The organism is Bacillus sp. FJAT-27231 (assembly GCF_001183975.1).
Taxonomy (GTDB): Bacteria; Bacillota; Bacilli; order Bacillales; family Domibacillaceae; genus Pseudobacillus; species Pseudobacillus wudalianchiensis.
On record NZ_LFZU01000001.1, the window covers coordinates 2,499,651 to 2,614,993 of the forward strand.

General features: G+C 42.0%; 121 protein-coding genes, 1 other RNA gene, 1 pseudogene and 1 riboswitch (1 of these 124 only partly in view). Of the genes and pseudogenes, 17 read left to right on the forward strand and 106 right to left on the reverse strand.

Annotation, left to right across the window (positions count from 1 at the left end):
- On the reverse strand, positions 1–660 hold the 5' portion of the coding sequence (locus AC623_RS11905) for a DUF421 domain-containing protein (protein ID WP_049662737.1). The gene continues 15 nt to the left of window position 1, outside the view; the window shows 660 of its 675 coding nt (coding positions 1–660); the start codon lies at positions 658–660; its stop codon lies off the left edge, out of view.
- A 332-nt stretch (positions 661–992) separates the two neighbouring features.
- Complete coding sequence (locus tag AC623_RS11910; protein WP_049662738.1) at positions 993–1,865, reverse strand: patatin-like phospholipase family protein; 873 nt, start codon at positions 1,863–1,865, stop codon at positions 993–995.
- Between the two features lie 331 nt (positions 1,866–2,196).
- Between AC623_RS11910 and AC623_RS11915 the strand changes: the two genes are divergently transcribed.
- On the forward strand, positions 2,197–2,754 hold the full coding sequence (locus tag AC623_RS11915) for a GNAT family N-acetyltransferase (RefSeq protein WP_049662742.1): 558 nt from the start codon (positions 2,197–2,199) through the stop codon (positions 2,752–2,754).
- A gap of 161 nt (positions 2,755–2,915) precedes the next feature.
- The gene (locus AC623_RS11920; protein WP_049662745.1) at positions 2,916–4,292 is read left to right on the forward strand and encodes an MATE family efflux transporter; all 1,377 of its coding nucleotides are present in this window, start codon (positions 2,916–2,918) and stop codon (positions 4,290–4,292) included.
- A 153-nt stretch (positions 4,293–4,445) separates the two neighbouring features.
- Here AC623_RS11920 and AC623_RS11925 read toward each other — a convergent pair whose 3' ends face one another.
- Both AC623_RS11925 and AC623_RS21105 read right to left on the reverse strand, forming a co-directional pair.
- Complete coding sequence (locus AC623_RS11925; protein ID WP_049662747.1) at positions 4,446–5,237, reverse strand: SDR family oxidoreductase; 792 nt, start codon at positions 5,235–5,237, stop codon at positions 4,446–4,448.
- Between the two features lie 108 nt (positions 5,238–5,345).
- Positions 5,346–6,221 carry a CAP domain-containing protein gene (locus AC623_RS21105; protein WP_082174410.1) on the reverse strand — a complete coding sequence of 292 codons (876 nt, stop codon included), beginning with the start codon at positions 6,219–6,221 and terminating at the stop codon, positions 5,346–5,348.
- A 464-nt stretch (positions 6,222–6,685) separates the two neighbouring features.
- Between AC623_RS21105 and AC623_RS11935 the strand changes: the two genes are divergently transcribed.
- Entirely contained in the window at positions 6,686–7,990 is a 1,305-nt protein-coding gene (locus AC623_RS11935) for a diguanylate cyclase domain-containing protein (RefSeq protein ID WP_049662750.1), read from the forward strand.
- A 184-nt stretch (positions 7,991–8,174) separates the two neighbouring features.
- Here AC623_RS11935 and AC623_RS11940 read toward each other — a convergent pair whose 3' ends face one another.
- From AC623_RS11940 to AC623_RS11980, 9 genes are all read right to left on the reverse strand, one after another.
- A complete protein-coding gene (locus AC623_RS11940; protein ID WP_049662753.1) occupies positions 8,175–9,650 on the reverse strand; it encodes a S41 family peptidase in 1,476 nt (491 codons plus the stop codon).
- Positions 9,651–9,912: 262 nt separating this feature from the next.
- Positions 9,913–10,701, reverse strand: coding sequence for a M15 family metallopeptidase (locus AC623_RS11945; protein WP_049662756.1), 789 nt, complete (start codon positions 10,699–10,701; stop codon positions 9,913–9,915).
- Positions 10,702–10,833: 132 nt separating this feature from the next.
- Positions 10,834–11,538 carry a purine-nucleoside phosphorylase gene (gene deoD / locus AC623_RS11950; protein ID WP_049662758.1) on the reverse strand — a complete coding sequence of 235 codons (705 nt, stop codon included), beginning with the start codon at positions 11,536–11,538 and terminating at the stop codon, positions 10,834–10,836.
- Between the two features lie 99 nt (positions 11,539–11,637).
- A complete protein-coding gene (locus AC623_RS11955; RefSeq protein ID WP_049662761.1) occupies positions 11,638–12,408 on the reverse strand; it encodes a sporulation protein in 771 nt (256 codons plus the stop codon).
- 164 nt (positions 12,409–12,572) lie between these two features.
- Positions 12,573–12,797, reverse strand: a complete 225-nt coding sequence (locus tag AC623_RS11960; RefSeq protein WP_269429916.1) for a YozE family protein — start codon at positions 12,795–12,797, stop codon at positions 12,573–12,575.
- Positions 12,798–12,911: 114 nt separating this feature from the next.
- Complete coding sequence (gene msrB / locus AC623_RS11965; protein WP_049662767.1) at positions 12,912–13,349, reverse strand: peptide-methionine (R)-S-oxide reductase MsrB; 438 nt, start codon at positions 13,347–13,349, stop codon at positions 12,912–12,914.
- The gene (msrA, locus tag AC623_RS11970; protein WP_049662770.1) at positions 13,339–13,875 is read right to left on the reverse strand and encodes a peptide-methionine (S)-S-oxide reductase MsrA; all 537 of its coding nucleotides are present in this window, start codon (positions 13,873–13,875) and stop codon (positions 13,339–13,341) included. Before msrA ends, msrB begins: the two co-directional genes overlap by 11 nt.
- 154 nt (positions 13,876–14,029) lie before the next feature.
- The gene (locus tag AC623_RS11975; protein WP_049662773.1) at positions 14,030–14,608 is read right to left on the reverse strand and encodes a YpmS family protein; all 579 of its coding nucleotides are present in this window, start codon (positions 14,606–14,608) and stop codon (positions 14,030–14,032) included.
- A complete protein-coding gene (locus tag AC623_RS11980; RefSeq protein WP_049666576.1) occupies positions 14,605–15,375 on the reverse strand; it encodes an SGNH/GDSL hydrolase family protein in 771 nt (256 codons plus the stop codon). The genes AC623_RS11975 and AC623_RS11980 overlap by 4 nt, the downstream gene beginning before the upstream one ends.
- A gap of 161 nt (positions 15,376–15,536) precedes the next feature.
- On the opposite strand from AC623_RS11980, the gene AC623_RS11985 reads away from it, so the two are divergent.
- Entirely contained in the window at positions 15,537–16,043 is a 507-nt protein-coding gene (locus AC623_RS11985) for a PCYCGC motif-containing (lipo)protein (RefSeq protein WP_049662776.1), read from the forward strand.
- Between the two features lie 46 nt (positions 16,044–16,089).
- Here the strand turns inward: AC623_RS11985 and AC623_RS11990 are convergent, their stop codons facing one another.
- The 4 genes from AC623_RS11990 to AC623_RS12005 all read right to left on the reverse strand — a co-directional run bounded on the left by AC623_RS11990 (position 16,090) and on the right by AC623_RS12005 (position 20,278).
- Positions 16,090–16,932 carry a DegV family protein gene (locus tag AC623_RS11990; protein ID WP_049662778.1) on the reverse strand — a complete coding sequence of 281 codons (843 nt, stop codon included), beginning with the start codon at positions 16,930–16,932 and terminating at the stop codon, positions 16,090–16,092.
- 494 nt (positions 16,933–17,426) lie between these two features.
- Entirely contained in the window at positions 17,427–18,221 is a 795-nt protein-coding gene (locus tag AC623_RS11995) for an ABC transporter ATP-binding protein (protein ID WP_049662781.1), read from the reverse strand.
- On the reverse strand, positions 18,196–19,215 hold the full coding sequence (locus AC623_RS12000) for an ABC transporter permease (protein WP_049662784.1): 1,020 nt from the start codon (positions 19,213–19,215) through the stop codon (positions 18,196–18,198). Before AC623_RS12000 ends, AC623_RS11995 begins: the two co-directional genes overlap by 26 nt.
- A gap of 61 nt (positions 19,216–19,276) precedes the next feature.
- Complete coding sequence (locus AC623_RS12005; protein ID WP_049662787.1) at positions 19,277–20,278, reverse strand: ABC transporter substrate-binding protein; 1,002 nt, start codon at positions 20,276–20,278, stop codon at positions 19,277–19,279.
- Positions 20,279–20,620: 342 nt separating this feature from the next.
- On the opposite strand from AC623_RS12005, the gene AC623_RS12010 reads away from it, so the two are divergent.
- Positions 20,621–21,607: a DMT family transporter gene (locus AC623_RS12010; protein ID WP_197090969.1), complete on the forward strand. Its 987-nt coding sequence runs from the start codon at positions 20,621–20,623 to the stop codon at positions 21,605–21,607.
- A gap of 85 nt (positions 21,608–21,692) precedes the next feature.
- Here the strand turns inward: AC623_RS12010 and AC623_RS12015 are convergent, their stop codons facing one another.
- The 11 genes from AC623_RS12015 to mntR form a co-directional block, all read right to left on the reverse strand.
- Complete coding sequence (locus AC623_RS12015; RefSeq protein WP_049662793.1) at positions 21,693–22,178, reverse strand: dihydrofolate reductase; 486 nt, start codon at positions 22,176–22,178, stop codon at positions 21,693–21,695.
- Positions 22,179–22,261: 83 nt separating this feature from the next.
- Positions 22,262–23,281 (reverse strand): STAS domain-containing protein, encoded by a 1,020-nt coding sequence (locus AC623_RS12020; protein WP_049662794.1) that lies wholly within the window; start codon positions 23,279–23,281, stop codon positions 22,262–22,264.
- A gap of 215 nt (positions 23,282–23,496) precedes the next feature.
- On the reverse strand, positions 23,497–24,453 hold the full coding sequence (locus tag AC623_RS12025) for a thymidylate synthase (RefSeq protein ID WP_049662796.1): 957 nt from the start codon (positions 24,451–24,453) through the stop codon (positions 23,497–23,499).
- 5 nt (positions 24,454–24,458) lie between these two features.
- On the reverse strand, positions 24,459–25,271 hold the full coding sequence (locus AC623_RS12030; protein WP_049662797.1) for a class I SAM-dependent methyltransferase: 813 nt from the start codon (positions 25,269–25,271) through the stop codon (positions 24,459–24,461).
- A gap of 124 nt (positions 25,272–25,395) precedes the next feature.
- The gene (locus AC623_RS12035) at positions 25,396–25,830 is read right to left on the reverse strand and encodes a BrxA/BrxB family bacilliredoxin (RefSeq protein WP_049662799.1); all 435 of its coding nucleotides are present in this window, start codon (positions 25,828–25,830) and stop codon (positions 25,396–25,398) included.
- A 14-nt stretch (positions 25,831–25,844) separates the two neighbouring features.
- Positions 25,845–26,972: a conserved virulence factor C family protein gene (locus tag AC623_RS12040; protein WP_049662800.1), complete on the reverse strand. Its 1,128-nt coding sequence runs from the start codon at positions 26,970–26,972 to the stop codon at positions 25,845–25,847.
- 70 nt (positions 26,973–27,042) lie between these two features.
- Positions 27,043–28,926 carry an ABC-F family ATP-binding cassette domain-containing protein gene (locus AC623_RS12045; RefSeq protein ID WP_049662802.1) on the reverse strand — a complete coding sequence of 628 codons (1,884 nt, stop codon included), beginning with the start codon at positions 28,924–28,926 and terminating at the stop codon, positions 27,043–27,045.
- Between the two features lie 24 nt (positions 28,927–28,950).
- Complete coding sequence (locus AC623_RS12050) at positions 28,951–29,475, reverse strand: hypothetical protein (protein ID WP_156187039.1); 525 nt, start codon at positions 29,473–29,475, stop codon at positions 28,951–28,953.
- Between the two features lie 11 nt (positions 29,476–29,486).
- Positions 29,487–30,164, reverse strand: a complete 678-nt coding sequence (locus tag AC623_RS12055; protein ID WP_049662804.1) for a class I SAM-dependent methyltransferase — start codon at positions 30,162–30,164, stop codon at positions 29,487–29,489.
- Between the two features lie 118 nt (positions 30,165–30,282).
- Positions 30,283–30,696 carry a hypothetical protein gene (locus tag AC623_RS12060; RefSeq protein ID WP_049662805.1) on the reverse strand — a complete coding sequence of 138 codons (414 nt, stop codon included), beginning with the start codon at positions 30,694–30,696 and terminating at the stop codon, positions 30,283–30,285.
- Between the two features lie 199 nt (positions 30,697–30,895).
- Positions 30,896–31,315 carry a transcriptional regulator MntR gene (gene mntR, locus AC623_RS12065; protein WP_049662806.1) on the reverse strand — a complete coding sequence of 140 codons (420 nt, stop codon included), beginning with the start codon at positions 31,313–31,315 and terminating at the stop codon, positions 30,896–30,898.
- Positions 31,316–31,566: 251 nt separating this feature from the next.
- Here mntR and cspD point away from each other — a divergent pair, with 251 nt between their 5' ends.
- Positions 31,567–31,767, forward strand: a complete 201-nt coding sequence (gene cspD, locus AC623_RS12070; protein ID WP_041096853.1) for a cold-shock protein CspD — start codon at positions 31,567–31,569, stop codon at positions 31,765–31,767.
- A gap of 41 nt (positions 31,768–31,808) precedes the next feature.
- Here the strand turns inward: cspD and AC623_RS12075 are convergent, their stop codons facing one another.
- Together AC623_RS12075 and AC623_RS12080 are read right to left on the reverse strand one after the other, a co-directional pair.
- Entirely contained in the window at positions 31,809–31,988 is a 180-nt protein-coding gene (locus tag AC623_RS12075) for a zinc-finger domain-containing protein (RefSeq protein ID WP_049662808.1), read from the reverse strand.
- 30 nt (positions 31,989–32,018) lie between these two features.
- Positions 32,019–32,672 carry a reverse transcriptase-like protein gene (locus AC623_RS12080; RefSeq protein ID WP_049662810.1) on the reverse strand — a complete coding sequence of 218 codons (654 nt, stop codon included), beginning with the start codon at positions 32,670–32,672 and terminating at the stop codon, positions 32,019–32,021.
- A 908-nt stretch (positions 32,673–33,580) separates the two neighbouring features.
- Between AC623_RS12080 and AC623_RS12090 the strand changes: the two genes are divergently transcribed.
- Both AC623_RS12090 and AC623_RS12095 read left to right on the forward strand, forming a co-directional pair.
- Positions 33,581–33,973: a reverse transcriptase-like protein gene (locus tag AC623_RS12090; protein WP_331457018.1), complete on the forward strand. Its 393-nt coding sequence runs from the start codon at positions 33,581–33,583 to the stop codon at positions 33,971–33,973.
- Positions 33,970–34,875 carry a DMT family transporter gene (locus AC623_RS12095; RefSeq protein ID WP_049662814.1) on the forward strand — a complete coding sequence of 302 codons (906 nt, stop codon included), beginning with the start codon at positions 33,970–33,972 and terminating at the stop codon, positions 34,873–34,875. The genes AC623_RS12090 and AC623_RS12095 overlap by 4 nt, the downstream gene beginning before the upstream one ends.
- A gap of 31 nt (positions 34,876–34,906) precedes the next feature.
- On the opposite strand, the gene AC623_RS12100 is transcribed toward AC623_RS12095, so the two are convergent.
- The 5 genes from AC623_RS12100 to AC623_RS12120 all read right to left on the reverse strand — a co-directional run bounded on the left by AC623_RS12100 (position 34,907) and on the right by AC623_RS12120 (position 40,912).
- Positions 34,907–35,179 (reverse strand): DUF6123 family protein, encoded by a 273-nt coding sequence (locus AC623_RS12100; RefSeq protein ID WP_049662816.1) that lies wholly within the window; start codon positions 35,177–35,179, stop codon positions 34,907–34,909.
- Between the two features lie 20 nt (positions 35,180–35,199).
- On the reverse strand, positions 35,200–36,111 hold the full coding sequence (locus AC623_RS12105) for a 5'-3' exonuclease (RefSeq protein ID WP_049662818.1): 912 nt from the start codon (positions 36,109–36,111) through the stop codon (positions 35,200–35,202).
- A gap of 98 nt (positions 36,112–36,209) precedes the next feature.
- The gene (locus tag AC623_RS12110; protein ID WP_231603494.1) at positions 36,210–37,046 is read right to left on the reverse strand and encodes a sulfurtransferase; all 837 of its coding nucleotides are present in this window, start codon (positions 37,044–37,046) and stop codon (positions 36,210–36,212) included.
- 16 nt (positions 37,047–37,062) lie between these two features.
- Complete coding sequence (locus AC623_RS12115) at positions 37,063–37,290, reverse strand: hypothetical protein (RefSeq protein ID WP_331456996.1); 228 nt, start codon at positions 37,288–37,290, stop codon at positions 37,063–37,065.
- Positions 37,271–40,912, reverse strand: coding sequence for a dynamin family protein (locus tag AC623_RS12120; protein ID WP_049662820.1), 3,642 nt, complete (start codon positions 40,910–40,912; stop codon positions 37,271–37,273). Before AC623_RS12120 ends, AC623_RS12115 begins: the two co-directional genes overlap by 20 nt.
- Positions 40,913–41,506: 594 nt before the next feature.
- On the opposite strand from AC623_RS12120, the pseudogene AC623_RS22335 reads away from it, so the two are divergent.
- Positions 41,507–41,650, forward strand: a pseudogene (locus tag AC623_RS22335) (SF0329 family protein); the annotation flags it as partial.
- A gap of 177 nt (positions 41,651–41,827) precedes the next feature.
- Here the strand turns inward: AC623_RS22335 and AC623_RS12125 are convergent.
- The 13 genes from AC623_RS12125 to AC623_RS12180 form a co-directional block, all read right to left on the reverse strand.
- Complete coding sequence (locus AC623_RS12125) at positions 41,828–43,135, reverse strand: nucleobase:cation symporter-2 family protein (protein ID WP_049662822.1); 1,308 nt, start codon at positions 43,133–43,135, stop codon at positions 41,828–41,830.
- Positions 43,132–43,716: a xanthine phosphoribosyltransferase gene (locus tag AC623_RS12130; RefSeq protein WP_049662824.1), complete on the reverse strand. Its 585-nt coding sequence runs from the start codon at positions 43,714–43,716 to the stop codon at positions 43,132–43,134. The genes AC623_RS12125 and AC623_RS12130 overlap by 4 nt, the downstream gene beginning before the upstream one ends.
- 121 nt (positions 43,717–43,837) lie before the next feature.
- Positions 43,838–43,939: riboswitch (purine riboswitch) on the reverse strand.
- A gap of 131 nt (positions 43,940–44,070) precedes the next feature.
- The gene (locus tag AC623_RS12135) at positions 44,071–44,907 is read right to left on the reverse strand and encodes a cytochrome c oxidase assembly protein (protein WP_049662825.1); all 837 of its coding nucleotides are present in this window, start codon (positions 44,905–44,907) and stop codon (positions 44,071–44,073) included.
- 261 nt (positions 44,908–45,168) lie between these two features.
- On the reverse strand, positions 45,169–46,311 hold the full coding sequence (locus tag AC623_RS12140; RefSeq protein ID WP_049662826.1) for a THUMP domain-containing class I SAM-dependent RNA methyltransferase: 1,143 nt from the start codon (positions 46,309–46,311) through the stop codon (positions 45,169–45,171).
- Between the two features lie 109 nt (positions 46,312–46,420).
- An RNA gene (rnpB, locus tag AC623_RS21110) (RNase P RNA component class B) lies at positions 46,421–46,815 on the reverse strand.
- A gap of 74 nt (positions 46,816–46,889) precedes the next feature.
- Positions 46,890–47,207, reverse strand: a complete 318-nt coding sequence (gene gpsB / locus AC623_RS12145; protein ID WP_049662827.1) for a cell division regulator GpsB — start codon at positions 47,205–47,207, stop codon at positions 46,890–46,892.
- 75 nt (positions 47,208–47,282) lie between these two features.
- Positions 47,283–47,849: a DUF1273 domain-containing protein gene (locus AC623_RS12150; RefSeq protein WP_049662829.1), complete on the reverse strand. Its 567-nt coding sequence runs from the start codon at positions 47,847–47,849 to the stop codon at positions 47,283–47,285.
- Between the two features lie 60 nt (positions 47,850–47,909).
- Complete coding sequence (locus AC623_RS12155; RefSeq protein ID WP_049662831.1) at positions 47,910–48,146, reverse strand: spore coat protein; 237 nt, start codon at positions 48,144–48,146, stop codon at positions 47,910–47,912.
- Between the two features lie 336 nt (positions 48,147–48,482).
- Positions 48,483–49,718, reverse strand: a complete 1,236-nt coding sequence (locus AC623_RS12160) for a ribonuclease H-like domain-containing protein (RefSeq protein WP_049662832.1) — start codon at positions 49,716–49,718, stop codon at positions 48,483–48,485.
- A 1-nt stretch (position 49,719) separates the two neighbouring features.
- Positions 49,720–52,002: a DEAD/DEAH box helicase gene (locus AC623_RS12165; RefSeq protein ID WP_049662834.1), complete on the reverse strand. Its 2,283-nt coding sequence runs from the start codon at positions 52,000–52,002 to the stop codon at positions 49,720–49,722.
- 149 nt (positions 52,003–52,151) lie between these two features.
- Positions 52,152–52,523, reverse strand: a complete 372-nt coding sequence (locus AC623_RS20805; RefSeq protein WP_053104138.1) for a YppG family protein — start codon at positions 52,521–52,523, stop codon at positions 52,152–52,154.
- Between the two features lie 62 nt (positions 52,524–52,585).
- Positions 52,586–52,936, reverse strand: coding sequence for a DUF1798 family protein (locus AC623_RS12175; protein ID WP_049662835.1), 351 nt, complete (start codon positions 52,934–52,936; stop codon positions 52,586–52,588).
- 100 nt (positions 52,937–53,036) lie between these two features.
- Entirely contained in the window at positions 53,037–53,258 is a 222-nt protein-coding gene (locus AC623_RS12180; protein WP_049662836.1) for a hypothetical protein, read from the reverse strand.
- Positions 53,259–53,647: 389 nt separating this feature from the next.
- On the opposite strand from AC623_RS12180, the gene recU reads away from it, so the two are divergent.
- The gene (recU, locus tag AC623_RS12185) at positions 53,648–54,253 is read left to right on the forward strand and encodes a Holliday junction resolvase RecU (RefSeq protein ID WP_049662838.1); all 606 of its coding nucleotides are present in this window, start codon (positions 53,648–53,650) and stop codon (positions 54,251–54,253) included.
- A gap of 54 nt (positions 54,254–54,307) precedes the next feature.
- Positions 54,308–57,163 (forward strand): transglycosylase domain-containing protein, encoded by a 2,856-nt coding sequence (locus tag AC623_RS12190; RefSeq protein ID WP_082174412.1) that lies wholly within the window; start codon positions 54,308–54,310, stop codon positions 57,161–57,163.
- A 215-nt stretch (positions 57,164–57,378) separates the two neighbouring features.
- On the opposite strand, the gene AC623_RS12195 is transcribed toward AC623_RS12190, so the two are convergent.
- The 12 genes from AC623_RS12195 to panB all read right to left on the reverse strand — a co-directional run bounded on the left by AC623_RS12195 (position 57,379) and on the right by panB (position 69,885).
- The gene (locus AC623_RS12195) at positions 57,379–57,873 is read right to left on the reverse strand and encodes a YpoC family protein (protein ID WP_049662840.1); all 495 of its coding nucleotides are present in this window, start codon (positions 57,871–57,873) and stop codon (positions 57,379–57,381) included.
- Positions 57,870–58,523: an endonuclease III gene (nth, locus tag AC623_RS12200; RefSeq protein WP_049662841.1), complete on the reverse strand. Its 654-nt coding sequence runs from the start codon at positions 58,521–58,523 to the stop codon at positions 57,870–57,872. The genes AC623_RS12195 and nth overlap by 4 nt, the downstream gene beginning before the upstream one ends.
- Before the next feature lie 15 nt (positions 58,524–58,538).
- A complete protein-coding gene (locus AC623_RS12205) occupies positions 58,539–59,228 on the reverse strand; it encodes a DnaD domain-containing protein (RefSeq protein WP_049662842.1) in 690 nt (229 codons plus the stop codon).
- Positions 59,229–59,432: 204 nt separating this feature from the next.
- A complete protein-coding gene (gene asnS, locus AC623_RS12210) occupies positions 59,433–60,725 on the reverse strand; it encodes an asparagine--tRNA ligase (protein ID WP_049662845.1) in 1,293 nt (430 codons plus the stop codon).
- Positions 60,726–61,197: 472 nt separating this feature from the next.
- Positions 61,198–62,091: an alpha/beta fold hydrolase gene (locus tag AC623_RS12215; RefSeq protein ID WP_082174413.1), complete on the reverse strand. Its 894-nt coding sequence runs from the start codon at positions 62,089–62,091 to the stop codon at positions 61,198–61,200.
- Positions 62,092–62,509: 418 nt separating this feature from the next.
- Complete coding sequence (locus AC623_RS12220) at positions 62,510–63,709, reverse strand: pyridoxal phosphate-dependent aminotransferase (RefSeq protein ID WP_049662849.1); 1,200 nt, start codon at positions 63,707–63,709, stop codon at positions 62,510–62,512.
- Between the two features lie 34 nt (positions 63,710–63,743).
- Positions 63,744–63,914, reverse strand: coding sequence for a YpmA family protein (locus tag AC623_RS21115; RefSeq protein WP_065409244.1), 171 nt, complete (start codon positions 63,912–63,914; stop codon positions 63,744–63,746).
- An 81-nt stretch (positions 63,915–63,995) separates the two neighbouring features.
- The gene (locus AC623_RS12225) at positions 63,996–64,802 is read right to left on the reverse strand and encodes a hypothetical protein (RefSeq protein ID WP_049662851.1); all 807 of its coding nucleotides are present in this window, start codon (positions 64,800–64,802) and stop codon (positions 63,996–63,998) included.
- 72 nt (positions 64,803–64,874) lie between these two features.
- Entirely contained in the window at positions 64,875–67,679 is a 2,805-nt protein-coding gene (gene dinG / locus AC623_RS12230) for an ATP-dependent DNA helicase DinG (protein WP_049662853.1), read from the reverse strand.
- 126 nt (positions 67,680–67,805) lie between these two features.
- On the reverse strand, positions 67,806–68,189 hold the full coding sequence (gene panD, locus AC623_RS12235; protein ID WP_049662855.1) for an aspartate 1-decarboxylase: 384 nt from the start codon (positions 68,187–68,189) through the stop codon (positions 67,806–67,808).
- Between the two features lie 2 nt (positions 68,190–68,191).
- Positions 68,192–69,049 (reverse strand): pantoate--beta-alanine ligase, encoded by an 858-nt coding sequence (panC, locus tag AC623_RS12240; RefSeq protein ID WP_049662856.1) that lies wholly within the window; start codon positions 69,047–69,049, stop codon positions 68,192–68,194.
- The gene (panB, locus tag AC623_RS12245; protein ID WP_049662857.1) at positions 69,046–69,885 is read right to left on the reverse strand and encodes a 3-methyl-2-oxobutanoate hydroxymethyltransferase; all 840 of its coding nucleotides are present in this window, start codon (positions 69,883–69,885) and stop codon (positions 69,046–69,048) included. Before panB ends, panC begins: the two co-directional genes overlap by 4 nt.
- Before the next feature lie 300 nt (positions 69,886–70,185).
- Here panB and AC623_RS12250 point away from each other — a divergent pair, with 300 nt between their 5' ends.
- On the forward strand, positions 70,186–71,262 hold the full coding sequence (locus tag AC623_RS12250) for a PQQ-dependent sugar dehydrogenase (protein ID WP_049662859.1): 1,077 nt from the start codon (positions 70,186–70,188) through the stop codon (positions 71,260–71,262).
- 86 nt (positions 71,263–71,348) lie between these two features.
- Here AC623_RS12250 and AC623_RS12255 read toward each other — a convergent pair whose 3' ends face one another.
- The 7 genes from AC623_RS12255 to AC623_RS12285 are packed head-to-tail and all read right to left on the reverse strand — an operon-like array spanning position 71,349 to position 76,917.
- Positions 71,349–72,338, reverse strand: coding sequence for a biotin--[acetyl-CoA-carboxylase] ligase (locus AC623_RS12255; RefSeq protein WP_049662860.1), 990 nt, complete (start codon positions 72,336–72,338; stop codon positions 71,349–71,351).
- Positions 72,323–73,516 (reverse strand): CCA tRNA nucleotidyltransferase, encoded by a 1,194-nt coding sequence (locus AC623_RS12260; RefSeq protein WP_231603496.1) that lies wholly within the window; start codon positions 73,514–73,516, stop codon positions 72,323–72,325. Before AC623_RS12260 ends, AC623_RS12255 begins: the two co-directional genes overlap by 16 nt.
- On the reverse strand, positions 73,509–74,660 hold the full coding sequence (gene bshA / locus AC623_RS12265) for an N-acetyl-alpha-D-glucosaminyl L-malate synthase BshA (protein WP_049662861.1): 1,152 nt from the start codon (positions 74,658–74,660) through the stop codon (positions 73,509–73,511). Before bshA ends, AC623_RS12260 begins: the two co-directional genes overlap by 8 nt.
- A complete protein-coding gene (gene bshB1, locus AC623_RS12270; protein ID WP_049662862.1) occupies positions 74,660–75,373 on the reverse strand; it encodes a bacillithiol biosynthesis deacetylase BshB1 in 714 nt (237 codons plus the stop codon). Before bshB1 ends, bshA begins: the two co-directional genes overlap by 1 nt.
- Positions 75,360–75,773 (reverse strand): methylglyoxal synthase, encoded by a 414-nt coding sequence (gene mgsA / locus AC623_RS12275; RefSeq protein WP_049662863.1) that lies wholly within the window; start codon positions 75,771–75,773, stop codon positions 75,360–75,362. Before mgsA ends, bshB1 begins: the two co-directional genes overlap by 14 nt.
- Before the next feature lie 10 nt (positions 75,774–75,783).
- Positions 75,784–76,584 (reverse strand): 4-hydroxy-tetrahydrodipicolinate reductase, encoded by an 801-nt coding sequence (gene dapB, locus AC623_RS12280; protein ID WP_049662866.1) that lies wholly within the window; start codon positions 76,582–76,584, stop codon positions 75,784–75,786.
- A 3-nt stretch (positions 76,585–76,587) separates the two neighbouring features.
- A complete protein-coding gene (locus tag AC623_RS12285) occupies positions 76,588–76,917 on the reverse strand; it encodes a nucleotide pyrophosphohydrolase (protein ID WP_082174545.1) in 330 nt (109 codons plus the stop codon).
- Positions 76,918–77,096: 179 nt separating this feature from the next.
- Between AC623_RS12285 and AC623_RS12290 the strand changes: the two genes are divergently transcribed.
- Positions 77,097–77,969 (forward strand): YitT family protein, encoded by an 873-nt coding sequence (locus tag AC623_RS12290; RefSeq protein WP_049662871.1) that lies wholly within the window; start codon positions 77,097–77,099, stop codon positions 77,967–77,969.
- Between the two features lie 44 nt (positions 77,970–78,013).
- Here the strand turns inward: AC623_RS12290 and AC623_RS12295 are convergent, their stop codons facing one another.
- The 36 genes from AC623_RS12295 to prsW form a co-directional block, all read right to left on the reverse strand.
- On the reverse strand, positions 78,014–78,694 hold the full coding sequence (locus AC623_RS12295) for a zinc metallopeptidase (RefSeq protein ID WP_049662873.1): 681 nt from the start codon (positions 78,692–78,694) through the stop codon (positions 78,014–78,016).
- A gap of 68 nt (positions 78,695–78,762) precedes the next feature.
- Positions 78,763–79,554, reverse strand: coding sequence for a sporulation protein YpjB (locus tag AC623_RS12300; protein WP_049662874.1), 792 nt, complete (start codon positions 79,552–79,554; stop codon positions 78,763–78,765).
- Positions 79,555–79,653: 99 nt separating this feature from the next.
- A complete protein-coding gene (locus tag AC623_RS12305) occupies positions 79,654–80,244 on the reverse strand; it encodes a DUF1405 domain-containing protein (RefSeq protein ID WP_049662877.1) in 591 nt (196 codons plus the stop codon).
- 113 nt (positions 80,245–80,357) lie between these two features.
- Positions 80,358–81,125, reverse strand: a complete 768-nt coding sequence (locus tag AC623_RS12310) for a menaquinol-cytochrome c reductase cytochrome b/c subunit (RefSeq protein WP_049662879.1) — start codon at positions 81,123–81,125, stop codon at positions 80,358–80,360.
- 52 nt (positions 81,126–81,177) lie between these two features.
- Positions 81,178–81,852 carry a menaquinol-cytochrome c reductase cytochrome b subunit gene (qcrB, locus tag AC623_RS12315; RefSeq protein WP_049662881.1) on the reverse strand — a complete coding sequence of 225 codons (675 nt, stop codon included), beginning with the start codon at positions 81,850–81,852 and terminating at the stop codon, positions 81,178–81,180.
- 14 nt (positions 81,853–81,866) lie between these two features.
- Entirely contained in the window at positions 81,867–82,370 is a 504-nt protein-coding gene (locus AC623_RS12320) for a ubiquinol-cytochrome c reductase iron-sulfur subunit (RefSeq protein WP_049662883.1), read from the reverse strand.
- A gap of 153 nt (positions 82,371–82,523) precedes the next feature.
- Positions 82,524–83,030, reverse strand: a complete 507-nt coding sequence (locus AC623_RS12325; protein WP_082174415.1) for a YpiF family protein — start codon at positions 83,028–83,030, stop codon at positions 82,524–82,526.
- Positions 83,031–83,082: 52 nt separating this feature from the next.
- Complete coding sequence (locus tag AC623_RS12330; protein ID WP_049662887.1) at positions 83,083–83,622, reverse strand: ReoY family proteolytic degradation factor; 540 nt, start codon at positions 83,620–83,622, stop codon at positions 83,083–83,085.
- Between the two features lie 36 nt (positions 83,623–83,658).
- Positions 83,659–84,918, reverse strand: a complete 1,260-nt coding sequence (locus tag AC623_RS12335) for a tetratricopeptide repeat protein (RefSeq protein ID WP_049662889.1) — start codon at positions 84,916–84,918, stop codon at positions 83,659–83,661.
- A 308-nt stretch (positions 84,919–85,226) separates the two neighbouring features.
- On the reverse strand, positions 85,227–86,516 hold the full coding sequence (gene aroA / locus AC623_RS12340; protein ID WP_049662892.1) for a 3-phosphoshikimate 1-carboxyvinyltransferase: 1,290 nt from the start codon (positions 86,514–86,516) through the stop codon (positions 85,227–85,229).
- Between the two features lie 11 nt (positions 86,517–86,527).
- A complete protein-coding gene (locus AC623_RS12345; RefSeq protein ID WP_049662895.1) occupies positions 86,528–87,631 on the reverse strand; it encodes a prephenate dehydrogenase in 1,104 nt (367 codons plus the stop codon).
- A gap of 11 nt (positions 87,632–87,642) precedes the next feature.
- The gene (gene hisC, locus AC623_RS12350) at positions 87,643–88,743 is read right to left on the reverse strand and encodes a histidinol-phosphate transaminase (RefSeq protein ID WP_049666589.1); all 1,101 of its coding nucleotides are present in this window, start codon (positions 88,741–88,743) and stop codon (positions 87,643–87,645) included.
- A gap of 24 nt (positions 88,744–88,767) precedes the next feature.
- Entirely contained in the window at positions 88,768–89,157 is a 390-nt protein-coding gene (aroH, locus tag AC623_RS12355) for a chorismate mutase (protein WP_049662896.1), read from the reverse strand.
- Positions 89,154–90,245: a 3-dehydroquinate synthase gene (gene aroB, locus AC623_RS12360; protein WP_049662897.1), complete on the reverse strand. Its 1,092-nt coding sequence runs from the start codon at positions 90,243–90,245 to the stop codon at positions 89,154–89,156. Before aroB ends, aroH begins: the two co-directional genes overlap by 4 nt.
- 2 nt (positions 90,246–90,247) lie before the next feature.
- Positions 90,248–91,420, reverse strand: coding sequence for a chorismate synthase (gene aroC, locus AC623_RS12365; RefSeq protein ID WP_049662898.1), 1,173 nt, complete (start codon positions 91,418–91,420; stop codon positions 90,248–90,250).
- Positions 91,421–91,624: 204 nt separating this feature from the next.
- Positions 91,625–92,398: a CheR family methyltransferase gene (locus AC623_RS12370; RefSeq protein WP_049662899.1), complete on the reverse strand. Its 774-nt coding sequence runs from the start codon at positions 92,396–92,398 to the stop codon at positions 91,625–91,627.
- A gap of 554 nt (positions 92,399–92,952) precedes the next feature.
- The gene (gene ndk / locus AC623_RS12375) at positions 92,953–93,399 is read right to left on the reverse strand and encodes a nucleoside-diphosphate kinase (RefSeq protein ID WP_049662901.1); all 447 of its coding nucleotides are present in this window, start codon (positions 93,397–93,399) and stop codon (positions 92,953–92,955) included.
- 94 nt (positions 93,400–93,493) lie between these two features.
- The gene (gene hepT, locus AC623_RS12380; RefSeq protein WP_049662902.1) at positions 93,494–94,456 is read right to left on the reverse strand and encodes a heptaprenyl diphosphate synthase component II; all 963 of its coding nucleotides are present in this window, start codon (positions 94,454–94,456) and stop codon (positions 93,494–93,496) included.
- An 18-nt stretch (positions 94,457–94,474) separates the two neighbouring features.
- On the reverse strand, positions 94,475–95,182 hold the full coding sequence (locus AC623_RS12385; protein WP_049662903.1) for a demethylmenaquinone methyltransferase: 708 nt from the start codon (positions 95,180–95,182) through the stop codon (positions 94,475–94,477).
- 3 nt (positions 95,183–95,185) lie between these two features.
- Complete coding sequence (locus tag AC623_RS12390; RefSeq protein ID WP_049662905.1) at positions 95,186–95,986, reverse strand: heptaprenyl diphosphate synthase component 1; 801 nt, start codon at positions 95,984–95,986, stop codon at positions 95,186–95,188.
- 12 nt (positions 95,987–95,998) lie between these two features.
- On the reverse strand, positions 95,999–96,226 hold the full coding sequence (gene mtrB, locus AC623_RS12395; RefSeq protein WP_049662906.1) for a trp RNA-binding attenuation protein MtrB: 228 nt from the start codon (positions 96,224–96,226) through the stop codon (positions 95,999–96,001).
- Between the two features lie 21 nt (positions 96,227–96,247).
- Positions 96,248–96,814, reverse strand: coding sequence for a GTP cyclohydrolase I FolE (folE, locus tag AC623_RS12400; RefSeq protein WP_049662908.1), 567 nt, complete (start codon positions 96,812–96,814; stop codon positions 96,248–96,250).
- A 288-nt stretch (positions 96,815–97,102) separates the two neighbouring features.
- Positions 97,103–97,375, reverse strand: coding sequence for an HU family DNA-binding protein (locus AC623_RS12405; RefSeq protein ID WP_041096968.1), 273 nt, complete (start codon positions 97,373–97,375; stop codon positions 97,103–97,105).
- Between the two features lie 268 nt (positions 97,376–97,643).
- A complete protein-coding gene (spoIVA, locus tag AC623_RS12410; RefSeq protein WP_049662911.1) occupies positions 97,644–99,122 on the reverse strand; it encodes a stage IV sporulation protein A in 1,479 nt (492 codons plus the stop codon).
- Positions 99,123–99,267: 145 nt separating this feature from the next.
- Positions 99,268–99,975, reverse strand: coding sequence for a hypothetical protein (locus tag AC623_RS12415; RefSeq protein ID WP_049662912.1), 708 nt, complete (start codon positions 99,973–99,975; stop codon positions 99,268–99,270).
- 23 nt (positions 99,976–99,998) lie between these two features.
- Complete coding sequence (locus AC623_RS12420; protein WP_049662914.1) at positions 99,999–100,196, reverse strand: DUF2768 domain-containing protein; 198 nt, start codon at positions 100,194–100,196, stop codon at positions 99,999–100,001.
- A 253-nt stretch (positions 100,197–100,449) separates the two neighbouring features.
- Positions 100,450–101,499 carry an NAD(P)H-dependent glycerol-3-phosphate dehydrogenase gene (locus AC623_RS12425; protein WP_049662916.1) on the reverse strand — a complete coding sequence of 350 codons (1,050 nt, stop codon included), beginning with the start codon at positions 101,497–101,499 and terminating at the stop codon, positions 100,450–100,452.
- Positions 101,500–101,519: 20 nt separating this feature from the next.
- On the reverse strand, positions 101,520–102,830 hold the full coding sequence (gene der, locus AC623_RS12430) for a ribosome biogenesis GTPase Der (protein WP_049662917.1): 1,311 nt from the start codon (positions 102,828–102,830) through the stop codon (positions 101,520–101,522).
- A gap of 184 nt (positions 102,831–103,014) precedes the next feature.
- Positions 103,015–104,064 carry a type 2 isopentenyl-diphosphate Delta-isomerase gene (fni, locus tag AC623_RS12435; RefSeq protein WP_049662919.1) on the reverse strand — a complete coding sequence of 350 codons (1,050 nt, stop codon included), beginning with the start codon at positions 104,062–104,064 and terminating at the stop codon, positions 103,015–103,017.
- Between the two features lie 81 nt (positions 104,065–104,145).
- On the reverse strand, positions 104,146–105,294 hold the full coding sequence (gene rpsA / locus AC623_RS12440) for a 30S ribosomal protein S1 (protein WP_049662920.1): 1,149 nt from the start codon (positions 105,292–105,294) through the stop codon (positions 104,146–104,148).
- A gap of 99 nt (positions 105,295–105,393) precedes the next feature.
- The gene (locus AC623_RS12445) at positions 105,394–105,978 is read right to left on the reverse strand and encodes a lysophospholipid acyltransferase family protein (protein ID WP_049662922.1); all 585 of its coding nucleotides are present in this window, start codon (positions 105,976–105,978) and stop codon (positions 105,394–105,396) included.
- Positions 105,972–106,652 carry a (d)CMP kinase gene (gene cmk / locus AC623_RS12450; protein ID WP_049662924.1) on the reverse strand — a complete coding sequence of 227 codons (681 nt, stop codon included), beginning with the start codon at positions 106,650–106,652 and terminating at the stop codon, positions 105,972–105,974. Before cmk ends, AC623_RS12445 begins: the two co-directional genes overlap by 7 nt.
- Positions 106,653–106,742: 90 nt before the next feature.
- Positions 106,743–107,405, reverse strand: coding sequence for a flagellar brake protein (locus AC623_RS12455; RefSeq protein ID WP_049662925.1), 663 nt, complete (start codon positions 107,403–107,405; stop codon positions 106,743–106,745).
- A 113-nt stretch (positions 107,406–107,518) separates the two neighbouring features.
- Positions 107,519–108,868: a germination protein YpeB gene (gene ypeB / locus AC623_RS12460; RefSeq protein WP_049662927.1), complete on the reverse strand. Its 1,350-nt coding sequence runs from the start codon at positions 108,866–108,868 to the stop codon at positions 107,519–107,521.
- A gap of 14 nt (positions 108,869–108,882) precedes the next feature.
- A complete protein-coding gene (gene sleB / locus AC623_RS12465; protein ID WP_442853571.1) occupies positions 108,883–109,629 on the reverse strand; it encodes a spore cortex-lytic enzyme in 747 nt (248 codons plus the stop codon).
- Between the two features lie 123 nt (positions 109,630–109,752).
- Entirely contained in the window at positions 109,753–110,436 is a 684-nt protein-coding gene (prsW, locus tag AC623_RS12470) for a glutamic-type intramembrane protease PrsW (RefSeq protein WP_049662928.1), read from the reverse strand.
- 99 nt (positions 110,437–110,535) lie between these two features.
- Here prsW and AC623_RS12475 point away from each other — a divergent pair, with 99 nt between their 5' ends.
- Positions 110,536–111,510, forward strand: coding sequence for an asparaginase (locus tag AC623_RS12475; protein WP_197091014.1), 975 nt, complete (start codon positions 110,536–110,538; stop codon positions 111,508–111,510).
- A 78-nt stretch (positions 111,511–111,588) separates the two neighbouring features.
- Here the strand turns inward: AC623_RS12475 and AC623_RS12480 are convergent, their stop codons facing one another.
- From AC623_RS12480 to AC623_RS12490, 3 genes are all read right to left on the reverse strand, one after another.
- A complete protein-coding gene (locus tag AC623_RS12480; protein ID WP_049662932.1) occupies positions 111,589–112,578 on the reverse strand; it encodes a YpdA family putative bacillithiol disulfide reductase in 990 nt (329 codons plus the stop codon).
- 96 nt (positions 112,579–112,674) lie between these two features.
- Positions 112,675–113,256 (reverse strand): adaptor protein MecA, encoded by a 582-nt coding sequence (locus AC623_RS12485; protein WP_049662935.1) that lies wholly within the window; start codon positions 113,254–113,256, stop codon positions 112,675–112,677.
- Between the two features lie 97 nt (positions 113,257–113,353).
- Complete coding sequence (locus tag AC623_RS12490) at positions 113,354–114,124, reverse strand: metallophosphoesterase (RefSeq protein ID WP_049662936.1); 771 nt, start codon at positions 114,122–114,124, stop codon at positions 113,354–113,356.
- Positions 114,125–114,253: 129 nt separating this feature from the next.
- On the opposite strand from AC623_RS12490, the gene AC623_RS12495 reads away from it, so the two are divergent.
- From AC623_RS12495 to AC623_RS12505, 3 genes are read left to right on the forward strand one after another with little or no spacing between them, the layout of a single operon-like run.
- Positions 114,254–114,487: a spore coat associated protein CotJA gene (locus tag AC623_RS12495; RefSeq protein WP_049662938.1), complete on the forward strand. Its 234-nt coding sequence runs from the start codon at positions 114,254–114,256 to the stop codon at positions 114,485–114,487.
- A complete protein-coding gene (locus tag AC623_RS12500) occupies positions 114,484–114,744 on the forward strand; it encodes a spore coat protein CotJB (protein ID WP_049662940.1) in 261 nt (86 codons plus the stop codon). Before AC623_RS12495 ends, AC623_RS12500 begins: the two co-directional genes overlap by 4 nt.
- Before the next feature lie 28 nt (positions 114,745–114,772).
- Positions 114,773–115,342, forward strand: coding sequence for a manganese catalase family protein (locus AC623_RS12505; protein ID WP_049662941.1), 570 nt, complete (start codon positions 114,773–114,775; stop codon positions 115,340–115,342).
- Position 115,343 lies beyond the last annotated feature (1 nt).

Below are 115,343 nucleotides of genomic sequence, written 5' to 3' on the forward strand. Positions count from 1 at the left end.
AAGATAGAATCCTTTGTTTTCCGTCCACTCTCCATAGAAAACGTCAGTTAGACAATCGATTCCCTCTTTTTTTAGTTCTGATAGCAGCCACTCTTTATCTTTCCCTACTTTGTCTAACTCTTTTTCATCTATTCTTCCCTCGTCTACCAGTAAATACGTTGGTTTATTTTCCTCTGGTGTAATATTTAGCATAGCTGGTGTAACAGGAGCTTCCTTCACTTTTGGAAGCACACTTAATGTTCCTCCTGTTTCAAGCGTAGCATGCTCGACTTCCGTTAACGAAAAGTACCCCTGTCTTCGAAGCAATGTCCGCAGCTGCTCTATTTCTATATAATTTTTCTTTAATTCCTTTACATCAACTTTTCCCTTCACAATGATATCGGATGATTCCCCCTTGAGCAGTTTTCTCAGCCAATCTGACTTCATCACCATTCGTTCGATCAAGTAAATGAGGACTCCCCATAGTAAAACAGCGTATAAAATTTGAAAGACGGAGATTTTCTCGTCGAATATTCCTTCTTCTAAAAAACTTCCAAGGAGAATTAAATAGACAAGGTCGAAAGGTGTGATTTGTGCTAATCCTTTTTTTCCAAGCACTCGAATAACAACTAGTAAACTCACTAATCCAATTATCATCTTTAAAGTAATATCTAGATACATATACTTACCTCCTAGAGCCATTTCTATCGCATCTTCATTACCCCATTCCCTATTTATTCTTCTATAAATCTTCCATTTCATTCCTCGGGCAATAGACCGATTGGGACCTAGCCAAAAATTCTGTCTTAAGAGCCTGTAATCGTTCTCTAAAAGATGTATTCTAATTAATATTTCTTCGCACTCTGCTAACTATGAGTAGTTGATTTTTGCTGCAGGTGAACATTTTCCGTTCTACTCAATCATTAAAAGCCAACCTTCACCTTTAACAGAGGCTAAATAAAAAACGAATCTGTTCATCTCTTTAACAGATTCGTTCTCTAAAATGCAATCGCTTATTTAGTTGTGACGGTACTTTCGTTAAGCCAATTAGTCAGCTCTTCGAAGGTATCTGCCGCGTTTTGCCAGCCTAAATCATATAATTTTGTCAGCTTGCGTTGGTTGCGCTCAACCCGGCTCACTTCTAATGGCTGTGATGGGCGAATGACGAAGGCTTTATTTTCCTTTTCCAGCTGGTTAATGTATTCTATTGTTCGATTATAATGTCGCCATCTTCCTTCTAGCATCCTCACGACTCCTGGATAGCGAGCATATTTGCGCTTTATCATAAAGTGAAGACGGGAAGGTTTTTTCATATACCCCTCATGCTGCGTCAGTACAATCACATTACGGCCGCAGCCGTCCTGCTCTGCTTTCTTTACCGGAATCGGATCGCTCATACCGCCATCAAGCAGTTCATACCCTTGAAAAGAGACAATTGGCGCTGCAAATGGCAGAGAGCTTGATGCTCTAATTGGGGTTAATAGATCTTCCTTATATTCTTTTCTGCTAAAATAAATGGGTTCACCTGTACGACAATCTGTTGTCCCAATCACAAATTCAGTATTACTTCGTTTAAATTCCTCATAATCAAATGGCACTATTTGATTAGGAATGACGTCAAACACATAATCCATACCAAATAGCTCGCCATTTCTAAAGAAATTCCGTAATGAAATATATTTCGGATCCCGAACGAAACCAATATTTACCCGCTTATTGCGGCCCCATTGTTTGGATATGTAAGACGCTGCATTGCAGGCACCAGCCGAAACCCCAATCACATAGGGAAACTCTATCTTATTTTCAAGAAAAAAGTCGAGCACACCCGCTGTATAAAGTCCTCTCATCCCGCCGCCCTCAAGAACAAGGCCTGTCTTTGTGTGCATGTTCACCCACTCCTTTTCATATTATATTGTATCAAACTCTCTCATTTGAAACGCTCAATTTGCTTGAAGAATTTAGAATATTTTATAAGAAAATTTTTTTATAAAATGCGGTAAAAACCTATTTTCAAACGAGAAAAATTTTTGTATGATAGTCTTAGATTTAAAACAATTTGATGAGTATTAGGGAAGGCAAATGGTGCGCCACCAGCTTCTTCAGCTGGTTCTAGTGGGTTCGATTCCCACCCCGAAATTTTTTGTGAATGCTATGAAAAATTTCGAGGGTGAATTCGGATGCAACAGGACCGGAGTGCCCTCATTTGGAGGGATTTACATGTTAAAGAAGCGCGATGTACATGAAAGTCATGTATTATTTGACTTAATGACGCACCCAGAAGTCTTCCCTTTTGTGCGCCAAAAAGCCCACTCCTATGAAGAGTTCGTATTCGTAACAAAACAAACGATTGAAGCGGAGGAGCGGGGAGAATTAATTTCTCGTACGATCACTGACGAATGGGGCAACCCAATCGGTACGATTAATTTATATGATATCCAAGACGGATGTGGTTTTCTCGGTACGTGGCTCGGCAAACCTTTCCACGGAAAAGGATATAACGCTCCGGCAAAGGAAGCCTTTTTCCATGAGTTGTTTTTTGAACTGAATATGGAAGCAGTCTTTATGCGGATTCGTAAAACAAATACACGATCACGAAAAGCAGCAGAAAAACTTCCTTACGCTATCCTCGCTAACGAGACACGATCCGCGGTCTATTCCCGCATTAATGAAAACGAAGAAGTGTTTGATCTGTTTGAAGTATCCAGGGATTTATTTACTTTTTATACACTGCGCCAGCAGAACGAAGCAACAGAAGAACAAGCATTGGAAGCTTGATCTGTATTATCCCCTAACCTTTCTAACTATCAGTAACATCTTCCCTTTTACACCCCTTCAGCGTCCGCTGGAGGGGTTTTCATATCTATCGGGCGGTCTATCTGCTTTTATGGTATAATTCTCTCATTCTATGTATTGTTGTTGAACGAGGGAGAAAAGAAATGAAACAAACTTTTACCATTAATCAAAAAATCAGGCAGCTCTTGTATATTTTAATTCCAATATTCATTACCCAGTTAGGAATGTTCTCCATGAACTTCTTTGATACGATGATGTCTAGCCGTTATTCTGCGGATGACTTAGCCGGTGTAGCGATTGGCTCCTCCTTGTGGGTTCCTGTGTATACCGGACTAAGCGGTATCCTGCTTGCCATTACGCCCATTGTCGCTCAGCTGGCTGGTGCAAAAAAAATAAAAGAGGTGCCTTTTACCGTAATGCAAGGGATCTATGCCTCTATCGTATTAGCGATCGTTGTTTTTGCCATCGGCAGTGTGGCACTTGATCCTGTTTTAAATAGGATGAACCTTGAAGAAAACGTAAGAGACATTGCCAAAAGCTATGTAATGGCTTTATCATTTGGAATTATACCTGTGTTTATCTACGCGGTTCTCCGCTGTTTTATCGATGCGCTTGGCATGACAAAAACTTCCATGGTCATTACCCTCATGTCTTTGCCGCTGAACGTGTTTTTTAATTATGCCCTTATCTTCGGAAAATGGGGACTTCCTGCTCTTGGTGGCGCAGGGGCCGGCTATGCCTCCGCTATTACATATTGGTTGATCATGATCATTGCGGCTTTTGTTATTCATCGTGAGCACCCATTTAACCAATATCAAATTTTCCGTTCCTTTCCTGCCATCTCTTTTGCTAAATGGAAAGAAATTTTATTCATTGGCATTCCGATCGGACTGTCGATTTTCTTTGAAACGAGTATTTTTTCTGCTGTTACGTTATTAATGAGTGAATACAGCACAAAGGTCATTGCAGCTCATCAAGTAGCCATTAATTTTGCGTCGCTTCTTTACATGATCCCTCTCAGTATTTCGATGAGTTTGACGATCATCGTTGGCTTCGAAGTAGGAGCTTCCCGTTTGAGAGATGCCAAAATCTTTAGTTGGCTCGGTGTAGGAACAGCCATCTTCTTTTCCTTATTATGTATCACCCTGCTTCTGCTGTTTCGTGAACAAATTGCCTCATTCTATACAAAAGATGCGGAAGTACTTAAGCTCACGACTCATTTCTTATTTTTTGCTGCTTTTTTTCAGTTATCCGATGCTATTCAAGCACCTGTCCAAGGAGCCTTGCGCGGCTATAAGGATGTTAACACAACATTTGTGATGACTATGATCAGCTATTGGATCATTGGTCTTCCATTAGGATATTATCTGGCTAATATGACACACTTTGAGGCATATGGCTACTGGATAGGCTTAATTTCTGGCTTAATAGCCGGTGCTGTTACCTTATCTACACGTCTACTTCTCATCCAGCGTAAAAACTTTCGGGCTGATAAATCGGTTAATAATGCATCAACCTGAATGACTTAAAGAACAATAAGACAAAGAAAAACCGGGGGAATGCTAAATGTTCCGCCGGTTTTTTCGTCTGACTAGGATAAAGAAGATAAAGTAAAGAAATCCAGCTTCTCCTCAAGTAAACGGCCATTTGCCAATAGCCTAAAAAAAATATCTTTATATCGTACTATCGTAGTCCGCGTGATAAATTTTCCCCAGGACATCTTGGCCGCCTGTAACAGGAATGGTACTGCCCGTTATAAAGTCAGCATCATCAGAAATGAGAAAGGAGACGACTCTTGCTAAATCTTCTCCTGTTCCCGGACGGCCAACAGGGACCATCGAGCTCGTCTCGCGTTTTGCATGGGCAATCGTCTCTTCCTTCCAATGATCCGCAATGTCCCCCGGACAAATCATATTAGCCGTAATTCCATTTTTCGCTTCTTCCATGGAGATTGTTCTTGTGAGGGAAGCAAGGCCTGCTTTGGCTGCGGCAAAAGCAGAACGGTAAATCCAGCCCGGTGCTGTTTCTACCCGGTCATATCCAAAGGTGACGATTCTTCCCCAGCCTTTGGCACGCATATACGGCAACGTTAACTTTGTTAAATAAAAAACACTGTTTAAATTCCCATTTATCATATATTGCCATTCATCCCACTCATACTCATCCATCGTTTTTCGCAACGGGACATACGGACCGGCATTATGTATCAAGATATCGATTCCATTAAAAGATTCCATGGATTGATGGATTAGCTTTTCACAATCTGCCTTATTGGAAATGTCTCCTTGGACAGCGATGGCTTTGATTGCGAAATTTTCTGATAAATTTTTCGCCAGTTTTTCTGCTTCTGTCTTGCTGGAGCGATAATTAATAATAATATTACACCCCTGTTCAGCAAGTACAGCAGCCGTACACTTTCCAATTCCTCTTGAACCGCCTGTGATTAGTGCTATTTTCCTCCCCATGACATCCTCTCCAAAAAAAATGATTTATATAGATTATACTAATCATCCTTTTTGAAATATGCAAATATAACCGAAAAAAGCACCGTGAATTCACGGTGCTCCTGCTTCTTATTTACCGATAAACATTTGTGTCCAAATATTTCCGTTTTCAACATAACCAACGCCAATATGTGTATAGTCTTTATTTAGAATATTCGCACGGTGTCCAGGGCTTTCCATCCAAGCTTTTACTACTTCTGCAGGTGTACGTTGTCCTTTTGCAATATTTTCTCCTGCTGTACGATACGTGATGCCAAATTGTTTCATCATGTCAAATGGAGATCCATAAGTTGGGCTAGTATGAGAGAAATAGTTTTTTGCTAGCATATCTTCTGATTTTTTTCTAGCTACTGAGCTTAACTGAGTATCAGCTTTTAAAGGCTGTAATCCAGCTTTTTGACGCTCTTGATTTGTAAGGTCAACTACTTGTTGTTCGAATGCACTTAATCCAGCTGTTGTCTGTGACGGTTTGCTTGGTGCTGGTTTTGTTGTTGGTGCTGGTTTTGCTTCCGGAGCTGGCTTCGTTGTTGGTGCTGGCTTCGCTTCCGGAGCTGGTTTTGTTGTCGGTGCTGGCTTCGCTTCCGGAGCTGGTTTTGTTGTCGGTGCTGGCTTCGCTTCCGGAGCTGGTTTTGTTGTCGGTGCTGGCTTCGCTTCCGGAGCTGGTTTTGTTGTCGGTGCTGGCTTCGCTTCCGGAGCTGGTTTTGTTGTCGGTGCTTGCTGTGCTGGCTGTTGTACTGTCCAGCCATACTGTTTTAAAATCGATTGCCAATCTACATTTCCTTTAGCAAACTGTTGTGCTACTTCTTTAGGAATCACAACTTGTCCAGTTTGACATTGAACCTTTACTGTTGGCTTTGAAATTTCTGCTGCTTCTGTTTTATTAACGAACGGAGAAGCAAACAATGTTAATGACGCTGCTAATGAAACAACTACTTTTTTATTCATGTAAACTTCACTCCTATTTCTTCTTTTTTTGACAGTAAAATCGTAACATGATTTTTTTGTAATAAGAGAGGCAATTCATAGCAAAAAAACCAGTTCTCTTTTTGAAAAAGAACCGGTGGCTGCTAGGAATCTATGAAGTTGGCTCAGCCTTGAGGTATCAACATTTACCGCTGATTTCACAAATAAGCAATTATAAGGGGGCTTTCCATAGCTAAGGATAGGCTTCATAAAATTGGAACGTTTTATTTTTTTAAAAAAGGGAAAGAAGAAGAGGTTTTTTTCAAAAAAGACATTATCATGACAACCCGGACGATTTTTTCATACTACCTTAACAAAAGAGGAATATTTATTGAATTTTTTTCTATTCAAGCAGTGATCATTAGTAAGGCTTTTCTCTGTTTACAATATCTGCAAATCGCTTATCATGGAATTATATAATTTTACTGATTTGAGGGATAGGGACCATGGAGAACTTCCAAAGTGATGTATTATTTTCTAACGCTTTTCAGCATTCCGGTATTGGCATGGCGCTTGTCGGCCTTGATGGAAAATGGCTGAAAGTGAATCATGCAATCTGTCAATTAACAGGGTACACGGAGTATGAATTGCTCGCCATTACCTTTAAAGAGATTACTCATCCGGAAGATTTAGAGATTGATTTGTCTCATGTGAATGAATTGATTCAAGGAAAAAAGAGTTCCTATCAAATGGAGAAGCGCTACTTTCATAAAAAAGGACATGTCATCACTGTTTTACTGACTGCTTCAATTGTTTGTGATAAAGCGAATCATCCACTTTTTTTCATTTCACAAATTCAAGATATTACAGCTCGAAAGAAGTACGAGACAGAACTTAAACTATTTGCAAAAGTGTTGGAAACTACTCAACAAGGCGTTATCATTACCAATGCAGATGAGAGCATTATGTACGTGAATAATGGATTTACGAGAATTACTGGCTACACTTTTGATGAAGTAAAAGGCCAAAATCTATCCATACTCCAGTCCGGGAAGCATGGGGAAGCTTTTTATCGTGAGATGTGGATGAACTTGCTGACAAATGGCTATTGGGAAGGCGAAGTTTGTAATAAGAATAAGTTTGGTTGTACTTATCCCGAATGGTTGACGATAAGTTCATTAACAGATGAGACTGGACAGGCAAGTCATTATGTCGCGGTGTTTTCTGATATTTCGACATTGAAAGAGACTGAAACTAAATTAAAGGCAATGAACGAACAATTGAATAGGCTTTCTTCTCTGGATGGATTAACGAGTATTCCAAATCGCCGGACATTTGATCAAAGAATAGCGGCTGAACGCAAAAAAGCCATTCAGTGGAATAAGCCTCTCTCCCTTTTGTTGTTAGATATTGATTTTTTCAAAGCATACAATGATACGTATGGACATTTGAGCGGTGATGACTGTTTAAGGAGAGTAGCGTTCATAATGGAACAAAAGGCAAAGGAGTTCTCTGGCTTTATAGCTAGATATGGCGGAGAAGAGTTCGCTATTATATTCCCAGATCTCTCTGCTGAAAAAAGCGTTCTGGCAGCTGAAGAAGTTCGAAAAAGTGTTGAAAAGTTGAACATCCCGCACGTTCAATCAAAAATAAGCGATTATGTGACCGTCAGCGCAGGCCTTGCGACCGTGGACCCTGCCAAACAGGATTACACGATAGAAGATTTGATTGAACTTGCTGATCAAGCTCTCTATGAAGCGAAAAAAGCTGGCAGAAATCAATTAAAAATATCAAGGGGAATTACGATTTAACCTTTACAGGAAAGTTAATTACGGTTCGACTATATAAAAAGTTTACATTTATTCGTATGGCTGATGGATCTTTACAGAGGTATGGGACTTCAATATAAAAAGCCTGTATCTTTTCTATATTTAGAGAAGATACAGGCTTTTGATTTATCAGTGTTTAAACCTTCAACTTTAATAGAGTCATTTTTTAAGAAGCGGAGCTGCTCTGCCTCTCTTTCAGTATTTCAATTGCTTTTTCCTTTTGTGTATCGTTTTGTTGGATCTTTTCTCTTAGATCTGTCATTAACCGAACAGTCGTGTCACCTGACAGTACACCAGTTTGTTCAATGCCTGATTTTTTCTGGAACTCTTTTACCGCTTCTTCCGTTGCTTTATCGAAAAAGCCATCTACTTTACCAGGATGATATCCAAGCGCTTCGAGCATTTTCTCTCCATTTTTCACTTCTTCTGACAAGCTGTCAAGCTTTAATTCACTATCAGGGTTAAGATAAGGTAGATTAGCATAATCAGGAAGCTTCACTTCTATATCTGGCTTTATTCCTTTTTTATGAATCCAATTGCCGTTTGGCGTTAACCATTTGGCCGTCGTGAACTTCATATTTGATCCGTCCTTGAAATCCTCTGCCGTCTGTACAGTTCCTTTTCCAAACGTCTTTTCTCCAATTAGAGTAACACCAGCAGATTCCTTCATAGCTGCCGCAAAGATTTCTGAAGCACTGGCGCTTCCACTGTCCACTAGCACGACAACTGGAACCGTGACTTTCTTTTTGCTGTCAGACACCATTTTTTCACGTCTGCCTTGATTATCCTCTACTTGGAATAATACTTTTCCTTCTGGAACAAACATATCCGTCATCTCAACTGCTTGATCAAGCAGCCCTCCCGGATTTTGCCGTACATCGAGCACCATAGATTTCATGCCTTTTTTCTCCATTTCTTCTATGGCCTTTTTCAGCTCTGCTGCCGTATGCTCGGAGAAACTTGTAATTTGAATGTGCGCTACCTTGTCATCGTTCATCTCAGCATAAACCGTCTCGATTGGAATTTCATCACGTACAATCGTGATTTCCATTGGCTCTTTTGTTCCAGCACGCTGTACTTTTAACTTTACTTTTGTTCCTTTTTCGCCTCTGATTAATAATACAGCCTCTGACGAACTCATCCCCTCCAGGCTCTTTCCGTCTACCGCCATAATTCGATCATTTGGACGAAGACCTGCTTTTTCTGCAGGTGAGCCTTTAATCGGCGAAACGATTTTAATCATGCCTTTTTCTTCTTGTATTTCTGCCCCGATGCCTTCGAAGGAGGAGGAAACACTTTCATGGAATTGACTAGCTTCTTTTTTATCCATGTAATCGGAATAAGGATCATCAAGAGAATCGAGCATGCCATTAATGGCCCCATTTATCAGCTTTTCTTCATTAATGTCTTGATAATAGTTTTTTTCCAATTTATCGTAGGCTTCATATAGCTTTTCAAACTCTCCACGCGGCTTCATGCCGACTTCTGCTGCCTTTTCTCCTCCAAAAGCAAGAGCGAGCGTAGTAATGGCCGCTGTCGCGAAGACGAGGAAGAATACAAGCATAATAAAGTGAAATTTCTTCAACCGAATGTAAGGAGATGGATGCTTGCCACTTGGTTGATCGGACTTGTTTTCATCCATGATGCTCACCGCTTTCCATGCTTAATGTTCGTTTATTCAACTCTTACATTCTATCAGTTTTCAATTGAATTAAAAAGAAAAAACCTCTCCTGCCTATAAGAGGAGAGATTAATGCATGAACAAATACTGCCTATCCTTGTTACTCACCTGCCCGCAATGATCATGGGCATTCCTATGCATCAAATTCACGTTTTAAAACACTAGCTGCTTCCATCAATTTAATTCTCATCCTTCTGAAAAGAGAAGGGAACAGAACGCCTGTCTATATTTTCTCTACGTTATTAAAGTACTCCTCAAGCGTCCAGCCATGCCGAAAAATTTCTTCGGCCGCTTTTACACCAACATAGCGAAAATGCCACGGCTCATACATATACTCCGTTACTTTTTCCTTCCCTTTTGGATAACGTAAAATAAATCCATATTTATGAGCATTATTCGCCAGCCATTGGCCTTCTTTCGTCGTTTCAAACGATTGCAGTAAATCGAAATTGACACTTTCCGCTGATATATCCATCGTGAGCCCTGTCTGATGCTCACTTTGTCCAGGAGGGGCAACTGCCTGAGCTGCTTTTTCGAAGGAACCTGCTGACGCTATTTGATTATTCATGATTTCTACTTGTCTCTTGTAGGAACGGTAACCCGAAACAGCGAATAATTGAACCTGTTCCTGTTTGGCGCCAGCAAACATTTTTTCAAGCGCCTCAGCAGCTTCTTTTCTCATGTGGCTTTTTTCAATATCCTGTTCTCCAAATGAAAAAGCTACTTTCGGACGTACTAAATCAGGCGGTGTATAATCTCCTGGCAAAGAAAATTGTTTATTCACAAGCACCATTATATTTTCAGGGTTTGTGATGACTTTTTTGCCATTTACTTCTTTTATTTTATTAAAGTAGACGGCCTCCAGCTTAGGACCAGCAGAAGCTTCTTTTGCCGGCGGCTGTTTTTCTGATACACTCTTTTCCTGATGACTTTCCTGCTTTTCTTTTCCGTCTAGCTGCTGACAACCGCTAAGCAATAGAGCAGCGGTTAGTAGCCATCCTGTTTTTTTCATTTCATCACCTTATTTTCCACTAAAATTCCTTAAATCTTCTACAGGACGTTTGTTGAGCATTCAAAGGAAAACCAGCCCGTTAACAGGCTGGCTTACTGTTTATGAAGGAATGTTTCAAACACACCCCTTGCTTTACTCTTGAATAGCTGCCTCAAGGGCCACTTCAATCATTTCATTAAATGTTGTTTGGCGCTCAGCGGCAGTTGTTTCTTCCCCTGTTAAAATGTGATCACTTACCGTTAGGACAGACAGCGCTTTGCGGCCATATTTTGCGGCCAATGTATAAAGAGCAGCTGTTTCCATTTCAATCGCTAAAATACCATAGTTAGCCCATTTTTCATGCTCGGCATTGTCATTATAGAACATATCCGCTGTAAACACATTTCCTACCTTTAATTGAAGCCCTTTTTCAGTACCGGCATCAAATGCTTTCTTTAGCAGATCCCAGTTTGCGGTCGGAGCGTAGTCCACCCCGTTAAATGTGAATCGGTTCATCTGGGAGTCGGTGGACGCACTCATCGCTAAAATAACGTCACGAACGTGTACATCTTTTTGGATAGCCCCACATGTACCGACACGGATTAAATTTTGGACATTGTAACTTTGCATAAGCTCGTTTATGTAAATGGAAATAGACGGAACCCCCATCCCTGTTCCTTGTACAGAGATTTTTTTACCTTTATATGTTCCTGTATAACCAAACATATTTCTAACTTCATTGTAACAAACCGGATGTTCTAAAAATGTTTCCGCAATATATTTTGCCCGCAGCGGATCTCCTGGGAGCAGGACCGTTTCCGCTATTTCATTTTCTTTTGCACCGATATGAATACTCATTGTAAACCCTCCTAAATAATCTCTGACTGCTTTCATTATTGTAATTCTTTTTAGAAGGGTCTGCAATGAATATGAGTACTTCCCCAATCCTTTCACTAGTTAAGCGTATCGAGCAATTTCATTCTTGAGCTTTTCGTCTAAACGTGGCACATCCTGGGAAGTAACGGTAAGTCTCAAAAGCGTTTCATCCATTTCAAGCGCCTCGGCAAATAATCCGCCAATGCCTCTCGCTTTCCGGTCAACCTGGATGAGCAACTCCGCTTTCTCTTTAGCCTGCGCTAAAAAACTAACTTCTAGTTCGTCTAGCTTGCCGCGAAATGGACCGCTTGTCGGAACAAATTCAAATTCTTGTACAAACGGGAAACGGCTCCCTATCCGTTTGGATGCTTGTTCGCACTCTACCTCCCGCAGCCGGAAACCGAGTTGGCCGATGGCATCAAGCACCGAAGCTGCCAGCGTTGTCGGACGCACTTCGATGTAATCTTTATCTCCAGGATCAGCAGCATTTTTAATATCAAGCCCAGTCGCCACCCAGACACGCGTGTTGCCATAAGTAATCGGCGTATCGATCGGCAGCTCCATCGAAAAAGGAATGGACTTCTTTTCATTAACACCTATTTTAAATGGTTCATTTAACTTATGTTTTTTAACCGCTGCGTGATCGGTATATTTGCGGTCATCTGCTTCACGGATAAACGTCGTGTACACCGTTAAATAAATGGAATCAATTTGCTGCTCAGTACTTCCTCCAGATATTTCTACTTGTCCTCTAATTGTTTCTCCAGCTGTGTATTCTGGCTTTTCGAGCTTTGTGTCTACTTTAGCCGCTCCAATTCCTATACTGGCTAATACTTTATTGAAAAATGACATTTCAATTCCCCCTTTTCTATTTATACATTCATTTAACATACGCTGCTTTTCTTGAAAAGTTTCACATTCATTTACTTGTTCTAAAAAAAGAGACTGCCTGCAAGTCCCCGCTTCCACCCTTTTAGTAGAGTGCTGCTCTTTGGTTCTTTGCTTTAGGCAATCTCTTACTCTTTTTCTTCTTCGATATAACGATCCCATGCCTCATCAAATACGGCCATGCTTGATAAATAAAAACCATTCATCTCTAAATAGCGGCTTAATTCATCGTACTGACTGGCCATTTTCGGGAAGCTGTGATCATGAAATGCATGATTCGCGAATTCCGCCAGTTCATCTCTCGGCGGCTCTTCGCGAAATTTCATTAAATAGTGAAAAAATGACTTTCGCAAAAACCCATCTCCTTTTTCACTCAATATAAAGGAAGAAGGCATTTCATGTAAAGAACATTTTTCAAAAAGTCAGTCGATCCTATGTTAGTGTGATTTCATAAAAGAAAACCCCTGTTATTCTTCACTGAATAACGATAACAGCTCAGCGTAGCCTTCTTCCTTCATCTGTTCTTTTGGAATAAAACGCAAAGCGGCTGAATTGATGCAATAACGTAATCCAGCAGGACCCGGCCCATCCGGAAAAACATGGCCGAGATGAGAATCCGCTGTCTTGCTTCTGACTTCTGTGCGTACCATGTTGTAGCTTAAATCCTGATTCTCTACAATTTCCTCTCCTTCAATTGGTTTCGTAAAGCTTGGCCAGCCACATCCTGCATCATATTTGTCTCGAGAGGAAAATAAAGGCCGGCCGGAGATAATATCGACATAAATGCCCTCTTCAAAGGTGTTCCAGTATTCATTATGGAAAGGAGGCTCCGTTCCATTATTTTGCGTGACCTCGTATTGAAGCTTGTTTAGCTTTTGCTTTAATTCTGGCTGATTATCTTTCACTTTTCTTCCCTCCCCAATGATTACGAATAAAGGCTGCTCTTCCTGACCCTTGGTGATAGGCCTCATAATGAGCTGGGTTTTTCTTATAGTAATATTGATGATATTCTTCTGCTGGATAAAATGGCTTCGCCGGCAAAATTTTCACCGTGACCGGAACAGGAAAGCGCCCGCTCTTGTTTAGCTTTTCTTTAGACTCTTCGGCAAGACGGCGCTGCCCTTCCGTATGATAAAAAATAGCCGGTTGATAAGACTGGCCCCGATCGTAGAACTGGCCGCCAATATCTGTTGGATCAATGTTCATCCAGTAAATATCGAGCAAACGCTCATATGGAAAAACGTCCGGATCATACGTGATTTCTACCGCTTCGTAATGACCGGTCGCTTCACTGCATACTTCTTCATATGTTGGATTTTCCGTAAATCCCCCGGTATATCCAGACACGACCTTTTTAATGCCCGGCTGCTCGTCAAACGGCTTTACCATACACCAAAAACAGCCTCCGGCAAAGATTGCTTTCTCTTCCATCTGTTATCACCTCTTAGGAAAGTAATACCTTATTTAACCATTGTAAATGATTTCACAAGAAAGAGATATCATTCAGCTCACAAAAAAAGCCGCCCTGATAAGGACAGCTCAAGCTGTTGACAAATATTTGTTTTCATACAGCTAGATAATATCACTATTGTTCTATCGGCAGCTGGAATGTAAAGCGGATATCATCCTTTTTAAGATCGATACGATCCGCTCGCACTCTTAAATCACTTTCCAGCTTCATTTTATCCAAAGAGATATAAATTAGCTCATCACCAGGCATAATTTTGACCCAGTCAGGAAAATGATAAGCATCTCTTGCCGTTTTTAATACGTAAGAAACCGGCAAATTAATTTTACCGACCTTAATCCCTTTTTGCCGAAGGACGACGTTTCCATTTTTCAACGCTTCCGGCTCAAATGTTAATTTATAATCGATCCTCTCAGAGAATACGGCTATATCTCCATATAATTCTACTTGATCACGCAGATACACATTGTAATCAACGAAGCTTTTGGCTTTTTCTTTTTCTATAAATGCTTTTATGACTCTATTTAAATCTTCTTTATTGGATTGTACATGAAACTCAACTGCCTCTTTTTCTGGGGAAGCTTTTGGGAGCGGCTCCTCTTTTATTGGTGACAACAAACCGATAAGAAGGACAAGAATCACTACTACATTTATCGCAAGCAATCCTAAAAACGCTAATTTCCAACCTTTCTTCATTCGCTCTCCTCATTTGCGTAAATAATTTTTTTGTTCGTTAGTTCTTCTAGCTTTTGTCCATCAATTGTTTCAAATATTCTATTTGCTATCAGCTCATATCCTTTATCATTCGGATGAAACTGATCATTGTATAAAAGATTCTCCTTCGTGTTTTTAAAAAGATCTTCCACAGGAACGAAGCATGTTTTATCATACTGCTCGACTACCTCTTTGCTTCCTTCATTCCAATCAGCTATAATCGCCTCTACTTCTTTTACGTTACCCAACACTTTCAAAAACGGATTATAAAGACCTATTAAGACGACGCCTGCGTCTCTGTTCTGCTTTCTAACCGATTGGATAATGTCATCAAGGCGCTTTTCATAAGATAAACGCTGTCTATCAAACTCTTTGACATTTAGTTGTGTAAAATTATCTCTAAATACTTTCATCACATCATTTCCACCGATTGTAATAATGACAAGATCAGCTTTCTTTAAGGAGTCTTTTACTTCCTGCTGGCTGAGCCTTTTCAGCAGTTGATCAGTACGATTGCCTTTTACGCCATAATTCACAAAACGGGCTTTCTTCACTTCAGCGAGCTGCTCCAGCCGGTTTTGCAAATAAGGAATATAGCCGCCGCTTTCTGTACTGTCTCCAACTCCTTGCGTTAAAGAGTCACCAATCGAAACGACGTTTAAATTTTTTGGAATGATTTCTGCTGTTTCGTTCGGAAATGTGGAACAGCCTGTTAAACTGAACACAAAGGTGAAGAAAATGATCCACATTTTTCTCAAGTTGTTCACCCCGCAGTTTGAATTATTCATATTATAGCATATTCCTTTTTTAGAAGAGGTATGGACTACACTTTCTAAATAGGCTCTTGAACGATTGTATAGTATAATATGTTTGACTGTATAGCAAAAACACTGAAAAGGAGTTTAGATGAATGAAATTAGTTCATTATTTTGCCGTTCTCGGTATTCTAATGGTCCTGATTGCGGGCTGCTCAGCCAAATCGGACAAGGAAAAGGCCGGAGAAACAGAACACGCCGGTCATGGTGATGCTCACACTCTACCGAATGGAGATCTGCAAGAAGCTACTTCTTCTGCTGAGGAATTGCCCGCTTTTTTAAATGATAAAAACGACGACATGAGAACGATCTATCTTGCTGCTGCTCAGCATCCCGATATTCTTGCCTCCATGCCTTGTTATTGCGGATGCAGCGATTCAGCCGGACACAAAAGCAATTTAAATTGCTTTGTTGCGGACATATCAAAGGAAAAAGTTGTCTGGGATGACCACGGCACTCGTTGCGGAGTATGCCTCGAAATTGCCGCCGAATCGATCATGATGTCGCAAGATGGCAAATCATTAAAAGAAATTCGTCAATACATCGTCGAAAAATATAAAGAAGGCTATGCTAAGCCGACACCGACTCCAATGCCTGCATAAAAAATGTTCCGAAAGCTATGCTTTCGGAACATTTTTTACTCCATCGTTATCTAGCCCAATACATAACACCAAGAGCTCCTAACCCTGTGTGTGTTGAAATGATGGGAGTGGTTGTCTCAATTTCAAAATCTTCAAATCCAGTCAGCTCGATTAATTTTTCTTTAAGCCGGCTCGCTAGTTCATAGCCATCCGCATGGACAAGGCCAATTTTCATCACTTTTTTTCCTCTAACTTCTTCAGCAATATGAGTAGATAAATATTTAACAACTTGAGCATGACTGCGTACTTTTGCCACCGGGTTCAATTCTCCCGTATCAAGATTAGCGATTGGCTTGATATTTAAAAGCGAACCAATAAAGCCTTTTGCTTTACCGATACGTCCTCCCTTTATTAAGTTTTCCAATGTATCTACTACAATATAAAGCTTCGTCTGCGAACGAATCTCCTGCAGCAGACGAACAATTTCCTCCATTGGTGTTCCCTGCTCAGCAAGCTTGGCTGCTTCGATTACCTGAAAAGAAAGCGCTTTTGAAATATAGCCTGAATCGACCACTGTCACATCCGATTGGCTTATTTCCGCCGCTTGTTCTGCAGCCCGTACCGTTCCACTCATCTTTCCTGTCATATGAATAGACAGCACTTGGCTTCCGTCTTTTCCTAGCTCATCATACACTTCTAAAAAGCGGCCTACAGATGGCTGTGAACTTTTTGGCAATTCCTTTGCCCGTTTCATTTTTTCTAAAAATTCATCAGGCGAAATATCCACTGTATCTAAATAAGTCTCTCCATCTATGAAAATCGTTAAAGGCACGATTGTAATCCCGTACTGGTTCAGCACTTCTTTCTTCAAATCCACTGTTGAATCTGTTACAATTTTAATTTTTTGCACGGTTCCACATCCTTATCATCAATCAACCTGAGGATATTATAACGTTAAATACTGCCGATAGCATCCTCTACTTTTGACAAAATGCAAAAAAGAATGAAGATAGTCCTCATTCTTTTTAAGTGTTTCTTCTTTTATTTTTTTTGCTTGGCTGTTCATTTTCACTACAGACGGATGCTTTTCGCGGGCGATCCGTGAGCCTCCTCGTCGCTTGCGCTCTCGCGGGGTTTCACTAAGACTCTCTTTTCCTGCAGGACGTTAAATGACGTGCTTGATTCGCATCGTATAGGATCCCGCGAGTGCATAATGGGGAAATTGCCGTCTTTTTCTCTAGTTAACTGTTAAAAGACAATTTTCATCTTTAACAGTGTCATATTGAAGAGCAAAACAGTTGATACCATGCACTTAGCCTTTTCTTCTTATTATGCAGTTAATGTTTGCTTGGAAAAAATAATCTCCTCTCCAAAAAGCTTTAGCTTTTTGGAGAGGGGAGCGTTTTATGCCAGTAGTGAACGGTCGCTTAAAAGTGCTTCGCCACGAATTCTTTGGAACTCAGCTAACAGCTTTTCTACTGTTAAATCTGGCTTTTCTGTCTCATTGGCTTGGAAAATAATTTGTCCTTTGTCCATCATAATAAGACGATTTCCAAGGTCTAACGCTTGTTGCATATTGTGGGTAACCATTAACGTTGTTAACTGGAATTTTTCCACAATCTCTTTCGTTAATTTGGTGATCAAATCGGCTCTTGCTGGGTCAAGAGCGGCTGTATGTTCATCTAAAAGCAGGATATCAGGCTTTGTGAACGTAGCCATCAATAAAGAAAGCGCCTGCCGTTCACCACCAGACAGCAAGCCTACCTTAGCCTGCAGCCGGTTTTCAAGGCCAAGATGAAGAATTTCTAGCTGCTCACGAAAGAACTCACGGCGCTTTTTTGTTACGCCAAATTGAAGAGATCTCGGCTTCGTGCGGTTGTAGGCAAGTGCTAAATTTTCTTCAATTGTCATCGTTGGTGCCGTCCCAGCGAGCGGATTTTGAAAGACCCGGCCGATTTTTCTGGCACGCTTATGCTCAGACATAGAGGTCATGTCATCCCCATTAATTTTTACTGTTCCGTAATCAGGAAAGATATTTCCTGAAATGATATTCATTAAAGTTGATTTTCCGGCTCCGTTACTACCGATAACGGTAACGAAATCGCCTGGTTTCATGTGTAAATATAATTGGTTTAAAGCAATCTTTTCATCGGGGGTACCTTCATAGAAAACTTTATAAATCTGATCTAGCTGCAGCAACCTGATCCCCTCCATTTGGGTTAGCCGAATCTAATTGAGCGGCCCGTTTTTTCTTTCTTGCACCGGCTTTTTGTTTATCAATTAACTTAGGCACCACCAAAGCAAAAATAACGATAATAGCCGTAATAAGCTTCATGTCACCTGTTTCAAGGAAATCGGCTCTTAGTGCTAATGTCACGATCAAACGGTATAAAATTGCACCAATTAATACAGCAAGCGTCGCTCGAACAATTGATGCATTTCCGATTACAGCTTCTCCGATAATAACGGAAGCCAACCCAATAATAATCATACCAATTCCCATTCCGACGTCGCTAAAGCCATTATATTGAGCTACGAGTGCACCTGAAAAAGCTACGAGTGCATTTGAGATACCTAATCCGAGCACTTTTAACCAGTCTGTGTTGGCTGAAAAGCTGCGCACCATTCCATCGTTGTCACCAACTGCTCGTAGACTTAAACCAATCTCTGTTTTTAAGAAAAGGTCGACCATTTTCTTAATAGCAAAAGCTACAATGAACATGACAATGAGGATCCCCCATGTTGAAGGAATATAATCGCTAAGTCCGATAGAAGTGAAGAGGCTCTGTATAACATTGTCGAACCCTAAACCTTGCCACCAAGATGTAATCTTGGTAATAACCGTTTCTTCTGCAAGAAGCGGCACATTCGGTTTATCCATAATACGAAGATTAATTGAATAGAGGGCAATCATCATTAAAATCCCTGACAATAACGGATTAATTTTACCTTTTGTATGGAGAATGCCAGTCACACATCCTGCCAAGAACCCAGCTAATAAAGCGGCAATGGTTGCAAGAAAAGGATTGACGCCAGAAATAATTAATACAGCCGCTGTCGCTCCTCCGGTTACAAAGCTTCCATCTACCGTTAAATCCGGAAAGTCCAATATTCTAAAGGACAGGTAGACCCCCAAAGCCATGATGGCATAGATAACACCAACTTCTACTGAGCCAAATAAGGCTGTAAACATATAAATCTCCTCCTGTTGGACGGATGGCAAGGAGGCTTTCAGTTAAAAGCCCCCCCGTTCATTACTTTACAAATTCCGCTTCGTTTTTCCACTCATCTTTTATCTTAATATTCATTTCCTTCGCTGCTTTTTCATTAATAAGCAGTTTCAAGTTTTGTGGAGGCTGTACAGGCAGATCACCCGGTTTTTCTCCATCTTTTAGAATTTTTGCAGCCATTTCTCCCGCTTCATATCCAATGTCATAGTACTCAAAACCAAATGCTGCGAATCCTCCGCGTTTCACAGAATCTAATTCAGCGACGAATAAAGGAATATCTTTTTGGTTCGCAACTTGGATAACAGACTCTAGCGCAGAGACAACTGTGTTATCAGTGATGATATAAATCATATCAGCCTTCCCAGCAAGAGATTCAGCAGCCTGCTTAACCTCTGAAGAAGTAGATACTGTTACAGGCACCATTTTTAATCCGTTCTTTTCCATTACCTTTTTAACTTCTTCTACTTGGGCAACAGAGTTTTGTTCCCCAGCATTGTAAATAACGCCTACATTTTTGCCGTCAAACTCTTTCGCCATAAATTCAATTGTTTTCGGAATAGCTTCCGGATGTAAATCAGTTGTTCCTGTAATATTACCACCAGGCTTCTGCGGATCCTTCACTAGACCTGCTGCCTTTGGATCTGTAACAGAGGTGAAAACAATTGGGATGTCTTTCGTAGCATTAAGTGCTCCTGTAGCACTTGGTGTGGAGTTAGCGAAGATCAAATCTACCTTGTCGCCAGCAAAGTTATTGGCAATCGTCTGGTTATTATTTTGATCACCCTGAGCAATCTGAACATCGTAATCCGCCTTTATGCCTGCATCCTCTAACGCCTTCTGGAATCCTTTGTAAGCGTTATCAAGAGATGGATGTTCAACAATTTGTGTAACACCAACCTTATACGTTTTCTCTTTGTTTCCTCCGGACGATTCTTGTCCTTTTTCCTCCGTTTCTCCTCCACAGCCAGCTAGCAAAACTGCACTCGCTATTCCAGCGGCTGCCATTCCTTTTATCCACTTTTTCATTTACTCTCCCCCTTAAGTCCCTATCTTTCTAACAACTTTCCAACTATTTCTGAGATAAATTTATTATGCTTGAAAGGAAACAGAAAATCAAGTGTTTTCAGAATATTAATAATATCAATTTTTGGCGTTAACGCTTTTGTGCGTTGTAGCGTCAAAACTGACTTTCCACATAACTTTTATTTTTTTACATACTATCCAAAAAAAACATTTATGCTTTTTATTGTTTTTAACCCCTTCTCTCATTAAACACAATTAAACAAGCTTAGGATGTAAGGTAGTTGCCTCTATATAGCAGTGGTGTATAATAGCTAGATTAATAGACGAAAATAAAGGATGGTCAATATGAGGCAGCGAAAGGGACAGGCATACTTTCTTACAAATAAATATTGGGTAGTGGCGATTGCGGTGTTTTGCTCGATACTATGGGGAAGTGCTTTTCCTGTGTTGAAACTAAGTTATGAAGAACTTAAGATGAACGAAGAGGATTTAGCTGCAAAAATCGTTTTTGCTGGCATACGCTTTATGATGGCAGCGCTGTTACTATTATTTATTATGTTCTGTGCCGATAGAAAAGCACTTAAATTAAGCTGGCGCCAATGGCCAGCCGTTATGAGCTTAGGCTTGATGTCAACGAGCATACAATACTCCCTTTTTTACATTGGATTAGCTCATACTTCTGGAATGAAGGGGGCAATCCTGAATTCTTGCGGAACATTTTTCACTGTTTTTTTGGCCCATTTCATTTATTCGAATGACCGCTTAAATTGGCGGAAGGTATTTGGTTTAACAGCTGGCTTCGGAGGGATTATATTGGCCAATTGGGGGCAGGGTACATCCGGAGGTTTTTCTTTCTTTGGAGAAGGCTTTATGGTGCTTTCAGGCTTAGTAAGCGCTTTTGGTACGTTCTTGTCCAAAAGATTGGCTTCTGATATTCACCCTTTCACTTTGACTGGCTGGCAAATGTTTGCCGGGTCTCTTTTTATGCTGATCATTGGCACACCGAATCTCGAGTCCCATTCCATGACTTTTACACCTAACGCCTGGGTCTTGTTAGGTTATTCTGTCTTTATATCGGCTGCTGCTTTTGCCTTGTGGAATTCATTGTTAAAGTTCAACAAAGCAGGTGAGATCGCACTCTATCGATTTGTGATGCCTGTTTCGGGTACATTGCTATCCGCCTTATTTATCACTGGAGAGCATGTAACCGCTAATATTTTCAGTGCACTTATTCTCGTTGCTGTAGGTATTACAGTTGTAAGCCGAAATGGAACCGGTCATTTCCTGTTATTCAAAAAACGGCAACGCGCTTACGAGCAACCATATAAATGACAGTTAGACACCCGGCTTTACCTAAAAAAGCTTGCAGCTCAAATCTTATTAAGAGACTTGGGCTGCAAGCTGCAAACATACTTTACTATTTTCTATCATAGATTCGGAAATAATACTCATAGGGATTTTTCTCATTTCTTTCGCCTTGCTTTTCAGAAATGAGCTGCCATTCTCCCCATTCAATCCCATCTGGAAAAAACGTGTCCCCCTCAAACGAATGACAGATAAGAGTGACGTATAATCGATCTGCATAAGGAAGCATTTGTTTAAAGATTTCTGCTCCGCCGGTAATAAATAATTCTTCCTCTCGTTTTGCTCTTTCTACGAGCTCTTCAACAGAGTGAACGACTGTGCACCCTGCTGCTTCGTAATTCTGATCGCGGGTAATTATAATGTTTTCGCGGCCAGGAAGAGGCTTGCCAATTGATTCATACGTTCTTCTGCCCATCACAATAGGATGGCCCATCGTCGTTTCCTTAAAAAATTTTAAATCTGCTGGAAGGCGCCACGGCAGGCCATTCTCCTTGCCCATTACACCCTTTTCATCCATTGCCCATATAAAAGAAATCATGTTGCCACCTGCTTTCTCAATCGGTCTGCCGCTGTCCTATCTCTTAAAAAGCGGACACGGCTTCTATTGCTTTTAACATTCGCTCACTGTTTTCTGGTAATTTGCAAGCCTTGCTGATCTAAAGCATACTTAATGCCTTGCTGAAGTATTGAAAAGCAAGGGATTTCGGAAACCTCGTAGCCGCTTTGAGCAATTTGCATGCTCAACTCTGGCGTAATTCCAACTAGCAAACAACTCGTTCCTAATAAAGAAGCTGCTTGAACGAACTTTTGCAGGAAGTCCAGCGTATATTCATCTACCCCTTTTAAGCCTGTTAAATCAAGGATAAGGTAGGACGCTTGATACCTAGGCAAGTTCAGAAGTGTTCTATTTAAGAGCTCTTCTGCTCTAAATTCCTCATATTTTCCTATTAAAGGAATAACTAAGATCGATTCAATAACCGGAATAATCGGAGAAGAAATATCCTTTATGATGTCAGACAGCATTTTTGTCCGCTCTGAAATACTTTCTTCTAGCCCTCTTTTAGCTCGCTGCTCCTCCTCCTGAATCATTGCATTGACATTTAAGGTAGGAGTGATATGAGATGGGAAAAACTCATACTCGGTATAGTCATCCCCTTCGACCTGGCTCTTTAAAACTCGGTACCAGATTTTTGCACCAAGCAGCCCGCTTAGGACCCCAGCCCAATGTCCAGGCAGAAAAGTACCTTCTTCCTCTTTTCCCTGTGCTACATTGATTTTATACTCCCAGCTATTTTTCACCCGAACAACTGCTGTTTTTTCCTTCTCTGAAAAAGATACAATTTCCGTGACTCCCCAGCCAGCCGTTACGTATGTATTAGGTAGCTTTTCTAGAATTTTTGCCGTATCGCCAATTGATTCCAGATAAAAGCTGCTTACAATTTTTCCGGTCCGGTATCCTGCCGTTTCGAGGACAAGCTTAGCCGCTTTTTCACCTGATATCTCTTCAATCGAATCAAGCAGCGTTTTAAAAGCCGTGTTGACCCAGAATAGAACTACTTCATCGTTTTCAAATGTAATCGTTCCCTTTTCGATATCCCAATCAAATAAAGATCCTTGGACATTTAGCTCGTAATTCGTCAATTCAAATGACCTCCACTATCTTCCGTCATCACCATCATATTAGTAAATGAAGGCTTCCATTATAAGAAAAAGCAGTCTATCCATTACTCTGTCTAAAGAAATCGGTAACCCCATTATAGTGTGACAACAATCACATTGTAAATTCAAATGACCGTCTGAAGCAATTAAAAAACAGTGGAATCATTTCCATTCCACTGTCTCAAATAAACATTCGTTTAAACGGCTACAGGCGCTTTAATGGGACCATGCGGGTGATAACCGACTAGCTCTATGTCGTCCATGCTAAAATCAAACACGCTTTTTACCTGTTCATTTAACTTCAACGTTGGAAGCTCTCGTGGCTCTCTTAGTAATTGCTTTTCTACTTGTTCAATGTGATTGGAATAAATATGAACATCGGCACCGGTGTAAATTAACTCGCCTACTTCTAAGCCGCACTCATGAGCGATTAGATGAGTAAGCAAAGCATAGGACGCAATGTTAAAAGGAAGTCCCAGGAAGACATCGTTCGAACGCATGTTAAACATACAGCTGAGCTTTCCATCTGCCACATAAAATTGAAAGGCATAATGGCAAGGAGGCAGCTGCTGATTCTTTATTTCCGAGGCACTCCATGCATTACAAAGTAAACGCCTTGAATCGGGATTGCGTTTGATCTCATCAATAATATATTGAATTTGATCATACACTTCGCCATCTGCTCCTTCCCAACTGCGCCACTGCTTTCCGTATACGTTCCCTAAATCACCGAACTTTTGAGCAAAATCATCATCTTGCAGCACTTTCTCCTGATAAATAGCCAACTGCTCCTGATACACTTTATTGAACTCCTCATCTTGTTGGCTTCGAATTCCGAAATCCGTCATATCCGGCCCATTATACTCAGCTGACTCGACCCATTTTTGAAAGCCCCATTCATCCCAAATATGGTTGTTGTGCTGTAAAAGATATCGTAAATTCGTATCACCTTTTAAAAACCATAGCAGTTCACTCACAATTAACCGAAACGGAATTCGTTTTGTTGTTAACAACGGAAAGCCTTCCTGCAAATCAAATCGCATTTGGTAACCGAATATGCTGATCGTTCCTGTACCGGTCCGATCCTCTTTTCTTCTTCCTTCCTCTAAAATATATCGACACAAATCTAAGTATTGCTGCTCATTCTTACTCATTCTGCTCACTCCTTGTTCGTCACACTGCCTCTGCTTTCTTTCTCATCCACTTCTATCGTTCCAAAATGAAAGAGCGATGTCGGTCGAATATGCTGTTTGAAGCCCAGTTCTGAAAAACGGCTCGATTGATAATGATCTTTTAATACGATCCGTTGTTTGGCAACACGGCGGGCTTCCTGTATGGTTGCCTTTGTTAGTTCATCATGAACAGCGAGCTTTCTCAAGCCAGCGATTCCTTCTGAGGCCAGGATTGGCTTCGTAAACATCGGATCAAAGTAAACAACATCAAATGATTGATTAGGGAGAGACCTCAATATGTTTTGATAGGAACCGCTCACTACGTGAATTCGTTTCATCGCTTCGTTCAAATCAGACAGAGGAGATTCCCATTCGCTCAACCCGTGTTTAATCATATAAGCAAGTACCGGGTTCCCCTCTATCCCTACTACTTGGCCGGCAGCCCCCACTATATAACTGGCTGCAATGCTGTCTGACGCAAGACCTAGCGTACAGTCAAGCAATGTGATGCCTGGTTGTAAGCCAGCTGCCTCAATAAAAGGATCAATTTCTCCTCGCAGCAGCCGTTTCACACGAAAAGAGGCCGAGTTTGGGTGAAAGAAAAAAGGCTCATTGGCATCTGAAGCATAAAACTCCAGCCGGCTTTTGGCTACAATCAAGCAATCCGCTCCATATTCAGCCTGCAGTGAAGCAACGGACCGTTTATTTCTTTTTACAAAGGGGCAGCCGAGCTCGACGGCTGCCTGTCTCGCTTTTTCTTCAAGCCGTTCATTTGTTCGGGCAGATGTAGATACAATCATATTTTCTCCTGTAAAAAAGGATGCCTCGAGACATCCTTAAAAGTGTAAAAAAGTCTATTTTCAATATCCGCAGGCTGATTAAAAACATTTGTCAACAGCCTGAAAAACGCCTAAAGACATCCTTTTATTTACAATATTGATCAAATGCCTTCGTTAAATCCTGGATGATCGAACCGATATCGTTTCCTTCAATATGTTCTCTCGGAACAAAGTGTACGACTTCTTGGCCCTTTAATAAAGCCATTGATGGGGAAGATGGTTCGTAACCGTCAAAAAACTCGCGCATTTGTGCCGTCGCTTCCCGATCCTGGCCCGCAAATACAGTAACTAAATGATCAGGCGCCGGATCATGCATCGTCGCTTGCACTGCAGCCGGGCGAGCAAGTCCAGCTGCACAGCCACAAACCGAATTGACCACTACAAGTGTTGTTCCCTCTACACTAGAAATGAATTCACTCACTTCTTCCGCTGTCGTCAACTCTTTAAAACCAGCATTCGTTAATTCAGATCGCATCGGTGCAGCCATTTGTTTCATATATTCTTCATAAGCATTTGTCATGTCTATCCCTCCGTTTATTCCTTTTCTCTTGCTTCCGTCATTTGCTTCCACACAGAACCTTTTGCTTCTTCGCCGCCTTCAATCCGTTCAAGAGCCATCTTGACCTGCATTTGCACTTCAAACTCCGGATCATCTGCCGCCTTCTTTAAAGCCGGCAATGCCGTTTCATCCCCCACTTCATATAAAAACATGGCAGCCCGCCAGCGGACAATTTTGCTTTTGTCTTCCAGTGCTTTACACATCACTGGAATGGCCTCTTTAAAACCAAGGTCAGACAAGCAATCCCCGGCTGTGCGACGGACTGTTACGGTCGAATCATTTAATCCTTGATACAAGAGCGGCAGCACTTTTTTATCCTCAATCATACCGACATAGACGACGGCCAGACGACGAATCGCCGGTTTGCTGTCAGCGAGTGCAAGCTTTAACAATGGCAAATCTTCTTCTGTTGGATCTTCCATTTGTTCAAGCCACTGATAGCGGCGGCGCCAGTCTTCCTCCGCTTCCCACATTGGAATCGTTAATTTTAATCCGCGCCGTTTCGTTTCAGCCGCTGATTTCCCTTCAGCTCCCGCCGCTGCTAAAGCCTCCAGACGTTCTTGTGGATAAGCAGCAACAATTTCTTCAAGTGTTTCTTTGCCGATTTCCTCCAAGTCGCCGTAGCGGATGCCAAAGTCTTCCCATTTTCGTTGAAGCACATAATTGTCATCGGCTAATTGTGCTTTTTTGAATGCTGCCATGAAATAATCAGGCAGCGGAAAACGTTTTTCTTCCGTAGCAGACGTTAGTTTTAATTGAATAGGAATTCCCTTGAACGTTTGGATAGAAGCCTGTACCTCTCCATATGCCTCATCACTGGCTGCTGCTGCGTGATCTCCCGAGACCGCTTCTCCGAAAATCTCTCTTACTTGAGGCAACAGGTTTTGCCAGTCATATTTTCCATTTCGTTCAATCGCTAAAAAATCAGCGACATGGTAAACACCCTTTATTCCTTCTATGGAAAGAATCGATTGAATCTCTTTCGGGGCGCCTTCTGCTGCGCCCGCTTTATAATTATTACTTTTTCCTGCAGACAGTTCCTCATCCAAAATCACTTTCATTGTATTTGGACTTGGTGTTGGTTCAATCTTTAAAATACGCAAAATGAATGGCTCCTTTCGCACTCTTTATCGCCATTCTATCATATATATAACAGCTGATACTTGCTTTTGCTCATTGAACGAATTCTGATAGATAACTCCAACGTTCAATGAATTGTTCCAGCTGTTCGTTAAGCTGCTCCAATTCTGCACTTAACTGTTGGGCCTTTTCAAAATCGCTCCCTACTGCTTCTAGTTCTTCCTCTGCTTCCGCTATCCGGGCTTCTATACTGGCGATATCTGCTTCAATCGTCTCCCACTCTCGCTGCTCGTTATAGCTTAGCTTCTTCTTTTTTGGCTTTTCTCGGACAGCTTCTACTTTCGGCTCTTTCGCCGGTGCCTCTTCCAATTTCTCTGCTTCAGCCTGCTCCGCCAAATAGTCACTATAAAGCCCATAGTACGAACTGATGACGCCATCCCCCTCAAAGACAAGGAGACGTTCTGCTGTTTTATCAAGAAAGTAACGGTCGTGAGAAACCGTAATGACGACACCAGGAAACTCTTCTAAATAATCTTCTAGCACAGTCAATGTTTCTGTATCCAAATCATTTGTTGGCTCATCGAGCAACAAAACATTTGGCTGTGTCATTAATAGTTTTAACAAATAAAGGCGTCGCTTTTCTCCACCAGACAACTTATAAATGGGCGTACCGTGCCCATGCATCGGAAAGAGGAAACGCTCAAGCATTTGCGCAGCGGAAATTTTTTCTCCAGTCTTTGTGGTAACCACTTCTGCTGATTCACGAATATAGGCAATCATTCTCATGCTTTCATCCATATCCGTGCGTTCTTGTGTATAATAAGCTATCTTTACTGTTTGCCCTGTTACCATTTCCCCGTTATCAAACTCAAGCTTGCCAGCAAGTAAATTCATAAAAGTTGATTTTCCGCTGCCGTTTTTACCAACAATCCCAAAACGGTCTCCAGGCTTTACAAGTAAATTAAAGTCTTTTAAAATCACTTTTCCTTCAAATGATTTTGAGACATCCTTCAGCTCAAATACTTGCTTGCCAAGGCGGCTGCCCTTCATCGCTAAATCCATTTGCTCTTTTTTCGGTCCTTGACCAAGCGCTCCTTCCAATTGTTCAAAACGGTCAATCCTTGCTTTTTGTTTTGTCGTTCTTGCTTTTGCTCCCCGACGCATCCAGGCAAGCTCTCGCCGGTATAGGTTTCGCCGTTTATCTTCTTCAGCAGCCTGCTGTTCTTCCCGTGCTGCTTTGGCAGCAATATACTCTTGATAGTTCCCTTTATATGTATACAAGCTGCCATGATCAAGCTCAAACATTCTATTGGCTACCCGATCAAGAAAATAACGGTCGTGGGTAACGAGCAAAACAGCTCCTTGATACTTGCTCAAATATTCTTCCAGCCAGCCAATCGTTTCATAGTCTAAGTGGTTAGTCGGTTCATCGAGGATTAATAAATCTGGTGTTTCAATTAATACTTGAGCGAGGGCGACCCGCTTTTTCTGCCCACCGGATAATTCACCGATCCTCCGGCTGAAATCAGGAATGCCGAGCCGTGTCAGAATCGCTTCCGCATTTGTGTTTGCCTCCCATGCATTAAGAGCATCCATTTGCTTTTGCAGCTCAAATAAGCGCTCTGCTACCTCCTGGTCTTGCGGATCCTGTTCAAGCTGTTTTAATGTGCCTTCATATTCCTTTAACAGCTGAATAACCGGAGCATCACTTAAGAAAATTTGATCCATGACGGTGAGTGCTGGATTCATTTCCGGTTCCTGCTCTAAATAAGCAATTGTATAATCGTTTGGCGAAACCATTTCTCCGCTATCCGGCAGGTCTTTCCCCGCCACGATTTTTAAGAGGCTTGATTTTCCAGTCCCATTGACGCCAATTAAACCAATTCTTTCTTTTTCGGCAATGGAAAAAGTCAGCCCGTCAAATAGCACTTTTTCCCCGTACGATTTTGTCATGTCTTGCACAGTAAGTGCTCTCATTTCATTTCTCTCCCTATTTGCAAATCATTCAGTCTCCGTTACTGTCCGCAGTGACTCTCCAATAAAACTGATTAAATCACCAAGTTCATCCATCATTTCTTCTGTTATAATCCGTTCAAAATAAACGTGCCATTCATATGTGGTTCCTGTTTGATCGGAGTCAATTTTCTTCCGTTCATAGCGCCGTTCTGTCCCCCACATCCGCTCTAACAGATCCATCCTTTCGGCCATCAAACTCCGCTCCGTTCCAAAGTATAGAATATGCAGCGATACACCTGGAAGGGCATTCGACGACGGCAGCAATTCACCCGCCAGCTTTTCAAGATCTGCCTTAACAACTAGTGATACACGGAGATCAGCACTGTCTTTAAGAGAAAATGTAATCACGGATTCCCGGCTCAGTGTAGCGAGATCGACTAGATCCTTCCGGCTATGGACGTGAAAAAGGCCAGCCAGGTCCCGATCGTATACTTCGGCCTGTATCATGAATTTGATATTATCAAAAGCGGTCGGATCAAACAAATCAACACCTTCTTTATGCTTATTCAAACTACATCTGATTATTTTTTCTCCAACATAAATAATGTGAAGAAGGTTAATGCCTGCTTTAATTCAGCTGGAAAAGTCTGGACTGCTGCTTCCGTAACGCCGCCCTTATATACATGCTCTTCAGCTATATATTGAAAGCCGCTGTCTAACGCCAATTTGGTGAACTCCCACGGCATCATGGTATTCATAATGACCGATTCGCCATTTAAACGGTGATAACTATTTTCCCGCGGGCCGGCCGTCGGTCCCAGTATGGCTGCACAAAGTTTTCCGCCAGGCTTTAGGACACGTTTAATTTCTTGCAATACACGCGATGGTTTTTCTGTCCACTCCAGAGAGTTAACAGCGATCACCGCATCAAGCTCTTCCCCCGTAAATGGCAGATTGGCTAAATCACCTTGTTGAAAAGTTAATCCTACTGTTTCAAATCTTTGAGCTAATTCAACCATTTTGGTCGATAAGTCCATTCCGATCACTTTATATCCTGTTTGATGCAGCTTGTAACTGCCATAGCCGTCACCACAGCCCAAATCGGCCACAAGACTGTTTTGCGGGACGTAATGAGCGAAGAAAGAACAAACCCCCTTACGGCTGCCCTTTTCCCACATATCAGCACTTTTTGCCTGCCATCCGCCTGCTCTTGCATTCCACTGCGTTTTTGCATCCTGCTGCCATGATTCGTTTCCCATCATCATCCCTCCCTGCTTTCTTTCATTGTAAGGGAATCAAATAACTTTCCGCAATATAAATGAAACCGCCCCTTCACTTAGGGCGGTCTCACTTTACTGCATGTAAATGATCGCTTCGTTAACTGATTAGCGGACTTCTTGAAAAGTATCGCAGTGATTCTTCTTTAACACGAGCAAATAAATGAGAATCAACAAAAGGAATAAGTTCCTCTGCAATTCTCCAGGCATTTAATTCAATTTGCGCCAGAATATCCACGCTCTTTGTTTCTTCCAGACGAACACTTAAATCAGCAAGCTCCTCGTCTAAAGCATGCCCCAGCTCATGTGCAAAGATAATCCATTCATATTCCCTCAGCTGCTCCAACGAGCCAAGAAGCCTTTCACATTGAATGGCAATATCCTGCTTAAAGAGGGTAATAGAATGTGTATCTGGCGAGTATTTCCCTCCTACGCAACGAGCGCCTGGAAATTCTTTTTTTATCTCTAGCGTCAACGTCTGATCCAGTTTTTTCATTAAAGAATAAAAATTCATTTCCCCCTGCATTTCACCTTCAACTCACTCTGCTTTTTATCTTCTTATGATTTTTTTGCCTGTTTATTCTCCTATGTAGGCTTGGAGACTCATTAATTTTATTCATAATAGAAGAAAAGCAGCAGTTTGTATATAGGTAATAAGAACTAACAAAAGTTGTCCCAGCAGTGAACTACACGTTTGTTTGCGGGACAACTTTTTATTCTAACGGCTTCTTCTGCAGAGAAAGTAACGTATCAATCCTTTTTGGATCTTCATTGAAATAGTCTACAAGATCAGCAATGCGATCAATAGAGTTCCAGCTTAGATGATGTTCAATCCCTTCCACATCTTCATAAATATGCTCTTCTTTTACCCCGATGATCCGTAAGAATTCCTCAAGTAAATCGTGTCTTTCCACAAGACGCTTGCCAATTTTCTTCCCCTTGGCTGTCAAGACTAATCCACGGTATCTCTCGTATATTAAATATTCATCCTTGTCCAGTTTTTGCACCATTTTTGTTACAGACGAGGGGTGGACAGATAGGGCTTCAGCGATATCAGAAACGCGGGCATACCCTTTTTTATCTATTAGTATAAAAATTTGTTCTATGTAATCTTCCATGCTTGGTGTTGGCATTGGGATCCTCCTGAATTTACTCATCAATTTAAGTTTACTATAGAAGAGAGTTCAATACAAGATAACGAAGCTTCTCCTATGAATCGGGAAGAAAGAAATTTTTTTACTTTTTTCCCTTCCTGTTCCTTGACTATTTTTACTTTTTTCGGTATATTATACGTATTATAAACAGTTTTCTGTTTGTAATGAATATTTTTATTTGGGCACATATAGATAAGATGTGTTTCGAAGATTTAGGAGGATTCATTAACATGCAAAACGGTAAAGTAAAATGGTTCAACAATGAAAAAGGTTTCGGATTTATCGAAGTTGAAGGCGGAGACGATGTATTCGTTCACTTCACTGCAATCGAAGGCGACGGTTACAAATCTTTAGAAGAAGGTCAAGAAGTTTCTTTTGAAATCGTAGAAGGAAACCGTGGACCTCAAGCTGCTAACGTTGTAAAACTATAATCGAACTTATAAAGCCGGCAAGATGTGCCGGCTTTTTTATTTTATTTAAGCAGCTGTTCGCCGCATTTTCTCAGTTGTTCACCCACTGTACATTTTGTAATGCAAAACTTATGGGCAAATGATTTACCCTTTTCTTTACGAAAAGTGGCTTTTAACAAACAGCCTTCACAATATGTCTGCAAAATTTCTTCTACTTCTGCTATAAGCTGTTTTCTCTCCAAGTATGTCACACCTTTCTTTACAGCTTTCGCCTAGGAAATCACGGAATGGCTATTCACAAAATTCCCCTGTAAAGCTTGATTCGCCAATTTGTCCGCTTCTTTATTTTGCCTTCTGTCTACTGGTTTGTAAAGTGGCGTCAACCGAAGTTTTTCCATTTTATGTTCAATGCGGTCCAACCACTTGTTTAATGTTTCATCAAAGCAAGGCCATTCCCCAGACAACTGCTTTAACACCACGTGCGAATCGCCTGTGATTGTCACTGGCACTTGCTTAACTCCAATCTCCTCAAGTAACCCAATTGCCTTATAAAGTGCAGCATATTCAGCCTCATTATTGGACTCTAATTGAAGCAGCTGCTCATTTACCCGACAGCGCCAGTCCTCTCCATTCTTTTTATAATAAACAACAATCCCTATTCCAGCTGTTTGCGTATCTCGATCGTACCCGCCATCAAAGTACACTTCTACTTCTCCCGGTTCCTCATCCAGCTTCTTATTTAATTTGGTAAATTCTTTAACCGTCCATTCATTTAAAAGCTCATCGATAATCGCCGCAGCTTTCATTCGTCCCGTTTTCGTCAAGTCCTCAATAATCGGCAGAACCGCCTCTTTGCTTATCCAATCTGATTCAAATTCCGTTTTTCTTCCTCTAAATTCGTATTGCCATTTAATCTTCATTTTCATATCGATTCCCCGCCTTCTTCTTAACCCGTTTTCATGATTTTATATATTGTACGTTATGCGTAAGCGCATGAATAAAGACAGACATTTTCCTGCTATTTTGTTCATATAACATGTGGTGCTATACATTCAGCAAACAGTCGGGCTTTATCGGTTATTATCGTTAACTTTACTATATTTTTAGTCCTATATCGACTATTTGGACAGATGGGATAGTGATGCTGTTACGACACTCATTAGTCTGCAAGCGGCTGTATTCAGGTTAAACTGCCAAATCAGCAGCATGGTCTCTGGCAATTGGCTACTGTTTATAGCCTTTCCTATTTAAAGAAAAAATTTCCGACAAACGCACTCTTTTAAATGTCTACTAACAGCTGAGCATAGCTTTATTGGATACCCTTCTGGCTTTATAGCCAAACGCTTCTGCCTGCAAAATTTCTAATTTCCTATTGCGGATCTCCCTCTTCTCTTGTCCAGCTGCAGGCGCTAGTGCGTACGGCGGTTTCCAGATTTCTGCAGGAAGTCAAAGAACGACTTCCTCAGAAATCTCTCCAACCTCCTATCGCACTGAACGAGCGCCTTCCGCTTTTCTCTTCTCCAGTTGCAGGCGCTAGTGCGTACGGCGGTTTCCAGATTTCTGCAGAAGTCAAAGAACGACTTCCTCAGAAATCTCTCCAACCTCCTATCGCACTGAACGAGCGCCTTCCGCTTTTCTTATTGTCCAGCTATGCCTCCTTGCCCCTCGAGGTCATAAGCCGATCTGACTATGTAGCTGAAGAACGCCTCCTCGCCATTTCGTCTTATGTTTGTCGGGGCAAAGCAGTCGGCTTCGCTTTTCTTATTGCAAATTGTTTATTTTTTCCGTAAAATTTATTGATATGAACATAAAGGGGGGGATTCAATTGTTTGAGGTGTATACAGATGGAGCGAGCACCGGGTCTCCCGGATGGGCAGGGGCAGGCGTTTTTATTAAAGATGGTGCCCGTGTTGACCGTTATTCGTTCCCGCTTGGTGTAAGGGATACACACGAAGCGGAGTTTCTGGCTGTTATTAAAGCGCTGGAGCTGTTAAAAGAAAGACAAGCAGCTACTGTTTCCCTGCGCAGCGATTCTCAAACAGTGGTTCAGGCTATTGAAAAGAAATACATACATAAAGAAATTTACAAACCGTTATTACATGAAATTCTATCGTTATCAAAAGAGTTTCCGCTCTTTTTCGTAAAATGGATCCCCAGCAAAGAAAATCGCGCAGACGGACTTGCTCGTAAGGCTGTTCAGCAAAACAAAGGAGCCAAGAAGCGATGAAATGGGCCTCCGAGCTTTCTTTATTGTTTGTTGCTCTCATTTGGGGCGTGACATTCGTTATTGTGCAGCAGGCTATTGAGCTTTTGCCGCCGTTATTATTTAACGGTATTCGCTTTTTATGTGCGGCTCTCCTGCTTTTTACCATTATTTTCTTTCGAAAAGAAACTGCCCAGCTTACGGCAAAAACATGGAAGCATGGGATCATCTTAGGTATTTGTCTTGCCATCGGTTATGCCTTTCAAACGATCGGCCTTTTATATACAACTGTTTCTAAAACAGGTTTTATTACAGGATTAAGCGTTGTTCTTGTGCCGCTTATTTCTCTCGCTCTCTTAAAAAAGAAACCCTCACCAGGTGCAGCGATCGGCTCCGTGACAGCCGCTGCTGGTCTATATTTGCTGACAGCAGGCGGAGCGGGCGGATGGAACATTGGCGACTTTTTCGTGTTAATTTGTGCATTCGGTTTCGCTTTTCACATCATCTTTACGGATGCTTACACTCAGTCTTCTTCTGCGCTGGCCCTAACAGCTGTACAAATTATAACGGTTTCTATTTTATGTTTTTTAGGCGGTTTTTTGCTCGAAGACTGGCAATCTGCTTTAACTGCTTCTACCTTACTAAATCCAGCTGTTTGGAATGCTCTGCTTATTACGGCCTTTTTAGCTACAGCTCTGGCTTTTTTCATTCAGACAACCGCTCAAAAGTTTACTACTCCAACGAGAGTGGTGCTTATTCTAGCTATGGAGCCTGTGTTCGGTGCGTTAACAGCCTTTTTATTGGTAGATGAACGACTCACTACAGCCGGACTAACCGGTTGTGCCTTCATTTTCATCGGCATGCTGTTAGCAGAAATTCCTGTTCAAAAGCTGTTTGGTTTTCGATCTGCTGCAAATAAATCATAAAACCGTCCAGGGTCATCCGGACGGTTTTTCATTATAATAAGCCTGCCGAATGAGCAAAACGAAGGGCGGTCTCTCGATCTGCTATCCCTTTTTCTTTAAACCATTCCAACAAGGATAGAAAAAAGCTGCCGTCAAATTCTTTTTGTGCTTTCAAAGTGACTTCAATACCCGCCATCACTAATAGATCTGAAGCATCTGTCGAGGCCTTGCCGAAATAAATAAAGGCAATCATTTCATCGGAAAAACGGAAGCCTTTTTCTTCTAATCTAAGTAAATAATCAGTCAGCACCTGTTCTTTCTTCACTTAAGTTCCCACCTTGAACGTTAAGCAAATGGGTCCTCTGCATAGACGGCTGAGGCTTTCATTTGGATCAAATGGCGGCGCACTACTTTTAATTCTAGTTCCTCTACGGCCTGTTCCGCCCCTCTTCCAATTCCTTCCCAATCTGCTTCTTTAATATTCCAAACTAACGGTACACTGCAATGAATCTCGGCAAGCTGCCGTGACAGCTGAAGCATGTCCATTCCTTCGAGCATTTTCTTTTGCTGTGAAGGAGTCAGCTGCTCAATATTTGCGAGAATGCCATCAATGGTGCCATATTCCCTTACAAGCTTGAATGCGGTTTTTTCACCGATGCCTTTTACTCCTGGGTAGCCGTCACTCGGATCTCCCATGAGGGCCTTCACATCAATAAATTGTCTAGGGGTTATGGAAAATTGTTCAGCAAAGCTCTCTTCTGTATATGTTACATAATTGCCAAATCCTTTTTGAAGAAGTGTTACTTCAATATTGTCATCAAGTAATTGTAAAAGATCCTTGTCTCCACTTAAAATCGTGACTCGCCTTTCCTTGTGCTCTTGCTTGGCAATCGTACCAATACAATCATCTGCCTCATAGCCTTTTACCCCGATATTAGGCAGCAAAAAAGAACCGGCTACTTCTTTAGCCAGATCAAATTGCGGCAGGAGCTCAATAGGCGGTGCCTGCCGATTCGATTTGTAATCAGAAAACAAGTCATTTCTAAATGTTTGGCTGCCCATATCCCAGCATACTGCTGCATGGGTTGGTTTCATATATTCAATCGCTGTAAGCACATGCTTCATAAAGCCTTGGACCCCGTTGGTTGGCATTCCTTTGGAGTTCACCATAAATTGGCCGCTCACCGCAGTCGCGAAAAAGGCCCGAAAAAGTAAGGCCATACCATCTATAAGCAGCAAATGTTCTTTTTTATTCATTTTGTCACCTCGCTATTATTTTATCATAACTCCTCTGTTGATTGAGCAAAAACAAAAGAAAAGCCGCCTCGCTGTTCACAACGAGACGGGCTGTACACTTAATGGTCTTTTTTTTCTACCGGCAGCTCTTCATAAGAGGACCAATCACTATAGCTGCCAGCGTAGAGGCGGACATGCTGAAAGCCAGCTTGCTTTAACGCTATAATATTGGGAGTAGCGGAAACACCCGAACCACAATACACAATGATCGGATCAGCTGGGTTCAATTCATGAAACCGTTCCTTTTGTTCCTCTGCCGTTTTCCATAATGAACCGTTAAGCCCCTCTTGGAAAAAATAATTCACAGCAGTAGGAATATGCCCCGGCACCCGATCAAGCGGCTCTACTTTTCCAGCATACCGCTCAGGTGCCCGTGAGTCGATAAGAATGGCTCCTCCCTTTTCAAGTGCTGCCTTCTTCACATCTTCAATAGAAGCAATCCAGTCCTGCTGCACATTCAGCGATATGCGCCCTTGCTTCGGAACGGGAATCTCAACCGAAACAGGGAGCTTTCGCTTTTCCCATTCGGAAAAACCGCCATCCAAAATGTATACATGCTGATGACCTATATAAGACAGCAGCCACCAGAAACGGCCGGCAAACATTGCATCACCATTGTCATAAGCAATAACGACTGTTTCATCCGTAATCCCATAAGCTTCTACCGTCTTTTGAAAAACTTGTAGATCAGGGAGAGGATGCCGCCCGCCGTGAACACCTTTTCCCCCAGACAGGTCTCGATCAAGATGAGCATAGAAAGCACCAGGAATGTGAGCCTGCTTATATGCTCTCTCACCAGCATCAGGATCTGCTAAGTTGAAACGGCAATCCACGATACAAGTATTCGGATCATCTAAATGCTCTAATAACCAGTTAATTGAATGGATATACTTCACGCTTTCTTCTCCTTTTTCACTCGTCATCAGGACCAAGCAATTGATCGAGTTTCTTTTTTAACAGCTTTACGACTTTGTCTTTCGGATCCCAACAATTAAATTGATAGTGAGGTTTCGTTTCATACTGTAGACGGGTGCAATCATAACGCATCCCCTCCTCTGTTTTCGACGGCTGAAAATGCCGACAAGTGGCACAGGCATGAAAATGGTTGATGATTTCTTTTTTACGGTCGCTCCAATTCAACGAGTGTCTGCTCCCATTCTTCAATATTCTCCGCCTCGTTGAGCACTTGCAGCCAAGCGGTGAATTGTTCTTCAACATCCGAAGCCGCTGTTTCTTTCATTAAATTCATACCTTCTGTTGCTTCTTCGAGTGCCCATCTGCTCAACTTGTCTTTTTCTGTCGCTAAGTATTGATCAGTTAGATCTGATAAGCGGTTATGCAAAGTCTCCTGCATCAACTGTTTTTCATTTTTTTCAAAGAAAGACTTTGCATTTTTAAAGATCGATAAAGCGTCACTAAATGCTTCGGGTGCCATTTCTCCAAAGGCAGTCGGAAATTCTGGTGTTTCTCTTGATGGCCATTCAATCGCAGAAAATTGCAGCTGTGGCTGAACGGACTGACAGTGCAGTTTGATCGTTTCATGTTTTTCCGTCAGCAGCTTATGAGCTTGCTTCTCCGAACGAAGGCTCGTCGCTCTCATCTCTTGGGCTAAGTCATAGCCTACCGCCTCAAGCAGCTCTTTCATCGCTTCACTTAACGCCGCTTTAATCGGACGGCTGCCGTTCAAGGCTGCCGGATTAAAGGCCTCTTTAAAGAAGTCGGAAAAACGATAGAAGACACGCTGTTTTAAATAAAAAACAAGCTCATCTATTTCCTGGGTCATCCGCTTTTCAATTAATTGAACAGCTTCATTTTTTATATAATGGCTAATTTCGTTCAATTGGCTTTCGAGTTCTTCTTTTTTCTGCTCACGATTATCCCGATTCTCTTTTGCGGTTGCAATTAATTGACGAAGCTGTTCTAATCCGCGTACCCGCTCGGCTTCTGCCGCCTGGATCGCCATTTCTGCCAAGTCACCTTCTAAAAACTGCTGAAACTCCTGCTTGAATGGCCGCAAATTGGAGTGAGGATGATCAAGCTCTCCCCGCTCGATTTCTTGGATCGCCTTTAGACTAGAAACGCCATGAATACGCGGGAAACGAATACCGTATTGAAGAAGCTGATCTTTTACATATTGAATCACTTCATCCACTTCTTCATCACTGCTCGCTAAGTCAATCGCGTTCACAATAAAGAACATTTTGTCGAGTTCAAAAGCATCTTTGACACGCCCAAGCTGGATAAGAAATTCTCGGTCCGCTTTTGAAAAGGCATGGTTGTAATACGTCACAAACAAAATAGCGTCTGAGTTTTTAATATATTCAAAAGCAACACCTGTATGCCGGGCATTAATGGAATCGGCCCCCGGTGTATCAACAAGGGTAACACCTTGGCGTGTGAATTCACAATCATAATACAAATCAATTGATTCAACGAAACAGCTTTGTTTTTCGTTAGCGACAAACCCTTGGAAAGCAGGCAAATCAACAGAAAGCGTTTGGCCGAGATTCTCTTTATAGTCTTGGTAACCTTCATGGAAAGCCTTCAAGAAAGATAAATGAATATTTTCACGGCCTTCTCCTCCATTGTTTTGCCCTAAATTCGGGATCATTTTATACGCCTCAGCAAGCGATTGAACTGTTTTATTAAAAAATTGCAATGATTGCTGTAAATCAATTAGCAGCTGCTGTTCTGTTTTTAAATGGACCGCAGCTGTCCGGTGCCCATGCTGATCATTAGGCGGATGAATGCGATTAACAGCTGCCGTCGTTGGATTTGGAGAAACCGGCAGCACTTTTTCACCAAGCATCGCGTTCGCAAAGGAAGATTTACCAGCACTGAAGGCACCAAACAAAGCAATGGTGTATTTCCGCTCTTCTAGACGGTCCGCTTTTTGTTTTAGGCCGTCAATGAAACGCTGGAATCCCGGAATACCTGCGAGCTTCCCACTCATTTCCTTTAAGCGGGATGCTATGTCACTTACTGTGACCGCCGCTTTTTCAACAGAGGCTGTTCTGTTTTCTACTTCTGCTTCTTTCTTTTCAGCTGGCGGTGCCACAAGCTCTGCAGCTAACGCTTCATCGAAAATTGTTACGTTATTTTGCTGCTCCTCCCACTGCTTCACGAACGTTTCATACTGTGAAGGAATGCTGACCTCGTCTTCTGCTAATAGCCGGCGAAGCGTTTGCTGTCTTTCATTAGCGGCAGCTTTTAAGCTTTCTAGCTGCTGAACAGCTTGGAGTTTTTCGTGCCATGTTGACCATCTAGCCTGCAATTCTTGCTTTTCCGCTGCAAAGCGTCTTTCCATCCGTTCAGCTGCTTTTTCTTTTATTTCATCCGTCAAAGTACGGGCTCTCTTTTTCAGTTGGCTTGCAACATCATCCGTGTAAGTCAAAACATAATCACCGGTTGCCATCGCACCTGACTTTACTGTATTCATAACTAACTGTTCATCGACAGGAATCGCCAGCTCTTCTGCCTCTAGCTGCAATTCATCATCGTTCAGTCCGCTCGATTTGAGCCAACTGCTTAATTGCTGACGCAAATGCCATTCTAGCTGCGTCTCTGTCTTTTCCTTTAAATCAGCAAGATAGCGCTCTAGCCTTCTTTGCCGCTCTTCTTCTGTTTTCTTTTTACTGAACAGCATCCCCACTTTGAAACCTGGCTGGACAGATTCCAAAAATTCTCTTGCCAACTCGCGCGTAGAAGCAGGCATTAAGTAAGCATTTTGCAGCACTTTATCCCGTGACTCTTCTAATTCACGGACAAGTGCTTTCGCATCGCGTTTGTCAAGCTGTTCTTTTGCCTGCTGTTCTTTTTCAACGATTTCTTCTTCATTCCAATGATCACCAAGCACATGTAAGAGCTCTTCCTTCGTTCCAGCCTGCTCTTCTTTCAGCCATGCGAGATGTTCGCTAACGAGTCGATTCATCATCGTTTCAGCAGAGCGAAGGGAAAGCTCTTCTCTGTCTGTCATACTTTCCTGGATTAGGGATTTTACTTCTTCAAAATCATTTCCAGGTAATGAACGCTCTCTTAAACTCGTAAAGAAAAACCTTTCCGGCTTCACTCCCCAAGCAGCAAAGGACGTATAGACGGATTGCTTAAATTCTTCAAATGAAAGCTCTTCTTCCCTGTGCTTATCGATCTGATTAATAATGAGATACAGCTTGACTCCATGTGCAAGCAGCTCTTTCGTATAAATAAAATTCAATTCTGACTGCACATGGTTGTAGTCCATCACATAAAACACCATATCTGCCAAATGAAGAGCAGATTCGGTTGAAATACGGTGAGCGTCATCTGTCGAATCAACCCCAGGTGTATCCATTACTGTTACTTCTGCTGGCAGGTTGGATTTACTATGGCCAATTTCAATCGCTTCGACTTCTTCCCCATTTTTACAAAACTCTTTCACTCTCTCAAAACGATACGGCGCCTTAAAAAGAAGCGGCTGCTTGTCTTTATAATAGACTTTCGCAAAATCTTCGGATGCATGATGGATTTTCACCAGATTAGCACTTGTCGGAATCGGACTTGACGGCAACAGGCTTTCTCCGGTCAATTCGTTGATCATCGTTGACTTTCCCGCAGAGAAGTGCCCGCAAAAGGCAACGATAAACTCTTCATCGTGTAATTTTTTTAAAAATAATTTGGCTTTTTCGGCTCTTTCTTCATCACCGGCCTGTTGAAACGTCTCAAAAAGCCCGACTGTTTTAGAAATCATTTGGGTCATCGATTGCTGAATAGCTGCTACTGACATTCTGTAAGTCTCCTTATATAAGTTTCTCATCTATTGCAAGTTTCTTTTATTGTATACGATTTTCGTCCACTTTCCCATACGAAAAAAAGAAGGCATCAGCAGCCTTCTTTGATTTTATTATGGAATGTATCAATTTGTTAATTATTGGTTGTTCATGATCCCTGCAGGCGGACACTTTCCGCGCTAATTAATGATAGACCTTCATTTATTAATCAACTGTGCGGTGCTTGTGGTTTGCCGACGTGGCCCATTACATATTTCATTACGCCTCCGTATACTACAACTGTCGCCGTTACAAACATCCAAACCATGAAGAGCACCGTCCTTTTTGAATTTTGTGTGGTTGAGAATAATTTTCATCTTCATTTACATCTTAGCATGAACGATAATGATTTTCAATTCCATTTTTAATTTTTTCTGTTTTTTTAAATATATACGAAAAACGATTCTTTCTTCTTGCAGAAATATAAATTGTTTTCAGCAGAATGAACAGAAGCCTGAGCAAACCATCCTTACTTGATTCTGTATTTATAAAAGGAAAGTGAAAGTTTGGGGAACTAGCAATGAAATAAAATTAAGTGAAGATTAGAGAGCTTTATCTGTGACCCTTTGAAAGAGAAAATTCAATTTGCAGTCACAAATTATTGCAGAGCTCATGATGAAGCAGGAAAGGCCTTTATTACTGTTGATAAACAAGAGGTTTTAAATGTGTGCACCATCACATCGGATATGGTCTAACAAGAAAAGGAATTAATTCAATGCTTCTATCGCTTGCGGTGTCAAGCTGAAGGAATATAATCTCTTATTAAAGCGGAAAAAAGATTCTGCTCAATAACCGGTATGTTCTCAACGAAAAAAGAGCAGACAACCCTCATTAAGTGTCTGCTCTTTCTTATAAATATATCATCAACGTTCTTATGAAACTTTTGATCCTGTTAACGGTACAACCTTCTTACTTTTCTTGCCTAATTCATTAAATAAAATATTCAAGAAAATAGCTGTCAGACTGCCTGCGACGATGCCATTGCTCGTTAAAATTTGCACACTGGATGGCAGACCAGCAAATAATCCCGGCACGACCGTTACCCCTAGACCCATGCCGACTGAGCAAGCAATGATTAATAAATTTTCCTGAGAAGCCATGTCCGCCCGGCTCAGCATTTTAACTCCTTGAGCGACCACCATTCCAAACATAGCTACCATAGCGCCGCCGAGAACAGCATTCGGAATAATCGTTGTAAAGGCACCAATTTTTGGAACTAAACCAAGAACAACTAAAAAACCAGCTGTATAGTAAATCACCGTTTTGGATTTCACCCCGGATAATTGCATGAGTCCCACGTTTTGTGAGAACGCTGTATAAGGAAAAGCGTTAAAGATGGCGCCGAGTGTATAAGCTAATCCTTCTGCCCGGTATCCCTTCGCAATATCTTTTTTATTAATTTTCTCACCACAAATATCAGAAACAGCGAAGTACACACCTGTTGATTCTACCATGCTTACTACCGCTACAAGAATCATTGTAATGATAGATGACCACTCAAATGTCGGCCAGCCGAAGTAAAAAGGGTGCACCATATGAACAACCGCTGCATCTCGTACAGGTGAAAAATCCACCTTTCCCATAAATACTGCAATGACGGTTCCGGCCAGCAAGCCAATCAATACAGCAATCGAACGCACAAACCCTTTGAAAAAACGGAATAAAGCAATAATAATAAATAAAGTAGTAAACGCTAGAATAATATTAGAAGCCGAACCAAAGTCTGGTTTGCCTTGCCCGCCAGCCATGTTATTCATCGCCACTGGAATGAGCGTAAGCCCAATAATCGTCACAACCGATCCCGTAACGACTGGCGGAAAGAAACGAACGAGCCGGCTGAAGAAAGATGAAATCAATAAGACAAAAATCCCTGAAGCCAGTACGGCTCCATAAATCGCTGACAGCCCGTGTTTCTCACCAATTTCCATCATCGGACCAACAGCTGTAAATGTACATCCCAGCACAACAGGTAAGCCGATTCCGACAAAGCGGCCCTTCCATACTTGCAAGAAAGTCGCTACTCCACACATGAAGATATCGATCGACACTAAATAGGTGAGCTGCTCAGGTGTCATCCCCATCGAATTCCCAACGATCAACGGGATAATAACAGCTCCGGCATACATCGCTAACACATGCTGAAAGCCTAATGAAGCTGTTTTTAACTTAGAAGGTTTCATACGAGTGCTCCTTCTGCAAATGTGACTTTACCATTTTCAAGCGATTGCACTCTTGCAAGAGACTCTACTCTTACATTCTTCTCACGAAGCAAATTGCCGCCATCTTGGAAAGCTTTTTCAATGACGATACCGATTCCAGCGACAGAAGCACCCGCTTGTTCAGCAATGTCTAACAAACCTAAGGCAGCTTGTCCGTTGGCAAGGAAGTCGTCAATAATCAACAGACGATCCTCATTCGTGATAAAAGACTTGGAAACAGCAATTGGATTTGTTTCTTGCTTCGTAAAGGAATAGACATCTGCTGTATAGAGATCCTGTGTTAACGTAAGAGATTTACGCTTTCTCGCAAAGACGACCGGTACACCAAGCACAAGACCAGCCATCACACTTGGCGCAATCCCGCTTGATTCAATCGTTAAAATCTTCGTAATCTTATCATTCGCAAAGCGGCTGGCAAATTCCTCACCGATCTCTTTCATTAACTTAGGGTCGATTTGATGATTTAGAAACGAATCTACTTTCAATACTTGATCTGAAAGCACGTTACCATCTTTTATAATTTTTTCTTGTAAACTCTTCATTTTGTGTCCTCCTCAATCTTTTCTGACCTTTGGGACAGAAAAAAACCCAAAAGATCATGTCATTCCTCAATTACTGAGTGAAGCAATGCCCTTTGGGTTTGAGAAGGCAACAAGAAAGACTGCCCTTCCACTGCTCACTCATAGTCAAATGATTTACGGTCATCCGGTAGAAACTTGCAGGCCATATTCCTGCGATTATATGAGCGAATGTTACGTTTAATTGTATTCTTTATTATATCAGCATAAATTAGAATTTCAATGCTATTTACGAACATTTTTATTTTTTTATCTTTAATTATTCGGAATTTTTGATCAAATACCAAGGGAGCAGCTAGTCACGACCCAGCTGCTCCCTTATTTTTTAATCGGGTAGTTCATTGCTTGTCCGGGATAGAAGGGAAAATCATCATCCGGCTCCTCCTCTTTTTTTGCCCATTTTGAAATAAGCAGGAAGAGAGCAATCCCATAAGAAGTGAGTTGAATTCCTTTAAGCATCCCGCCTGCGAGCTGCTGATCTTGAAGAGCTGTCAAATTAGGCAACAACTGCTGGCCCTGCGTATAGACGTCATAAAAAGGACTATCCCCAACGAGCAAGAAGATGCTAATTGGCAATAATAGCACAGAAGCTACAAAAACATACATCACCCGTATCGATTCAGATAGACGGCTAATCTCAGGCAGCGGAGAAATAATCGTCCACCACATTAAAAATGCGGCCCCCAGCATAATGAATTGGGTCATAGACAACAGCACGGTATGTTTTTGCAGAAAATTAAAAACATCCGGTGCAAGATAAATAGACAAGAGCAAGTTAAAGGATAAAGCTGTTACCCACGGATGTGTAAACAACCTTAAAGCAAATCTCATCCGATAAGACCAAAAGAAAGAGCGCAAAAACTCTCTTGGCAAGCCTAACACAAACAGCGGCGGTACGACAAAAAGCATAACCATTAGCTCGACGACATGCGCGCTAAATAAGTCTTCTGCCGCGATTACAGCGAACGGACTGCCTACGAAGATGTAAAACAACATTAAAGACGAATAAAAATAAAACCGGTGCATCCGTTTAAATGTATACCTACCGGAAGAAGCTAACTTTCTGTATAGAAAAGATAATAGCCCCAAGAAAATAAGATAGCCTACTCCCCATAGCTGAAACCAATTAGCATCAGAAACAACATTTCCGATCACTTGATTGTCCTCCCGTTGTTATAAATAATTAAACTATGTTCCTTATCTATATTCAGAATGTAAACAAAGTCTATCTCTATACAATCAGGCTGCTGTCCTTTGAAATAGGAAGCCTGACAAGGAGCCTTATCCTTCACACTGCAGACAGATAACAAAAAAGCGAGTCATTGTTCATAGCCTCTTTTTGATTGTTTCTTCTATTTTAACAAAGATTCTCAACTTTTCTAGACTATCTTGTAAAGGCTCCGGCCAGGCATTCCCTTAGTCTTTATTTCTTGGCGGGCGCTTTCCCCAGTATTGATAGTAGTCTGTCCGGATAAATCCGTTGAAGAGCTTACGCTTTTTGGTTGCTTTTTTGCCGTAAAATTCTTCAAACCCTTCATGAGAAGTCAACATATACACAGACCATGTATCGTAATCAGCAAACGCCTGTCCCATCTCCCGATACATTTTTTCGACTTCCGGCCGATCTCCAAGACGCTCGCCGTAAGGAGGATTCCCAACGATGACTCCGTATTCTTTTGTAGAAGAAAAGTCTTTTACATTCATTTGCTTAAATTGGATCAAATCAGCGAGCCCTGCTTCAAAAGCATTCTTCTGTGCAACCTCTACCATTCGATGGTCAATATCACTTCCTGCAATATCAAGCGGCTGATCATAGTTGGCTAGATCCTCCGCTTCTACCCTGGCGTTTTCCCATACGTCTTCACCGATCCAGTGCCATGCTTCTGAGAGGAATTCCCGGTTAAATCCCGGTGCAATGTTTTGGCCAATCAACGCTGCTTCGATCGGAATCGTTCCAGAACCGCAAAACGGATCAACGAACGGCCGATCAGGCTGCCAATTGGTCAGCTGAATAAGGGCTGCCGCTAATGTTTCTTTTAACGGAGCGCCGCCTTGGGCAATACGATAACCTCTTTTATGCAGTCCCGCACCACTCGTATCAATCGTTAATGTTGCCTTGTCTTTTAATATAGATACTTCAATTTTAAATAACGGGCCGGTCTCCTGCAGCCATGTTTGAATTTTATATTTACTTCTTAACCGCTCAACAATCGCTTTTTTAACGATTGCCTGACAATCAGAAACACTGAATAAAGTAGACTTTACCGATTTCCCTTGCACTGGAAACTCTGCTTCTTTCGGTAAGTATTGCTCCCACGGCAAAGCTTTTGTTGCTTCGAATAGCTGATCAAATGTTGTCGCCTTGAACTCGCCAACAATGATCTTTACACGGTCTGCCGTTCGCAGCCACATATTACAGCGGGCGATTGCCGATTCATCCCCTTGAAAAATGACTTTTCCATTATCTGTCCGGCATTCATAGCCAAGCTTCTTTACTTCATTCGCCACTACCGACTCCAACCCCATCGCTGCCGTGGCCATTAATGTATAGGTTGACATCTAATCACCTGCACTTTTTAAAATTATGTATTTATTATAAAAAAAACATCCGTATAGAACAAAAGCTCTCCATAAAGGAGAGCTTGTGCAATTATATCCCATAATAACGTTCTGTAAGCCATGTTCTGTACCATCGTACTGCAAGCGATCAGGGATGATCTTGTACTCCGGTGGTAATCATCTATCTGCGGACGTTCTGAAACATCCGCCCCTCTTATCGTTCATTTCCTTAAAGAGAGTGCCCCTACCTAAATTTGGGTTGCTCACTCGCGGGGTTTACCTCGTTCCACCTTTATAATTTCTTATAAAGCTACGTCACTGTGGCACTTTCAAAGTAGTCATGCCATATCCGAAGACTTAGGCATTTTCCTTGCCGTCAATCCAGCCGAAGCCGAACTGCCCTAGCTTACTTTTTCGCTAGGCACGAACACTACGGGCATCTCAGCACCGTGTGAGCATGGACTTTCCTCTGCAGCCAATGAGCTGCAGCGATTACCCGAACGCTATTATTGTCATCTGCACTATTATATAGGAAAACACTAATAAATGCAATAGCTTTTTCAAAAAAACCGAAAAAGCTATTCGTTATACAGCTTATCCCCGAATACATGCCTCTCTAAATTCGATAATCGTTTCAAGATATCGAAGTTTGTAGAGCCAACGGCCGGCTGGGGAGCAGGGGCCGGCTGGGAACGGCGCATTGTTGTTTCACTTTGCTTTTTCAAGCGAAGATTTTCCTGTTGAAGTTCCTCAATTGCCTGATGAAATGCTTCGTAGTCCTTGATAATTAAATCAAGAAACTGGTCAACCTCATCTGGATTATATCCTCTCATAGAGGTTTTAAAATCTTTTTCTAAAATATCCTTTGCAGTCAGTTTCACTTTATTAGATAACATTCCCGTCATCACCTCAATATATTCCAAACCATGTTTCATTTATTTTTTCAAAAACGGGCCAATTTGTCAATCTATTCAGCTATAATCCCAATCCGTTTCCTTCAGCTGCTCCTCTTCTGCAATGAGCTGCAAATCATAAAATGTTATTTGGCGGATCTCAAAGGGTTGGTTCTGCTGAAGAGCACGGGCCATATTCCACAAATACTGGGGAGATCCCGTCTTTTCTTCATCATAGACAGCCAGCAAACCGGCAGCTTTTTGTAAAAACAGCTGATTTTTGTTCCGAAATTGTACTGGATTCTTATACGGCTCCTTAGATACCGAATCCACAAAATCAGCTTGTGCCAAAATGGCTTCGTAATAAGTTTGGTTGTCCTCTTTCCAGTTTTCATGCTGCTGCAAAAAAGGAGTAAGGACAGCAAGTTTAGCATCGGAAAATTCTTTCTTCAACTCAAACAGCACTTCCGCTGCCCAGCACTCGACACCGAGCTGACCGCTAATTAGCAGCCATTCCATTCCTTCCTCAAGCAATCTGCGCAGCTCCTTCTCTAAAGCCTTTTTTATAAAAAAGACCGCCGGATCATCTTTTTTGAAAATTCCAAGCTCGTAGGGTTTGTACCCGGCTACTGTCCAAACAGACACCCCAAAACCTCCTTTAACATAATAAAAAAGCAAGGGATTGCCCCTCACTTTTTTATCTACTTAAAAACCAAATGGCCTCCGCGGTCCTCCACCACAGACAAATTGCTGATTGTTCACATCTTGAGCAAAGGATTGAGTTTGTGGGTAATAATGTTGATGTTGGTACATTTGGTGATTGATGTTGGCCGTGTGTGTTGGATGAATATGCGGCACAATAAATTGCTCAAAAGTGTGATTTTCGCAACACATCGGTGGATGAATCACAGCCGGTAATACAATAGGACGGTTGTAGTGCATGATTCTCTTCCCCCTTTCCCTCTCTGTCTATATAAAACAGTCTATGTAGAAGCAAGGGGACATGTACTATTATGAATACCTATTTTCACATAAAGTTTGAAAAGCTATCTTTCATATTGGTCATAAAAAAAGCCGTTAAGCCGACGACAACAAAGAACAACACAAATAAAGCGCGATACACGTTCATTCCACCCCGTAAATATTTTCTTATATCTTTTCATACCATTCTACATTTTACCGCCTTTTGTCACAAGAAACAATAAAGAAAAGGAAATTATTTTTGTTGAAGCAACTAAAAACTTGTCGTTTTTCAAAACAAGAATTAGACCTAATTACCTACGCATCCATCTTTCGCTCTAACCGTTTTTTTCTTTTGATTAAATCTTCTTCCATCCGTTTGCTCGTATTATTATGGAGTCTATGAGCTTCCTCTGCATGGTGCAGGGCTTGCCCATAACATTTTCGTTGATGTTCGTAATATTTGCTAAGCTCAATATGCGCCTCTATCCTTTCAGGCAGCTTTCCTTTTTCGCACACTCTTTTCCAAAGATTCACCGCTTGATCCCATTCTTTTTCTCTTTTGAAATGAAAAGCTAAAGCATGGCTGGCAGCCGTTTGTACCTCTTCATGCTGCTCATCCACCAGCTCCTGGTAAGCTCCCGCCGAGAGTTTTTTTTCTCCCACCGCTGATAACCACTTTGCCACCTCTAGTCGTTCCCGGCTAGTATAATAGTTTCCTTCCTGTAATAGATGAAAGCTAATATGAGTATAAAGGGTGATAAGGGTTAAAATATCTCTTTCATTATGTTCCATCACTTTCAGTACACCTTCAGGGTGCTTTCGCTCGACAAAATCAAAATAAATCATCGGCGCCAAATAGCCAGGAATATCCTCTACCCGAGCAATGTCCAGTTTTTCCTTTTCGACGTTGACAAGTTTGACAGACTCCATCGAATGCTTCCATAACCTTCTGGACGCATGGTATAAGTCAAAATGACCAAAGCTCGGCAGCTTCGGAACGTGTTCACGAACAAGTGTATGGCGTGTTTTCACTTGCGGCCAGTCAAACGATTTTCCATTATACGTAACAAGCGTCGTATAATCCACGTTTTCGAGAAAGCTTGAATAGAGAGCGACTTCATTTCCTGGAGCAGGCAAAAAATGCTGGCGTACCACTACCTCTTCTTCCTTTATTCTTGCATAACCGAGCAAAAAAATGGTGTTTCCTGCTCCGCCTCCAAGACCCGTCGTCTCTGTATCAAAGAAAAATAAATCTGAAGCCGCCAACCCTTTGGCAGACAGCGGATGCGTCCCTTCCCATTCGTTCCATTTAGCGACTGCTTTTTTTACTTCGGAAAATTGATGCTTGCCGTGCTGAAAAGAGAGTGGATAGCTGGCTTCACGGATAAGACACCATTGATCACCTAACACATAGGGCTTTGCCCCCGCTTTTTCCCATTCATCCATGTAAGGAAAATCGAGCTGCTGGACGACCGGCTTTTCTATCATTTCCTTTGTCTCTTCCCTTACAATATGGCGCTTCATCCGCTGAAGTTTTCCAGATAACCCCATTTTATTTCGCTCCTATCGTTAGAAACATCTCAAGCAGGCGGTATGCATCCTTTTTAGCCGTATGAAGAGCGGTCTCTGTGCCGATACAGGAAGGACAGCCACTTGGGCAAGGGCAATGATGAATCAGTTCGGCTGCCTGCTTTATAATTTCTTCTAATTGATTGAAAACCTGTTCACTTAGTCCAATTCCGCCCGGATAATGATCATATACAAAGATCGTTGGCTTTTGATTATGGCTCGCTTTTACTTGCGGCACGATATGAATATCATTTGGATCGCACATTGCAAATAAAGGGATGATCGCTTTCAAAGAATGGGCCGCTCCAATCAGGCCGTTCTCTAGCCGCTCCTCCGACAAATCCTTTAATTCCGCGTTCAATGACATCCACATCGCATTCGTATGCAGCTCTACTTCCGGCAAGTGAATAGGGCCTGATCCGATGTTTTCATGTGTATCGAATTTAATTTTTTTAAAAATAGTAGCCATCGCATGAACAGCAACATCTCCATAAGAAAATGTAACGTGCTCTTTTTCCTGCAGTTTATCTTCTTCTAGTACTTGTAACTGAACAGCTAAATTCGCATCTGTAAAGTAGTCGACATCTACTTCGCGGACATAGGCTTTTTTCTCTTCCCAATCGAGCTCTTCTACCTGGTATTGGATTCCCTGATGAAGATAAATGGCTTCTTCATGTAAAAGCGTCATAGCACTAAAAGTATCCATCTCTCCAATCACCTTATGGCTGGCCGTTGTGGAAATATCAATAATAACGACATTTTCCTGTGAAGCAGAGCGCAAGCTGATGTTATGAGCCGGAAAGGAGTCGTTCATCCAAAACCATTGGCCATGATTTTCATGAAGCACTCTCTCCTCAGTTAAAAATTCCAGCACTTCTTCAATATCCGTCTTCCCAAATAATTCTCCCTTTTTAAAAGGAAGCTCATAGGCAGCACATTTTAAATGATCGACTAAAATTACGAGATTGTCAGGATTAATGCGGGCTGTTTCCGGCGTCCGCTTAAAGAAATAATTAGGATGATCTATGATGAATTGATCGAGCGGGTCAGAGCTTGCTACCATAATAACGAGTGATTCTCCGTGGCGGCGGCCGGCTCTTCCCGCCTGCTGCCAAGCACTCGCAATCGTGCCAGGGTAGCCAGTCATCACACACACTTGCAGCTGACCAATATCTACTCCTAATTCCAACGCATTCGTGCTCACTACCCCATAAATCTCTCCATTTCTTAACCCTTTTTCAATCTCACGGCGCTGTGTAGGCAAATATCCCCCTCGATAGCCTCTAATGGACTTAGAGCCAAGTTCATTTTTGACGAGCTCTTGCAAATATGTCAAAAGTATTTCAACCCGTACCCGGCTTCTGGCAAAGACAATCGTTTGGATTTTATTTTTTAACATTTCACCTGCAAGACGGCGGACTTCAAGGACCGCACTGCGCCGAATATTAAGGGGCTTATTCACGACAGGCGGATTATAAAACACGAAGTGCTTTTTGCCAGCCGGCGCTCCATTTTGATCAATTAATTTTATCTTTTTTTCAGTTAATGACTCAGCAAGCTCTAGTGGATTAGCGATGGTAGCAGAAGTGCAAATAAAAACCGGATCACTTCCATAGTAGCGGCAAATGCGCTGTAAGCGGCGCAGCACATTGGCTACGTGACTGCCAAACACCCCTCTATATATATGAAGTTCATCAATAATGATGTATTTTAAGTTTTCAAATAACGATACCCACTTCGTATGATGAGGCAAAATAGCGGAATGCAGCATATCAGGATTTGTGAGAATAACTTGTCCAGCCTTCCGCACTTTTTGCCGGATATTTGCCGGTGTATCTCCATCATACGTGTAGCTGTTGATCGGCAGCCCGATCTCCTGGATTAATTCATTGATCTCGCTCTTTTGATCTTGGGCAAGGGCTTTAGTAGGAAACAGGTAAAGAGCCCGTGTTTCTTCATTTTCAATAATAGATTGAATAACGGGTAAATTATAGCAAAGTGTTTTCCCAGATGCTGTCGGTGTGACGGCTACAAAGCTTTCTCCCTTTCTTGCTGCTTCATAAGCCGATAATTGATGGGTATATAACGTTTCAATTCCTCTGTTCTTTAAAGCGGCTGCAAGCTCAGGGGCAATATCAGCCGGCAGCGAAACGGTATCCGCCTTTTTTTCCGGGATCGTATGCCAATGAATAATATTTGAACGGATAGCTTCTTCCTGCCTTAGCCAGTCAATGGCCTCTTGTAACGTTTTTCTCCTGAATAGCATGCTCTCACCTCCTCTCTATTTTAGCGAACAAACGATCCATTTGGAAGGAAAACAACAGTCTATGTAAAGATCTGCTTTTTACACAACAAAAAGACCCAGAAGGATTCTTTCCTTTAGGGCCATAGAGCTGTAGACAAACGCTCACTTTCTTATACTTTTAGCCAGCCAGACATATCTTTTACAACTTTTGACAGCTGGGACACTGTATTCACCATCATTCCCGCCGTATCCATTGCTTTGTTAATATCAAATGTACCGTCTTTATTTTGAAAAGATTTCAGCAAAAGCTGGCTATTGCTTTTCGCTGGCGGTGCCGACGGTATAGTTTGCGGCATGGAAGAAGCAGGTGAAAACATTTGGTACGGTCCCTCTGGCATTTGCATTTGATAAAGCGGATGACTCCACAAATCACCTGGATATTGATTGTACCCAGGTGGAGAAGGTGTGTGGCCGGGATAGGCGGCCGGCGATTGATAAGGATAAGGTCCAGAATATGGATGCACCTGTTCCCACGGGTTCATCTTTTTCCCTCCCACAATGTTGGTTATAACATTTTACGTTGATTCGAGGAAAAAAGTGAATGCTATCTTAATTCTTTTAACAGCTGCTGTAAAACAAAGAGAGTTGATTCTACATAATTTCGAAAGCGTGTATAGCTCGTTTCCGGAAAAAATGCCTGCACTGAAATCAGCTCTATATTTTCTACGACGGATTTCACTTGGGGATCATGAATATATTTGAAACGTGTTGTCTGTAAACAAGTCCTAATTTCTTTTTCCCATTCCTTTAACTGCAGATGAGCTTCATCCGCAAACGGTTTTACTTCTTTATAAAAATCTCCTTTTTTCTGTTGCTCTCTCGCTATATGATAGCGGTTATTGGCATGGGTGACGATCTCTATTAGCCTCTCTGTTAATTCTTGAAGTCTGCTCATATCCTACTCTCCTCTTCACCCCATCATTCTTTCGTGCCTATATAGTTTATAAGTTTTTATGAGAGTCTTCAAGAGGCCGCTCTTACATCTGTTTCATACATTAAAAGGATTGGACCATTCTATAGGAAGGAGTAGCGGCCAATAAGAAATCTGCCCCTTCTTCAAGCTGATTCATGCGCGCCATGACCATTTCTTTCTTTTTCCAAAGACGTGAATAGTGAGCCTTGTGCATAATGGTCACTCGTTTCTTTAATACTTTTTCAATTTGCTCTACCTTTTCCTCAATCTCATTTAATGTACGAAGCACTTCTTCTCTCGTCATTCTCCCCACTCCTTTTAAGTTTTTTCCCGCTGTTTCTCTTGCTCACCTCTTTCTCTCTTCTCCCAATGAATTCCTTCCTGCCTGACAAAACTAGGTTCTATTCGGCAAAGAAAGAAGCAGCGGGTCAAAAAAATTCATTTTATTCGACAAAGCTTTTATTCTCTCAAGGTACCATATTCTTTAAAATGCAGAGCACGTCTGAAAAGGTTATAATAAAGAAGCGCGAAATGGGTTATATGAGATGGTTCAGCTGCATAACTGTACAAGAGGGCTGCCGGGTAAGAACTCTCACTTCGGATACCGAACGGAAAAAGGAAAAAATCATTCTATTTTTTCCCCTGTAAATAATTTTTCTGTTATGATATGTATTATCTTGTGAGGTGTATGCAATGACAATAAAATATCCGAACGGAAAGAAATATGTAACGGATACGAAAACTAGGACAACTAGACAGCCTCCTCTGCAGGATAGCTACAGCAACAGAGGAATGACGCTTGAGGAGGATTTGAATGATACGAATACCTTCTATCTCGAGCGTGGATTAGCAGTAATCCATAAAAAGCCGACGCCTGTACAAATTGTTCAGGTGGACTATCCTAGAAGGAGCGCAGCAGTCATCAAGGAAGCCTACTTTAAACAAGCCTCCACCACTGACTATAATGGCGTGTACCGGGGGAAATACGTTGACTTTGAAGCAAAAGAAACGAAGAACGCAACAGCTTTTCCATTAAAAAACTTTCATCGTCACCAAATTACCCATATGAAAAACGTTGAAAAGCAGAAAGGCATCAGCTTTGTTATTATTCGTTTCACCACAACCGGGGAAGTATTTTACCTTCCTGCGAGCCGTTTGTTCGAGTATTGGGATAGAATGGAGAACGGCGGCCGAAAATCGATTACAAAAGCGGAAATTGAGAGCTCAGGCTTTTCGATTCAGACAGGCCTTCACCCCCGTATCCCTTATTTATCTGTCATCGATCAGCTATATTTTTAGAATAACAGAAGCTTAACACTCTTTATTTCCATTGAAAGCGAGGATATTGCACAAATGTCTGATCAATACAATTCACGTATAGAAAGAAGAAAGAAGCAAAAAAAACGTGCGCCCCAAAACACGGCGCCAGCTGCAAAAAAACCAAAGAAGAAAAAATCATCTTTAGCTAAAAAAATATTTCTTACTTTTGCCGCCTTATTCTTATTAATGCTTGCGGGCGGGCTTGGTACATTTGCACTTATGGTAAAGGACGCCCCGAAGCTTGACGAAGGGCTGCTGCATGACCCGATTTCATCCAAAATTTATGATATGAATGGCGATTTTGTTACATCTGTCGGTTCGCAAAAGCGTGATTATGTCAAATACGAGGATATTCCGCCTTTAGTAAGAGATGCGATCCTTGCGACAGAAGATGCTCGCTTTTTTAAACATCACGGTGTCGATATTATCCGTATCGGAGGAGCCGCAATTAAAAACGTAACAAATGGCTTTGGCTCAGAGGGAGCAAGTACGATTACTCAACAGGTTGTAAAAATGTCCTTCTTGTCTCCTGATAAAACGATAAAGCGAAAAGCCCAGGAAGCATGGCTCGCTTATCAGCTTGATAAAGAATACTCCAAAGAAGAAATCTTTGAAATGTATGTGAATAAAGTTTTTATGTCAGATCGCATTTTCGGCATTAAAGAAGCAGCCAATCATTATTTCGGAAAAGAACTTGATGAGCTGACTTTACCTGAAGCAGCATTGATTGCCGGCATGCCGCAAAGCCCGAATAACTACAATCCATTCAAACATCCGGACCGAGCAGAAAAGCGCCGGAATGTTGTGCTGTCTTTAATGGAGCAGCACCATAAAATCTCTACCTCTGATATGGAGAAAGCAAAACAAACATCTGTAACCGACCAGCTCGCTGAGCAGAAGCCAGACACTGGTCCTGCAAAAAAGTTCAACGCCTATATTGATATGGTAGTGGAAGAAGTCCAAAAAATGGGCGGATACAACCCTTACTCTGACGGGTTAAAAATTTACACAACCCTTGATCCAAAAGCACAAACTTATATGGAAAAACTCTTGGACACAGAAGAAATCATCAATTATCCAAGCGAAAAGTTCCAGGCAGGAATCTCTTTAATCGATACGAAAACCGGAGAAGTCCGAGCCATTGGCGGCGGAAGAAATCAAAAGGTCGAGCGTGGCTTTAACTATGCGGTAGATTTAAAGCAACGTCAGCCTGGATCAGTTATTAAGCCGCTCATCGATTACGGACCAGCTATTGAGTATTTAAAGTGGTCAACGTACCAACAGCTCGATGACCGGCCTGATACTTATTCAAACGGAACACCGATTCGAAACGCTGGCGGATCTTATATGGGTCCTTTGTCAATGAGAACAGCTCTTACCTATTCTCGTAATATTCCTGCTTTGCAAACCTATAAAAAGGTCGGCCATGAAAAAGCTAATGAATTCTTAAATAACGTAGGAATCCAACTTGCCAAGAGTCAATCAGAAAATGAATCTAACTCTATCGGAGCCATGAGCGGCATTTCTCCGCTTGATTTATCTGGTGCTTATGCAGCTTTTGGTAACGGAGGCACTTATATTAAGCCCCATACAGTAAAGAAAATCGTCCTAGCTGACGGTGATACAGAAGTAAGAAATCCGATTAAGCCGAAGAAAGCTATGAATGATTACACGGCTTATATGATTACCGATATGCTAAAGGACGTAGTGAAAGAAGGAACAGGCCGCCGAGCGAACATTCCTGGCCTTCCTTTAGCAGGGAAAACCGGAACAACGAACTACACAGAAAAAGAAAAGCGAGAATGGAATATTCCTTCTTCAGCTGCACCAGATTCTTGGTTTGTTGGTTATACAACAAACTACACAGCAGCCATCTGGACAGGATATGAAAGTAAAAAAGAATATTTATCAAAAGATAGCCAAAACATTTCCAAGCAATTGTTTAAACACTTGATGGAAGAAGTATCATCCGATAAAGAAACGAAGAACTTTAAAAAACCAAATAGCGTAGTCGAGCTTCCAATTAAAAAAGGATCAAACCCAGCTGAAATTGCAGGAGCAGGTACTCCTAACAGCGAAAAAGTGTATGAACTATTCATTAAAGGGGAAGAGCCTAAGAAAGTCTTTAATGACTTTAAAGACAAGAAAGACGACGAGGATAAAGAAAAAGAAAAAGAAGGAAAAATTGAGAACCTTACTGCTTCTTATGACGCATCCTCTCAAAGCATAAAAGTATCATGGTCGTTTGGAGGAAAAGGAACACCAAGCTTTGCTGTTTCTTCCTCAACTGGTGAATCTCAATCGACTAGCGGCACATCCGCCGTTTTTGGCAATGCCCAGCCAGGAAATTCATACAGCTATACCGTAACAGCAACCGTGGATGGCCAAACAGTGGATACGGCCTCAACATCTATCACTGTTCCGACAGGTGAAGAGCCTCCGGCAAATAGCGACGAGGATAATCCACCGTCAACACAGCCTGATGATGATCAATCAACCCCAGGCGACAAGGACAACGATAATGGTAATGGCAACGGTAATGGCGGCAATACTGGTGGCAACAATGGCGGCGGTAATGGCGGCAATACCGGTGGCAACAATGGCGGCGGTAACGGCGGCAATACTGGTGGCAACAATGGCGGCGGTAACGGCGGCAATACCGGTGGCAACAATGGCGGCGGTAATGGCGGCAATACCGGTGGCAACAATGGCGGCAGTAACGGCGGCAATACTGGTGGCAACGGTGGAAATACAGGCGGCAATACAAGTAAACCTCCTGTTACTCCTCCTGGTGGAGGAACAGGAACACCTCCTGCTTCTGGCGGCAATACACAACAAGGCACTCCTACTCCTCCTGCGGGTGCCCAAACACAAAGTACAGATGAATAATAATCAAAAAAGGATGGCCCAAGGCCATCCTTTTTTGATTGGAAACAAAGTCTACTTTATATACTATTAGGCTGATTAAAAACGTTTGTCTTTCGAGGCGTGAAACCTGGCGAGCAGCGGAATGACCATCAATGTCATCACCACCTCAGGCAAGCGAGCAACGAAGAGAGCGAACGTTTGTCAACAGCTTGAAAGGATGGCACAAGGCCATCCTTTTATTTTTTCTGTCTCAGTATTGAATACTTCGCTACCTGTTTTTCCTGTTCACTCATAAGTTCAAATACTTGTCTATAAGAATGATACGAGTAAGGGCGATTAAAAATAAATTCAAGCCGCTCTTCGACATTTACCGGCTTGATATCAAGTTTCTTTACGTTCTGTTTCCAGTTGTTCAATTGCACTGGCTGGCCGTTGCTCCAAAATAGCTTCATTAAAAATAAGGCAATGGCCGCTTTCATTTCTAGCTGAATCTTCTTATCCCGCTGTTGAAACTTTTCTTCAAGCTGAGATTGGAGCTGGGACCATTCTCTTTCCACGAAAGGCAGGCCCTGCTTTTCCTCTATCCAAGGCCGTTCCCTCTCCGATAATTCATAAATAAAAAAAGGAGGCGCAGACAGCGAATGCCCCCCTGGCAATTCCACGAATTCTTCTGCAGAAAAGAACAAGGGGTGTTTCAATTGTTCTGAAACCTTTACAATCTGCTTTCTCATCCCGTTCTCTTCTTCATCCGTTTTTGACCTTCTCGGCATAAGTCAAGCAGCGGACAAATCTCACATTGAGGAGATTGGGCTTTACAATGATAGCGTCCGAAAAAAATGAGCCGATGATGCGTAACAGACCATTCTTCTTTTGGGATTTTTCGCATCAGCGTTTCTTCCACTTCTGTTACAGAGTCTTTCCAGCGGCAAAAACCGAGCCGTTTGCTGACTCTCTCTACGTGCGTATCAACAGCAATAGCAGGCACGCCGAAAGCAACAGAAGCTACGACATTAGCTGTCTTCCTGCCCACACCCGGAAGCTTCACTAATTCATCCTGTGTTCTGGGCACCTCGCCATTCATCTCTTCAATTAACATACGGCATAACTTTTGAATACTTTTTGCCTTATTGCGAAACAAGCCAATCGAACGAATGTCCTCTTGAAGTTCCTCCAGTGGGACAGCTAAATACTCTTCCGGCGTTTTATACTTTTTAAACAAATCTTTTGTCACTTTATTCACTAGAGCATCCGTGCATTGAGCAGATAACAGGACAGCAATCACTAACTCAAAGGGATTGTCATGACTCAATTCGCAATGAGCGTCGGGGTACATGTCAGCGATCGTATCTAGACAATATCGTATTTGCGTTTTATTCAGCATACCTTTTCTCTCCTTTTACTGCTCAAGCCAGTTGTAGAATGGAACAGCTTTCTTGGATCGCTGCACTTGATCCACGGGTAATTGATTCTTCCTAAAACGCTGGCCATACTCTCTTGCCTGCTCTAGCGTTTCAATCCCCTGCTTTTTCCATTCAAAAAGAATCCGGTCGATATAGCGAAAATTCATCTTTCCTGAAATGACCGCTTCTCTTAAAGCTGCTTTAATAATAACCGCATCATGATGATCCTGATCAATCCAAATCGCCAGTGTTTCGCATTCGAGTGGAGAAAGCGGCCGGCCAAACTCTTTTTCAAAACATGTGTATAAATCCTGCTCTTCGCTCATCGCTTGATGCAGCGCAGATTGTCTTGACTGCTGCAGCATAAAATCAGCAAGCTTCTTCCAAAGCGGGGTTAACGAATAGCTTTCAAAGCCTAGCGTATCTCCTTGTTCAATTGCCAGTATTTGATGTTGTACAAGTTTTTTTACTAAGAGGGAACATTCACCGGCAGAGATGGTCATCCGATCCGCTAGTTCCTCAAATGTCGGAAAATGCCGGCCCTTTTGTTTGTAAGAAAAAATTTGCAGTAATAAAACAAGCTCTGTTTCATTAAGCTTTAATTTTTTATAGTAGGTAAGCAAAACCTGGGGAATACTAACCATTCCTTCGTTCATCCAACGCATTAATAATTCTTTTTGTTCCATTGCAGACACCTCACAATCAAGTATATCATGGGGAAATTATAAAATTGAGAATTGACAAATGAGAAATTGTGATTTGTCTTTTTACTAACAGATGAAAAATAAAGAAAAGGCCGCCTCGCCTGCTTTTAGAACTCGTCCGTCAAGCCAAGAAATATTAATGGCAAAACGGGTTCATTGTTTGCTGGCAAGATGACCTCATGACCATTACGGATAGAGACGGTTTAATAAACGTGGAAAAGGAATTGTTTCCCGGACATGTTCAACGCCGCTAATCCAAGCAACTGTCCGCTCAAGACCAAGACCGAAGCCTGAATGAGGAACGGAGCCGTATTTCCGGAGTTCAAGATACCACTTATAAGCTTCAGGATCAAGTTCATGCTCCTTAATCCGCTCACTTAACAAATCCAGATCATGGATCCGTTCCGAACCGCCAATAATTTCTCCATAGCCTTCCGGCGCAATTAAATCCGCACATAATACGACTTCTTCGCGATTTGAATCTGGCTGCATGTAAAATGGCTTGAGAGAAGTAGGATAATGCGTAATAAATACAGGCTTGTCATAGCTTTCGGCAATCGCCGTTTCATGAGGAGCACCAAAGTCGTCCCCCCATTGAATATCGTTAAAGCCTTTTTTGTGTAAAAACTCGATCGCTTCATCATATGTAATACGCGGGAATGGCGCTTTAATCTGCTCTAGCTTCGAGGTATCCCGGCCAAGCCGTTCGAGCTCTAAACGACAATTCTTAAGAACAGACTGGACAATGTGGGCTACATATTCTTCCTGTACCTTTAGATTATCTTCAAAGTTGTAAAAGGCCATTTCCGGCTCGATCATCCAAAATTCAATAAGATGACGGCGGGTTTTTGATTTTTCAGCACGGAAGGTCGGTCCAAAGGAGAATACTTTCCCAAGCGCCATCGCTGCTGCTTCCATATAAAGCTGCCCGCTTTGCGAAAGATAAGCGTCTTCATCAAAATATTGAGTATGGAACAATTCGGACGTTCCTTCTGGTGCGCTGCCGGTTAAAATCGGCGGATCGACTTTTACAAATCCCCGCTCGTTAAAAAACTCGTATGTTGCCCGGATAATTTCATTGCGGATTTTCATAACCGCATGCTGGCGTCGAGAGCGCAGCCATAAATGACGATGATCCATCAAAAATTCGGTTCCGTGCTCTTTTGGTGTAATTGGGTAATCAACAGCTTCAGCAATCACTTCTAGACCCGTTACATTTAACTCAAAGCCAAAAGGCGAACGGTTGTCTTCCTGGACGATCCCTGTAACATATAGAGAAGATTCCTGCGTCAGAGCTTTTGCTGTTTTAAAGAGTTCTTCTTCTACTTCACTTTTGACAACAACGCCTTGGATAAAGCCTGTTCCATCACGAAGCTGTAAAAAAGCAATTTTTCCACTAGAACGTTTATTTGCCAGCCAAGCGCCAATCGTTACTTCTTGTCCAACGAATTGGCTTACTTCCGCTATCGTTATTTTCATGTAATATTCCCTCCAACATATTTGGCAATTCTAACCCATTCGCTTCATATTATACCTGTGTTTCATCAAAAAGTACAAAAAATGCCTGTTAACGTGGTCGGTTTCGAATTTTTCGGCTTTGTTACAATCAGCTATTGATTTTCGCTTGCGGCCGGTCATTTTCCGTCCAATTAACTGTAAAAACACTATCCGTTTTAACAGTAAGTAAGTCCGACAAATGGAAGAAAATTTAAAGTCGCTAGTTAAATAACATACAAATTAACAATATAAAAAACAATGTATATAGCACCCCAAAAAACTTGAGGGGATTTTTCAAACCTCAAGTTCCGTATGTACAATTGTTGTTGACCATAGTGACTATTTTTTAAAGAGACAACCTACCCCTAAACGAAGGCTATTCGTTTAAATAGAAGTATTTATAATCTAATCAATATTAACTATAGTTTTCAGCTTGACCGTTAAAATTCACTTGTTAGCTTAACGTTTTTTTAAGTATTTCATCCCAATGAGATAAATAAAGTAAGTGTCCTTCATTCTTAATAAAAGAATAGGTGGAATTAGGGTATTTCTTACGAAGGTAATTAGAAGTCTCCAAAGTCCAAATGGTATCTTTTTCACCTTGCCAAATATGAACGTTCGCATTAAGTAAAGGGTTGCTTGCACACTTTACTGCTTTACATAATGCAAGAGCATCGTAATAAACCCCGAGCCCCTCATTACTATATGCTTCCACTGTCCCTTTCATTATTACTGTCCGCATTAGCGGGTCATTTACCACTTTCTGATCGCTTTCAACCATTTGTTGTATAGATTCTTGTATTGTACCATCTAAATTATTGGATAATTTCTTACTGAGGTTTTTAAAGTAAATCTTTGTCATGATAGGGATGTATCTATTCATATTAGAAATCATTTTCCAATTTGAAGGCAGAATCTTTTTAGTTTCATTACTATTTAGAGGTATTGCACTGCTAACTAAATTAAGGGACGTGACTTTTTCGGGATATTTATCAGCGAAAACCTGGCTATATAATCCACCAGCTGACCAACCAATAATCGAAACCTTTTGAATTCCTTTCGCAATAAGAAAATTGTTTACAAAATCGGCATAGTCTTCCATAGTATATTTCAGCATCAAATCTGAGTTTCCATACCCTGGACGATTAACGGCAAAAAACCGAACATTATATTTATCTAATATTGTTGTATCGGGATGAATGGAACTAACCGACGAACCAAATCCATGAAAGAAGATAACTGTATTTTCATTTGTTTCTCCATAGCTTACATAAGATAATTTCCGATTATCTTGTAAAAAAGTAAATGAGTCTTGCAAGAATGTATACCTCTTTTCTTCTTTTTCCATTTAAAATTCGGCATAGGAAATTAAAATCCTTCTTAAAGCTAACTTGTCCATTACTTTAGGTGCAAGTTTACTCAAATGCTTTATATTTGCTTCAACATAAAATAACAACAATCTTTGATTTTACTCCATATAGACTAAAACTAACATCGCAAATAACAAGCAAATCAACACCCCAACTCACAGGATGATAATCCCTAATGTCAATAGCATATTGGGTTGCTATTCACTGTGCTATTTTGAGAATATTTTCTATAGAAATGATGCTATACCATCCAAAAATAGCATACCAATCCATATATTATTTACTATATTCGTCCACAAAAACGGAACTACTTACTTTAACAGCGCCTAGTTTTTAAAGACAGCAAAAAGGCTGCTTCTAATTAGAAGCAGCCTTACAGTGTCATTGACCTATTTATTATTTGTTTGCTGTTGCGTGGCTATTAACGTATTCCGCAATACGGGCAACTGCCGCTTCTAAAAGATCAAGTGATGTTGCATAGGAAAGACGGATATTGTCTGGAGAACCAAAACCGCTTCCTGGAATAACCGCTACTTTCGCGTCTTCTAGAAGTGCCTTAACGAAACCGTCTACGTCGCTGAACCCTGTTAATGCAGCCGCTTCTTTCACGTTAGGGAACAAATAGAAAGCTCCTTGAGGCTTTAGGCAGCTAACTCCTGGAATTTCATTTAGCTTGCTGTGGATAATATTTAAGCGCTCTTCAAACGCTTTTTTCATTTCTTCCACTGGTTCTTGCGTTCCTTCGTAGGCAGCAATCGTACCATATTGTGATACAGCTGTTGGATTAGATGTTGAGTGGCTTGCAAGGTCTGTCATTGCTTTAATCACTTGCTCATTGCCTGCCGCGTATCCGATACGCCATCCTGTCATCGAATGAGATTTAGATACGCCATTAATAATGATCGTCTGTTCTTTTAAAGCTGGAGAGATCTCTGCAATGGATACGTGCTTATTCTCACCATAGACAAGCTTTTCGTAAATTTCATCAGAAATAATCCAAATATTATGTTTAAGCGCTACTTCTCCAAGCGCTTCTAATTCTTCTTTTGAATAAAGCATTCCTGTTGGATTGCTTGGTGAATTAATGATAACCGCTTTTGTTTTCGGTGTGATCACCGATTCAAGCTGCTCAGGCGTAATCTTGAAATGATTCTCTTCCTTGCCCTCCACATAAACCGGTGTACCATCAGCAAGCTTTACTTGTTCCGGGTAACTTACCCAGTATGGAGTTGGGATGATCACTTCATCTCCCTCATCTAAAATAACTTGGAACAATGTATACAGGGCATGCTTCGCTCCAACAGTTACAATGATTTCACTGCGTTTATAAGTTAAACCTTGATCTTTTTCAAACTTGCCAATGATCGCGTCCTTTAATTCAGGAAGACCGCCAGATGGTGTATATTTTGTCTGTCCTTTTTTCAGTGATTCATAGGCTGCTTCAATGATATGTTCAGGTGTATTAAAGTCAGGCTCCCCTGCACCAAGACCAATCACATCGATTCCTTGCGCTTTCATCTCTTTTGCTTTTGCTGTAATGGCAAGTGTTGTAGAAGGAGTTAGTGCTTTAACCCGCTGTGCTAATTGTACGTTCACAAAAATACCTCCACTATTTGTCTATTTTATTTCATTATGTACGATAAATAGTAAAAACAGCTTTATCTTTGTCTGCCTTATCAAGCGCCAAACCAAACATTAAATTTTCCCGCTTTAACGTACGGTTTAATGTATCTACAATTTTGTATAGATCTGACTGATTGTTGACCGTAACAGAGGATAAAACTTCAATTTTACTTTCCATGCGAATGCCCCCATTCTTTTATATTATATCAGGAAATTTTAACAGGTCATTAAGAAATTTTGTGAAAAGTGCGAATCCCGCTTATTTTAAATCTGGCAGGGAAAAAAGCTCGTATCCCTCTTTTGTAAATTTAACAATGAGGATACCATGCTGGCCTGTGTAGTAAATATCAATCCACATCTCATGAAGCAGTTCCATTAGTCTCTCATCCGGATAAGCTGCTTTTTGTTTGAATAAAACAGCCGTTTGCGGATCAATGTGAGTTAACAGGTTATTAGAAAGACTATCGTGTTTACCAAACTGAGGAATTTTTACGATGTTACTGTCCCTAAGAGGCAATGCCAACAGCTTCTTCTCAGAAGATCTTGAAGCAGAGGATAGCCATAGGAGGCGGGAATCATAGTGTCTGATGGAAAAATCAAGGCCTTCGTTCTTGCTTAATCCACTATAAAGTACAGATACTCTCACCCCTGGACTGATCTCCCGCAAATCCCCTTCCTGCCACTTTTCATGTATGAAGCGGCTGCCGCGTGAACGAGCTGGTAACGGCCAGCCGGTAAATATTTTCTTTAATTTCCGTTTCCTTCTGAGTTCTTCAATGAACGACTCTCGCCAATATCTTCTTTCTGTAATAATCAGCCCATCAAGCTCATGAATTTGAAAGCTATTCATATATTGAAAGATTTCCGCTTCGGTGCCTTTGTGTCCGGTATTAATTAAAAAATGCTGGCCATCTGCTGTGTGTAAAAAGGCAGCTTCTCCGTCTGATAATGGCAAAAACGAGAGAGCAAATTCCTCTTCTTCTAAATGCAAATGAATAACAGAGGCAGCTGCATACATAGGAGAAACGAATAACATAGATACCACAATAGCTAAGACGATTCTCATAACGGCCGCTCCTTTCGATACCGTTATGGTACGTCATTCAATCACAAAATAAACGCAGGTGCCTGCCGGAAATCACAGCCATTTCTCAATGATGGAAATGGTCTCGCTCAGTGAAGCTTCCTCGATCAGAATGTCAGGAATAGATTGCAAAAATGTTTTTCCGTACTTATTTGTTTGAATACGCCGGTCGAATACAATAATAATGCCCCGGTCTGTACTGCTGCGGATGAGCCGGCCAAACCCTTGCCTAAAGCGCAGGACAGCCTGTGGCAGGGAAAAAGCAGAGAACGCATTTTTCCCTGCTTGTGTTAACTGTTCGCTCTTAGCCTGAGCAAACGGTTCATCCGGCGGCGAAAATGGCAGGCGAACGATCACAAGACAGGACAAATCCTCCCCTGGAATATCAATGCCTTCCCAAAAGCTGTTCGTACCAAACAAAATGGCTTTATCAAACCTCTGAAAGTTTCGTGTCAAGCGGCTCCGGCTTCCCGTAGTAATCCCTTGGGCTAACAAAATATACTCATCAAGCAGTCCGCTGTCTTTCATTAAATCATACGTTTTTTTCATCATGTCAAATGACGTAAACAACACGAGCATTCTGCCTTTAGCTGCTTCAGCGACTGCTGTTAAATGATTAGCCAAAGCCTCAATATATTCTTCTTGATGTACGCTTTTTACTTCCGGGACATCATTAGGAATGACCATTCGGCAATTTTGCTTGAAGTCAAAAGGAGACGGCAGGATTACCTCTTCATGATCAAATGAGGAAAGACCTGTCTCGGCAGTAAAAAAGCGAAAAGAGTCATTAACCGCCAGTGTTGCCGAAGTAAAAATCACATGCTTATGACGAAGCAGTGTATCTTGAATCATGTTCGCTGCTTCCATTGGATGGGACCTGATCACAAATGTATTGGCAAATGAACGGCCATCCCCTTCCATCCAAATAACTTCTTCCTCTTCTGGACGGAAAATCAACCGCAAAAGCGTGTGCTGAAACTCTTGCCACTCTTCCATGACTTCTTTAAAATTGTCCATCTTCACTTGTTCTGAAGCTGTCATTTGTTCCCGGGATTCTCCTATTTGTCCAAGCCGCTGCTTCATCCAAGAAATCAGTTCTCCTAGTAGAGACTCTATTCTTTCTGCGCCATATTCTATGTGATCCCAATGGGAAAGACTTCTCGTCTCATCGGTTAATCTAAGCTGGCGTCTATGCCAGTTTCCTGACCGCTTTTTCGTATGCTTCTCGAAATATAAATGCAGCACTTTAAACCATTCATCCATTTCGAATTGAAGCTCCTGCAGCTTACGATTAATCGCTCTCCGCTCATCCTCTTTATCGGACGAACCGTATTTAAGAACCAACTTTTCTATTTCATAAAATAATTCCTTTTGCTCATACGTGCCAACCCTCCCAAGCAATTGTTTGCACGTAATTGGGTCGATCGATAAACCAAGACGGTCTCTTGCTGCACGTTCAAAGTGGTGGGCTTCATCAATGATGACATGACGGCAAGCAGGAATAAATGCGTTTTCTTTCATTAAATCCGCCACGAGCAAAGAATGGTTTGTAATGACGATGTCCGCTTCTTTTGCCTGTTTTTTTGCATGGATATAAAAGTCTTTATCAAGCCAGGCTTTTCGGCCTTTATTCATATAATCGCTGTCTTGACGAACTTCATTCCAAAACAGCTCGCCGCCTGAAGACAAATTAATTTCATCGACATCTCCTGTTTCGGTCTCAAGCAGCCACGTCAAAATTTGCATCTTTGCCAGGATAAAATCATAATTATCGTTCGCATCCTTCAAGCTTTGAGAAAACTTATATAAATCAATATAATGGTTTCTGCCTTTTAATACCGTCGCTTGAACTGGAAAAGGTAATAACTGCTGCAGCTGGCGAATCTCTTTTTGCAAAAGCTGCTGTTGTAAAATCACTGTATATGTACTGACAATAACGGGTTCCTTTTCTTGTTTGCTTTGATAAACGGCCGGCAATAAATAGCCGAGAGATTTTCCGGTGCCAGTCCCAGCCTCTACCGCTAAATGCTGAGAAGTTTGCAGTGATTGATGGACGAGATCCATCATATCCATTTGGCTTTTGCGAAGTTCAAGATGCGGAACAGCAGCAAATAGCGCTGCTTTTTCCTCCTCTGTTTCCGGATAAGACGGCTTATTTTTTTCAATCATTCTTTGCTCAATTTTCTTTTTACGCAAAGCAAGCCCGCGATACACTTCCACTTGCTCTGGCAGCTGCTCAATATTCGATTGTTTCGTCTGAATGATCGCTTTTATTAACAAATAGATATCACTTTTTAAGCGTATAGACAGCCGCTCCAGCTTCTCAAGTGTAACCATCGGTAATTTCTCAAGCTTTTCTATCATTAATAGCAGCATTTCAGCTGTTACATAAGCATCACTGTCAGCTTGATGAGGCCGGTCATGAACGAGGCCAAGATTGCCTGTTAATTCGCCCAGCTTGTAACTGTCTGATGTTGGCCAGACAATTCTAGCCAGCTCGACTGTGTCAATAGCCGCTCCAGAAAAAGCAGGATAACCTGCCCGTTCAAGCTCTGACTGTAAAAATTGCAGATCAAATGCTACGTTATGAGCAACAAACACAGCCCCTTCTAGCAACGGCAAGATATCCTTTGCTGCTTCATGAAAAAAAGGAGCATCTTGCACGAGATCATCTGAAATACCTGTCAGCTCTTCAATAAATGCTGGAATAGGTATTTCCGGATTGAAAAAAGAGGTATATTGTCCGGTAATTTGTTTATTTTCAATAACGACAAAGGAAGCCTGGATAATTCGGTCATTCCCTTTCGACGCGTGGCCGGTCGTTTCAAAGTCAGTTACGACAAATTTTAAATGCTTCATAGTCGGTTACGCACCTTTTTCTGTTAAACTTTCTTCCTCAGTTTAACATATGAATTTGCCAAAGAGCCAGAGCGTGCAATAGAAAGAGCCTCTCAAATCGATATGAGAGACTCCTTCTTTTCTATATTAAATGACTGTACCGGCAATTTCCTCATGCAGAAGCTGCTCAATTTGATTGTTTTCTCCAGCAACCACCACTTTTGGCTTGTGATCCTTCACTTTCTCTTCAGCTACCATCACATAAGAGATAATAATCACTTTATCACCAGGCTGTACAAGTCTTGCTGCCGCTCCATTTAAACAAATAACTCCGCTGCCGCGCTCTCCCGGTATAATATACGTTTCCAAGCGGGCACCGTTATTGTTATTCACAATTTGGACTTTCTCATTCACCATCATGCCAGCCGCATCGATTAAATCTTCATCAATCGTAATGCTGCCAACATAATTTAAATTCGCTTCTGTAACAGTAGCTCGGTGGATTTTCCCATTCATCATTGTACGGAACATCTTTAGCATTCTCCTCTAACAGTAAAAATGATATTGTCGATCAAACGCGCTTTTCTATAGTGAACCGCTGCGGCTAGAATCATCTTCCCCTGGACTTTTTCTAAAGAATTCAGCTCTGGATAAGAGAGCAGCTCCACATAGTCAACAGCCGCCCCAGTATGCTCCTGCAAATAAGAAACCGTGAGCCCAATAACCTCTTCAACGCTCTTATCTCCCTGTTTTGCTGCTTGAACACCGAGCTGAAGCCCCTTTTGCAAATGAGGTGCTTTTAGGCGTTCCTCTTCTGTCAAGTAGACGTTACGAGAGCTCTTTGCTAATCCGTCTTCTTCCCTAACGGTCTCCACTCCCACAATTTCTACTGGAAAATTCAATGATGAAACGAGGCCATCAATGACAGCAAATTGTTGGGCATCCTTTAAACCGAAGTAAGCTTTATCAGGTTCTGCTAAATGAAAAAGCTTCGTTACGACGGTGACGACTCCATCAAAGTGGCCCGGGCGTTTCACGCCGCATAGCTTGTCTGCTCTGGCTTTCACCGTCATTGTTATGATAGACGGCTCCGGATACATTTCTTCTACATCAGGGGTAAAAAGACAATCTACGCCGGCTGAAGCTGCCAGCTGTTCATCCCGTTCTAAATTCCGCGGATAGCGATCGAAGTCTTCATTTGGCCCAAATTGCAGCGGGTTTACAAAGATACTCATAATAACTGTATCGTTTTCCTGTCTTGCTTGATTTGCTAAGGTGAGATGCCCTTCATGCAGAAACCCCATTGTCGGCACGAGGCCGATTTGATGTCCGGCCTTCTTCTCCGCCCGAACAAACTCTTTTAACTCTTTTACTGTCTTGATGACTCTCATGAACGTGCCCCTCCATACAGCGCTTCTAACTCTTCTTCTTTCATCGTGAATGAATGCTCCTGAGCGGGAAATGCCCCTTCCTTCACTTCTGCTACATAGGCTGAAACCGCCGGGATAATCTCCTCGTTCACATTGGCATAGGATTTAACGAATTTAGGTGTCCGGCTTACACCATATCGGATAAGATCATGATAGACGAGCACCTGCCCATCTGTTTCTTTTCCTGCACCAATGCCAATAACCGGAATGGTGAGAGCACCCGCTACTTGAGCTGCAATTTGATAAGGTACACACTCGAGTACAGCCATAAAGGCTCCCGCTTCCTCAAGCTTCTTTGCGTCAAGCAATAGCTTTTTGGCTGCTTCTGCTGTTTTCCCTTGTACTTTGTAACCACCTAGTACACCAACTGATTGTGGAGTCAGACCTAAGTGAGCGACCGTTGGTACACCGGCGAGCGTCAAATCCCGCACAGCTTCTACCGCCTCTTCTCCGCCTTCAATCTTCACCGCATGTGCTCCTGCTTCCTGCATAAGCGCTCTCGCCGCCCGCATCGTTTCTTCACGGCTAATGTGGTAAGACATAAAAGGCAGGTCAGTCACAATAAACGTTTCTTTTGCGCCTCTCTTCACCGCTTTCGTATGGTGAATCATGTCGGCGAGCGTTACCGGAACCGTCGATTCATATCCGAGAACGACCATACCAAGTGAATCACCAACTAAAATAATGTCTGCTCCGCCTTCTTCCGATAATTTGGCAGATGGATAGTCATAGGCAGTGATCATGGCGATCTTTTCGCCGTTCTCCTTCATCTTAATAAAATCACTCGTTTGCTTCATGCACGCTTCCTCCTTTTTTAATCAGAGGAGACGAAACAATAAGTAAATAAAAAGAGTCCTCCAGACAGAAGGACTCGAATAATTCGATTCGTTGTTTCGACCCTCTGTCCCTGTCCTTACGGATCAAGGCAGAACTTTCGCTTATTTGATTGTGCCAGCGGCTAGCTACGAGACAAGTGCAGTTCTATTTTAGATACTGCCCGCCTTCATTATAGCAACATCCCCTTTTTTTGACTATTGGAAATTTGTTTGTTCATAATAGTATAACCGTTTAAATAATTTTCAAAAGGAAGTGAAACGATGAGTAAATGGCTATTAGCTTTTCTTTTGCTGCTTTCGGGTTGTGCCTCCCCGAAACAGGCCCCTGATCGAGATGACTCTTCAAGACATGTTCCTGCAAGTACAGTTTCCACTGCGGATATACTCGCGGAAAACTTAGAGATTCCCTGGGACATTACGAAATCTGGCGGCAGCTTTTTTATTAGTGAGCGAAAAGGGACGATTGTCCGAATCAATCGTGATGGAAAGAAAAAGGAAATGGAAGTACGGCTGGCTCAACCAGTGCTGCGTGAAGGTGAAGGCGGCTTATTAGGATTTGAGCTCCATCCTAACTTTTCAAAGAATGGACTGGCTTATATATATCATACCTACTTAACAGAAGACAGAATAGCTAATCGAATCGTACAAATTCAAAAACAAAACGAGACTTGGCAGGAGACAAAAGAATTGTTAGCGAACATTCCGGGCGGCTCCATTCATAATGGCGGACGGCTCGCCATCGGTCCTGACAAAAAGCTGTATGCAACCGCAGGAGACGCTGGCCAAAAGTCATCAGCACAGGATCAACAAACTCTTTCAGGAAAAATTTTGCGTTTAAATTTGGACGGTTCCATTCCATCGGACAATCCATTTGAAAATTCCTATATTTTTTCTTATGGACACCGGAATCCACAAGGCATGGCCTGGAGTGAAGATGGCACGATGTATGCAACGGAACATGGCCAAAGTGCCCACGATGAAGTGAACAAAATTGAATCGGGGAAAAACTATGGCTGGCCTGTAATTGAAGGAGACGAAGAAAAAGAGGGAATGGTAACCCCTCTCGTTCATTCTAGAGAAGAAACGTGGGCTCCCTCTGGACTAGCTTATACTGATGGAAAGCTCTTTATTGCTGCGCTAAGAGGAGAAAAGCTGCTCGCCTTCGATCCTAAAAGCAAGGAAATGACCATTACTTTTAAAGGTGCCGGCCGGCTTAGAGATGTATACGTCCGCAGCGACTCTTTATATGTAGTAACAAATAATACAGATGGACGAGGCACGCCAGCTGAACATGATGACCGCTTACTCCGTCTATCTTTGCCAAGAGAGAAAAATTAGTGTAAGGGCAGTAAAACCTAACGGCTTACTGTATTCTTCAAATAAAAAATGCTGCCTGACTTTTTACAGTCAGAGCAGCTCTTTTCTTATTCATTCGATTTTTTCTCGATTTCGATGTCCGCTGAGTAAATATCATGAATCGTCCCCTCTTCATCGAGCAGCTTTAATACGCCCTCTTCTGTAATACCGAGCGCTTTTCCGCGAATAGTACCGGATACTGTCCGCGCCGCAATTTTTTTGCCGATCGATAAAGCATATTTTTCCCAGCGTTTTTTAATATTGGTAAAGCCCTGTTTTAGATAGATATCATAGTATACTTCAAGATTTTTTAAGATTTCTTGGACGAGCTGCGATCGTGAGACAGGTCCTCCTTTTTCGATAGCGAGCGAGGTAGCAATCTCTTTTAATTCATCCGGAAATTCTTTTTGATTCACATTAATGCCAATGCCAATGATAATGGAATGAATCCGGTCAGCATCAGCCTGCAGCTCTGTTAAAATGCCGGTGATTTTCTTGCCATTTAATAAAATGTCGTTTGGCCATTTAATTTCTGGCTGTAGCCCGGTCACCTCCATAATGGCCTCGACAGCGGCTACCGCTGTAATTAAGGTGAATTGGGGCGCCTTATACGGCGGCAGTGAGGGTTTTAATAAAACACTCATCCAGATACCGGTATACTTTGGTGAATGCCATGCTCGTGTCATCCGGCCGCGCCCTTCTGTTTGCTCTTCAGCAATGACGACCGTGCCCTCTTTAAAAGCCTCCTGCGCCAAGCGATGGGCTTCCTTTTGGGTAGATGACGTCGACTCCAACGCCACAATCTCCTTGCCGAGCCAATTCGTTTGCAAGCCAATTAAAATTTCATTTTCAGTTACCTTATCTGGCTTCGTCAAAATACGGTAGCCTTTTTTTCGAACTGCTTCCAGTTCAAAGCCTTCCTGTCTCAATGATTCAATATGCTTCCAAATAGCCGTCCGCGAGCAGCCGAGAATTTCCGCAAGCGCCTGACCGGATACAAATTCCCCATCCGCTCTGGAAAACGCCTCTAATAATTGCTGTTTTACAGAAGATTGCACGCTTCGAGCCACTCCTTTATTTTATCTTTACAGTTTTCAACTTTTTTTTGCACAACAGCCCGTTCAATCATTTCAATATATTGTTTCATCCACGGACCACCCGTTTCATGCTTCCACTCTTTTAGTTCCTTGCCTGTAATGGCGAGTTCTTTTCTGTTTTTGATCGGAAGTGCTGCATGCTGCCGTTTGAGTTCTTCTGCACGCGGCGGTCGGCCAGCATAAAGTGCACTCACCGCCTCTGCATCTACCGCTCGTTCTATCCCGGCCTCGTATAAGGAAAACTCAGACCAGTCGCCTTCCTGCACTTTAAGAAACCACTCATATGTTCCGGCTAAATATTTTATTTTCTTAGCCGGCATCCTCCACTCTTTCAACCAATCGCCCGGCTGACCAGGAGCAAGAAGGACGAGCAAGAAAAGCCAGTTTTGCCTAGCCGTTAAGCGGCTAAGATCATAAGAAAGCATCTGATCGATTAGCTGTTCCTTTCCCGTGAGTCCGGGCAAGTAAGCCAACAATCCACCATTGACTAATACCCGCAGGCCAGCTGTAACTTCTTTTCCGGCAAGCAGCTTATCCATCTCCATTAGCTTGCGCTCAACGGCAATGTGCTGCAGCAAATGAGCACAACGGCTTAAGGCCTCTTCGGTTTTCGGATGTAACTGAAAACCAAGCTGGCTGACAAACCGGGCTGCCCTCATCATCCGAAGAGCATCTTCTGAAAACCGCTCTCTCGCCTCACCGACCGTTTGAATTTGGCGCAGCTGCAAAGCCTTCTTTCCATCAAACGGATCGATAATAGCTCCATGCCGGTCCATTGCCATTGCATTAATAGTGAAATCTCTTCGTTTTAAATCTTCTTCGAGCGTACGCACAAAGGCCACCTTTTCCGGACGGCGAAAATCTTTGTAATCCGACTCTGTTCGAAAAGTAGTAATTTCATAGCCGTCTCCCCGCCAAATCACAAGAACTGTTCCATGTTCAATTCCAACATCCACTGTTTTAGGAAAAACGCTTTTCACTTCTTCCGGCAAAGCAGAGGTAGCGATATCAACATCTCCAATCGGCCTATTTAGTAAAAAATCCCGCACCGCTCCCCCTACATAGTAGGCATCAAATCCTGCTTTCTCCAATTGTTCGAGGATTGGGGCGGCTTGATCAAATATTGATTGGTTATTCACAATCTACACCTGCCTGTTCCTGAAACAGGCTAAAATACAACTTTTCATATTCACAAATAATGCTGTCTGAATGGAAGCGGGTTTCCACTGTTTTTAGCGCCTCTTCACTCATCCTTTGATAAAAAGCATCATCGGTCAGCAATTGTAAAGCTTGCTTCGCCATCGATTCAATATCCCCTACTTCAGAAATAAAACCGTTTTTCTCATTCTCAATGACTTCTGGAATGCCGCCAACATTCGTTCCGATACAAGGTACTCCACAAGCCATCGCTTCTAATAGCACAAGGCCGAAGCTTTCTTTTTCTGATAAGAGCAATACAAGATCACTGAGCGCATATAACTCCTCTAAATTATCTTGCTTGCCAAGAAACAACACACAATGTTCCAAATTCAATTCAGAAACGAGTTTGCACACAATCGTCATTTCCGGGCCGTCTCCGACGAGGAGAAGTTTCGCTGGCATATGCTCTCTTAATTTCCTAAACACACGGACAACATCCGGTACTCGTTTGACACTGCGGAAGTTCGATACGTGCATAATGACTTTATCCTCTTCGGCAATCCCTAGCTCTTTACGAAGCGGATCATTTGCCGGTCTTCTCCGATAAACCCGCTCATCAATAAAATTATAAATTGGCTGAATGCTCTTTTGAGGCTGAATCACATCCATCGTTTGAGCAATCAGCGCTCGTGACACAGCGGTAACAGCATCTGATTCTTCAATTCCAAAACGGATCGCCGCTGTTAGAGAAGGATCGTGGCCCAGCACGGTAATGTCTGTACCGTGCAGCGTTGTGACGATCTTAATATTAGAACGAGCAATTTGTTTGCCTAAAATAGCACAAACAGCATGCGGAATCGCATAATGCACGTGCAAAAGATCAAGCCGCTCTCTTTTAATAATTTCTGCAATTTTATTGGCTAGTGCAATCTCGTACGGCGGGTGCTGAAAAACAGAATATTGATTCACGTCCACTTGATGAAAGTAAATGTTCGGATACATTCGATTTAGCCTAAATGGACGATCTGTTGTAATAAAGTGAATATCATGTCCTTTTTCTGCCAGCAGCTTTCCAAGCTCCGCTGCCACTACGCCTGATCCACCGACAGTGGGGTAGCACGTAATTCCTATTTTTAATTTCATTATGACTCCCCAATCAAATCTTGTTCTATTAATAAAGGTATGGCGGTTAAAAAGCCCTCAGCAAATGTCCGCCCCACTTCTTTTCCCATCATACGGTCTCTTGCTTCCACTGCTTCTATGTAGCCGTTCGTTAAGGGGGTGGCGACTGACTTTTCCCCCATCTCAAATTGACTTTGATAAGCGCGCAGACTTTGTTTTTTCTTATCCATACATTCGGTTGTATCTACGCAAAAGTCGGGTTTATGGAAGCCATTAATCATATAGAAATAAAGACGGCTTGCTTTATGGGCCTCTTCCTCACCGTTCGTTTTATATTTTCTAATGCCCGCGGAAAAAAATGCTTCCTGTACAATCCGCGAACAAGCTCCATGATCAGGATGACGATCCCTCTCGTAAGGAGCGAAGATAACTTTCGGTCGGTAACGGCGAATCATCTCTGCCGCTAATCGAATCGCTTCCTCGGTTAAGAATAATCCGCGATCCGGCAAATCAAGCGTCACTCTCTCTTGAACACCTAGAAGAGAAGCGGCTCTTTTCGCCTCTTCTGCCCGAGAAGCTACCGTACCGTTAGAAGACAGCTCTGCTTTTGTGAGATCACAGAAAACAACAGTTTTACCTGCAGCTGTATACTTAGCCGCCGTTCCCCCCATGCCAATCTCAATATCATCGGCATGGGCACCGAAAGCAAGAATATCTGCTTTAATGGTTTCCATATGTTGGCCTCTTTCCATGCAATTGATCAAAGTCACCCCGCTTGAGACCTTCTACCAAAATGGTCCCTGTGCCGATATTTGTTGCCAGCGGGACAGAATATACATCGCAAAGCCGGACAAGCGCCGATACGTCTGGCTCATGCGGCTGAGCTGTAAGCGGGTCTCTAAAAAAGAAGATTAAATCCATTTCCCCTCTGGCAATACTCGCTCCAATTTCCTGATCGCCGCCAAGCGGTCCAGACTGAAAGCAATGAATAGACAAACCGGACGTCTTCATCAGCCGCCGCCCAGTTGTGCCCGTTGCGAACAATTCATGTTCAGAAAACACGTCCTGATGCTCCAGAAAAAAGTTAATTAAGTCATCTTTCTTCTCATCATGGGCAATTAAAGCTATTTTCATAAGCGCCTCCTTAATCTAAAATGTTTTCCATGCCATAAATAAGTGTTTCCACCTTCACAACCGTTTCTACACATACTTTGACTCCTGTCATAAAAGAAGCTCGATTATAGGAATCATGGCGAATCGTCAATGTTTCTCCGTCTGCTCCGAACAGCACCTGTTGATGGGCAATCAATCCTGGTAAGCGCACGCTGTGGATATGCATCCCTTCCATATCAGCGCCGCGTGCCCCTTTCATCGTTTCTTTTTCTTCTGGGTGTCCCTGTTGTTTTCTTTCTCTTACTCCAGCAATCATCTGTGCCGTCTTAATCGCTGTGCCGGATGGGGCATCTAATTTTCTATCATGATGAAGCTCAATGATCTCTACATCTTGGAAGTATTTAGCAGCCATTTCAGAAAACTTCATCATTAGGACTGCACCAATCGCAAAGTTTGGCGCAATAATGCACCCAAGGCTTTTTTCCTCAGCCAGCTCCTTTAATTCTTTTAATTGCTCTTCTGTAAAACCAGTCGTACCAACAACTGGCCGAATGTTATGTTCAAGTGCCGTCTTCGTATGTATATATCCTGTTTCCGGTGTCGTTAAATCAATAAGCACATCTGCTTCTACTTCGCTAAAGCATTCATTTATATCTGTAAAAATTGGTGCCTCTACTCCTGAAAAACCTTCAATTTCACTGAGCTTCTGTCCATTGTATTTGCGGTCTAAAACAGCAGCAAGCTGTAAGTTTTTAGACTGCTCTACCATGTACACTGCTTCTTTCCCCATTCTTCCACGCGGTCCTGCAATAATAACTTTAATTGTTTCCATTCTTTATTCCTCCTCTTTTCTCGTCCAACGATCTTTATCTCTCGTATTAAACTTCTCCATAACCTGTTCATGAGCTGCTTGCAGATCAATATTTAATGAATTGGCTAAACAGACGATGACAAATTGCAGATCCCCAAGTTCTTCCGCAATCGTTCTCTCCTCTTCTGTTGCTTTTTTAGGCTTCTCTCCATAGTAATGATTAATCTCACGGGCTAATTCTCCTAACTCCTCAGTGAGCCGAGCCATCATAGCAAGGGGGCTGAAATAGCCTTCCTTAAATTGGCCGATGTACTCATCAACCTCTTTCTGCATCTCTTTGATCGTTTTGTCCATGTCTTCCCTGCTTTCTTCCTTAATTAATTTTATGTTAGCTAATTCTTGAGTAGTTGACAATGAATTTATCCTTCTTTAAAGGCTTGACTTTCACGTTTCTTATTGTCGAATTCTATCCAGTTCTATATAATGACAGGTATCAATAATTGTCTTAATATTAATTCAAAGGTGGCTGGCATATGATATTTGGCATGAAACTTAAAAATATTCTCTTTATTCTTCTGGGGAGTGCCATTTATAGCTTTGGCCTTGTTCATTTCAATATGGAGAACAAGCTTGCCGAAGGTGGCTTTACTGGTATTACTCTCCTCTTGTACAATCTGTTTAAATTCGATCCTTCTTATACAAACTTAATTCTGAACGTGCCGGTATTTTTTATCGGCTGGAAGCTGCTCGGCAGAATGTCATTTTTCTACACGATCACCGGAACTGTTGGCGTGTCTATTTTTCTGTGGATTTTTCAACGCAAGCAGCTGCCTATTCCGCTTCATGAAGATTTGTTTCTCGCCGCTTTATTTGCAGGTGTCTTTGCCGGTGTGGGGCTGGGTATTATTTTCCGTTACGGGGGGACGACAGGAGGAGTAGACATTATCGCCCGGCTGATTCATAAATATCAAAATGTAAGCATGGGAAAAACAATGTTTTTATTCGATGCTGTCGTGATTGCCGCATCTCTGCTCACCTACCTCCATTACCGAGAAGCCATGTACACACTCGTCGCCGTTTTTGTTGGAGCCAGAGTGATTGACTTTATGCAGGAGGGGGCCTATGCAGCAAGAGGGGCTATGATTATCTCTACTCATAACCAAGAAATTGCCGAAAGAATCAACAAACAGATGGAAAGAGGCGTCACAATATTAAAAGGGCATGGAGCATTTACGAAAGAAAACAGAGAAGTCTTATATTGCGTAGTCGGCAAAAATGAGATTGTCCGTCTAAAAAACATTATTAACTCTGTTGACCCGCACGCCTTCGTTTCCGTTACGGTGGTTCACGATGTGCTCGGCGAGGGATTTACCCTTGATGAGAACAAGCAGCCGATCCAAGTATAAAAAAAGCAGGGGATTCGTCCTCCTGCTTTTCTTTTTCTATTAAATTAATCCTGACTTTGCTGCATCCCGGTAAACATTAGGATTAAACGAACCAATTCAAGAACAGCTACAGCTGCGGCAGCGACATACGTCATAGCTGCGGCATTTAACACTTTGCGTGCTTCTCGCTCTTCATCGTTACGGATAATCCCCGCCGACACAATTTGATCCATGGCACGTGAAGAAGCATTAAACTCAACAGGCAAGGTCACCATTTGGAAGAGAACAGCAGCTGCCATTAAAATAATTCCGAGTAAAAATGCACCTGTCATTGATGTAAATATACCAATCATAATAAAGATCCATGATAAGTTTGATCCGATATTGGCTACCGGCACAAGAGCATGACGGAAGCGAAGAAAGGCGTATCCCTCTTTATCCTGAATAGCATGGCCTACCTCATGGGCTGCCACAGCAGCTCCAGCAATCGAATGACCGTGATAGTTATTAGGAGAAAGATGTACCGTTTTTGTCAATGGATTATAATGATCACTTAAAAAACCACTCGTTTCCACTACTTTAACATGGTGAAGACCATTTTCATCTAAAATGCGCCGAGCAGATTGTGCTCCAGTTATACCGGTAGAAACAGGTACTTTTGAATATTTATTGTACGTACTTTTTACTTTCATCTGTGCCCATATTGGAACGAGAATAAGAATAAGAAAGTAAATTAAAAAGCCCATTATTTGGTGTTACCCCCATTTGTATTTTATTTAATACACCTTTATTTTACCCTCTCCGGTCTTTTATATCAATTATTCTGCTTCTCTCTCTCCTCGGCCTTCTGCGCTTTATACTTCTTCCAGCCCACGTAGGAAAGCGTGATAATAATAATTCCGCCAGTGATGCTAATCACCCATCCAAGAGAAGGCTGAGTAGAATCTTCTTTTTGCATTTCTTTAAACACCATTTCCACTGCTTTCTCAAGTTCTCCAATTTCAGCTTCGGCAGAAGACTCTTCTAACATCCTCTCTCCATTGTGTTCTATATAGCGAACTTGTTTATCAAGCATTTTCACTTTCTTTTCAGAAACATCTACTTTTAAACTAGGCTGGATCATGTAATAATTAGCCAAAAATCGATTGAGGGATTCATGAAAACCGGAGGAATCAGCTGCAATAGAAGAATTTTTTAAAGATTGCAGCGAAGACATAACAGGCTGTTCCATTTCAATCCATAACGGCTGGTAGCGGGAAACAACCGCATCGGCTGCTAAGCGGAAGGTTGTCACTGTTTCCAGCGTCTCTGTTTCTTTTCCTTCTGGGGAATCAATGACTTGCAGTGCTTCACTAAGAGCCGTCGATAAAACTGTCCAGTCTTCTATAGAAAGCTCACTTTCCTTAAACTGAATGTGTATAAGTTCAAGCTGGACAGCTTTTAACTGCGCTTCTGCATCCCCGTAAAGACCAGCTTTCGTGAATTCTAAAGCCTGGCCGGCTATTTGATCTATTCTAAGAAGGCGGGCATCGGCATCCTCTGCCTGGCTATGAATGGGAATAATAAATAAGCAACAAATAAGAAGCAAGCATTTTATTTTTTTCATTTCTCTCCCTCCTCCGCTCCTGCTGTTAATATATGCATGAGCGAAAGAAACGAGAAGAGAAACTTCATAAGTATGTCCTTATTTGCTGTTAGTCTTTCTTTAAAGTGTCCATTTCAGACGCTTTTCTCGAACAGCTAAATACCAGGCAAGGAAAATGGAGCCTACACTTAGCCAAAAAGTGAAATAGCCGATTTCTTTAATATATAAGTTTAATTGCGGGTACACCGGATACTGCATATAAACATAATCAATGATTTCGTTATGAAGGGCCCAAAGAGCAGCTGCAACTAAATGCCATACCTTAACCCGATAAAACGGCGCATAAAGAAGCCCTTGAACAGCCATCCCTAAATGTGAAGCCATTAGCATATAACCTTCCCATGGCAAATAGCCAGTCACTTTCAATACGAGTAGGTTCATCACAACTGCCCATATGCCATATTTGAATAAAGTGATAATAGCCAATGCTTGAAAAAGCCCCCACGATTTTTTCCATAAGAAGCCGAGCAGGACTATCGTAAAAAAGAGACTGGCTGTAGGACTATCGGGAACAAATGGCCAGAAATACCAAGGGGTATCAGATAATTGCGGCATGTACCATATGTATCCGTAAACCGTGCCGACTAAATTAATAAAAAATAAGGTCAGCAAAAATCTTTTGTTCGCTAAAAACCAATATACATATTGCAAAATGGCACCATCCTGTCTTCTCTACTAAATAACCCGGAAATATAATGAAATGAATACATTTATTATATAGAAAAAAAGATGCCCCATACAAGACAGGACATCTTTTCTTCGTATTATTTTAAGTTAGAAATAAATTCAGCCATTTTATCGAGCTCTTCGTCCGTGCCCTTGAACATATTTGGAGGCATAGCCCCTTTACCTTCATGAGCAATCTTCTTAATTTCTTCCGGCTTTAATCCAGTGCCTACAAGAGATGGTGCTGCAGCACCGCCGGTTAGATTTTCACCGTGACAGTTAATACAGCCATTCTTCTGGTCAGCAAAGATTTTGTAGCCCTCGTCGTTTTTATCAAAATCCGCCTCTTCGACAATTTTACCTTGTGCTTCCGCAGCTTCCCAGTCATGGTGAATAACAGATTCCCATGTTAAGAAAATAGTTGCTGCTAAAGCAAGAAGCATGAAGCCTGTAGCGAACGGACGCTTGATCGGTCTGCGTTCCGGTCCACGGTCAATAAATGGAGCAAGTAAAAGTCCTCCGAAAGCTAGTCCTGGAATAACGAACGCCCCAATTACATTATAAGGTCCGGAAGCGTACGTATATTTCAGTAACTGGTAAAGAAATAAAAAGTACCAGTCTGGAAGTGGAATATAACCTGTATCCGTCGGATCCGCGACACGCTCAAGCGGAGATGGATGTGCTACTGTCAAGCAGAGATAACCAACTAAGAAAACGGCACCGACCATCCACTCTTTTAATAAAAAGTTCGGCCAAAAGGCTTCAGTTTTACCTGGATATTCCGAATAGTCTTTCGGAACATTCGGTTTGCGTACTGCCGGGATACGCGAATCACCAACGAATTTCATCCCTTTTCCACGATGCATGGCGTTCCCCTCCTTTAAAAAAGATCTTTACACATTCAATGAAATTTTAATTTTACAATGGTCCGGAAATACCTTGTCTGCGAATCATGATAAAGTGGGCTGCCATTAAGCCAAGCAATGCTGCCGGCAGGAAGAACACGTGAATCGCGAAGAAACGAGTAAGTGTTTGAGCCCCAACAATATCAGGATGACCCGCAAGCAGGATTTTCACCTGTTCCCCAATAAACGGAGTAGAAGCGGCAATTTGAATACCTACCTTCGTTGCGAATAACGCTTTCATATCCCATGGTAATAAGTAACCAGTGAAACCGAGACCAAGCATAACGAAGAAAATCAATACGCCGACTACCCAGTTTAATTCACGAGGTTTTTTATAAGCCCCTTGGAAGAACACACGCAAAGTATGTAAGAATATCATAACGATAACTAAACTCGCACCCCAGTGGTGCATACCGCGCACGATCATACCAAACGCTACTTCATTTTGAAGATAATAAACAGATTCCCAAGCATTTTTAATATCAGGCACGTAATACATTGTTAAAAACATTCCTGATAAAATTTGGATAACCGTTACGAAGAATGTTAATCCGCCAAAACAGTAAACGAAAGCCGAAAAGTGATGGGCCGGGTTTACATGTTCAGGCACTTCATGATCAGCAATATCCCGCCACAAAGGCGTAATATCTAAACGCTCATCAACCCAATCATAAATTTTGTTCAGCATGAATTACGCCTCCTTTACGCGATGGTTTGTGGCTCTGGCTTGCCAAGCTGCAAGAAACCGTCTTTTACTTTTGTTGGGTAAACATCAAGCGGTCTTGTCGGCGGTGTACCTGGAATGTTTTTTCCACTCTTTTCATATAAACCACCATGACAAGGGCAATAGAACTTGTTTTTGTGACCGCTTCCTTCCCAGTCAACCGTACAGCCTAAGTGTTTACATACAGGTGAAAGGGCAACGATTTCGCCTTTATCATTTTTGTAAACCCAAGCTGTCTGTGTAACGTCAGATGTGTACCATGCATCTTTTTGTTCGTAAGAGAAGTCCACACGAGTTGGTTTCGTAGACAATTCATCCACTTTCTGCTTCGTTGTGTGGTATTCGCCTTTTCCACTATGCGCCAAAACCGGATCAATTGCAAAACGAACCATTGGCATCAACATGCCAGCTGCCATAAAGCCGCCAACGCCTGTCAGTGTATAGTTAAGAAATTGACGTCTTGATACAGGTTGTTTACTCATTCTTTTCCCCCCTCTATTGTAAGCTGTGTCCGCAATGGACAGTATATAAGCGCACAAACATAAACTAGGACATCACTATGATAATCCAAACTTGGAAACAGGTCAATATCACAACGTTCAAAAATGTGTCAAAGTGTGTGACGATTTTCTGAATTATGACAAATCCTGCTGCCATTTGTGGACGATTATATTGACAAATTGTTTCGCTTGATCTTCTATGAGGGAATACTTATAAGAGTCTTCCATATGCTCAAGCGGTACGGAAGGCACCCAAATTAGTGAGCCATTAATCTTGTCTTCAGCAAGCTTCCAGCTGCTGTCTGAAGTAAAGAATAATGCATGCTGAAAGCCCGCCTTGTCCAATTCTTCAGCTAGAAGATTTAAGGCTGCAAGTTTTCCCTCTTCTTCCTGTTGTTTGATATACGTAAATGGTGGGAGAAGCAGTATTCTTCCTTTAAATTGCTTCTCAAGCAGTGTCGTTAAAAGCTGAATAAATTCATATTGGGAAGCTGTTTCTTTCATATCACTTTCAAAAGAAATGGGAACAAGCGGCACAAGTGCCGTATCTATGTATTCTTTTTGCTGTTGAAAGCTTTCTATATCTTTGCCATTCCAATTCATGTTGTCCACCTCTTGTTTCATAATGTCATGGCGACTCATCAAGAATCGTCCTTTTTATCCAGAAATAAAGTCTTTTGCCTGTGGCAAAAGACTATTTCAACGCATTCAATTGATCAGTCAGCTTTAAGAATGCTGCTTTGTCTCCATGATCAAGCGCCTTATCAATGTCTTTGAGCAATCGCTCCTTCTGAAAACGATAAATTCCTTCTTTTAGAAAGTTTTCAGCGAGTGCTTTATCCTTTTCTGTAATTCTTAAATTCCTTGGCATGAATGGATTCTCTTCCATAACAGCCGCATACTGATGAGAAACATTCGAAGACTTGAACTTTAACTCAATATAAATGTCCTCTTCTTTGTTTAGCCGAATATCGTGGAATGACTTTTCGGCATCAGTTGTCATCACGTTTTCTTTAAAAAAACGAAATGGAGCGCTGTCTACACAATGAGTAGACATAATCATTCCGCGCGGACAATATTGGGCATCCTCTACAAAATGTACCTTTTCCATCAGTTGGTCATGGCTCATTAAGTAATTTAAAATCCAAACGGATTCTCTTCTTTTCAATTGATAGTGATTTAAAAACCAGCGGATAAAATCTTTTTTCTCATGAACAGATACAGGGGCAGCCATTTTGTAAATCCCTCCTCTGTAAAGATAGTCATTTAATTACTCTGAAAGCCGCTCAATGAGCAGCAGCCACTCTTCATTTGCCGGATCATCCTGCAGCAGTTGACGGAATATTTGCAGGGCTTCTTTACGCTTTCCTTCTTCCATTAAGAAATATCCATACTCTTCTAGAAAGTGGGCATGACTTTTAAAGAAATTATATGCTTCTTCATATGCAGTTAATGCCTGACTATACTCTTCCAATTCATTGAGGGCTTTTGCCTCATCCCATAAAAATTGCGGGTCTGCTTCCCCATCCTTTTTTAGCAGCTCTGTAATCTCAAGCACATCTTCGTAGCGCTCTTGATGAAAAAGCAGCTTATTCAAGGTAAGAGCGGCTTCCGAGAACTCAGGGTCTAATACGAGGGCGGAACGCAAATAGTGCTCAGCCTCCTCTTCACGGCCTAATTTCAAGCTAAGTTTGCCGGCAATAAGATGAAGCTCTTTATGAAATTCATCATGACGAATTCCCTCTTTAGCTGCCTCTAGCCCTTTTTCTAACTCCTCCTCGTGCTCGTAAGCTTTTGCTAAATACAGATAAATAGAATGATAGTCCGGATCGAGTGCTTTTAACTCTTCAAATTTAGCGATCGCCGTTTGATAAAAACCAGCCTGAAATGCAGTAAAAGCATAACCGAACAGCGTGTTAATCTCTAAGTGCTGATCAAGCGCCTTTTCATAATGTTCCAGACTTTCTTCAAACGCGCCGCCTGCGCTTAATGATTCGGCTAAGCGCTGGTCAATAGAAATACCAGCTATCTCTTGCTGACCGCCCGCGAGTAACTGTTTATAAAGGCGGATCGCTTCCAGAAACCTTCCCTGCTCTGAGTAAAATTCAGCGAGCGCAAATTGAATGACAGGTTCATCAGGTAACAATTCATTTGCAGCTTGCAGCTTTTGCTCGCTCACTTCATACAACCCCTGCATTTGGTAGAGATCTGCGAGGAGCAAGAGCGCCCTTGGGTAATTTTCATCCGTTTGATCCAGCTGCTCAAGAAGAAGCATGGCCTCTTCTTCTTTATCCATATCAACGAGCACTTCAGCTAGAAGGACAAGCAATTCTCCTTCTTCTGGAAAGGCTTCAAGAAGCTTTTCATACAGCTCTCGCGCTTCTTCGAGAAAACCTAGACCATACAGTTGTTCAGCCAGGGCAAACCTTTCTTCGTCCGAGGAAAACGACTGAACTTTTTTAAATAGGGAAAGCGCCTTTTCATTTTCCCCTCTTTCCAAACTTTCGAGCATTTGCTGTGCATAAGACATTTTCTTCGAATCCTTTCTGAAAAACAGTTTGCTGCTACCCAGGCTGCTCGTATACACTTATCCGCCGCACGCAGAGGATCTTCGTGTATTGCCAATCAGCCTGACGGTGTTCATCACATTCCTTATCAACACCTTGTAATATTGTTATCATAGTGAAAGAAAAGCCCGACAGCAACTTTTTTATCTGTAATAATTAATACATTCTCCAGGAAAGAGCATTTTCCTTCCTCATGTAAAAAAAGGAGCCGATGAAATCAGCTCCTTTTTATCTATACGTATCGCTTTTATAAATCAGTATCTTTGGTTGATTATTTTTGAGTCAGCTGTTTCATATCTTCAAAAAAAGAAGGGTAGGAAACGGCGATAGACTCAGGGTTTTCGAGCGTAATCGTTCCGTTAGCCACAAGAGACGCAACCGCGAGCATCATACCGATCCGATGATCTCCATGTGATGAGACACGCGCTCCAGTCAGCGGGCTCTTGCCATATACAATCATACCGTCCTCGGTTGCCTCAATTTCCGCTCCGAGCTTTTTCAATTCATTTACAACTGTATCAATGCGATTCGTTTCTTTTACTTTTAATTCTTCCGCATCTTTGATGACGGTCTTTCCATCTGCTTGGGTAGCAAGTAACGCAATGATCGGAATTTCATCAATCAGCTTTGGAATCAAATCGCCGCCAATTTCAATGCCATTTAATTGGGATGTACGAATCGTAATCGTCCCTATCTCTTCTCCAATCGTGTCACTCGCTTCAACCTGAATATCTGCACCCATTTGAATGAGAACATCGATAATTCCCCTTCTTGTCGGGTTCAAGCCCACGTTTTCAAGGACGATTTCACTGCCAGGCACCATAGCGCCGGCAACGAGAAAAAAGGCCGCTGAAGAAATGTCTCCCGGTACATATACATTCGTGCCTGTAAACGATTGGCCGCCTTGTACGACGATTTCATTGCCTCGTCTAGTAATATCCCCGCCGAACTGCTTGATCATTTTTTCTGTGTGATCACGGGTTAGCTGCGGCTCCGTAATAACCGTCTCTCCCTCTGCCTGAAGAGCAGCAAATAAGATAGCGGACTTTACTTGAGCGCTGGCTACCGGCAATTCATATTGAATGGCATGAAGTTTAGAACCATTAACGGCAAGCGGAGTAAACCGGCCGCTGCTTCTTCCGTTAATTTTTGCCCCCATGCTTGTCAGCGGCACGACTACCCGATCCATTGGCCGCTTGGCAATAGATTCGTCGCCAATTAATACAGTGTGGAATGGTCTTCCAGCGAGAATCCCTAACAAAAGTCTCGTCGTTGTACCTGAATTGCCGGCATCAAGAATTTCGGTTGGCTCACTTAATCCTTCCCAGCCCTTTCCGTACACAATAATTTCTTCATCGGTTTCTTCGATGCTAACCCCTAGCTTGCGAAAACAATCAATCGTCCGCAAACAATCCTCACCCTTCAAAAAATGTCGGATCGTTGTTTTACCTTCTGCTAAGGCACCGAACATAACCGAGCGGTGGGAAATTGATTTATCTCCTGGTACTTCTATTCGCCCATTCAGCGGGGAATTTGTTAGTTCTAACTCCATTTCCTTCATCGAATCACCCTTTAGGCTAAAAATAAGTCATAGTTTGTTTGCTTTTCTATACATTGCTGTGCCCGTTTCCGATCTCTTTCATTTTGAAAGCTAATCACAAGCACTCCGTACACATCTTCTCGCGTTTCCATAATTCTAATGTTGGTAATGCTGATTCTTTCTTCTGCTAAATAGGCCGTAACTTCCGATATTACGCCTGGATAATCCGGTACATCGACGTATAAATCATAGAATGAAGGAATCGCCCCCATCGCTTTAGCAGGAAGATCATCTCTAAATTCTTTCGCTTCATTAAAATAATCAAATAGAAGAGGCGCACTCTCTTCTTCCAAAATTTCTATTACTCTCTCCATCTCTATTTTCCAATCATGCAAAAGTGTCAGCAATACGTCTTTGTTATGTAAGGAAATATCCTTCCACATTTCAGGATTAGATGAAGCGATTCTCGTCAAGTCACGAAATCCACCAGCCGCAAGACGAGAAATGAGAGAATTACTATTATTGTATTTGCGAGCTTGGTGAACAAGAGAAGCCGCGATCACATGAGGAAAATGGCTGACGACACCTGTCAGGCGATCATGGTCGTCAGCAGAGATTTCTATTATTTTAGCTTTTGTTCCTTGCAGCCATTTTTTCAGGACGGCTATTTGCTTTTCATTAGCCCCTTCCCCCGGGGTTAACAAATAAAAGGCATTTTCAAACAGAAGTTCTTTGGCAGCTGCCACTCCGCTTTTGTGAGATCCAGCCATCGGATGACCACCAATAAACGTGATCTGACGATCCTCCAAGATAGCCGCACAGGACATAATTCGTTTTTTCGTACTGCCTGTGTCTGTAATAATAACCTCTTCTTTTAAAGTAAATTCAGCCAGCTCGTTAATTAGCTTTTCTGTCTGTAAAACAGGTACAGCTAAAACGATTAGATCGGCTTGTTCAGCCCCTTGCTGAAACGATTCTGCTTTTTTGTCAATGATATTTAACGCTTCCGCAAGACCTACTTCATCTTCGCGAATGTCGTATCCGATTATTTCTGCCTGGGGATGGGCTGCCTTGATCGCTTTCGCCAGTGATCCGCCAATTAATCCCATTCCGGCAACTAATACAGTTCCTCTCATTCCACAAGCACCTACTGTCTAATCGCGTTTTCTACTATGAAACTCTTCATAGCTTGAATAACTCCTTCATTTTGATCGTGTGATCCAACGGTTACCCGGACCGCGCCTGGGCAGCCAAGAGCGTTTCCTGAGCGGACGATATAGCCTTTTTTCATTAAATACTCAAACAGCTGATCGCTGTCACATTTAAAATCGATTAAAATGAAATTTCCTTCCGATGGATAATAGTCTAGATCTTCTTTTTGACAGAATTGGTAGAACTGTTCGAGTCCCTTTTTATTCTCTTCTTTACACTTATTCACAAACTCTTGATCCGCAAGGGCAGCTAAAGCCGCACCTCCTCCAAGTGTATTAATATTAAATGGTTCACGCACTGGCTCTAAAGCACGAATGATTTCTTCAGAACCAAACCCATAGCCAACACGGAAGCTAGCGAGTCCATAGATTTTGGAGAATGTTCTTAAAACAATGACGTTTGAATAATTTTTCGCAATCTCTAAAGCATTATAATAATCATCCGCTGTTACGTATTCATAGTAGGCTTCATCGAGAACAACGAGAACATCAGTTGGTACTTTATCTAAAAATTGAATGAGCTGCTCATTGTTAATATAAATCCCCGTTGGATTGTTCGGACTGCACAGCCAGACAACCGCTGTCTGTTCGTCAATGGCTTCAAGCATGGCATCTAGATCGTGAGCGCCGTTCACAAGTGGAACCTCGCGAATTTCTGCTCCTTCCACTGTTGCATTGTGTCGGTATTGCGGGAAAGTAGGTGTTGCCATCACCGTATTTTTTCCTGGCTCAAGCAGAGCTCTAGAAATAATTAAAATTAACTCATCAGAACCATTGCCAAAAATAAGCTGCTTTTCATCTACACCAAGAAATTCACTAAGAGCAGAGCGCAGAACAGTTGTATAACCATCCGGATAAAGGGCGTAGGAGGAATCATACGATTGTACCCATTCTTTCGCTTTATTGGATGAACCGAAAGGATTTTCATTTGATGCAAGCTTAACGATTTTCTCAAGACCGTATTCTTTTTTTACATCTTCAATTGAACGTCCAGGCTGATAGGCTTTCAGACCATTAATTTGTTGTTTCCATTTCATCTTCATCACAATCCCTTCTTTTGGTTACTTGCTCAGCTGACCGCATTGGCTTGAATGTTGCAGATCGGGCCGCAGCTTTACAGCTTCTTCTAAATAAATATGTTTAACTTCTTGCTGCGCCGCTTTAGTATTCACATGCATCATAACCCTAATGCATTGCGCTAAACTGCCGGGTACCGGGATCTCATTCATGCACATTACCGGTACATACTCCCACCCGGATAGTCTCCTTAAAGCTCTCGCAGGAAAAGCCGCATCAATATCATTCGTTACGGAAATAAAAACCGAGCAAACATCCTCAGGCTGCAAATTATTTTGTTGAACCATTTCTTTCAAAAGCACTTCCGTACAATCGATCATTTCTTTTTCATTATTTTCTTTTACCGTCGTTGCTCCCCTGATTCCCCTGATCACACGGCAGCCTCCTCTCTCATAAATCGATCGGCCTCTTCTAGTTCCTGCCGGCTCATTTCTTTCATAACCGGTCGCCCTACTTCCTGCAATAATACAAAACGAATAGTCTCACCGATCGTCTTTTTATCTCTTGCCATTAATGTGTATAGTTCTTCAAACGACAATCCGCTATTCAAATCTAACGGATAGCCTAGCTCTTTAAGCCAAACGATAAATTCTTTTAAATCGAATGACAAGCCTACTTTTCTTTCACTGACATGAAGCGCAAACACCATTCCTGCTGCTACAGCTTCTCCATGTGTAATCCGGCCGTAGCCAAGCTTTGCTTCAAGCGCATGACCATAAGTATGGCCAAAATTTAAATAGGCCCTGACTCCCTGCTCTTTTACATCCTTTCCGACAATCTCCCCTTTAATTTGGATGCCTTTTTCAAGACAATAAGCGAGAAAATCAGCAGACAAGTCTTTAAAGCTCTTAACATTAGCCTTTAACTCAGCTAAAAAAGCTGGATCAGCAATTAAGGCGTGCTTGATCACTTCCGCAAAACCAGAACGAACTTGCTGCTCAGGCAATGTTTGAAGAAAGCGAGTATCAAACACAACGGCTGCTGGCTGATGAAAATGGCCAATCATATTTTTGCCGAGCGGATGATTAATAGCCGTTTTTCCGCCTACCGCACTATCGTGGGCCAAAATAGTCGTCGGAATTTGGATGAATGAAATTCCCCGCATATAACTTGCTGCTACGTATCCAGCCAAGTCACCAGTAGCCCCGCCGCCGAATGCTAGGATACAAGATTTGCGATCAAGCCCTTTTTCAAGGGCAAACGTTAAACAGTTCTCAAAGGAAGAGAAGGTTTTAGCTGCCTCGCCATTCGGCACTGTCAGCCACTCACATGAGAGCTGAGGCGGAAGAGCCTGCTGCAATGCCTCACTATGTAATGAGGCAACAAGCTCATCAGCGATGACAAGAAGTTTAGTCGTCCCCTTTAAAGGACCGGCAAATAACTCAGTCAATTTGCTTAGCGCGCCTTCTCCAACGTAGACAGGGTAAGATTGATCTGGTGTTTCAATCGTTAACTCTCTCATGATTAGAACTCCTTTGCATAGCGCCGGAATTCTTCTAGCGACGCTGCTAACGTATCCATTCGGTCGCTATAAAATTGGTCAACAATAGCGGAAGCAAGCTCCCAAGCTACAACCGCTTCAGCCACAACCGCTGCTGCAGGTACCGCACAGCTGTCTGAACGTTCAATACTTGCAGTGAATGGCTCTTTCGTATCAATATCAACACTTTCAAGCGGTTTGTATAGTGTAGGAATCGGCTTCATCACCCCACGAACAACTACCGGCATGCCTGTTGTCATTCCACCTTCGAAACCGCCTAGACGATTCGTTTTCCGATAATATCCTCTTTCTTCACTCCAAGCAATTTCATCGTGCACTTCACTGCCAAATCGCTCTGCGGCTTCGAAACCAATTCCGATTTCTACCCCTTTAAAAGCGTTTATGCTCATAACGGCTGCTGCAATTTTAGCATCTAACTTTCTGTCCCAGTGAACGTAGCTCCCTACTCCTGCTGGCATACCTTCGGCGATCACTTCAACAACACCGCCAATTGAATCACCGTTTGCTTTTGCATCATCGATGGCCTGCATCATTTTTTTCTCAGCCTCTTGGTCCAGACAGCGAACCGGTGAATTTTCACTTAACTCTTGTAATTGTGCTAAACTCTCAAATTCTACATGCTCGGCTTTAATGCCGCCAATTTCAATGACGTGAGAAGCAATTTCGATGCCTAAAAGTTTCAATAACTGTTTTGCAACAGCGCCAGCTGCTACCCGTACAGTTGTTTCGCGGGCAGAAGAGCGCTCCAGTACGTTTCTCATATCACGATGACCGTATTTTAAGCCGCCATTTAAATCAGCGTGCCCCGGACGCGGACGGGTAATCTGCCGCTTCATCTCTTCCCCATCTGCTTCATCAAACGGCTCACTGCCCATAATTTTTGTCCAATGCTTCCAATCGTTATTTTCAACGACGAGAGCAACAGGTGATCCAAGTGTGTAACCATGGCGGACACCGCTCTTAATTTGTGCCTGATCCTTTTCGATTTGCATTCTGCGGCCTCTGCCGTGCCCTTTTTGTCTACGGCTGAGCTCTTTGTTTATAGCTTCGGCTGTAAGCGGCATTCCGGCTGGCAGCCCTTCAATAATGGTTGTTAATTGTGGTCCATGCGATTCTCCTGCTGTTAAATATCTCATAATACTTTCTCCCTTCAACTCGTTAAAGCGGTTATGTACTACTATAACATATTTTTTTCATTGTGATTCAATTCTTAAGTATGTTTTTGAGAATTTTACCACAATTACAGGCACATTTGTCATAATTCTTTACATTTTTCGAAATATTAATGTCCATAAAGAAAAAGGCCTTTCTATGAAAAGCCTTACATTCTCTCTCCCTCTTTATTTAACTTTTTGGTAGAAAAATGTATCTTCTGCCTCAAAATGATAATCCCCCGGATTGAAGATTTGCTCTGTGCTGCCGACGAACAACACTCCGCCTTTCCTCAATGCTGCACTAAATTTCTTATACAATTGGTCCTTTGCTTCCTCAGTAAAATAAATCATCACATTCCGACAAATAATGAGGTCAAAACCCGAATCAAAGCGATCTGCCAGCAAATCCTGCTTCTTAAATGTGACCGTTCGCTTAACCTCTTCACTTACCGTATAAAAATCCCCTTGTTTCGTGAAAAACTTTTGTTTTTTATCAGCGGGAACCTCTGCGAGTGAACGTTCAGGGTATACTGCCCTCTTCGCTTTCTGAAGAGCATTGGAATCTAAATCTGTCGCCAGAATCGAAATTTGTGATAGCGGCAAATAATTGGAGAGAACCATTGCTGTGGTGTACGGTTCTTCCCCTGTTGAACAAGCTGCACTCCATATTTTTAATTTCTTATTTTCTGAAAGCAGCCGAGGAAAAATTTTTTTCTCCAGTACTTCCCACCTCTTAGCGTTTCGGTAAAATTCAGATACATTAATCGTCATTCTATCTAAAAACTCATTAAGAAGGTTAGGGTCTTTACTCATCAACTCAAAAAATTCTTTAAAAGAAGAGCAGCCTTTCTTTTCATATAATGAGGTTAAACGTCTTTTCATTTGGGCTTCTTTATATTTTCCAAGGTCGATGCCTGTTTTTCGTTTAATATTTGCTATAAAATTTTCATAATCATTCATATGTCCTTCCCCTTTCTCACTTGGACAACCATCGATAGGTATTTATTACCGTTCTATAGTTCCTATTATAACGAAGAGCAGGGGGGAAAGGAGATTATTTTTTGGAAAATTAAAGAACAATAAAAAAGAGGCTGCCTCAAGAGAGGTGATCCGTCCAAAAATAAATAAAAAAGAAAAGGCTGAAATGTTGATCTAACAATATTTCTGCCTTTTCTTTTTATATAATTTCATTTTAAAAAACGTTTGGACAGTGCTTCGGAATTTTCGAGGGGTCAAAGAACGACTCCGGCTAAAATTCTTCCACTATTCTACCACGCTAGGCAAGCGCCTTCCACTGGAGGTCATAAGACAAGCCGCCCGAAGGTCAAAGAGCAACCTTCCAGACGGCTTGTCTTATGCTTGTCGCCGATAAACGGCCGTTTCCACTTTAATTAATGTCCAGCTGCAGGCGCTAGCGCATACGGCGGTTTCAGAATTTCTGGGGAGTCAAAGAACGACTCCCACAAAAATTCTTCAAACCTCCTATTGCGCTGAGCAAGCGCCTTCCGCTTTTATTAGTAAATCCACTCGTTGATTTGTTTGTTGTAAGTGGTTAATTCCTCTTCTTTAAAGAAGATAGAGATTTCTCTTTCTGCACTTTCTGGAGAATCAGAACCGTGAATGATATTTTTGCCGACTGTTACGCCGAAATCGCCGCGGATTGTTCCAGGTGCTGCATCTTTAGGGTTTGTAGATCCCATCATTTGACGAGCTGTAGCAATCACATTTTCACCTTCCCAAACCATAGCAAATACAGGGCTAGAAGTAATGAAGTCTACTAACTCACCGAAGAAAGGACGCTCTTTATGCTCTGCATAATGCTGTTCAGCTGTTTCTTTAGAAACGCTCATTAATTTTGCGCCTACTAATTGAAAACCTTTCTTTTCAAAGCGAGCTACGATTTCGCCAATTAAGCCTCTTTGAACACCATCAGGTTTTACCATTAAATATGTTTTTTCCATTGTATTCACTCCTATAATATGTATCGTTTTTTAATAACAATCCTTAAAAATAGTACCATTGATTGGGCCAGTTGACAACATTTCCGCTAAAAAACTAATATTTTCGCTTGCCGATGAATCTGGCAATATCCCGAAGTGATTTTTTCGTCCGATTGGAGGGCAGATCATCCAGTATAGTCAAAGCTCGGTTTAAATAGCGCTGACTTAACGCATGTGAGCGGTCGATAGCATCACTCTGCTTGATACAATGAATAATATCATCTATATCTGATTTTACTGTATGCTTATTAACCCGAACAATTCTTGCTTGCAACTGCTCATCTTCTAGTGCATACAGAACCGGAAGCGTCACATTCCCTTGCCAAAGATCGCTTCCGGCCGGCTTGCCCAGCTCCTCTTCTGTCGCAGTTAGATCCAGTATGTCGTCTGTAATCTGAAAAGCCATTCCAACATTGTAGCCAAATTGAAACAGCTTTTCATGAACAGCTTTCGGGACATTGGCAGAAATGGCACCTATTTGGCAGCTTGCTGCAATTAATATAGCGGTCTTACGCTTAATTCTCCGTAAGTAATCCCGCAAATTTTGGTCAAAACGATACTTATCCTTGATTTGATTGATTTCCCCAACGCATAATTCGACCATTGTGTTCGACAAAATCCGGTGCGCTTCGATATCTTCAATTTCTGTCATGTATTCTAAGGCTCTTGCGAAAATATAGTCGCCCGTATACATAGCTACTCGATTATCCCACTCAGCTTTTACTGTCGGCTGCCCTCGCCGGAGCTCTGCATTATCAATCACATCATCATGTACTAGTGAAGCCATATGAATTAATTCAAGAGCCACCGCTATGTTTTTAACCCGTTCTATATTATAGTCACCAAATTTGGCAGCAAGCAGCACAAAAACTGGTCGAATCCGTTTTCCTCCTGCCTGCAGCAAATGAAGCGATGCATCCCGCAATGAAGGAGAGGAAGAAGAAATCGCCATCTCTAATTCTTTTTCTATTAAATCAATATCCGCTTTTAGGAACGAATATAGCATAGTTAACTTCATTTTTTCCACCCAGCTTATTTACTTTTGTTTAAAACCAATATGGGTTGCCGCTACGCCGCCTGTATGTGGCATATAACTGACATTGATAAGCCCTGCCTGTTCAAACATTTGCTTTAACTCTTTCATTCCGGGAAAATCACGGGCAGATTCCTGAAGCCAGGAATATTCTTTATAGCTCTTTGCGAATAACTTTCCAAACAGCGGCATAATAAAACGAAAGTAAAAGAAATACAGCTGCCGGAAACCGAGCATGGTCGGCTGGGAAGTTTCCAGGCACACAGCCATCCCGCCCGGCTTAAGAACGCGGTGCATCTCGCGAAGTACCTGCATATAATCCGGTACATTGCGAAGACCAAATCCAATCGTCACATAATCAAACGTATTGTCCTCAAACGGAAGCTCCATTGCATTCCCCTGAATCATTTCTACTTGGTCTAAACCGAATTCTTCTATCTTCCTTTTGCCAACACTCAACATATTTTGACTAAAATCGAGTCCGACTACACGTCCCTCTGGCCCAACAGCTTGAGCGAGGGCGATCGTCCAGTCCCCTGTTCCACAGCATACATCAAGGGCTGTCTCCTTTTTCTGGACGTTCATTTTCTTCATCGTGTTATTTCTCCACCGCTTATGCTGCTGAAAGCTGATTAAGGAATTCATTTGATCGTAATTAGAGGAAATCTTCTCAAACACGCCATGAACTTTTTCTTCTTTCGATTGTTGCATTCATTAACCTTCTTCCGCATATGTTTTGTTTCCGAAGACCGTATTATACAGCAATCCGTATAATTGCTCCTCCGAATTAGCAGGCCATTGTTCATCTAAAGCTCGTTCCGCCTCTTCTTTAACTTGATTGATATAGTCATCATAAACCTGCACAATAGCTTGTTGATTCTCAAGTGAAAGTGGACTTGTTTTTTGCGGAAAGATCAAGCTTTCGATCGCTTTAGCTGTTAAAGCCTGTCCTTCTGTTATAAAGCGCTGTTTTTCCCGTAATAGCCGTTTAGCAAACAATAACCGAGAAACGAGCGGAAAAAAAGACTGAACGCGAAAGACAGTGTAAAAGCGTTCGACAATTTCCGTCTCAATTTTACACACACTTTCCATTAAGGATTCCATAGAGGTGTGTTCTTGCTGATAAAGGATAATCTTATTCTCATTAATACTTTTAACAGCATCTGAAAGAGCACGGATCATTCGAATGTCTTTTAATTCCGCTAAAATCTGATAGTACAAGCCGCTGAAATAATCACCGGCGAGTACGGTTAGCTGTTGATCTATTGCAATTTCATCCGATGAAGTTATTACTTTTTCGTGGGTATCAAGAGCGATCTGAATTAAGCTGGCTGTTGTAATATATTTTACTGTCTCGTCTGACGACAATTGATCCATAGTGAAAGGCAGCATTAAAGTGAGCAAGCGAAGCTCGTCAACTTCTGGCTTTTCAATAAATTTCTTTAAATATGGATAAGAAAGCCTCCGTTGCACTTCTTGTTTAATCATTATTTTTCTTTCAAGCCATTCATTCATCTCGTCTACCCCTTACGATTCATTTCCGCTTTCCACTTCACCGAAACTTGTAATAATTTTTGCGCGGCCGCGAACTTTAATGGCCGAAGTATGCTCTGTAAACTGAGCAATCATGACTTCTCCTTTATCCAGCTTTTCCGAATGATGAAAGCGAGTGTCTGATCCTCTTGTTAAACCAATCACATTCACTCCGTCTTCTATCGCTCGGATCATAATAAAGTCGGCCTGATTATTCTTCATTTGACCTCAACCTCTTTTCTATCAGCCTTTAATCAAATTCAACAGCTCTGAGCGTAAGTGTACGTCATTGGCATACTTTCCGCGTGCCGCTGTTGTGACTGTTTTCGCTCCCGGCTTCTTCACTCCACGCATAGCCATGCACATATGCTCCGCCTCTATTACGACCATTACACCATGTGGCTGCAGCTTCTCCATAATGGCATCAGCTACTTCAGCCGTGATACGTTCCTGGAGCTGCGGGCGTCTTGCTACCGTTTCTACTGCTCTTGCCAATTTGCTAAGCCCTGTAACTTTTCCGTTCTTAGGAAGATACGCTACATGAGCATGTCCGAAAAAGGGAACAAGATGATGCTCGCACAAAGAGTAAAAAGGAATGTCTTTTACTAATACAAGCTCTTCATAATCCTCCCCAAAAATAGTTTCAAAATATTCTTTTGGATCTTTATTTAAACCGGAGAAAATTTCCTCGTACATTTTAGCTACCCGCTTAGGTGTATCTAGCAGCCCTTCACGGTTAGGATCCTCTCCGACTGCCTCTAAGATCATCCGAACTGCTTCTTCAATTTGAGCACGATTCACTTCAGCCATCCTCTACAATCCTCTCTATCAATCGTAAAATTAAAACACTCACTAAATAGTAGCATAACTATTCAAAAAGCGGAAGCGCCTGTTCTGTCTGGACAGGCAATTGTTTTTCCCTATCCAATAATGCCTGAGGACAGTCACCCCTGTCTTTTTTGTAGTTCACTAGAAAAAAGTAATGGAATTCATTCACCTAAATAAGAAAGTGAACACTTTGTTTTATATGAGTACAAATAGATGGAACAAAAAAGAGAGACCATGAAGGCCTCTCCCTGTAGCCGTTAGGCTATGTAATTATTTAACTGCATCTTTCAAAGCTTTTCCTGGTTTAAATGCAGGTACTTTGCTCGCTGCAATCTCGATTTCTGCTCCAGTTTGCGGGTTGCGCCCTTTACGTGCAGAACGCTCGCGTACTTCAAAGTTTCCGAAACCAATCAATTGGACTTTGTCTCCGCTTGCTAATGAGTTTTGGATGGCATCAAAGACGGCCTCAACCGCTTTAGTAGCATCTTTTTTAGATAATTCTGCTGTTTCTGCAACTTGATTAATTAAATCTGTTTTGTTCATGCCATTCACCTCCTCCCAAAGGGGGTTTCAACGAAAGTGTGTATCTTGTACCATTACTTTCATTCCTAAGCCAATTTTTCATTTTTTATACATTAAAACGAAAAAAAGCTTTTAAATCAATGTTTTTACACATTAATTCTGTTAAAAGATTATCACATAAGAAATGCCATATCAAGCAGAATCCCTTAATAATTCTCATTCTTTCTAGCTTTGGGGCAAAAAACAAAAAAGACTCCCCTGCCGTTAAAGGAAGTCTGCGAACAAATACTTACAAAATAATGGCAATCATGCCTCCTGAGCCTTCATTTATAATTCTCTCTAATGTTTCTTTTAGCTTATATCGCGCATTCTCCGGCATAAGTGAGAGCTTGCCCTGAATCCCTTCCCGTACGATCGAGCTTAAATTCCGGCCAAATATGTCAGAGTTCCAGATCGATAGCGGATCATCCTCAAAGTCTTGCATTAAGTAGCGAACGAGCTCCTCACTTTGCTTTTCCGTTCCTATGATTGGCGCAAATTCCGATTCTACATCCACTTTAATCATATGAATAGAAGGAGCCACTGCTTTCAATCTTACTCCGAAGCGCGACCCTTGCCTGATGATTTCTGGTTCATCAAGGCTCATATCCGTAAGTGAAGGAGCTGCTACACCATACCCCGTCTGTTTTACCATACGCAGAGCGTCAGCAATTTGATCATACTCTGTTTTAGCGGTGGCAAATTCCTGCATTAATTCGAGCAAATGATCTTTTCCACGAACCTCTACTCCTACAATTTCTTTTAATACCCGGTCGTATAACTCATCTGGAGCATATAAATCAATTTCTGCTACACCTTGCCCCATGTCCATGCCTGCAAGTCCAGCACTTTCAATAAATTCATACTGATCAAATTGTCCAATGACTCGGTCTACATCTCTAAGACGCTTAATATCCTGGACCGTTTCTTTTATCGCTTCTTGGTAATGGCCACGCAGCCAATGGTTTTCCTTTAGTACCATTACCCACCCAGGCAGGTTCACATTCACCTCATGTACTGGAAACTCAAACAAGGCCTCGCGCAGCACACTCATTACATCAGTTTCCCTCATGCTCTCAACCGACATTGCTACAACTGGGATATCATATTTCTCTACTAAACTTTCACGCAGGCTTTCTGTCTCTGCATGATGAGGGCGAGCAGAATTCACAATCATAATAAATGGTTTGCCTACTTCTTTTAATTCTTCAACGAGACGCTCTTCCGCTTCCAAATAGTTCGCTCTTGGAATTTCTCCGACGGTCCCATCTGTTGTAATTAATACGCCAATTGTTGAATGCTCTTGAATTACTTTTCTCGTGCCGATTTCGGCTGCTTCATGAAAAGGAATCGGCTCTTCAAACCAAGGAGTATGAATCATCCGAGGGCCGTTCTCATCTTCATATCCTTTCGCTCCCTCAATCACATATCCTACACAGTCAACAAGCCGTACATTTACCGAAAGTCCTTCATCCACATTTATAGAAATTGCCTGATTGGGCACGAATTTAGGCTCTGTCGTCATGATTTGTTTGCCTGCCGCGCTTTGTGGCAGTTCATCAAGCGCTCTCGCTTTTTCCGCTTCATTGTCTATATTAGGAAGAACAAGCAGTTCCATAAATTTTTTAATGAACGTGGATTTCCCCGTACGGACCGCCCCAACTACTCCTAAATAGATATCTCCACCTGTCCGTTCAGCTATATCTTTAAAAATATCTGCTTTTTCCAAGAAATTCCCTCCCGACTTTATTGTTTGCTTTTTTTATTAGCGGCATTGTTCCTACAGTAAATTGTATGATGTTGTCCTGCTCTTATATGACTGAAAATATTCCTATAAAATAAAAGAAGCCGTCCTGAAAGCGGACGACTCCTCATCATTTCACCATAAAAACGGGCTCATTTTTCTCGTTTACTGTATAAGGAAGAGAAAAAGCGGGAGCAAATAGGGAACCTTCTAACAATAATGGTCTAATGTCTTCCCCTGACTTCATCTTTTTTCCTGATTTCTTCAGCGCCGCATACAAATCACTGCTGTAATCTACATAAATATGACCGTCACCTGAAATGACAAGAGGAAGGTTTTGGTTCGTATACGGACTGACAACATAAGGTTCCTCTTTAAACCCTATTTTTTTAAAGTCTAATGTATAAACATTATTCGCTATATTGTCTTTAAAGGGCGGGTATCCTTGTGACCTGATACGCATTTGTATATCTCTAATTTGTTCCGCCATGCGCAAATCAATTAATTTAACAGTAGGATTCTTCTCAACATCCACGAGGGCATATTGAAAAATCCCACCCGACTCAAAAGCATTCCCTGGAGGTTCAGCTATAAACTGCGGCATGAGCTTTTTAAAATCTATTGGATATTTTTCGTACAACGGCGTGCCTTCTTCTTTTGTTTTAATTGGCAAAATTCCGCCATTCGCCTCTTTAAATTGATCGACTGCAGACTGTACAGACCGAACTTGATCCTCATACGGCATTCGATTTTCTGCACGCCGCTCTTGCGGAAACATACAGCCGCTCATAAACGACGCTGTGAGGGTAACTATGAGAACAATTGCTAGTTTTTTCATTCACTGATTCTCTCCTTCAATCATCACGCTGGACCGCTAAATACAATATATACCATGATCAATCCGCCGATAATCATACAAGCGTATGCTAACAGAGCGGAGATAGCTTTTAAAACAACATTTTTAAATTTATAACGGCTTACATAGATAGCAAAAACAGAGAAAATCATTAATCCCATACCCGCAAAGGAAATCCACATATTCATCATGGCTGCTGACATCTTCCACTGCCCCTTTCCTTGATCAATCGTTGTATCGAGAGTCATACATCAGAGTAAGACTCGGCAACCGCTCTTCTTATCGTCATGATTATAACATAACAACTGGATAATTGGGCAACCTAACCACATAAAAAGAGCTAAAGCAGCTTTTACTGCTTTAGCTTAACGACCATCAATTTATTAAGTGCTGGCTTATTCACTTTCATTATATGACTATACTGCAAGCTTTGATTATTTCAAACGCCCTTTCCTCTCAGATCTCCTGTTGTCGATCCATAATGTGGACGAGGCTTTCCATTTCATTTGTCTTCATACGGGCCATTAATTCATCTACAGCTGCTTTCGGGTCCTTTTCTTCAAATAAAATCCCATATAACGCTTCCGTAATCGGCATCTCTACGCCATACTTAACAGAAAGCTGACGGGCTGCCCTCGTTGTGCGTACGCCTTCAACGACCATTCCCATATTATCAAGAACGTCTTGCAGCTTCCGGCCTTTTCCAAGCATATTACCCGCACGCCAATTTCGTGAATGAACACTTGTACACGTCACAATTAAATCACCAATTCCCGTTAAACCGGAAAAGGTGAGCGGATCGGCTCCCATTTTTGTTCCTAAGCGCGCAATTTCCGCAAGGCCCCTTGTGATTAAAGCTGCTTTTGCATTGTCTCCGTAGCCAAGCCCATCAGAGATACCCGCTGCCAGCGCGATGATATTTTTTAAAGCTCCTCCGATTTCCACTCCGACTACATCTGGATTCGTGTAAACGCGAAAATGCTGATTCATAAAAATATCTTGGATTCTTTCTGCTGCCTTCATATTCTCAGAGGAAACCGTCACAGTCGTTGGATGACGAAGACTCACTTCCTCTGCATGGCTTGGTCCAGAGAGAACAACGATATCTTTACAGAGCTCTTCAGGCAGCTCTTCTCTAATCATTTCTGATATGCGCATAAGGGTGTCAGGCTCAATCCCTTTGCTAACATGGACAACAGTAAAAGGTTCTGTCCGGATATTTTTGATCGACTGGAGCACCTCGCGAATAGCTTTTGTTGGCACAGCCAACACAACGACATCCAATCCGCTTAATACGTCCTCTATCGAACTAAACGCAAGGATGTTTTTAGGTAACTCGACATCAGGTAAATATTGATGATTTGTATGTTTTTCATTAATTTCTTCTACACGTTTCTCATTTTGGGTCCACAGGCGAACTTCATGACCATTATCAGCCAAGACGATGGCTAGTGCCGTTCCCCAGCTGCCTGCGCCAACCACTGCAATGCTCTCTTTGTTTTTCATGGATACTCACCAGCTTTTCCTTATTTTCGGGCACGTGAAAGAATGCGTATCGGCGTCCCTTCAAAGCCAAACGCTTCACGGATACGATTTTGCAAAAAGCGCTCATAAGAGAAATGCATAAGCTCTGGCTCATTCACAAAAACAACAAATGTTGGCGGCTTAACAGCTACCTGTGTTGCATAGTAAATTCTCAAGCGCTTGCCTTTATCAGTCGGTGTCGGATTCATTGCAACTGCATCCATCACCACATCATTTAAGACACTGGACTGAACGCGCATCGAATGACTTTCGCTTACCTGATTAATAACTGGCAGCAACGTATGCACCCGCTTCTTTGTCTTAGCAGAAAGGAAAACAATCGGTGCATAGTCAAGGAATAAAAAGTGGCTGCGAATGTTTTCCTCGAATGCTTTCATTGTTTTTTCATCTTTTTCAATAGCATCCCACTTATTGACGACAATAATGACAGCTCGTCCAGCTTCATGAGCGTAGCCCGCAATATGCTTATCCTGTTCTCTTATGCCTTCTTCAGCATTTAAAACGACGAGGACGACATCGGATCGTTCGATGGCACGGAGCGCCCGAAGTACACTGTATTTTTCGGTTGTTTCGTAAATCTTCCCTTTTTTACGCATGCCGGCTGTATCAATGATCACATATTCTTGGCCCTCATACATATAAGGCGAGTCAATGGCATCTCTCGTTGTGCCGGCGATGTCACTGACAATGACACGTTCTTCTCCAAGCAGCGCGTTCACCAACGAAGATTTGCCGACATTCGGGCGGCCAATTAAAGAAAATTTGATAACATCCTCATCATACTCTTCTTCATCCGCATTTGGAAAATGGCTGACAACAGCGTCCAGCATATCCCCAAGACCAATACCGTGAGCTCCCGAAATCGGAAACGGTTCACCAAAGCCTAAAGCATAAAAATCATAAATTTGGCTTCTCATTTCCGGATTATCTACTTTATTAACAGCTAAAACGATCGGCTTTTTGGACCGGTATAATATTTTAGCTACTTCTTCATCTGCAGTTGTCACTCCTTCACGACCGCTCGTTAAGAAAATGATGACATCTGCTTCTTCAATGGCGATTTCCGCTTGTTGGCGTATTTGTTCTAAAAATGGTTCATCGCCAATGTCAATTCCACCTGTATCAATGATATTAAACTCATTATTTAGCCATTCACCTGTACTATATATGCGATCTCTCGTCACGCCCGGTACATCTTCAACAATGGAGATTCTTTCACCGACGATCCGGTTAAAAATAGTTGATTTTCCAACGTTCGGACGACCGACAATCGCCACAACTGGTTTCACCATTTGGTTCACCCTTTCTATACCTACATTCTATCTCATTTTTAGCTTTTCCATCCGTAAAAATAAAACCCTTCTGACAGGAGAAGGGCTTTTTCTGAACTCGTTCATTTTATCAATATTCCTAGTACCAAGCAACTATAATCATTTGTTTTCCAAAATAACCGCTGCTTGTGAACAGGTGATATCCCTATCTTTGAGCCAATGCAGCCGGATCACATCCGCGGATATGAAGCCAGTGGAACGTCTCTCCGCTAAGGATGAGAGGCACTTTATGGAGATCTGTCACTTTTTTGGCTCCTACCGCACACATAATCAGCTTAAGGTCCTCGTGCAAGGAAGATAGCTCCGCTGCCAACGCCTCCGCACCGTTTTCCATCAATACACTAAGCAGCGAACCGGCCATCCCAGCCGCTGCTGCCCCTAGTGCAAGGGATTTGGCGACATCCAGGCTGTTCTGCAGCCCTCCAGATGCGATCACGTCCAACTGATCAACAGCTGTTTTACATTCAACAATGGCTGCAGCTGTTGGAATTCCCCAGCTATTGAAATAATCCAGTCTCTTCTTACGGCGTTTATTTTCTACAGCAGCAAAGTTAGTACCGCCGAATCCGCTTACATCAACAGCAGCAACAGGCAAGGCAGCCAGCTTCTTTATAGCCTCTCGACCTAACCCAAAGCCTGTTTCTTTTACAATGACTGGGACAGGCAGCTTATCAGCTATTAACCCAATCCGCTCAACTGCCCCCTTAAAGCTTCTATCCCCCTCCGGCATTGTCAGCTCTTGAATGACATTTAAGTGGATTTGCAAAGCATTCGCTTCAACCATTTCGACCGCTGCTTCAGCCTGTTCTACAGTTGCCTCGCTGCCTAAATTAGCTAAAATAATCCCATCTCCGTAAAGCTTGCGAACAACTTTAAATGATCGCCGTTCCTCCTGGTTTTTTAAAGCCGACATTTGGGAACCAACCGCCATCGCCACTCCCGCTTCTTTTGCCGCTAGAGCCAGCTCGCCGTTAATTCTCTCTGTTTCTCTTCCGCCACCGCCTGTCATGGCATTGATAAAAATTGGCGAACCTAGTGAAAGTCCGCCAATTTTCGTTTGGATGGATATTTCCTCAAGCGCGGTATCGGGAAGACTTTGATGAACAAACGTTATATCATCAAGCCCCGTCCGTCTATTTTGCCCTGTAGAAAGCGCATATTGAATATGATCTCGTTTTCTTTGTGCCCTCGTCACTATTTATCACCGTTTTCTTGTGCTATGCGTTCAAAAAGAAGAACGGATCTATATCAAACAGATCCGAACTTCGTGTGGTGCTTATTCTTCTCGTTTTAATCCTTTTAATTGATCCCCAATCATTTCGCCAAGCTGGAATCCAGTATTTTCTTCCGGCATCGTATAAGATTCAGTTTCTTGGCGGGATGGTTCTTCATCAAATGGTTTCATCGTCAATGATAGACGATTTTCCTCTTCGCTCACATCAAGTACTTTTACTTTTACTTCTTGACCCTCTTTTAATACTTCATGAGGAGTACCGATATGTCTGTTAGAAATTTGCGAAATGTGAACTAACCCTTCTACTCCTGGGAAAACTTCTACGAATGCGCCATAAGAAACTAGACGCTTAACGGTTCCTGTTAACTCAGCTCCAACAGGGGCTTTCTCAGAAATATTTGTCCAAGGTCCTGGAAGCGTTTCTTTAATGGATAAAGAAATTCTTTCACTGTCCCGGTCAACCGATAATACTTTCACCTTTACTTCTTGGCCTTCTTGGATAACATCAGACGGCTTTTCAACGTGCTCATGTGACAACTGTGAGATGTGTACGAGTCCGTCTACACCGCCAATATCAACGAACGCCCCGAAATCTGTTAGACGCTGTACTTTCCCTTCAAGAACATCTCCTGCCTGAATTTCAGAAAGCACTTTCTTTTTGTTTTCTGATTTTTGCATATCAATCACAGCTCGATGGGATAAGATCAAGCGGTTCTTTTCCTGATCGAGTTCAACAATTTTAAAGCTCATTGTTTTTCCTTTGTAATCTTCAAAGTCTTCAACGTAGTGATCTTCCACTAACGAAGCAGGAATAAATCCGCGAATGCCAAGATCTACAACGAGTCCGCCTTTTACTACTTCTTTTACTTCAGCTTCAAACACTTCACCATTCTCGAAGCGCTTTTGCATTTCTTCCCAAGCTTTTTCTGCATCTGCTTTTCGTTTGGAAAGAACATAAAGATCATCTTCTTCTTTTGTTATTTGGAGTTCGAGTTTGTCTCCCTCTTTCACAACATCGGTTGCTTTTTCTACATGGAGGCTGGAAAGTTCACTGATTGGAATAATACCATCTTTTTTGCTTCCTTCAATTTCAACTTGGACTTGTTTTTCTTCCACTTTTACCACAGTTGCTTGTACTTTATCGCCCACTGCGTAATTGTTCACTTCTACTTGATTCATGTCCTCTGTCATATGTACTCCTCCTTAATACAGAACTACTTACATTTATTTGATAAAATATTCTTTCTACTAACTTCTAACAATTGACCGCATTTGTCAAGCAGTAAGCTTTTATTGTGATTCCTCTTTTAAGCGACGGATATGAGACATAATGACGGCCGTTGTTTCTTCAGCGCTTGCTTTGCGGCCGCGCAGCTCTTCCATATCAATCGGAGGACCGTATACTACTTTCACTTTCCGAAATGCTTTATAGGGGCCAATGATGACACATGGCACAACATGGGCATCTGTGCGCAAAGCAAAGAATCCTGCCCCTGCCATTCCTTCGCCGATTTCACCTGTTTTAGAACGGGTGCCTTCAGGAAAAAGCCCGAGCACTTTGCCTTCTTTTAAAAATTTAATCCCTTTTCGAAGAGCTTCTCTATCACTCGCTCCTCTTTTAACGGGAAATGCATTCAAGTTAGCTAACATTTTCCCGAAAACGGGAATTTTAAACAACTCTTCTTTTGCCATAAATAAAATAGGTCTTGGAGCAGTAATACCTACTAATGGAGGATCAAGATTATCAATGTGATTGCTGCATAGAAGGACACCGCCTTCTTTCGGAAAATGCTCCCGTCCACGTACTTCTACACGATAAAGGGGCATTAATACCGATTTTACGACTGATCTAGCAATTGTATAAAATGTTACCATGCTTGTTCCCTTTCTTTTACAATAGAAATAATTTTATCGACAACATCCATAATGGATAAAGAAGTCGTATCTAGTTCTACTGCATCTTCCGCTTTTTTTAGCGGGGCGGCTTCCCGTTCTGAATCCATTTTATCGCGAAGAATAATCTCTTCTTTTAATTTCTCTATATCTGACGAAAACCCTTTAGAAATGTTTTCCAAATGTCTTCTTTTCGCTCGCTCTTCTACACTTGCCTTAAGAAAAATCTTCACCTCGGCATCAGGAAGGACATGGGTACCGATATCACGTCCATCCATGACGACTCCCCCCTTTTCAGCAAACAGCTGCTGGCGCTTGACCATCTCTTGGCGAACAGGCGCATGTTTGGCAACAAAAGAAACAGCATTTGTTACTTCGTTTGTTCTAATTTCGTTTGTCACATCTTGATCATTTATAAAGACGAGCTGGCCGGCTTTTCCTGGTCTTAAATCAATAACTGATTTACGGAGCAGCTCTAACAGCTTTTCTGCATCTTCTAAATTAGTATCTGTTTGAAGAGCTTTGTACGTCAAAGCTCGATACATGGCACCTGTATCAATATAAATATAGGATAGCTTTTCAGCGATAATTTTTGCTACGGTACTTTTCCCTGCGGCAGCCGGGCCGTCAATGGCTATTTGAATTTGTTTTTTCATAGCGTCCACCTTCTAAACATTTTTTCTCCTTATTCTATCATATGGAGAGAGATTATTTCTCCAAAAAAAAGCCTGCCGACTGGCAGGTGGTCATTGAATTAATCCTTTTCTTTTCATAATGAGCTGGCGTTCAAAACAGAAGCGAAGTAAAATCTGCTGGTCCGTCTGCCGTATGTCTATGAACTCAACCGAGGCAATAACCCGATCTTTATGATCTGTGCGTACTCGTACAATACACACAGGTATTTCAAAATAATAACGCTCACCGGATTGCATCGGAATAGAAAGATATACTCTTCCTCTATTTCCACTTTCGGCCTCTATTCCTGCCGGCAGAGCTACGGCAATCCCTCCAGCACTAATATCCTCCGTCGCAGCTGTAAAAGGAGGAGCATCGTCCAAGTGAACAGCTACATCAACCGGTGTAGGAACCCGGACGAATTTCCGCCTTTGAATGCGCTCATACTTCTCTGGACCTGGATCATGGAGGATTAAAAGTGGAATCTCCCTTTTCGTCCGGCCTTTTATTTCGGTATTAAACGTGTAAACAGCTGAAGAATATTTTGGATCAATGAATTCAGCCGATAGCTGTGTACCATCCACGAAAAAAGTAGAGCGATTCGTGCTAATATTCACCGGGTAATCAATGAGTACCTCTCCCTCATCGATATCTGCTACTCGGCAGCGATAATGCTCTTGTTGACCTTCCCCATCTGTAGAAACAAGCAGTAAATACATCCCCGTTTCAATCATTGTTATCACTCACCTAATTCCTTCTCCCTAGAGGGGGCTTACATTCATTCTTTCTTCGAATTATAGTAGGTGAGTAGTAAAAAAGCAATGAGCGATCACTCTAATTGGAACTTTTATAGCAGGTTGTCATAAACTGGTTCTGCTTGATTCATTCGTTCCACCTGCTCCTCTGTTCCGTCTTTTGCATTAATTAAAATGCGATAGGTTTCCTCACCCAGAGTGCCTAAAAACTCATAGCATAGCACTTCCTGATTAAGTTCATTTGTAACAACAGCAAGTCGCTTTTCCTGTATGCGGACTCTTGGGTTAATAAATTCTTCTGCTTCCTTCTCTGTTAATACAGGCTTTTCTAATTTTCTCTCGTGATGGTTCTCTAAATATTCGTTCGCTGCTACCCCAACAACTTGCCCATTATCCAAAGCTACTTTTACTTTCACGGCATCTGGGTAAATTCGAACCTTATCCTGCTGGCCAACAAAAGTGAAGACACCAACATTGTCATATTGCGTACTATCATAAAGCACCAGATTCTTCATTTTGTGCCGCTCTAAGAAAGCGGCAGCCTTATTGTTTGCTTCATTTAAACTAATTTTTTGCTCTCCCACTTCTCTATTTACGATATACCAAAGCGGATAGCCGCCTTTTCTAGTGATATCGATATTCGCTTCCTCACCTTTGTTATTTCTCAGGTAGACACTGTAAAAAGAAAAGTCAGATCCTTTCCCGCTTTTCGTTACCTTGACATCGTTTACCTGCTTCATCTGAATGTAGGATTTTGCTCTTTCTTTTGCTTCTCTTTTCGTGATTGGCGCTGCTTTACTATCCTTCAAATGATTTACATCCAGCTCATTTGTATCACCGGGAAGTGTACTAGCATTCGTTTCACTGTAGCCTTCTGCTTTTTTCTCTACTGTTTTGAATCCATCGATGATAGTATTATCGTCTCCTTCTTTTTCAGAAGCTAAAGCCATTTCTACGTCCATCCATCTTAAGTTATTTTTTAGTGTCATATGCTGAACTTTTCTCAATTCACCTTGAATATCAGCTGACTGCTTATATAGATTTTTTAAGTGATTATATTCCTTATCGGTAAGCGGTTCCTTCTCTAAATCTCTAACAGCCGCTTTATAACTAAACTCACCCATATTGCCGAGAAATTCTTCTGTTTTATTGAATGGCAAGAGGGTCAGCGGCAGCTGGCCAACGTCACTTTGTGCTTCCGATGTAAGCCGCCAGACATCAGCAAGCGCCGGCGAAAGCGACTTACGAGAGTTCATAGCTAAAGTAGCTCCGATTTGATCATGGATCCGGTCTATTCCAAAGGTTAAATCATGAAAAGCGCGCTGGTAGCTGTTTTCAGCATTGATTAAAATAGCATTCTTTTCTTTATGCTCTTGATAACCCCAGACACCAGCACCAACAGCGGCCAGCGATAATACAGCAATCATTAATCCACGCAGCATCGTAATCCCCCCTTTTATTCACAGAAAATATGCTTTCCGATTTTTTTAATTTGCGGTCTCGTCCAAATCCATGCACTTGTTGCTGTATCAGGATTAAAATAATACAAAGCATTCCCCGTCGGATCCCAGCCGTTAATGGCATCTAATACCGCACGCTTTGATGTTTCGTTCGGCGTAAGCCAAATTTGTCCATCTGCAACAGCAGTGAAGGCGCGAGGCTCAAAAATAACACCAGATACGGTGTTGGGGAAGCTTTGGCTTTCTAATCGATTTAAAATAACTGCCGCTACGGCTACTTGCCCTTCGTATGGTTCTCCGCGCGCTTCTCCATGGACTGCATTGGCCATTAACTGGATATCATTCTGCGAAAAACCAGGCGGTGTGCTTTGAGCTATCGGCTTATTCTTTGAGGTTCCTTTTCCGTAGTAAGTAAAGGAACCGCCTTTATTAATTTGTGATTTTACATATGCTTCATCATACTTTGATGCCTTTACAAGTTTATTCTTTGTTGAGGCGCCAACAAGACCATCAATTGGCAGTCCAAAAGCCTCTTGAAAGTTGCGGACCGCCCAGTAAGTTCCCCAGCCATATACACCGTCGATTTTTCCTTTGTAATAACCGATGTATTGAAGCCTCGCTTGCAGTTCAATAACATCATCCCCTGAAGCTCCTTTTTGGATGACCTGTCCGGAAAATGCACGCGAAGTTTCCGGCATAATAAATAAGCTGCCGGTGAAGAGACTAATAGCAAACGAAATCATGACTGCTGTTTGTTTCATATTAGAACGAATTCTCATCTTTTTTGCCCTCCATCTCATCGATGATGTGTACGGGTATTTTTTGCAAGGTGCATATTTTTATACAAAAAAAGAAGCCCTTTTCAATTAAGAGCTTCTATCCCGAACGATTCGAAGATGATGTTGGTCCGTCAATCTATGGGCTTGCTTCACTTTCTTCAAGGCTAACCACCAAAGAAATAACATAAAAGGGATCATATAATAAAGCCAAACCGATTCAATAAATAAAATATAATCGTATAATCCATGCAGCAAAAATGGACTGAGAAGAGAAAGCCATAACCATTTGTTTCTCTTCCCATCTTGGCTGAATTTAGCCTTTCCCAAATAAAATCCCATTAGCACCCCAAAAAGTGCATGGCTTGAAACTGGAAGCAATGCCCGAAAAAAAGCGTGTTCTACCCCGTAAGCCAATAAGTAGAGAATATTTTCCGCTGTCGCAAAACCAAGCGACACACTCGTCCCATACACAATGCCATCATACGGCTCATCAAAGTCCATATGCTGATAAATTAAATAAAATAAGATAAACCATTTCACGAACTCTTCAAACAGCCCGCTCGTTAAAAAAGCAGTAGCCGCATTAGAAAGAGCGATTCCCTCTTCTGCTATCACATACTGAATGAACATGACCGGAAAAGTAAGCAGCGCTCCGTAAATAAACGCTTTCGCTACCGTTGCTACCGGTTCTGTTTCATATTGATCACGCAAATAAAAATAACATAAAAGCGCCAGTCCAGGAGCCACACCTGCCGAAAAAACCGCCAGCATTCATTTAGCCTCTTTTCTTTCGGTTTTCTTCATCGTATCATTATTAAAAAGGATTGAACATAGATAATCCAAATTTGTGCATTGGAGGTTTTTCTCTTGTTGAAAAAACGCATATTTGTTATCCATACAGGCGGTACTATTTCGATGCAGGAAGACAAGCAATCAGGGGCAGTGAAGCCAACCGATAAAAATCCTCTCGTTTCATTTGACCATTTATTCGATGAGGTGGCGACGATTGTTTCTGCCGAACCATTTCATCTTCCTTCTCCACATATTACTCCGAAAGAGATGCTTGGACTAAAAAATTTAATTGAGCAGACACTTCAGCAAGAACCATTTGATGGGGTCGTCATCACGCATGGGACAGATACGCTGGAAGAGACCGCTTATTTTCTCGATTTAACCCTGACAACGGATGTTCCGGTAGTTGTCACAGGGGCTATGCGCTCTAGCAATGAAATTGGAGCAGACGGGCTTTATAATTTAATCTCATCTGTCCGTGTAGCAGCCTGCAGCGAGGCTAAGGGCAAAGGAGTGATGGTCGTTTTGAATGATGAGATTCACTCAGCTGATAACGTCACAAAGACGCATACCAGCAATATTTCAACCTTCCAAAGTCCTCAATACGGGCCGATTGGGATTATTACAAAAAGAAAAGTTCTTTTTCATCACGAGCCGGCCATTCGCCCGAAAATCCCTGTCGCTGCAGTCGATAAGCGAGTAGCGTTAATAAAGGCATACGCCGGCATGGACTCTTATTTGCTCTCCGCTTTGAAAGAACTCCATTACGACGGAGTGGTGATCGAAGCGCTTGGCCAAGGCAACCTGCCTCCTGCCGCCGTTTCAGCAGTGAAAGAACTGATCAATGAAAAAATTCCTGTTGTACTCGTCTCTCGATGCTTTAACGGCATCGTCCAAGACATATACGGATATGAAGGCGGCGGCAAACAATTGAAAGAGCTGGGGGTTATCTTCTCCAATGGATTAAATGGGCAAAAAGCACGCTTAAAGCTGCTCATCGCTTTAGGGTCTGAACAAGCCTCCATAAAACTTGAAGCGTTATTTGAATCATAAAAAAAACGGGCAAACGCTGCCCGTTTTTTACATATAGTCATTAAGCCTTCAAAACTAGACTTCCATAAAAACCATCACTTATTGTTCTGGCTTATCCTCTAGGCATTCTCTCTGTGCAATAGCGGCGGCAATTTCACCGCCATGAAAACGACCGTTTTCAATAAAAATTTCGTTAGCGTTATTTCCGGCAGCGATGACTCCAGCGATAAAAATTCCTTTTACGTTCGTTTCTTTTGTTTCTTCATTATAGATAGGGCGGCCTGTTTCTTGATCAATGCCTACACCCATCTCTTTCAAGAAATGATGATCTGGGTGATACCCGGTCATCGCAAAAACAAAGTCATTTTTCAAGCACTTTTCTTCACCATTTTGCTGATAAATCACCATGTCTTTTGTGATCTCCATAACCTCTGCGTCGAATTCCATTTTGATTTCCCCATTGCGGACAAGTCCTTCGAATTCAGGGAGAATCCATGGCTTAATACTTTTGGAGTACTCGCTGCCGCGATATAACACCGTCACTCGCGCCCCAGCCTTGTGAAGCTCTAAAGCAGCATCAACGGCTGAGTTCTTGCCGCCGATCACCGCAACGTCTGTATCAAAATAAGGATGAGCTTCTTTAAAATAATGTAATACTTTATCGAGTTCCTCCCCCGGAATATTCATATAGTTCGGGTGATCATAATAACCTGTTGCAATGATGACATATTTCGCCTCATATGTTTGAGCTGATGTATCAATACGAAACAACTCATCAGACATTTTTTCTACTCTCTCAACGGTTTCAAAACGATGAATCCGAAGATTTTTCATTTTTACAACTTCCCGGTAATACGTTAATGCCTGATTGCGCTTCGGCTTGCGCTCTTCAATAATAAATGGCACATCACCGATTGCCAGCTTTTCACTTGAGCTGAAAAATGTCTGATGGGTTGGGTATTTGTAAATAGAATTTACGATGTTACCTTTTTCAATAATAAGCGGATCTTTGCCAATTTCCTTTAAAGCAATCGCAGCAGCTAAGCCGCATGGTCCGCCGCCGACAATAATACAATCTTCCTTGTGCATAATTCCCACTCCTCGTTATCCGGACAACAAAATTTCCTGCTATACTTGATGATAGGAGAAAATCGTCCGACTTTCAACGGATAGACCTTAAGAGAATTATGCTTTCTTTACAAAGTACTCATAGACTTTCTCCGTTGCTTCTAGCGGGATAACAAGAATGGCATACTCTTTCAGCAGCTCCTCCGAAAGACTGGACATCCAACCATACTCCAGCAAAGCGGCTTCCAGTGCATCATACTGGCTGTCAAAGTCGAAAGAAAAGCAAAGATAATAGGCATCTTTGAAATAGAAAAGGGAACTTTGTATATCTCTTATCTTTTTCTCATCGTGGACTAATCCAATAACATCTTCAATATCGGCGAATTTAAACGTTAATTCACAACCATATGGATCCTCAGTCTCTGCCGGCACCTCCTCTACTTTGTTCAAAAAATCGAAATGGTCAATCGTTAAGATTAGGACAAGCTCTTCACCTGACATGGAATGAACTTCAATCGCAATCATTCCTTCCGTGTCAATATCCAGCTGTTCTTCAATTACATCTAACATTTCATCAAAAATTTCATGCCAGATATAAGAATCCTCCAAAATGTGCTTCTTCAAACAACCTTTTTTTCTTAACTCTTCATAAGTAATGGAAAGCATCACCTTATTATCTGATAAACGTTCTATCCTCATAGTTTGCTGCCCCCTGCTTAAGGACCTCTTTTACCACATACTATGAATCAAAACGCAGATGGTGAGTTTGTTATTTGATTTTAGTAAAGGCGCCCGCTTATTCCTTCTTAATGGTGATTAAATGCGTTTCTGCTTTGGCGCCAAGGCGAAGCGGCACACCACTCGTGCCGTATCCATTTGAAACGAGAACTTCCATTTTCCCCTGTCTTTCCCAGCCGCCTTTTTTGTAAGGGCCGAACCCTAAGAAACGGATTTGTCCTCCATGTGTATGACCGCTTAAAAAAAGCGAAACATCATCGGCAGCTGTTAGTTTGTTTCGAAAGATCGGATTATGGCTGATTAAAATTTTAAACGACTCATTTCGTACTTCTTTAAAAGCTGAAGTTTTGCAGCTATTGCCTTTGCTAACATCGTCTACTCCTATTAAATATACGGAGCTGCCATCGGTCACATCAGCTGATAAACAGAAAGAATCATTCCGCAAAACATGGATGCCTTGCTCTTGAAATAATTGCAAAAGTTCCGCTGCAGGAATTTCATAATCATTATTTCCCCACACGAAAAAAACAGGGGCCACCTGTTTTAGGCTTTCTAGATTACGAGATATTCTTTCGAGCGGTACTCCCTTTTCCGCCAGGTCACCGCCGATTATAACGAGATCTGTTCTCCCTTTCACCTGTTCAATAATAGAAGGATGAATAGCCCGGCGGTGAATATCCGAAATAAAAAAAAGCGTCAATGGCTTTTGCCATGGATAATGCGGAAAAGCAAGCACATCTGCGAGGACTTCATTTCGCTGCGCTTCCCTCCACATAAAAACAACTAAACTAACTAAAAAAAGAAAAGCTATAGCCAAATACAACATCATTTTTCCCTTCGTTCCTTGAATAGTAATAAAGCAAAATAATAATCAGAATAACAGATTGGACTAAAAAAAGAAATAATATCACCTTTCTTCCCATACATATAAATTGAAGTCTAAAAAAGGAGGAAGGGAATGAACAAACACACCTGGTACAAAACATACTGTCCGTATATCAGTCCAATGGACCCCTGTCCGCCCATAAGAGTAAAGCGATATTCTACCCCGCCCCAACTGTACGTCGGATTTCAACCGCCAGGTCTCGAGCAGTTTCCAGCACTTGCTGCACTAAAGGCCGGGACACTATGGAAATGTTTTTATGATCCTTATTATTCAATGAAGGAAATAAAAAAGGGGGAAAGAGAATGAAGCAGCTTCCTCCTGATTATTATAGTGAGCTAGAAGAAATCCAAGCTGTTGATTTTGTCATTGTTGAATTAGCGCTCTACCTTCATACACACCCTAACGATCTTGAGGCAGTGAAGCAATACAACGAATATGTAAAATTAAGCAAAAGTTTAAAGAAAGATTTTGAAAGAAAATATGGAGCACTCACCAGCTTTGGCTACAGTTATGCCCGTTGTCCGTTTGATTATAAGGAAGCGCCATGGCCTTGGCAAGTGTAACAAAGATGCCAGCTGAAAGGAGATCACTATGTGGGTATATGAAAAAAAATTACAATATCCAGTACGAGTAAGCACATGCAACCCGACGCTTGCCAAATACTTAATCGAACAATACGGTGGAGCAGATGGAGAACTGGCTGCCGCTCTGCGCTACTTAAATCAGCGCTACACTATTCCAGATAAGGTAGTTGGCTTATTAACCGACATTGGCACAGAAGAGTTCGCTCACTTGGAAATGATCGCGACAATGGTGTATAAACTAACGAAAGATGCCACGCCTGATCAAATGAAAGCAGCTGGGCTCTCTGGTCATTTCGCCGATCATGATAAGGCGCTTTTTTATCATAACGCTGCTGGCGTTCCATGGACAGCCACTTATATTCAGGCAAAAGGAGATCCAATTGCTGATCTTTACGAGGATATTGCCGCAGAGGAAAAAGCCCGGGCTACCTACCAATGGCTCATTGATTTAAGTGATGATCCCGACCTTAATGATGGACTCCGCTATTTACGGGAACGGGAAGTCATTCATTCCCAACGCTTCCGTGAAGCTGTTGAAATGTTAAAAGAGGAACGAGACCGCAAAAAAGTTTTTTAAT

Excerpts from the sequence above, each read along its gene's own strand:
- AC623_RS12495 (WP_049662938.1), top strand. The coding sequence starts at position 114,254 with ATGAACAAACACACCTGGTACAAAACATACTGTCCGTATATCAGTCCA.
- prsW (WP_049662928.1), bottom strand. The coding sequence starts at position 110,436 with ATGCTGGCGGTTTTTTCGGCAGGTGTGGCTCCTGGACTGGCGCTTTTA.
- deoD (WP_049662758.1), bottom strand. The coding sequence starts at position 11,538 with ATGAGTATTCATATCGGTGCAAAAGAAAATGAAATAGCGGAAACGGTC.
- der (WP_049662917.1), bottom strand. The coding sequence starts at position 102,830 with ATGGTGAAACCAGTTGTGGCGATTGTCGGTCGTCCGAACGTTGGAAAA.
- AC623_RS12140 (WP_049662826.1), bottom strand. The coding sequence starts at position 46,311 with ATGTCAACCTATACATTAATGGCCACGGCAGCGATGGGGTTGGAGTCG.
- AC623_RS12225 (WP_049662851.1), bottom strand. The coding sequence starts at position 64,802 with ATGAGAATCGTCTTAGCTATTGTGGTATCTATGTTATTCGTTTCTCCT.
- AC623_RS12015 (WP_049662793.1), bottom strand. The coding sequence starts at position 22,178 with ATGATTTCTTTTATATGGGCAATGGATGAAAAGGGTGTAATGGGCAAG.
- AC623_RS12080 (WP_049662810.1), bottom strand. The coding sequence starts at position 32,672 with ATGAAAATGAAGATTAAATGGCAATACGAATTTAGAGGAAGAAAAACG.
- hisC (WP_049666589.1), bottom strand. The coding sequence starts at position 88,743 with ATGAAATGGAAACAACAAATTAATGGTCTGAAAGCCTATCAGCCTGGA.
- AC623_RS12180 (WP_049662836.1), bottom strand. The coding sequence starts at position 53,258 with ATGACGAGAGAAGAAGTGCTTCGTACATTAAATGAGATTGAGGAAAAG.
- AC623_RS12455 (WP_049662925.1), bottom strand. The coding sequence starts at position 107,405 with ATGATTGAAACGGGGATGTATTTACTGCTTGTTTCTACAGATGGGGAA.
- recU (WP_049662838.1), top strand. The coding sequence starts at position 53,648 with ATGACAATAAAATATCCGAACGGAAAGAAATATGTAACGGATACGAAA.
- AC623_RS12290 (WP_049662871.1), top strand. The coding sequence starts at position 77,097 with ATGATATTTGGCATGAAACTTAAAAATATTCTCTTTATTCTTCTGGGG.
- ypeB (WP_049662927.1), bottom strand. The coding sequence starts at position 108,868 with ATGCTGCGTGGATTAATGATTGCTGTATTATCGCTGGCCGCTGTTGGT.
- AC623_RS11980 (WP_049666576.1), bottom strand. The coding sequence starts at position 15,375 with ATGTGGATCATTTTCTTCACCTTTGTGTTCAGTTTAACAGGCTGTTCC.
- AC623_RS12120 (WP_049662820.1), bottom strand. The coding sequence starts at position 40,912 with ATGTCAGTAGCAGCTATTCAGCAATCGATGACCCAAATGATTTCTAAA.
- AC623_RS12505 (WP_049662941.1), top strand. The coding sequence starts at position 114,773 with ATGTGGGTATATGAAAAAAAATTACAATATCCAGTACGAGTAAGCACA.
- cmk (WP_049662924.1), bottom strand. The coding sequence starts at position 106,652 with ATGAAAAAACAAATTCAAATAGCCATTGACGGCCCGGCTGCCGCAGGG.
- AC623_RS12060 (WP_049662805.1), bottom strand. The coding sequence starts at position 30,696 with ATGAATTTTTATTCTTTAATGAAAAAACTGGATCAGACGTTGACGCTA.
- AC623_RS12485 (WP_049662935.1), bottom strand. The coding sequence starts at position 113,256 with ATGAGGATAGAACGTTTATCAGATAATAAGGTGATGCTTTCCATTACT.
- AC623_RS20805 (WP_053104138.1), bottom strand. The coding sequence starts at position 52,523 with ATGAACCCGTGGGAACAGGTGCATCCATATTCTGGACCTTATCCTTAT.
- AC623_RS12105 (WP_049662818.1), bottom strand. The coding sequence starts at position 36,111 with ATGAATAAAAAAGAACATTTGCTGCTTATAGATGGTATGGCCTTACTT.
- dinG (WP_049662853.1), bottom strand. The coding sequence starts at position 67,679 with ATGAAGCATTTAAAATTTGTCGTAACTGACTTTGAAACGACCGGCCAC.
- dapB (WP_049662866.1), bottom strand. The coding sequence starts at position 76,584 with ATGGAAACAATTAAAGTTATTATTGCAGGACCGCGTGGAAGAATGGGG.
- AC623_RS12095 (WP_049662814.1), top strand. The coding sequence starts at position 33,970 with ATGAAATGGGCCTCCGAGCTTTCTTTATTGTTTGTTGCTCTCATTTGG.
- AC623_RS12010 (WP_197090969.1), top strand. The coding sequence starts at position 20,621 with ATGAGGCAGCGAAAGGGACAGGCATACTTTCTTACAAATAAATATTGG.
- AC623_RS11925 (WP_049662747.1), bottom strand. The coding sequence starts at position 5,237 with ATGGGGAGGAAAATAGCACTAATCACAGGCGGTTCAAGAGGAATTGGA.
- AC623_RS11920 (WP_049662745.1), top strand. The coding sequence starts at position 2,916 with ATGAAACAAACTTTTACCATTAATCAAAAAATCAGGCAGCTCTTGTAT.
- AC623_RS12390 (WP_049662905.1), bottom strand. The coding sequence starts at position 95,986 with ATGAATGAATGGCTTGAAAGAAAAATAATGATTAAACAAGAAGTGCAA.
- AC623_RS12190 (WP_082174412.1), top strand. The coding sequence starts at position 54,308 with ATGTCTGATCAATACAATTCACGTATAGAAAGAAGAAAGAAGCAAAAA.
- AC623_RS11915 (WP_049662742.1), top strand. The coding sequence starts at position 2,197 with ATGTTAAAGAAGCGCGATGTACATGAAAGTCATGTATTATTTGACTTA.
- sleB (WP_442853571.1), bottom strand. The coding sequence starts at position 109,629 with ATGATTTCGTTTGCTATTAGTCTCTTCACCGGCAGCTTATTTATTATG.
- AC623_RS12370 (WP_049662899.1), bottom strand. The coding sequence starts at position 92,398 with ATGAATGATTATGAAAATTTTATAGCAAATATTAAACGAAAAACAGGC.
- mntR (WP_049662806.1), bottom strand. The coding sequence starts at position 31,315 with ATGCCAACACCAAGCATGGAAGATTACATAGAACAAATTTTTATACTA.
- AC623_RS12490 (WP_049662936.1), bottom strand. The coding sequence starts at position 114,124 with ATGATGTTGTATTTGGCTATAGCTTTTCTTTTTTTAGTTAGTTTAGTT.
- AC623_RS12000 (WP_049662784.1), bottom strand. The coding sequence starts at position 19,215 with ATGTTTACAGCCTTATTTGGCTCAGTAGAAGTTGGTGTTATCTATGCC.
- AC623_RS12025 (WP_049662796.1), bottom strand. The coding sequence starts at position 24,453 with ATGAGTAAGAATGAGCAGCAATACTTAGATTTGTGTCGATATATTTTA.
- AC623_RS11935 (WP_049662750.1), top strand. The coding sequence starts at position 6,686 with ATGGAGAACTTCCAAAGTGATGTATTATTTTCTAACGCTTTTCAGCAT.
- AC623_RS11940 (WP_049662753.1), bottom strand. The coding sequence starts at position 9,650 with ATGGATGAAAACAAGTCCGATCAACCAAGTGGCAAGCATCCATCTCCT.
- rpsA (WP_049662920.1), bottom strand. The coding sequence starts at position 105,294 with ATGACAGAGGACATGAATCAAGTAGAAGTGAACAATTACGCAGTGGGC.
- asnS (WP_049662845.1), bottom strand. The coding sequence starts at position 60,725 with ATGAAAATAACGATAGCGGAAGTAAGCCAATTCGTTGGACAAGAAGTA.
- AC623_RS12285 (WP_082174545.1), bottom strand. The coding sequence starts at position 76,917 with ATGGACAAAACGATCAAAGAGATGCAGAAAGAGGTTGATGAGTACATC.
- AC623_RS11955 (WP_049662761.1), bottom strand. The coding sequence starts at position 12,408 with ATGTCATTTTTCAATAAAGTATTAGCCAGTATAGGAATTGGAGCGGCT.
- panB (WP_049662857.1), bottom strand. The coding sequence starts at position 69,885 with ATGAAGCAAACGAGTGATTTTATTAAGATGAAGGAGAACGGCGAAAAG.
- AC623_RS12480 (WP_049662932.1), bottom strand. The coding sequence starts at position 112,578 with ATGCACAAGGAAGATTGTATTATTGTCGGCGGCGGACCATGCGGCTTA.
- AC623_RS12330 (WP_049662887.1), bottom strand. The coding sequence starts at position 83,622 with ATGGCTGCCCCTGTATCTGTTCATGAGAAAAAAGATTTTATCCGCTGG.
- hepT (WP_049662902.1), bottom strand. The coding sequence starts at position 94,456 with ATGAAGTTAACTATGCTATATTCGTTCCTAAAAGCGGATATTGATTTA.
- AC623_RS12445 (WP_049662922.1), bottom strand. The coding sequence starts at position 105,978 with ATGGTAACATTTTATACAATTGCTAGATCAGTCGTAAAATCGGTATTA.
- folE (WP_049662908.1), bottom strand. The coding sequence starts at position 96,814 with ATGGCTGAAGTGAATCGTGCTCAAATTGAAGAAGCAGTTCGGATGATC.
- AC623_RS12125 (WP_049662822.1), bottom strand. The coding sequence starts at position 43,135 with ATGAAACCTTCTAAGTTAAAAACAGCTTCATTAGGCTTTCAGCATGTG.
- AC623_RS12130 (WP_049662824.1), bottom strand. The coding sequence starts at position 43,716 with ATGAAGAGTTTACAAGAAAAAATTATAAAAGATGGTAACGTGCTTTCA.
- AC623_RS12030 (WP_049662797.1), bottom strand. The coding sequence starts at position 25,271 with ATGATTGTATCTACATCTGCCCGAACAAATGAACGGCTTGAAGAAAAA.
- AC623_RS12165 (WP_049662834.1), bottom strand. The coding sequence starts at position 52,002 with ATGCTATTCAGGAGAAAAACGTTACAAGAGGCCATTGACTGGCTAAGG.
- aroA (WP_049662892.1), bottom strand. The coding sequence starts at position 86,516 with ATGAAGGAAATGGAGTTAGAACTAACAAATTCCCCGCTGAATGGGCGA.
- AC623_RS12155 (WP_049662831.1), bottom strand. The coding sequence starts at position 48,146 with ATGCACTACAACCGTCCTATTGTATTACCGGCTGTGATTCATCCACCG.
- AC623_RS12295 (WP_049662873.1), bottom strand. The coding sequence starts at position 78,694 with ATGGGCTTTTTAATTTACTTTCTTATTCTTATTCTCGTTCCAATATGG.
- bshB1 (WP_049662862.1), bottom strand. The coding sequence starts at position 75,373 with ATGGAAACCATTAAAGCAGATATTCTTGCTTTCGGTGCCCATGCCGAT.
- AC623_RS12405 (WP_041096968.1), bottom strand. The coding sequence starts at position 97,375 with ATGAACAAAACAGATTTAATTAATCAAGTTGCAGAAACAGCAGAATTA.
- AC623_RS12205 (WP_049662842.1), bottom strand. The coding sequence starts at position 59,228 with ATGGAACAAAAAGAATTATTAATGCGTTGGATGAACGAAGGAATGGTT.
- AC623_RS12325 (WP_082174415.1), bottom strand. The coding sequence starts at position 83,030 with ATGAGTCGCCATGACATTATGAAACAAGAGGTGGACAACATGAATTGG.
- AC623_RS12045 (WP_049662802.1), bottom strand. The coding sequence starts at position 28,926 with ATGAGAGCACTTACTGTGCAAGACATGACAAAATCGTACGGGGAAAAA.
- msrA (WP_049662770.1), bottom strand. The coding sequence starts at position 13,875 with ATGGAAGAGAAAGCAATCTTTGCCGGAGGCTGTTTTTGGTGTATGGTA.
- AC623_RS12005 (WP_049662787.1), bottom strand. The coding sequence starts at position 20,278 with ATGAAAAAGTGGATAAAAGGAATGGCAGCCGCTGGAATAGCGAGTGCA.
- AC623_RS11975 (WP_049662773.1), bottom strand. The coding sequence starts at position 14,608 with ATGAAGAAAGGTTGGAAATTAGCGTTTTTAGGATTGCTTGCGATAAAT.
- qcrB (WP_049662881.1), bottom strand. The coding sequence starts at position 81,852 with ATGCTGAACAAAATTTATGATTGGGTTGATGAGCGTTTAGATATTACG.
- AC623_RS12385 (WP_049662903.1), bottom strand. The coding sequence starts at position 95,182 with ATGCAACAATCGAAAGAAGAAAAAGTTCATGGCGTGTTTGAGAAGATT.
- AC623_RS11945 (WP_049662756.1), bottom strand. The coding sequence starts at position 10,701 with ATGAAAAAAACAGGATGGCTACTAACCGCTGCTCTATTGCTTAGCGGT.
- mtrB (WP_049662906.1), bottom strand. The coding sequence starts at position 96,226 with ATGAAGAATAATCAGGCCGACTTTATTATGATCCGAGCGATAGAAGAC.
- panD (WP_049662855.1), bottom strand. The coding sequence starts at position 68,189 with ATGTTCCGTACAATGATGAATGGGAAAATCCACCGAGCTACTGTTACA.
- AC623_RS21115 (WP_065409244.1), bottom strand. The coding sequence starts at position 63,914 with ATGGAAAGTAAAATTGAAGTTTTATCCTCTGTTACGGTCAACAATCAG.
- AC623_RS21105 (WP_082174410.1), bottom strand. The coding sequence starts at position 6,221 with ATGAATAAAAAAGTAGTTGTTTCATTAGCAGCGTCATTAACATTGTTT.
- AC623_RS12345 (WP_049662895.1), bottom strand. The coding sequence starts at position 87,631 with ATGAGAGGAACTGTATTAGTTGCCGGAATGGGATTAATTGGCGGATCA.
- aroB (WP_049662897.1), bottom strand. The coding sequence starts at position 90,245 with ATGAGAGAGTTAACGATTGAAACACCAGATCAATCTTACCCTGTCTAC.
- AC623_RS12175 (WP_049662835.1), bottom strand. The coding sequence starts at position 52,936 with ATGAGCAGACTTCAAGAATTAACAGAGAGGCTAATAGAGATCGTCACC.
- AC623_RS11910 (WP_049662738.1), bottom strand. The coding sequence starts at position 1,865 with ATGCACACAAAGACAGGCCTTGTTCTTGAGGGCGGCGGGATGAGAGGA.
- AC623_RS12215 (WP_082174413.1), bottom strand. The coding sequence starts at position 62,091 with ATGGAAAAAGAAGAAAAGAGGTATACATTCTTGCAAGACTCATTTACT.
- AC623_RS11985 (WP_049662776.1), top strand. The coding sequence starts at position 15,537 with ATGAAATTAGTTCATTATTTTGCCGTTCTCGGTATTCTAATGGTCCTG.
- AC623_RS12195 (WP_049662840.1), bottom strand. The coding sequence starts at position 57,873 with ATGAGAAAGCAGATTGTAAAGGTTTCAGAACAATTGAAACACCCCTTG.
- AC623_RS12415 (WP_049662912.1), bottom strand. The coding sequence starts at position 99,975 with ATGAAAAAACTAGCAATTGTTCTCATAGTTACCCTCACAGCGTCGTTT.
- ndk (WP_049662901.1), bottom strand. The coding sequence starts at position 93,399 with ATGGAAAAAACATATTTAATGGTAAAACCTGATGGTGTTCAAAGAGGC.
- AC623_RS12300 (WP_049662874.1), bottom strand. The coding sequence starts at position 79,554 with ATGAAAAAAATAAAATGCTTGCTTCTTATTTGTTGCTTATTTATTATT.
- AC623_RS12160 (WP_049662832.1), bottom strand. The coding sequence starts at position 49,718 with ATGGGGTTATCTGGAAAACTTCAGCGGATGAAGCGCCATATTGTAAGG.
- AC623_RS12250 (WP_049662859.1), top strand. The coding sequence starts at position 70,186 with ATGAGTAAATGGCTATTAGCTTTTCTTTTGCTGCTTTCGGGTTGTGCC.
- AC623_RS12310 (WP_049662879.1), bottom strand. The coding sequence starts at position 81,125 with ATGCATCGTGGAAAAGGGATGAAATTCGTTGGTGATTCGCGTATCCCG.
- AC623_RS12420 (WP_049662914.1), bottom strand. The coding sequence starts at position 100,196 with ATGTCAGCAGCCATGATGAATATGTGGATTTCCTTTGCGGGTATGGGA.
- AC623_RS12320 (WP_049662883.1), bottom strand. The coding sequence starts at position 82,370 with ATGAGTAAACAACCTGTATCAAGACGTCAATTTCTTAACTATACACTG.
- nth (WP_049662841.1), bottom strand. The coding sequence starts at position 58,523 with ATGCTGAATAAAACGCAAATACGATATTGTCTAGATACGATCGCTGAC.
- AC623_RS12425 (WP_049662916.1), bottom strand. The coding sequence starts at position 101,499 with ATGAAAAACAAAGAGAGCATTGCAGTGGTTGGCGCAGGCAGCTGGGGA.
- panC (WP_049662856.1), bottom strand. The coding sequence starts at position 69,049 with ATGAGAGTCATCAAGACAGTAAAAGAGTTAAAAGAGTTTGTTCGGGCG.
- cspD (WP_041096853.1), top strand. The coding sequence starts at position 31,567 with ATGCAAAACGGTAAAGTAAAATGGTTCAACAATGAAAAAGGTTTCGGA.
- AC623_RS12055 (WP_049662804.1), bottom strand. The coding sequence starts at position 30,164 with ATGGGAAACGAATCATGGCAGCAGGATGCAAAAACGCAGTGGAATGCA.
- aroC (WP_049662898.1), bottom strand. The coding sequence starts at position 91,420 with ATGAGATATTTAACAGCAGGAGAATCGCATGGACCACAATTAACAACC.
- bshA (WP_049662861.1), bottom strand. The coding sequence starts at position 74,660 with ATGAAATTAAAAATAGGAATTACGTGCTACCCCACTGTCGGTGGATCA.
- AC623_RS12500 (WP_049662940.1), top strand. The coding sequence starts at position 114,484 with ATGAAGCAGCTTCCTCCTGATTATTATAGTGAGCTAGAAGAAATCCAA.
- gpsB (WP_049662827.1), bottom strand. The coding sequence starts at position 47,207 with ATGTTATCTAATAAAGTGAAACTGACTGCAAAGGATATTTTAGAAAAA.
- mgsA (WP_049662863.1), bottom strand. The coding sequence starts at position 75,773 with ATGAAAATAGCTTTAATTGCCCATGATGAGAAGAAAGATGACTTAATT.
- AC623_RS12335 (WP_049662889.1), bottom strand. The coding sequence starts at position 84,918 with ATGTCTTATGCACAGCAAATGCTCGAAAGTTTGGAAAGAGGGGAAAAT.
- AC623_RS12035 (WP_049662799.1), bottom strand. The coding sequence starts at position 25,830 with ATGACAAATGCTTATGAAGAATATATGAAACAAATGGCTGCACCGATG.